Source organism: Curtobacterium sp. AC273, assembly GCF_979253735.1.
Genome location: NZ_CEEDDU010000009.1, coordinates 1 through 107,649, shown reverse-complemented (window position 1 = coordinate 107,649; position 107,649 = coordinate 1). Strand labels below are relative to the sequence as shown.

117 protein-coding genes and 42 pseudogenes are annotated in these 107,649 nt (G+C 71.8%); 89 read left to right on the top strand and 70 right to left on the bottom strand.

Annotation, left to right across the window (positions count from 1 at the left end; genetic code table 11):
* Positions 1-579 precede the first annotated feature (579 nt).
* The 3 genes from ACZ8AI_RS15465 (at position 580) to ACZ8AI_RS15455 (ending at position 2,563) form a co-directional block, all read left to right on the top strand.
* Positions 580-804: a hypothetical protein gene (locus tag ACZ8AI_RS15465; protein ID WP_464858929.1), complete on the top strand. Its 225-nt coding sequence runs from the start codon at positions 580-582 to the stop codon at positions 802-804.
* A gap of 74 nt (positions 805-878) precedes the next feature.
* Entirely contained in the window at positions 879-1,889 is a 1,011-nt protein-coding gene (locus ACZ8AI_RS15460) for an NAD(P)H-dependent oxidoreductase (RefSeq protein ID WP_464858928.1), read from the top strand.
* Entirely contained in the window at positions 1,889-2,563 is a 675-nt protein-coding gene (locus ACZ8AI_RS15455; protein WP_464858927.1) for a nicotinamide mononucleotide transporter family protein, read from the top strand. The genes ACZ8AI_RS15460 and ACZ8AI_RS15455 overlap by 1 nt, the downstream gene beginning before the upstream one ends.
* 88 nt (positions 2,564-2,651) lie before the next feature.
* Here the strand turns inward: ACZ8AI_RS15455 and ACZ8AI_RS15450 are convergent.
* The 3 genes and pseudogenes from ACZ8AI_RS15450 to ACZ8AI_RS15440 all read right to left on the bottom strand — a co-directional run.
* A pseudogene (locus ACZ8AI_RS15450) lies at positions 2,652-3,202 on the bottom strand (IS3 family transposase); the annotation flags it as partial.
* Between the two features lie 197 nt (positions 3,203-3,399).
* On the bottom strand, positions 3,400-3,513 hold the full coding sequence (locus ACZ8AI_RS15445; RefSeq protein WP_464858926.1) for a hypothetical protein: 114 nt from the start codon (positions 3,511-3,513) through the stop codon (positions 3,400-3,402).
* Between the two features lie 100 nt (positions 3,514-3,613).
* Positions 3,614-4,666, bottom strand: a pseudogene (locus ACZ8AI_RS15440) (DUF1254 domain-containing protein); the annotation flags it as partial.
* 234 nt (positions 4,667-4,900) lie between these two features.
* On the opposite strand from ACZ8AI_RS15440, the gene ACZ8AI_RS15435 reads away from it, so the two are divergent.
* A complete protein-coding gene (locus ACZ8AI_RS15435) occupies positions 4,901-5,047 on the top strand; it encodes a hypothetical protein (protein WP_464858925.1) in 147 nt (48 codons plus the stop codon).
* Positions 5,048-5,112: 65 nt separating this feature from the next.
* Here the strand turns inward: ACZ8AI_RS15435 and ACZ8AI_RS15430 are convergent, their stop codons facing one another.
* Positions 5,113-6,006 carry an AraC family transcriptional regulator gene (locus ACZ8AI_RS15430; RefSeq protein ID WP_464858924.1) on the bottom strand — a complete coding sequence of 298 codons (894 nt, stop codon included), beginning with the start codon at positions 6,004-6,006 and terminating at the stop codon, positions 5,113-5,115.
* Positions 6,007-6,615: 609 nt separating this feature from the next.
* Here ACZ8AI_RS15430 and ACZ8AI_RS15425 point away from each other — a divergent pair.
* Entirely contained in the window at positions 6,616-7,395 is a 780-nt protein-coding gene (locus ACZ8AI_RS15425; protein ID WP_464858923.1) for a hypothetical protein, read from the top strand.
* A gap of 183 nt (positions 7,396-7,578) precedes the next feature.
* Here ACZ8AI_RS15425 and ACZ8AI_RS15420 read toward each other — a convergent pair whose 3' ends face one another.
* The 4 genes from ACZ8AI_RS15420 to ACZ8AI_RS15405 form a co-directional block, all read right to left on the bottom strand.
* The gene (locus tag ACZ8AI_RS15420) at positions 7,579-8,103 is read right to left on the bottom strand and encodes a DUF1345 domain-containing protein (protein WP_464858922.1); all 525 of its coding nucleotides are present in this window, start codon (positions 8,101-8,103) and stop codon (positions 7,579-7,581) included.
* A gap of 132 nt (positions 8,104-8,235) precedes the next feature.
* Positions 8,236-9,396 (bottom strand): glutathione-independent formaldehyde dehydrogenase, encoded by a 1,161-nt coding sequence (locus ACZ8AI_RS15415; protein WP_464858921.1) that lies wholly within the window; start codon positions 9,394-9,396, stop codon positions 8,236-8,238.
* A gap of 32 nt (positions 9,397-9,428) precedes the next feature.
* The gene (locus ACZ8AI_RS15410; RefSeq protein WP_464858920.1) at positions 9,429-9,623 is read right to left on the bottom strand and encodes a hypothetical protein; all 195 of its coding nucleotides are present in this window, start codon (positions 9,621-9,623) and stop codon (positions 9,429-9,431) included.
* Positions 9,624-9,631: 8 nt separating this feature from the next.
* Positions 9,632-10,009 (bottom strand): zinc-binding dehydrogenase, encoded by a 378-nt coding sequence (locus ACZ8AI_RS15405; protein WP_464858919.1) that lies wholly within the window; start codon positions 10,007-10,009, stop codon positions 9,632-9,634.
* Between the two features lie 113 nt (positions 10,010-10,122).
* Between ACZ8AI_RS15405 and ACZ8AI_RS15400 the strand changes: the two genes are divergently transcribed.
* Positions 10,123-10,398: a hypothetical protein gene (locus ACZ8AI_RS15400; protein WP_464858918.1), complete on the top strand. Its 276-nt coding sequence runs from the start codon at positions 10,123-10,125 to the stop codon at positions 10,396-10,398.
* 327 nt (positions 10,399-10,725) lie between these two features.
* On the opposite strand, the gene ACZ8AI_RS15395 is transcribed toward ACZ8AI_RS15400, so the two are convergent.
* A complete protein-coding gene (locus ACZ8AI_RS15395; protein WP_464858917.1) occupies positions 10,726-11,091 on the bottom strand; it encodes a hypothetical protein in 366 nt (121 codons plus the stop codon).
* Between the two features lie 445 nt (positions 11,092-11,536).
* Between ACZ8AI_RS15395 and ACZ8AI_RS15390 the strand changes: the two genes are divergently transcribed.
* Both ACZ8AI_RS15390 and ACZ8AI_RS15385 read left to right on the top strand, forming a co-directional pair.
* Positions 11,537-11,662, top strand: a complete 126-nt coding sequence (locus tag ACZ8AI_RS15390) for a hypothetical protein (RefSeq protein WP_464859271.1) — start codon at positions 11,537-11,539, stop codon at positions 11,660-11,662.
* Positions 11,663-11,763: 101 nt separating this feature from the next.
* Positions 11,764-11,985, top strand: a complete 222-nt coding sequence (locus tag ACZ8AI_RS15385; protein ID WP_464859270.1) for a hypothetical protein — start codon at positions 11,764-11,766, stop codon at positions 11,983-11,985.
* A 97-nt stretch (positions 11,986-12,082) separates the two neighbouring features.
* Here ACZ8AI_RS15385 and ACZ8AI_RS15380 read toward each other — a convergent pair.
* Positions 12,083-12,348: pseudogene (locus ACZ8AI_RS15380) on the bottom strand (copper resistance CopC family protein); the annotation flags it as partial.
* Between the two features lie 164 nt (positions 12,349-12,512).
* Between ACZ8AI_RS15380 and ACZ8AI_RS15375 the strand changes: the two are divergent.
* Together ACZ8AI_RS15375 and ACZ8AI_RS15370 are read left to right on the top strand one after the other, a co-directional pair.
* Complete coding sequence (locus ACZ8AI_RS15375; RefSeq protein WP_464858916.1) at positions 12,513-12,857, top strand: hypothetical protein; 345 nt, start codon at positions 12,513-12,515, stop codon at positions 12,855-12,857.
* Between the two features lie 128 nt (positions 12,858-12,985).
* Positions 12,986-14,101: an LCP family protein gene (locus tag ACZ8AI_RS15370; RefSeq protein WP_464858915.1), complete on the top strand. Its 1,116-nt coding sequence runs from the start codon at positions 12,986-12,988 to the stop codon at positions 14,099-14,101.
* Here ACZ8AI_RS15370 and ACZ8AI_RS15365 read toward each other — a convergent pair.
* Complete coding sequence (locus tag ACZ8AI_RS15365; protein WP_464858914.1) at positions 14,094-14,570, bottom strand: MarR family winged helix-turn-helix transcriptional regulator; 477 nt, start codon at positions 14,568-14,570, stop codon at positions 14,094-14,096. The genes ACZ8AI_RS15370 and ACZ8AI_RS15365 overlap by 8 nt on opposite strands.
* A 62-nt stretch (positions 14,571-14,632) precedes the next feature.
* Between ACZ8AI_RS15365 and ACZ8AI_RS15360 the strand changes: the two genes are divergently transcribed.
* From ACZ8AI_RS15360 to ACZ8AI_RS15320, 9 genes and pseudogenes are all read left to right on the top strand, one after another.
* Entirely contained in the window at positions 14,633-15,001 is a 369-nt protein-coding gene (locus ACZ8AI_RS15360; protein ID WP_464858913.1) for a VOC family protein, read from the top strand.
* A 164-nt stretch (positions 15,002-15,165) separates the two neighbouring features.
* Positions 15,166-16,032 (top strand): NAD(P)-binding protein, encoded by an 867-nt coding sequence (locus ACZ8AI_RS15355; protein ID WP_464858912.1) that lies wholly within the window; start codon positions 15,166-15,168, stop codon positions 16,030-16,032.
* A pseudogene (locus ACZ8AI_RS15350) lies at positions 15,989-16,300 on the top strand (GMC oxidoreductase); the annotation flags it as partial. The gene ACZ8AI_RS15355 and the pseudogene ACZ8AI_RS15350, both read left to right, overlap by 44 nt.
* A 121-nt stretch (positions 16,301-16,421) precedes the next feature.
* The gene (locus tag ACZ8AI_RS15345) at positions 16,422-17,195 is read left to right on the top strand and encodes a GMC oxidoreductase (RefSeq protein WP_464858911.1); all 774 of its coding nucleotides are present in this window, start codon (positions 16,422-16,424) and stop codon (positions 17,193-17,195) included.
* A 28-nt stretch (positions 17,196-17,223) separates the two neighbouring features.
* Positions 17,224-17,511: a hypothetical protein gene (locus tag ACZ8AI_RS15340; protein ID WP_464858910.1), complete on the top strand. Its 288-nt coding sequence runs from the start codon at positions 17,224-17,226 to the stop codon at positions 17,509-17,511.
* Between the two features lie 112 nt (positions 17,512-17,623).
* Positions 17,624-17,860 (top strand): hypothetical protein, encoded by a 237-nt coding sequence (locus ACZ8AI_RS15335; protein WP_464858909.1) that lies wholly within the window; start codon positions 17,624-17,626, stop codon positions 17,858-17,860.
* Positions 17,860-18,168 (top strand): hypothetical protein, encoded by a 309-nt coding sequence (locus tag ACZ8AI_RS15330; RefSeq protein ID WP_464858908.1) that lies wholly within the window; start codon positions 17,860-17,862, stop codon positions 18,166-18,168. Before ACZ8AI_RS15335 ends, ACZ8AI_RS15330 begins: the two co-directional genes overlap by 1 nt.
* Before the next feature lie 196 nt (positions 18,169-18,364).
* The gene (locus tag ACZ8AI_RS15325; RefSeq protein ID WP_464858907.1) at positions 18,365-18,643 is read left to right on the top strand and encodes a hypothetical protein; all 279 of its coding nucleotides are present in this window, start codon (positions 18,365-18,367) and stop codon (positions 18,641-18,643) included.
* Positions 18,643-19,119 (top strand): helix-turn-helix transcriptional regulator, encoded by a 477-nt coding sequence (locus ACZ8AI_RS15320; protein ID WP_464858906.1) that lies wholly within the window; start codon positions 18,643-18,645, stop codon positions 19,117-19,119. Before ACZ8AI_RS15325 ends, ACZ8AI_RS15320 begins: the two co-directional genes overlap by 1 nt.
* An 8-nt stretch (positions 19,120-19,127) precedes the next feature.
* Here the strand turns inward: ACZ8AI_RS15320 and ACZ8AI_RS15315 are convergent, their stop codons facing one another.
* Positions 19,128-19,520: a MerR family transcriptional regulator gene (locus ACZ8AI_RS15315; protein ID WP_464858905.1), complete on the bottom strand. Its 393-nt coding sequence runs from the start codon at positions 19,518-19,520 to the stop codon at positions 19,128-19,130.
* Positions 19,521-19,616: 96 nt separating this feature from the next.
* Here ACZ8AI_RS15315 and ACZ8AI_RS15310 point away from each other — a divergent pair, with 96 nt between their 5' ends.
* Entirely contained in the window at positions 19,617-20,318 is a 702-nt protein-coding gene (locus ACZ8AI_RS15310; RefSeq protein ID WP_464858904.1) for an SDR family oxidoreductase, read from the top strand.
* A gap of 57 nt (positions 20,319-20,375) precedes the next feature.
* On the opposite strand, the gene ACZ8AI_RS15305 is transcribed toward ACZ8AI_RS15310, so the two are convergent.
* The 10 genes and pseudogenes from ACZ8AI_RS15305 to ACZ8AI_RS15260 form a co-directional block, all read right to left on the bottom strand.
* Positions 20,376-21,476 carry a BCCT family transporter gene (locus ACZ8AI_RS15305; RefSeq protein ID WP_464859230.1) on the bottom strand — a complete coding sequence of 367 codons (1,101 nt, stop codon included), beginning with the start codon at positions 21,474-21,476 and terminating at the stop codon, positions 20,376-20,378.
* Complete coding sequence (locus ACZ8AI_RS15300; RefSeq protein WP_464859229.1) at positions 21,473-21,679, bottom strand: BCCT family transporter; 207 nt, start codon at positions 21,677-21,679, stop codon at positions 21,473-21,475. The genes ACZ8AI_RS15305 and ACZ8AI_RS15300 overlap by 4 nt, the downstream gene beginning before the upstream one ends.
* A gap of 64 nt (positions 21,680-21,743) precedes the next feature.
* Positions 21,744-22,242: pseudogene (locus ACZ8AI_RS15295) on the bottom strand (BCCT family transporter); the annotation flags it as partial.
* 57 nt (positions 22,243-22,299) lie between these two features.
* A pseudogene (locus ACZ8AI_RS15290) lies at positions 22,300-23,016 on the bottom strand (alpha/beta hydrolase); the annotation flags it as partial.
* 30 nt (positions 23,017-23,046) lie between these two features.
* Positions 23,047-23,406, bottom strand: coding sequence for an NAD(P)H-binding protein (locus tag ACZ8AI_RS15285; protein WP_464859228.1), 360 nt, complete (start codon positions 23,404-23,406; stop codon positions 23,047-23,049).
* An 88-nt stretch (positions 23,407-23,494) separates the two neighbouring features.
* A complete protein-coding gene (locus ACZ8AI_RS15280) occupies positions 23,495-23,689 on the bottom strand; it encodes an NAD(P)H-binding protein (RefSeq protein ID WP_464858903.1) in 195 nt (64 codons plus the stop codon).
* Between the two features lie 117 nt (positions 23,690-23,806).
* Positions 23,807-24,568 carry an ABC transporter permease gene (locus tag ACZ8AI_RS15275; protein WP_464858902.1) on the bottom strand — a complete coding sequence of 254 codons (762 nt, stop codon included), beginning with the start codon at positions 24,566-24,568 and terminating at the stop codon, positions 23,807-23,809.
* A pseudogene (locus tag ACZ8AI_RS15270) lies at positions 24,568-25,436 on the bottom strand (ABC transporter ATP-binding protein). The gene ACZ8AI_RS15275 and the pseudogene ACZ8AI_RS15270 overlap by 1 nt, the downstream one beginning before the upstream one ends.
* Positions 25,436-25,801: a DUF1048 domain-containing protein gene (locus tag ACZ8AI_RS15265; protein WP_464859227.1), complete on the bottom strand. Its 366-nt coding sequence runs from the start codon at positions 25,799-25,801 to the stop codon at positions 25,436-25,438. Before ACZ8AI_RS15265 ends, ACZ8AI_RS15270 begins: the two are co-directional and overlap by 1 nt.
* Before the next feature lie 30 nt (positions 25,802-25,831).
* Positions 25,832-26,144 (bottom strand): annotated as a pseudogene (locus ACZ8AI_RS15260) (PadR family transcriptional regulator); the annotation flags it as partial.
* Positions 26,145-26,251: 107 nt separating this feature from the next.
* Between ACZ8AI_RS15260 and ACZ8AI_RS15255 the strand changes: the two are divergent.
* Positions 26,252-26,719 (top strand): hypothetical protein, encoded by a 468-nt coding sequence (locus tag ACZ8AI_RS15255; RefSeq protein ID WP_464858901.1) that lies wholly within the window; start codon positions 26,252-26,254, stop codon positions 26,717-26,719.
* 189 nt (positions 26,720-26,908) lie between these two features.
* Positions 26,909-27,952 carry an NAD-dependent epimerase/dehydratase family protein gene (locus tag ACZ8AI_RS15250; protein WP_464858900.1) on the top strand — a complete coding sequence of 348 codons (1,044 nt, stop codon included), beginning with the start codon at positions 26,909-26,911 and terminating at the stop codon, positions 27,950-27,952.
* On the opposite strand, the gene ACZ8AI_RS15245 is transcribed toward ACZ8AI_RS15250, so the two are convergent.
* Both ACZ8AI_RS15245 and ACZ8AI_RS15240 read right to left on the bottom strand, forming a co-directional pair.
* Entirely contained in the window at positions 27,909-28,250 is a 342-nt protein-coding gene (locus tag ACZ8AI_RS15245; RefSeq protein WP_464858899.1) for a carboxymuconolactone decarboxylase family protein, read from the bottom strand. The two genes, ACZ8AI_RS15250 and ACZ8AI_RS15245, sit on opposite strands and share 44 nt — an antisense overlap.
* Before the next feature lie 151 nt (positions 28,251-28,401).
* A pseudogene (locus ACZ8AI_RS15240) lies at positions 28,402-28,608 on the bottom strand (carboxymuconolactone decarboxylase family protein); the annotation flags it as partial.
* 125 nt (positions 28,609-28,733) lie between these two features.
* On the opposite strand from ACZ8AI_RS15240, the gene ACZ8AI_RS15235 reads away from it, so the two are divergent.
* On the top strand, positions 28,734-28,931 hold the full coding sequence (locus ACZ8AI_RS15235; protein ID WP_464858898.1) for a hypothetical protein: 198 nt from the start codon (positions 28,734-28,736) through the stop codon (positions 28,929-28,931).
* Here ACZ8AI_RS15235 and ACZ8AI_RS15230 read toward each other — a convergent pair.
* Genes ACZ8AI_RS15230 through ACZ8AI_RS15220 form a run of 3 tightly spaced genes read right to left on the bottom strand, consistent with a single transcriptional unit; the run spans position 28,882 to position 31,210 of the window.
* Positions 28,882-30,108 carry an MFS transporter gene (locus ACZ8AI_RS15230; RefSeq protein ID WP_464858897.1) on the bottom strand — a complete coding sequence of 409 codons (1,227 nt, stop codon included), beginning with the start codon at positions 30,106-30,108 and terminating at the stop codon, positions 28,882-28,884. The two genes, ACZ8AI_RS15235 and ACZ8AI_RS15230, sit on opposite strands and share 50 nt — an antisense overlap.
* A gap of 14 nt (positions 30,109-30,122) precedes the next feature.
* Positions 30,123-30,329, bottom strand: coding sequence for a hypothetical protein (locus ACZ8AI_RS15225; RefSeq protein WP_464858896.1), 207 nt, complete (start codon positions 30,327-30,329; stop codon positions 30,123-30,125).
* Positions 30,326-31,210, bottom strand: coding sequence for a helix-turn-helix domain-containing protein (locus ACZ8AI_RS15220; RefSeq protein WP_464858895.1), 885 nt, complete (start codon positions 31,208-31,210; stop codon positions 30,326-30,328). The genes ACZ8AI_RS15225 and ACZ8AI_RS15220 overlap by 4 nt, the downstream gene beginning before the upstream one ends.
* An 86-nt stretch (positions 31,211-31,296) precedes the next feature.
* Here ACZ8AI_RS15220 and ACZ8AI_RS15215 point away from each other — a divergent pair, with 86 nt between their 5' ends.
* Positions 31,297-32,181, top strand: coding sequence for an aldo/keto reductase (locus tag ACZ8AI_RS15215; protein WP_464858894.1), 885 nt, complete (start codon positions 31,297-31,299; stop codon positions 32,179-32,181).
* Positions 32,182-32,247: 66 nt separating this feature from the next.
* On the opposite strand, the pseudogene ACZ8AI_RS15210 reads toward ACZ8AI_RS15215, so the two are convergent.
* Positions 32,248-33,141: pseudogene (locus tag ACZ8AI_RS15210) on the bottom strand (helix-turn-helix transcriptional regulator).
* A gap of 70 nt (positions 33,142-33,211) precedes the next feature.
* Positions 33,212-34,095, bottom strand: a pseudogene (locus ACZ8AI_RS15205) (PQQ-dependent sugar dehydrogenase).
* 398 nt (positions 34,096-34,493) lie between these two features.
* On the opposite strand from ACZ8AI_RS15205, the gene ACZ8AI_RS15200 reads away from it, so the two are divergent.
* The 3 genes from ACZ8AI_RS15200 to ACZ8AI_RS15190 all read left to right on the top strand — a co-directional run bounded on the left by ACZ8AI_RS15200 (position 34,494) and on the right by ACZ8AI_RS15190 (position 36,020).
* Positions 34,494-34,892, top strand: a complete 399-nt coding sequence (locus ACZ8AI_RS15200) for a (R)-mandelonitrile lyase (RefSeq protein WP_464858893.1) — start codon at positions 34,494-34,496, stop codon at positions 34,890-34,892.
* On the top strand, positions 34,889-35,140 hold the full coding sequence (locus tag ACZ8AI_RS15195; RefSeq protein WP_464858892.1) for an SDR family NAD(P)-dependent oxidoreductase: 252 nt from the start codon (positions 34,889-34,891) through the stop codon (positions 35,138-35,140). Before ACZ8AI_RS15200 ends, ACZ8AI_RS15195 begins: the two co-directional genes overlap by 4 nt.
* A 544-nt stretch (positions 35,141-35,684) precedes the next feature.
* Positions 35,685-36,020, top strand: a complete 336-nt coding sequence (locus ACZ8AI_RS15190) for a hypothetical protein (protein WP_464858891.1) — start codon at positions 35,685-35,687, stop codon at positions 36,018-36,020.
* Positions 36,021-36,647: 627 nt separating this feature from the next.
* Here the strand turns inward: ACZ8AI_RS15190 and ACZ8AI_RS15185 are convergent.
* The 14 genes and pseudogenes from ACZ8AI_RS15185 to ACZ8AI_RS15120 form a co-directional block, all read right to left on the bottom strand.
* Positions 36,648-37,634 (bottom strand): helix-turn-helix domain-containing protein, encoded by a 987-nt coding sequence (locus ACZ8AI_RS15185; protein ID WP_464858890.1) that lies wholly within the window; start codon positions 37,632-37,634, stop codon positions 36,648-36,650.
* The gene (locus tag ACZ8AI_RS15180; RefSeq protein ID WP_464858889.1) at positions 37,595-38,506 is read right to left on the bottom strand and encodes an SGNH/GDSL hydrolase family protein; all 912 of its coding nucleotides are present in this window, start codon (positions 38,504-38,506) and stop codon (positions 37,595-37,597) included. The genes ACZ8AI_RS15185 and ACZ8AI_RS15180 overlap by 40 nt, the downstream gene beginning before the upstream one ends.
* 146 nt (positions 38,507-38,652) lie before the next feature.
* The gene (locus ACZ8AI_RS15175) at positions 38,653-39,240 is read right to left on the bottom strand and encodes an FtsX-like permease family protein (protein WP_464858888.1); all 588 of its coding nucleotides are present in this window, start codon (positions 39,238-39,240) and stop codon (positions 38,653-38,655) included.
* Positions 39,237-39,467 carry a hypothetical protein gene (locus ACZ8AI_RS15170; protein WP_464858887.1) on the bottom strand — a complete coding sequence of 77 codons (231 nt, stop codon included), beginning with the start codon at positions 39,465-39,467 and terminating at the stop codon, positions 39,237-39,239. Before ACZ8AI_RS15170 ends, ACZ8AI_RS15175 begins: the two co-directional genes overlap by 4 nt.
* Positions 39,461-40,135, bottom strand: a complete 675-nt coding sequence (locus ACZ8AI_RS15165; protein ID WP_464858886.1) for a hypothetical protein — start codon at positions 40,133-40,135, stop codon at positions 39,461-39,463. The genes ACZ8AI_RS15170 and ACZ8AI_RS15165 overlap by 7 nt, the downstream gene beginning before the upstream one ends.
* Positions 40,129-41,571, bottom strand: coding sequence for an ABC transporter permease family protein (locus tag ACZ8AI_RS15160; protein WP_464858885.1), 1,443 nt, complete (start codon positions 41,569-41,571; stop codon positions 40,129-40,131). The genes ACZ8AI_RS15165 and ACZ8AI_RS15160 overlap by 7 nt, the downstream gene beginning before the upstream one ends.
* Positions 41,568-42,299: an ABC transporter ATP-binding protein gene (locus ACZ8AI_RS15155; protein ID WP_071291033.1), complete on the bottom strand. Its 732-nt coding sequence runs from the start codon at positions 42,297-42,299 to the stop codon at positions 41,568-41,570. The genes ACZ8AI_RS15160 and ACZ8AI_RS15155 overlap by 4 nt, the downstream gene beginning before the upstream one ends.
* A gap of 405 nt (positions 42,300-42,704) precedes the next feature.
* Positions 42,705-42,863 (bottom strand): annotated as a pseudogene (locus ACZ8AI_RS15150) (PadR family transcriptional regulator); the annotation flags it as partial.
* 158 nt (positions 42,864-43,021) lie between these two features.
* Positions 43,022-43,905: pseudogene (locus ACZ8AI_RS15145) on the bottom strand (aldo/keto reductase).
* 146 nt (positions 43,906-44,051) lie between these two features.
* A pseudogene (locus ACZ8AI_RS15140) lies at positions 44,052-44,634 on the bottom strand (YdeI/OmpD-associated family protein).
* 195 nt (positions 44,635-44,829) lie between these two features.
* Positions 44,830-45,312, bottom strand: a complete 483-nt coding sequence (locus ACZ8AI_RS15135) for a hypothetical protein (protein ID WP_464859269.1) — start codon at positions 45,310-45,312, stop codon at positions 44,830-44,832.
* Positions 45,309-45,599, bottom strand: coding sequence for a hypothetical protein (locus ACZ8AI_RS15130; RefSeq protein ID WP_464859268.1), 291 nt, complete (start codon positions 45,597-45,599; stop codon positions 45,309-45,311). Before ACZ8AI_RS15130 ends, ACZ8AI_RS15135 begins: the two co-directional genes overlap by 4 nt.
* Before the next feature lie 124 nt (positions 45,600-45,723).
* Positions 45,724-46,010, bottom strand: a pseudogene (locus tag ACZ8AI_RS15125) (FAD-binding protein); the annotation flags it as partial.
* Positions 46,011-46,408: 398 nt separating this feature from the next.
* Entirely contained in the window at positions 46,409-46,960 is a 552-nt protein-coding gene (locus tag ACZ8AI_RS15120; protein ID WP_464858884.1) for an acyl-CoA thioesterase, read from the bottom strand.
* Positions 46,961-47,146: 186 nt separating this feature from the next.
* Here ACZ8AI_RS15120 and ACZ8AI_RS15115 point away from each other — a divergent pair.
* Positions 47,147-48,078 (top strand): annotated as a pseudogene (locus ACZ8AI_RS15115) (aldo/keto reductase).
* Between the two features lie 335 nt (positions 48,079-48,413).
* Here ACZ8AI_RS15115 and ACZ8AI_RS15110 read toward each other — a convergent pair.
* The 10 genes and pseudogenes from ACZ8AI_RS15110 to ACZ8AI_RS15065 all read right to left on the bottom strand — a co-directional run bounded on the left by ACZ8AI_RS15110 (position 48,414) and on the right by ACZ8AI_RS15065 (position 54,814).
* Positions 48,414-49,217: a hydroxyisourate hydrolase gene (locus ACZ8AI_RS15110; protein WP_464858883.1), complete on the bottom strand. Its 804-nt coding sequence runs from the start codon at positions 49,215-49,217 to the stop codon at positions 48,414-48,416.
* A 162-nt stretch (positions 49,218-49,379) separates the two neighbouring features.
* Positions 49,380-49,700 (bottom strand): FBP domain-containing protein, encoded by a 321-nt coding sequence (locus tag ACZ8AI_RS15105; protein WP_464859226.1) that lies wholly within the window; start codon positions 49,698-49,700, stop codon positions 49,380-49,382.
* Between the two features lie 82 nt (positions 49,701-49,782).
* Positions 49,783-49,869, bottom strand: a pseudogene (locus tag ACZ8AI_RS15100) (FBP domain-containing protein); the annotation flags it as partial.
* A gap of 915 nt (positions 49,870-50,784) precedes the next feature.
* Positions 50,785-51,441 (bottom strand): hypothetical protein, encoded by a 657-nt coding sequence (locus tag ACZ8AI_RS15095; RefSeq protein WP_464859267.1) that lies wholly within the window; start codon positions 51,439-51,441, stop codon positions 50,785-50,787.
* Positions 51,375-51,975, bottom strand: a pseudogene (locus ACZ8AI_RS15090) (MmyB family transcriptional regulator). The gene ACZ8AI_RS15095 and the pseudogene ACZ8AI_RS15090 overlap by 67 nt, the downstream one beginning before the upstream one ends.
* A gap of 469 nt (positions 51,976-52,444) precedes the next feature.
* Positions 52,445-52,753: a transporter associated domain-containing protein gene (locus ACZ8AI_RS15085; RefSeq protein ID WP_464859225.1), complete on the bottom strand. Its 309-nt coding sequence runs from the start codon at positions 52,751-52,753 to the stop codon at positions 52,445-52,447.
* A 439-nt stretch (positions 52,754-53,192) separates the two neighbouring features.
* Positions 53,193-53,354, bottom strand: a pseudogene (locus ACZ8AI_RS15080) (CNNM domain-containing protein); the annotation flags it as partial.
* Between the two features lie 83 nt (positions 53,355-53,437).
* Positions 53,438-53,710, bottom strand: a pseudogene (locus ACZ8AI_RS15075) (CNNM domain-containing protein); the annotation flags it as partial.
* A gap of 82 nt (positions 53,711-53,792) precedes the next feature.
* Complete coding sequence (locus ACZ8AI_RS15070) at positions 53,793-54,188, bottom strand: M23 family metallopeptidase (protein ID WP_464858882.1); 396 nt, start codon at positions 54,186-54,188, stop codon at positions 53,793-53,795.
* Positions 54,185-54,814: a hypothetical protein gene (locus tag ACZ8AI_RS15065; protein WP_464858881.1), complete on the bottom strand. Its 630-nt coding sequence runs from the start codon at positions 54,812-54,814 to the stop codon at positions 54,185-54,187. Before ACZ8AI_RS15065 ends, ACZ8AI_RS15070 begins: the two co-directional genes overlap by 4 nt.
* Positions 54,815-55,082: 268 nt before the next feature.
* On the opposite strand from ACZ8AI_RS15065, the gene ACZ8AI_RS15060 reads away from it, so the two are divergent.
* A complete protein-coding gene (locus ACZ8AI_RS15060; protein WP_464858880.1) occupies positions 55,083-55,331 on the top strand; it encodes a hypothetical protein in 249 nt (82 codons plus the stop codon).
* Between the two features lie 199 nt (positions 55,332-55,530).
* Here ACZ8AI_RS15060 and ACZ8AI_RS15055 read toward each other — a convergent pair whose 3' ends face one another.
* The 3 genes from ACZ8AI_RS15055 to ACZ8AI_RS15045 form a co-directional block, all read right to left on the bottom strand.
* Positions 55,531-56,013 carry a hypothetical protein gene (locus tag ACZ8AI_RS15055; RefSeq protein WP_464858879.1) on the bottom strand — a complete coding sequence of 161 codons (483 nt, stop codon included), beginning with the start codon at positions 56,011-56,013 and terminating at the stop codon, positions 55,531-55,533.
* A 162-nt stretch (positions 56,014-56,175) separates the two neighbouring features.
* Positions 56,176-56,421, bottom strand: coding sequence for a hypothetical protein (locus tag ACZ8AI_RS15050; RefSeq protein WP_464858878.1), 246 nt, complete (start codon positions 56,419-56,421; stop codon positions 56,176-56,178).
* The gene (locus tag ACZ8AI_RS15045; protein ID WP_464858877.1) at positions 56,363-57,226 is read right to left on the bottom strand and encodes a cation:proton antiporter domain-containing protein; all 864 of its coding nucleotides are present in this window, start codon (positions 57,224-57,226) and stop codon (positions 56,363-56,365) included. The genes ACZ8AI_RS15050 and ACZ8AI_RS15045 overlap by 59 nt, the downstream gene beginning before the upstream one ends.
* Between ACZ8AI_RS15045 and ACZ8AI_RS15040 the strand changes: the two are divergent.
* The 4 genes and pseudogenes from ACZ8AI_RS15040 to ACZ8AI_RS15025 form a co-directional block, all read left to right on the top strand.
* Positions 57,153-57,542, top strand: a pseudogene (locus ACZ8AI_RS15040) (NADP-dependent isocitrate dehydrogenase); the annotation flags it as partial. The gene ACZ8AI_RS15045 and the pseudogene ACZ8AI_RS15040 sit on opposite strands and share 74 nt — an antisense overlap.
* Positions 57,433-58,393 (top strand): annotated as a pseudogene (locus ACZ8AI_RS15035) (NADP-dependent isocitrate dehydrogenase); the annotation flags it as partial. The pseudogenes ACZ8AI_RS15040 and ACZ8AI_RS15035, both read left to right, overlap by 110 nt.
* 61 nt (positions 58,394-58,454) lie before the next feature.
* Positions 58,455-59,273: pseudogene (locus ACZ8AI_RS15030) on the top strand (NADP-dependent isocitrate dehydrogenase); the annotation flags it as partial.
* A 22-nt stretch (positions 59,274-59,295) separates the two neighbouring features.
* The gene (locus ACZ8AI_RS15025) at positions 59,296-59,550 is read left to right on the top strand and encodes an NADP-dependent isocitrate dehydrogenase (RefSeq protein WP_464858876.1); all 255 of its coding nucleotides are present in this window, start codon (positions 59,296-59,298) and stop codon (positions 59,548-59,550) included.
* A gap of 73 nt (positions 59,551-59,623) precedes the next feature.
* On the opposite strand, the gene ACZ8AI_RS15020 is transcribed toward ACZ8AI_RS15025, so the two are convergent.
* Positions 59,624-60,013 (bottom strand): DUF3817 domain-containing protein, encoded by a 390-nt coding sequence (locus ACZ8AI_RS15020; protein WP_464858875.1) that lies wholly within the window; start codon positions 60,011-60,013, stop codon positions 59,624-59,626.
* Positions 60,014-60,136: 123 nt separating this feature from the next.
* Between ACZ8AI_RS15020 and ACZ8AI_RS15015 the strand changes: the two are divergent.
* The 3 genes and pseudogenes from ACZ8AI_RS15015 to ACZ8AI_RS15005 all read left to right on the top strand — a co-directional run bounded on the left by ACZ8AI_RS15015 (position 60,137) and on the right by ACZ8AI_RS15005 (position 62,043).
* A pseudogene (locus tag ACZ8AI_RS15015) lies at positions 60,137-60,916 on the top strand (ThuA domain-containing protein).
* 525 nt (positions 60,917-61,441) lie between these two features.
* Positions 61,442-61,846, top strand: coding sequence for a SpoIIE family protein phosphatase (locus ACZ8AI_RS15010; RefSeq protein ID WP_464858874.1), 405 nt, complete (start codon positions 61,442-61,444; stop codon positions 61,844-61,846).
* Positions 61,847-61,893: 47 nt separating this feature from the next.
* Entirely contained in the window at positions 61,894-62,043 is a 150-nt protein-coding gene (locus ACZ8AI_RS15005) for a hypothetical protein (RefSeq protein ID WP_464858872.1), read from the top strand.
* A gap of 1,032 nt (positions 62,044-63,075) precedes the next feature.
* Here ACZ8AI_RS15005 and ACZ8AI_RS15000 read toward each other — a convergent pair.
* Positions 63,076-63,498, bottom strand: coding sequence for a hypothetical protein (locus ACZ8AI_RS15000; RefSeq protein WP_464858871.1), 423 nt, complete (start codon positions 63,496-63,498; stop codon positions 63,076-63,078).
* Positions 63,499-63,573: 75 nt separating this feature from the next.
* Between ACZ8AI_RS15000 and ACZ8AI_RS14995 the strand changes: the two genes are divergently transcribed.
* From ACZ8AI_RS14995 to ACZ8AI_RS14935, 13 genes and pseudogenes are all read left to right on the top strand, one after another.
* Positions 63,574-63,897: a TetR family transcriptional regulator gene (locus ACZ8AI_RS14995; protein ID WP_464858870.1), complete on the top strand. Its 324-nt coding sequence runs from the start codon at positions 63,574-63,576 to the stop codon at positions 63,895-63,897.
* A complete protein-coding gene (locus ACZ8AI_RS14990; protein WP_464858869.1) occupies positions 63,894-64,232 on the top strand; it encodes a hypothetical protein in 339 nt (112 codons plus the stop codon). The genes ACZ8AI_RS14995 and ACZ8AI_RS14990 overlap by 4 nt, the downstream gene beginning before the upstream one ends.
* 144 nt (positions 64,233-64,376) lie before the next feature.
* Positions 64,377-64,847: a hypothetical protein gene (locus ACZ8AI_RS14985; RefSeq protein WP_464858868.1), complete on the top strand. Its 471-nt coding sequence runs from the start codon at positions 64,377-64,379 to the stop codon at positions 64,845-64,847.
* 7 nt (positions 64,848-64,854) lie between these two features.
* Positions 64,855-65,253, top strand: a pseudogene (locus ACZ8AI_RS14980) (phosphotransferase); the annotation flags it as partial.
* Between the two features lie 61 nt (positions 65,254-65,314).
* Positions 65,315-65,926 (top strand): DUF6197 family protein, encoded by a 612-nt coding sequence (locus tag ACZ8AI_RS14975; protein ID WP_464858867.1) that lies wholly within the window; start codon positions 65,315-65,317, stop codon positions 65,924-65,926.
* 109 nt (positions 65,927-66,035) lie between these two features.
* A pseudogene (locus ACZ8AI_RS14970) lies at positions 66,036-66,191 on the top strand (mycothiol transferase); the annotation flags it as partial.
* A gap of 37 nt (positions 66,192-66,228) precedes the next feature.
* The gene (locus tag ACZ8AI_RS14965) at positions 66,229-66,717 is read left to right on the top strand and encodes a mycothiol transferase (RefSeq protein WP_464858866.1); all 489 of its coding nucleotides are present in this window, start codon (positions 66,229-66,231) and stop codon (positions 66,715-66,717) included.
* Between the two features lie 152 nt (positions 66,718-66,869).
* Positions 66,870-67,496 (top strand): ABC transporter permease, encoded by a 627-nt coding sequence (locus ACZ8AI_RS14960; protein WP_464859224.1) that lies wholly within the window; start codon positions 66,870-66,872, stop codon positions 67,494-67,496.
* Positions 67,483-67,936, top strand: a pseudogene (locus ACZ8AI_RS14955) (ATP-binding cassette domain-containing protein); the annotation flags it as partial. The gene ACZ8AI_RS14960 and the pseudogene ACZ8AI_RS14955, both read left to right, overlap by 14 nt.
* A 336-nt stretch (positions 67,937-68,272) precedes the next feature.
* On the top strand, positions 68,273-68,473 hold the full coding sequence (locus tag ACZ8AI_RS14950; protein WP_464859266.1) for a hypothetical protein: 201 nt from the start codon (positions 68,273-68,275) through the stop codon (positions 68,471-68,473).
* The gene (locus ACZ8AI_RS14945; RefSeq protein ID WP_464858865.1) at positions 68,470-68,883 is read left to right on the top strand and encodes a CBS domain-containing protein; all 414 of its coding nucleotides are present in this window, start codon (positions 68,470-68,472) and stop codon (positions 68,881-68,883) included. Before ACZ8AI_RS14950 ends, ACZ8AI_RS14945 begins: the two co-directional genes overlap by 4 nt.
* Positions 68,880-69,644 (top strand): annotated as a pseudogene (locus tag ACZ8AI_RS14940) (ABC transporter permease). Before ACZ8AI_RS14945 ends, ACZ8AI_RS14940 begins: the two are co-directional and overlap by 4 nt.
* Entirely contained in the window at positions 69,641-70,684 is a 1,044-nt protein-coding gene (locus ACZ8AI_RS14935) for a glycine betaine ABC transporter substrate-binding protein (protein ID WP_464858864.1), read from the top strand. The pseudogene ACZ8AI_RS14940 and the gene ACZ8AI_RS14935 overlap by 4 nt, the downstream one beginning before the upstream one ends.
* Here ACZ8AI_RS14935 and ACZ8AI_RS14930 read toward each other — a convergent pair.
* Positions 70,671-71,324 (bottom strand): TetR/AcrR family transcriptional regulator, encoded by a 654-nt coding sequence (locus tag ACZ8AI_RS14930; RefSeq protein WP_464858863.1) that lies wholly within the window; start codon positions 71,322-71,324, stop codon positions 70,671-70,673. The two genes, ACZ8AI_RS14935 and ACZ8AI_RS14930, sit on opposite strands and share 14 nt — an antisense overlap.
* 58 nt (positions 71,325-71,382) lie before the next feature.
* On the opposite strand from ACZ8AI_RS14930, the gene ACZ8AI_RS14925 reads away from it, so the two are divergent.
* From ACZ8AI_RS14925 to ACZ8AI_RS14895, 7 genes and pseudogenes are all read left to right on the top strand, one after another.
* Positions 71,383-72,207, top strand: coding sequence for an ABC transporter ATP-binding protein (locus ACZ8AI_RS14925; protein ID WP_464858862.1), 825 nt, complete (start codon positions 71,383-71,385; stop codon positions 72,205-72,207).
* 73 nt (positions 72,208-72,280) lie between these two features.
* A pseudogene (locus tag ACZ8AI_RS14920) lies at positions 72,281-72,523 on the top strand (ABC transporter permease); the annotation flags it as partial.
* A 175-nt stretch (positions 72,524-72,698) separates the two neighbouring features.
* On the top strand, positions 72,699-73,484 hold the full coding sequence (locus ACZ8AI_RS14915; protein ID WP_464858861.1) for an ABC transporter permease: 786 nt from the start codon (positions 72,699-72,701) through the stop codon (positions 73,482-73,484).
* Positions 73,485-73,708: 224 nt separating this feature from the next.
* Positions 73,709-74,104, top strand: a pseudogene (locus ACZ8AI_RS14910) (GNAT family N-acetyltransferase); the annotation flags it as partial.
* 553 nt (positions 74,105-74,657) lie between these two features.
* A complete protein-coding gene (locus ACZ8AI_RS14905; protein WP_464858860.1) occupies positions 74,658-75,332 on the top strand; it encodes a hypothetical protein in 675 nt (224 codons plus the stop codon).
* 76 nt (positions 75,333-75,408) lie between these two features.
* Positions 75,409-76,856 (top strand): annotated as a pseudogene (locus ACZ8AI_RS14900) (phytoene desaturase family protein).
* 2 nt (positions 76,857-76,858) lie between these two features.
* A complete protein-coding gene (locus ACZ8AI_RS14895; RefSeq protein WP_464858859.1) occupies positions 76,859-77,302 on the top strand; it encodes an SRPBCC family protein in 444 nt (147 codons plus the stop codon).
* A 75-nt stretch (positions 77,303-77,377) separates the two neighbouring features.
* Here the strand turns inward: ACZ8AI_RS14895 and ACZ8AI_RS14890 are convergent.
* Positions 77,378-78,192: pseudogene (locus ACZ8AI_RS14890) on the bottom strand (shikimate 5-dehydrogenase).
* 134 nt (positions 78,193-78,326) lie between these two features.
* On the opposite strand from ACZ8AI_RS14890, the gene ACZ8AI_RS14885 reads away from it, so the two are divergent.
* Together ACZ8AI_RS14885 and ACZ8AI_RS14880 are read left to right on the top strand one after the other, a co-directional pair.
* On the top strand, positions 78,327-78,518 hold the full coding sequence (locus ACZ8AI_RS14885; RefSeq protein WP_464858858.1) for a PspC domain-containing protein: 192 nt from the start codon (positions 78,327-78,329) through the stop codon (positions 78,516-78,518).
* A 54-nt stretch (positions 78,519-78,572) separates the two neighbouring features.
* A pseudogene (locus ACZ8AI_RS14880) lies at positions 78,573-79,968 on the top strand (L-serine ammonia-lyase).
* A gap of 73 nt (positions 79,969-80,041) precedes the next feature.
* On the opposite strand, the pseudogene ACZ8AI_RS14875 reads toward ACZ8AI_RS14880, so the two are convergent.
* The 8 genes and pseudogenes from ACZ8AI_RS14875 to ACZ8AI_RS14840 all read right to left on the bottom strand — a co-directional run bounded on the left by ACZ8AI_RS14875 (position 80,042) and on the right by ACZ8AI_RS14840 (position 84,641).
* Positions 80,042-80,879, bottom strand: a pseudogene (locus ACZ8AI_RS14875) (class II fructose-bisphosphate aldolase).
* Positions 80,876-81,850: a 1-phosphofructokinase family hexose kinase gene (locus ACZ8AI_RS14870; protein WP_464858857.1), complete on the bottom strand. Its 975-nt coding sequence runs from the start codon at positions 81,848-81,850 to the stop codon at positions 80,876-80,878. Before ACZ8AI_RS14870 ends, ACZ8AI_RS14875 begins: the two are co-directional and overlap by 4 nt.
* Positions 81,847-82,476: an amidohydrolase family protein gene (locus ACZ8AI_RS14865; protein ID WP_464858856.1), complete on the bottom strand. Its 630-nt coding sequence runs from the start codon at positions 82,474-82,476 to the stop codon at positions 81,847-81,849. Before ACZ8AI_RS14865 ends, ACZ8AI_RS14870 begins: the two co-directional genes overlap by 4 nt.
* A gap of 268 nt (positions 82,477-82,744) precedes the next feature.
* A complete protein-coding gene (locus ACZ8AI_RS14860) occupies positions 82,745-83,017 on the bottom strand; it encodes a hypothetical protein (protein WP_464858855.1) in 273 nt (90 codons plus the stop codon).
* Positions 83,014-83,271, bottom strand: coding sequence for an ROK family protein (locus ACZ8AI_RS14855; protein ID WP_464858854.1), 258 nt, complete (start codon positions 83,269-83,271; stop codon positions 83,014-83,016). The genes ACZ8AI_RS14860 and ACZ8AI_RS14855 overlap by 4 nt, the downstream gene beginning before the upstream one ends.
* 10 nt (positions 83,272-83,281) lie before the next feature.
* Positions 83,282-83,728 carry an ROK family protein gene (locus ACZ8AI_RS14850; RefSeq protein WP_464858853.1) on the bottom strand — a complete coding sequence of 149 codons (447 nt, stop codon included), beginning with the start codon at positions 83,726-83,728 and terminating at the stop codon, positions 83,282-83,284.
* Entirely contained in the window at positions 83,725-84,006 is a 282-nt protein-coding gene (locus tag ACZ8AI_RS14845; RefSeq protein ID WP_464858852.1) for a hypothetical protein, read from the bottom strand. The genes ACZ8AI_RS14850 and ACZ8AI_RS14845 overlap by 4 nt, the downstream gene beginning before the upstream one ends.
* Entirely contained in the window at positions 84,006-84,641 is a 636-nt protein-coding gene (locus ACZ8AI_RS14840; protein ID WP_464858851.1) for an SIS domain-containing protein, read from the bottom strand. Before ACZ8AI_RS14840 ends, ACZ8AI_RS14845 begins: the two co-directional genes overlap by 1 nt.
* A 361-nt stretch (positions 84,642-85,002) precedes the next feature.
* On the opposite strand from ACZ8AI_RS14840, the pseudogene ACZ8AI_RS14835 reads away from it, so the two are divergent.
* From ACZ8AI_RS14835 to ACZ8AI_RS14720, 24 genes and pseudogenes are all read left to right on the top strand, one after another.
* Positions 85,003-85,143 (top strand): annotated as a pseudogene (locus ACZ8AI_RS14835) (hypothetical protein); the annotation flags it as partial.
* 134 nt (positions 85,144-85,277) lie between these two features.
* Positions 85,278-85,802, top strand: a complete 525-nt coding sequence (locus tag ACZ8AI_RS14830) for a DeoR/GlpR family DNA-binding transcription regulator (RefSeq protein WP_464858850.1) — start codon at positions 85,278-85,280, stop codon at positions 85,800-85,802.
* A 97-nt stretch (positions 85,803-85,899) separates the two neighbouring features.
* A pseudogene (locus ACZ8AI_RS14825) lies at positions 85,900-87,012 on the top strand (Gfo/Idh/MocA family protein); the annotation flags it as partial.
* 139 nt (positions 87,013-87,151) lie between these two features.
* On the top strand, positions 87,152-87,976 hold the full coding sequence (locus ACZ8AI_RS14820; RefSeq protein WP_464859223.1) for an ABC transporter substrate-binding protein: 825 nt from the start codon (positions 87,152-87,154) through the stop codon (positions 87,974-87,976).
* A gap of 27 nt (positions 87,977-88,003) precedes the next feature.
* Positions 88,004-88,498 (top strand): hypothetical protein, encoded by a 495-nt coding sequence (locus tag ACZ8AI_RS14815; RefSeq protein WP_464858849.1) that lies wholly within the window; start codon positions 88,004-88,006, stop codon positions 88,496-88,498.
* Between the two features lie 89 nt (positions 88,499-88,587).
* Positions 88,588-88,869, top strand: coding sequence for a hypothetical protein (locus ACZ8AI_RS14810; RefSeq protein WP_464858848.1), 282 nt, complete (start codon positions 88,588-88,590; stop codon positions 88,867-88,869).
* 135 nt (positions 88,870-89,004) lie between these two features.
* The gene (locus ACZ8AI_RS14805; RefSeq protein WP_464858847.1) at positions 89,005-89,181 is read left to right on the top strand and encodes a hypothetical protein; all 177 of its coding nucleotides are present in this window, start codon (positions 89,005-89,007) and stop codon (positions 89,179-89,181) included.
* 99 nt (positions 89,182-89,280) lie between these two features.
* Positions 89,281-89,601 (top strand): hypothetical protein, encoded by a 321-nt coding sequence (locus ACZ8AI_RS14800; RefSeq protein ID WP_464858846.1) that lies wholly within the window; start codon positions 89,281-89,283, stop codon positions 89,599-89,601.
* A 75-nt stretch (positions 89,602-89,676) separates the two neighbouring features.
* Positions 89,677-90,219 (top strand): carbohydrate ABC transporter permease, encoded by a 543-nt coding sequence (locus ACZ8AI_RS14795; RefSeq protein WP_464858845.1) that lies wholly within the window; start codon positions 89,677-89,679, stop codon positions 90,217-90,219.
* Positions 90,220-90,360: 141 nt separating this feature from the next.
* A complete protein-coding gene (locus tag ACZ8AI_RS14790) occupies positions 90,361-91,311 on the top strand; it encodes a serine/threonine-protein kinase (protein ID WP_464858844.1) in 951 nt (316 codons plus the stop codon).
* 78 nt (positions 91,312-91,389) lie between these two features.
* Positions 91,390-91,638, top strand: coding sequence for a hypothetical protein (locus ACZ8AI_RS14785; protein WP_464858843.1), 249 nt, complete (start codon positions 91,390-91,392; stop codon positions 91,636-91,638).
* Positions 91,639-91,880: 242 nt separating this feature from the next.
* On the top strand, positions 91,881-92,387 hold the full coding sequence (locus ACZ8AI_RS14780; protein ID WP_464858842.1) for a hypothetical protein: 507 nt from the start codon (positions 91,881-91,883) through the stop codon (positions 92,385-92,387).
* Between the two features lie 112 nt (positions 92,388-92,499).
* On the top strand, positions 92,500-93,126 hold the full coding sequence (locus tag ACZ8AI_RS14775) for a hypothetical protein (protein ID WP_464858841.1): 627 nt from the start codon (positions 92,500-92,502) through the stop codon (positions 93,124-93,126).
* A 44-nt stretch (positions 93,127-93,170) separates the two neighbouring features.
* Complete coding sequence (locus ACZ8AI_RS14770) at positions 93,171-93,458, top strand: hypothetical protein (RefSeq protein WP_464858840.1); 288 nt, start codon at positions 93,171-93,173, stop codon at positions 93,456-93,458.
* A 10-nt stretch (positions 93,459-93,468) separates the two neighbouring features.
* Positions 93,469-93,870, top strand: coding sequence for a phosphatase PAP2 family protein (locus tag ACZ8AI_RS14765; RefSeq protein ID WP_464858839.1), 402 nt, complete (start codon positions 93,469-93,471; stop codon positions 93,868-93,870).
* Positions 93,867-94,055: a phosphatase PAP2 family protein gene (locus tag ACZ8AI_RS14760; protein ID WP_464858838.1), complete on the top strand. Its 189-nt coding sequence runs from the start codon at positions 93,867-93,869 to the stop codon at positions 94,053-94,055. Before ACZ8AI_RS14765 ends, ACZ8AI_RS14760 begins: the two co-directional genes overlap by 4 nt.
* Before the next feature lie 554 nt (positions 94,056-94,609).
* Positions 94,610-94,897 carry a protein kinase domain-containing protein gene (locus tag ACZ8AI_RS14755; RefSeq protein WP_464858837.1) on the top strand — a complete coding sequence of 96 codons (288 nt, stop codon included), beginning with the start codon at positions 94,610-94,612 and terminating at the stop codon, positions 94,895-94,897.
* A gap of 138 nt (positions 94,898-95,035) precedes the next feature.
* The gene (locus ACZ8AI_RS14750; RefSeq protein WP_464858836.1) at positions 95,036-95,905 is read left to right on the top strand and encodes a protein kinase family protein; all 870 of its coding nucleotides are present in this window, start codon (positions 95,036-95,038) and stop codon (positions 95,903-95,905) included.
* Positions 95,906-96,438: 533 nt separating this feature from the next.
* Positions 96,439-97,329 (top strand): annotated as a pseudogene (locus tag ACZ8AI_RS14745) (hypothetical protein); the annotation flags it as partial.
* A gap of 295 nt (positions 97,330-97,624) precedes the next feature.
* A pseudogene (locus ACZ8AI_RS14740) lies at positions 97,625-97,714 on the top strand (hypothetical protein); the annotation flags it as partial.
* A gap of 197 nt (positions 97,715-97,911) precedes the next feature.
* Positions 97,912-98,226 carry a glycoside hydrolase domain-containing protein gene (locus ACZ8AI_RS14735; protein WP_464859222.1) on the top strand — a complete coding sequence of 105 codons (315 nt, stop codon included), beginning with the start codon at positions 97,912-97,914 and terminating at the stop codon, positions 98,224-98,226.
* 105 nt (positions 98,227-98,331) lie between these two features.
* A complete protein-coding gene (locus ACZ8AI_RS14730) occupies positions 98,332-98,643 on the top strand; it encodes a glycoside hydrolase domain-containing protein (protein ID WP_464859221.1) in 312 nt (103 codons plus the stop codon).
* Positions 98,640-98,837, top strand: coding sequence for a hypothetical protein (locus tag ACZ8AI_RS14725; protein ID WP_464859265.1), 198 nt, complete (start codon positions 98,640-98,642; stop codon positions 98,835-98,837). The genes ACZ8AI_RS14730 and ACZ8AI_RS14725 overlap by 4 nt, the downstream gene beginning before the upstream one ends.
* On the top strand, positions 98,777-99,877 hold the full coding sequence (locus tag ACZ8AI_RS14720) for a glycoside hydrolase domain-containing protein (protein WP_464859220.1): 1,101 nt from the start codon (positions 98,777-98,779) through the stop codon (positions 99,875-99,877). Before ACZ8AI_RS14725 ends, ACZ8AI_RS14720 begins: the two co-directional genes overlap by 61 nt.
* A gap of 282 nt (positions 99,878-100,159) precedes the next feature.
* Here the strand turns inward: ACZ8AI_RS14720 and ACZ8AI_RS14715 are convergent.
* Positions 100,160-101,096: pseudogene (locus tag ACZ8AI_RS14715) on the bottom strand (aldo/keto reductase).
* Between the two features lie 634 nt (positions 101,097-101,730).
* Between ACZ8AI_RS14715 and ACZ8AI_RS14710 the strand changes: the two are divergent.
* Together ACZ8AI_RS14710 and ACZ8AI_RS14705 are read left to right on the top strand one after the other, a co-directional pair.
* Positions 101,731-101,901: a hypothetical protein gene (locus ACZ8AI_RS14710; RefSeq protein ID WP_464858835.1), complete on the top strand. Its 171-nt coding sequence runs from the start codon at positions 101,731-101,733 to the stop codon at positions 101,899-101,901.
* Between the two features lie 382 nt (positions 101,902-102,283).
* Entirely contained in the window at positions 102,284-102,427 is a 144-nt protein-coding gene (locus ACZ8AI_RS14705) for a hypothetical protein (protein ID WP_464858834.1), read from the top strand.
* 400 nt (positions 102,428-102,827) lie between these two features.
* Here ACZ8AI_RS14705 and ACZ8AI_RS14700 read toward each other — a convergent pair whose 3' ends face one another.
* On the bottom strand, positions 102,828-103,592 hold the full coding sequence (locus ACZ8AI_RS14700) for a VOC family protein (protein ID WP_464858833.1): 765 nt from the start codon (positions 103,590-103,592) through the stop codon (positions 102,828-102,830).
* Between the two features lie 3 nt (positions 103,593-103,595).
* Here ACZ8AI_RS14700 and ACZ8AI_RS14695 point away from each other — a divergent pair.
* The 5 genes and pseudogenes from ACZ8AI_RS14695 to ACZ8AI_RS14675 all read left to right on the top strand — a co-directional run.
* Positions 103,596-103,787 (top strand): annotated as a pseudogene (locus ACZ8AI_RS14695) (hypothetical protein); the annotation flags it as partial.
* Positions 103,788-103,852: 65 nt separating this feature from the next.
* Positions 103,853-104,362, top strand: coding sequence for a WYL domain-containing protein (locus ACZ8AI_RS14690; protein WP_464859219.1), 510 nt, complete (start codon positions 103,853-103,855; stop codon positions 104,360-104,362).
* A gap of 557 nt (positions 104,363-104,919) precedes the next feature.
* Positions 104,920-106,272, top strand: a pseudogene (kdpA, locus tag ACZ8AI_RS14685) (potassium-transporting ATPase subunit KdpA); the annotation flags it as partial.
* 91 nt (positions 106,273-106,363) lie between these two features.
* Positions 106,364-106,600, top strand: coding sequence for a potassium-transporting ATPase subunit KdpA (locus tag ACZ8AI_RS14680; RefSeq protein ID WP_464859218.1), 237 nt, complete (start codon positions 106,364-106,366; stop codon positions 106,598-106,600).
* Between the two features lie 11 nt (positions 106,601-106,611).
* A pseudogene (locus ACZ8AI_RS14675) lies at positions 106,612-107,649 on the top strand (HAD-IC family P-type ATPase); the annotation flags it as partial.

The following is a 107,649-nucleotide window of genomic DNA, read 5'->3' as shown; positions in this document are numbered from 1 at the left end:
GCCAAGTGCACTTCGGTGCCGGCGGACCAGCTCCTCAGGACGCCGAGCGGCTCGTCGCGATGTACAACGAGTCGCCACGCACCTCGGCGGTCTACGACCCCGTGCTCGAGGCGTTCCCGGAGGACGTCGCCGTGCTCGCGTTCGACACCCCGGGGTTCGGACAGTCCGACGACGCACCGGCCGACCGACCCTCGGCGACTACGCGACCGTGCTGCTGCAGGCACTCGACGGACTCGGTGTCGGACGGTTCCTGCCGGTCGGCGAAGACCGGGTCGGCCATCGTTACGGCGATGGCCGTCGCGGCCGGAGCGGATCGGGTGCCCGGGGCCGTGCTCTACGCGCAGGAGGAGCCGGACGACGCAGCGTTCGAACACTGGGCGAACGACTGGGCGCCGCCGGTCGTTCCCGGCGAACGGGTCGACCCTGACCGAAGCTCTACGCGAAGAACGTCGGGCTCTACGGTACCGAGAACCCGCGGGTGCTCTACGAAGCCGTCGCGGACACGATCGCGAACGCCGACCGGTACGCCTCGGTGTACCCGGCCGTATTCCGCGGCCGCCGGCGGATGCGTGGGACGACATGCACGCGCTCGTGGCGGCCGGCGTGCACCTCACGGTCCTGGAACCACCGGACCGCGCAGTTCACACCGGACGACCCGATCGTGTTCGGCGTCGTCCCCGAACGCACGTCGTCCCGATGCCGTCGACCGGACAGTTCCCGGCGCTCGCCACGGAAGCGTTCGTCGACGCGGTGACCGAAGCGCTCGACCGCGCTGGTCTCACCGCCCGCGCGGCGGCGGCCTGACCGGCGCCGCTCTGCCGCGCGGCGGCTCGACCCGCGCCACCCATCCCGTTCGACCCCGTCCCGAAGGAGCACCGATGTTCACCTCTCCGTCCACCGCCGACCCGGCCCTGCTCCGGCAGGCGTTCTCGGGCTTCCCGTGCGGCGTCGCCGCCCTGTCCGCGGTCGTCGACGACGAACCGACCGTGCTCGTCGCGTCGTCCTTCACGGTCGGGGTCTCGCAGGACCCGCCGCTCGTGATGTTCGCCGTGCAGCACACCTCCACGACGTGGCCGACGCTCGCCGGTGCCGACTCGATCGGGGTCTCGATCCTCGGTGAGCGGCACGAGTCCGTGACCCGGCAGCTAGCGTCACGCGACAAGTCGGTCCGAGTTCGTCGGCGTCGACACGATGGTGTCGGACACCGGATCCGTGTTCCTCGAGGGGGCGCCGATCTGGCTCGACTGCGCGGTCGAGCACACCTACCCCGCCGGGGACCACGACATCGTCGTGCTGCGGGTCAATGGCCTGATGTCGGACTTCACGCACAGCCCGCTCGTCTGGCACCGGTCATCGTTCGCGAAGCTCAGCGCATGAGCGGTCTCGCGGTGACCGTAGTCGCGGGTAACCCGAAGCCGTCCTCCCGAACGCTCGAGGCCGCGCAGCTCGTCGCGGAGGCGATCACCGGCAGCGCGCCGACCACGGTCATCGACGTGATCGACCTCGGCCCCGGGTTGCTCGGTTGGGGTGACCAGCGGGTGACTGACGCCGTCCAGACCGTGGCGGTATCGGACCTCGTCGTGGTCGCGTCCCCGACGTTCAAGGCGACGTACTCCGGGGTGCTCAAGTTGTTCCTCGACCAGTTCGGGACCGGCGACGGCATGGCAGGCGTGATCGCGGTGCCGCTGATGCTCGGCGCCGGCCCTGCCCACCACCTCGCTCCGGACCTGCTGCTGAAGCCCGTGCTCGTCGAGCTCGGCGCAGTCGTCCCCGTGCAGGGGTTGTACCTGTCCGACCGCGACTTCGCCAGGCCCGGAACACTCGACCCGTGGCTCACACGCTGGCGACCGGCGATCAGCACGATGCTGTGTGATCGACACCGAAGCTGATGAACCTACTCGAGTGGTTGTTCGACGCGCAGCTCGTCATCGGTGACCAGACGGTGCTCTGGCGCGAGGTGATCGGCAACGTGTTCGGCCTGCTCAGCGCGCTCGGCGGGATGCGCCGCAAGGTGTGGGCGTGGCCGGTCGGCATCGTCGGCAACGCGCTGCTCTTCACCGTCTTCATGGGCGCGCTCTTCGACACCCCGAACCCGGTGAACCTGCTCGGCCAGGCCGGCCGGCAGGTGATGTTCATCATCGTCAGCGTCTACGGCTGGTACCGGTGGACGCACCGACCCGACGACGCGACGACCGTGATCGAGCCGCGCTGGGCACTCCTGGAAGACCCGCGAACAGCTGGTCCTCGCCCTGGTGGGCGGCACCGCGGTGCTGACTCGGTCTTCCGTGCCCTCGGCTCCTACGAGCCGGTGTGGAGCGACGCCTGGATCTTCGTCGGCTCGCTGCTGGCCACGTACGGCATGGCGAAGGGATGGGTCGAGTTCTGGCTCATCTGGGTCGCCGTCGACCTGGTCGGCGTCCCCCTGCTGTTCTCGGCGGGCTACTACGCCTCGGGCTTGATGTACGTCGTCTACGGGGTGTTCACCCTCACCGGGTTCTTCATCTGGAACCGTCAAAGGCATGTACCAAAGCCCGTCATTGAGACGGTCGGCGCTTCAATGTAGTTGACACGTTTCTTGCGATCCCGCTATCGCGATAGTCGTCAAACACACAAATACACGGGACTGCTGCAGGTTTGGTTGACTCGTTCGATTAGGCCGCGAGTGCGACCTGTGGGTTGATGATCGTCTCGTACTCGATCGGGGTCAACTTCCCCAGACCACGTTGGCGCCGTTTCCGGTGATAGGTCGCTTCGATCCAGGTGAGGGTCGCCAGCCGGAGCTCTTCCCTGAGTCGCCCAACGTTTCCGGTTGAGGACGTTCTTCTGCAGGAGCGCGAAGAACGATTCCATCGCCGCGTTGTCCGCGCACGCGCCGACCCGCCCCATCGATCCGAGCAGCCCGGCGTCACCATAGCGCCCGGACGAACTTCTTCGAACGAAACTGGCTACCCCGATCCGAATGGACCACCGTCCCGGACGGGTTTCGGCGGGAGATCGCCATCTGCAGAGCCGCCACGGCAAGCGAGGACCGCACGCGGTCACGGATTGAATAGCCGACGATCCGCCGCGAGCAGGCGTCCTTGATCGCGCAGAGGTAGAGCTTGCCCTCACCGGTCGGGTGCTCCGTGATGTCCGTCAGCCACAGCTGGTCGAGGTCTGGTGCCGTGAGCGCACGCCGGACCCGGTCGTCGTGCACCGGCGGCGGCCCGAGGTACGAACGGCTCGTCAACACGGACAGTTTCGGTCATGGAGCTCCGAGACAAACTGCAACCGAGCTCCACTCCGAACGGGGGCTGCGTCGGACAGAATCTGATTGCTCTTCACATGTCCGCCGATCGGCGCTCGGCCGTCCGGTCGACGCGAGCGCATCGGCCACGTCCTGCGCCGGGCAGAACCTGCTCAGTGCGTCGCCTTGGTGAAGTCACCGGGCTTCCAGGTGCGGTCGAAGTAGGGCTGGAGGGGGCCGTAGAAGCGCAGGTACGAGAACCAGTGCCGACCCGGGATCGTCTGCACCCAGTTGCTCTCGCCAGCACTCGGCGGCGTCGGCCCCGAAGTGGAGGACCACCGAGCCGTCCGTCTCCGTCACGAGGTCCGGGTCTCGGCTGCCGCGGTCGCCGCGCTGCTGCTCGTTGTCGATCAGGCACCGGGTCGTGATGTCGTAGACCGTGACCGACCAGAAGAGCGCGGCGGGCACCCCTGCCGGAACCGTCAAGGTGTAGTGCTCCCCACCGTCGAGCCAGTCGCTGGCGGCGTCGGTGTACGCCCCGAGGTAGGCCTGCCCCTTACCGGGCACGGTGCTCTTCATCGCAGCGGAGAAACTCACGGCCTCGTAGAACCACGACGCTCGCTCGAGCAGTTCGTCGTACCAGGGTCCGCGTTGGGAGGTGTTCGACAGGACGACTGCGGTGTCCCACTGCCGGTCCGGCCAGTACTTGGCTCCTGGGAACCGCTTCGCGAAGGTGTTCGCCTGAGCCATCTGCTCACCGTCGACGGTCGCGCGTTCGAGGATCGCGCGGAGTCGATCGTCCGGTGTGAACGGTGTGCCCGGTTCGATGCCGAGCTGGCGAAGCATCGCGAGGAAGAACCGGTCACGTTCGTCGATCACCTCGGTCTGGTAGATCTCGTGCAGTCGTTCCCAGTACGCGATACCGCGAGGCTGGTCACCCGACCACGGCCGACCACCCGGTGAGACCAGCCGAGTCGCGGGCGGGTCCTCGTGGAGGCTGAGCGGGTGCACCCGGACCTTGTCGGCCAGCGCCGCGCTCCGGACGGGATCGGGATCGAGGGTGCGGAATCCGAACATGATGTTGACGCCTGTGCTGTGGACGACCGTCCAGGACTCGTCGTGCACCGGGACGTCCTGGCCCGGGCCGACGACCAGGGTCGTGCCGCCACGGCCCGCGTCGGCGCCCATCTCACCGAGGACAGCCACCTCGCGCTGCCAGAAGTCGGAGATCCCGCCGGCCGTCGGCCCCGGCGGCAGCTCGATGACCAGCGGACCCGTCGCGGACAAGTCGAAGAAGTTCAAGATGTACGGCGTCGTCGCGTTCGCGGTGATGAGGCCCAGCCGGTCCTGGTAAGTGAGGTAGCGGACCAGGTCGTGGTCGGTGGCCCCGAACACATCACGGTGCTGTGTCCGCCACTGCGCGTAGGACACGATCGGCATCGCCCAGAGGTATGCCTGGCACGCGAGCTGGTGGTCGAGTTCGTCGAAGATGCCCGGCAGGTCTTCACGGGACGGGACATCGGAAGCCATGGCGGCAGTGTCAGCACTCATGTCGACGATGCTCCGCGCTCGTCCGGCCTGCGGAATCACCCGAGGCGGGTGATCGGGCGCACCCGGGACAGGTCTGACGAGGACCCCGACCGGCGGTTCTCCTGCCGAGTCGTCATGATGCGCGTGCAGATCTTCCGGACTGGTCAGGTGGTCGTTGCCGCCGGCGTCGTGCCCGTGAAGACGCTGCCGCGGGTGTCGTGGTCCTCGCTGACCGGTATGCCGGTGTCGGAGCCGACGCCTGTGGTGTCGTCGGCGGAGAGCCCCTCGTAGTTGTTCGGGGTTCACCTTCTGGCGTGGAGCTGTCAGTGCGAGGATCGTGCCCAGCCGACGGAACGTCAGCCAGCCGGCTCCTGCGTCTGCTCCAGACGACCTTGCGGGCGTCTCGTGCGCCGCACCGTGGCGGATGGCAGCTCGCCGAACCGTTCGGCGTAGGCGCTGGCGAAGCGGCTGACGTGCAGGAAGCCCCAGCGAGCGGCGACCTCGGACACGGTGACGCTGTCCGAGCGGGCGGTCATGAGGTCCTCGCGCGCCCGCTCCAGCCGGAGCCGCCGCAGGTAGGCCGTCGGCGTGGTGTCGAGTTCTCGTCGGAAGGCTTCCTGCAGGCTGCGGACGCTCGTCGAGACGGCGGACGCGAGCGCTCCCACCGTCCACGGCCGCACCGGGTCGTGGCGGAGGAGTTCAACGGCGCGGGAGACCGACCGGGCGCCGGATCTTCCCCGCGGCGTGTCCAGTGCCGCGGAGTGGTTGTGCGGCTGCCCGAGCAACAGGCTGTGCAGGAACACCTGCTCGAGGCTGCGGATCGCGAGTGGGTGTGCGAGGACGCCTGGCGCCTGCCGAGTGCTTTCGTCGACGAGCCGGACGGCCCGCGAGACGGCGCGGCCGCCATCGGTGGTGAGGTCGAACTCGGTGTCGAACTCGAGCGGTGTCGACGTCGGTGCGTCCAGCAGGAGCTCCAGCTCGGTCTGCAGGTCTCGGTGCGGGATCATGATGGCGACCTGCGCGAACCAGTCGCTGCAGTCGAGTTCCACCGGTCTGCCCGGCATGAAGACCCCGGCGGTCTGCTCGGTCCCCTGGAATCGCGTGCCCCGGGCAGCACGCATGGTCATCTGCGACCGTACGGGGATGTCGAGGTGGTAGTCGACGGGCTCCGCGGTGCGGATCCGGACGGCCTCGCGGAAGCGCATGTAGCCGAACGTGATCCGACCGGCGGTGAGCGCGTTCAGGTGCATGCGCAGACCCGGAACGGGTTCGGACGGGAGTGACCTGCACGGGGAGGAACACCTCGCTGAGCACGGCCGCGGCCTCGTCGACCGTGGTGCTGGCGGCGACTCGATGCGAGGCGAACACCTCTGTCGCGGCCCCGGTCATGGCGCGACTCTACCGGCCGCGTCCACGTCCACCGGACACGATCCCGCGCGGATCGACGGTGACTCCGCGCGCAACGGATGGCGTGTGGTCTTCGGCCCTGTCTACGGTCGAGTCCAGCCGGTGCGCGGCCGTCGGGCTCCCGGGAACCAGAGCATTCCAGGAGCAGCTGCGTCGAACAAGGAGGTTGACGATGACCCTGCTGGAAGCTCCGCGACTGCCTGACCCTTCGTTCGCGCCGCGCGTCGTCACTGCGTCGGCGAGCGGCCCGGACTCGGACCGGATCCTCGTGTTCGGCGATGCGGTCTTCGCGCCAGGAGCGTCGCTGCACGCCGCTGCACGGAAAATGGCGGAGACCGTGGCGGCACGGTCCGGACGCGGCGCGGACGTCACCGCGGTGCCGTGGTCGAGCTGGTCCGGCCAGACGCTGGTCTCGGCCGGGAGGCGGGATCCACGTCGCCAACTACGACGTGGTGGTCGTCTGCCTGTCGGGGAGCGTCGTCCACAGCCGCACGACCAACACCGCGGTCGTCGGTGCCGCCGAGGAAGCGCTCGTCCTGGTCGATCAGCTCCGACCGCGGCTGGCGCCGACCACCGAGATCGTGCTCGCGTTGGCGCACAGGGAGGACCAGTCCGCGCTCGTGACCGCACCGCAGCAGGCGCGACGAGACCTGGTCGTGCTCGGCGTCGACACCGACGTGATCGAGTGCGCCCCGCCGCTCTTCGTCGAGGCCGTGCACCTGCTGATCGAGCAGCAACGTGCCCGAGCAGGCAGCCCGCAGTGGCTCCGCTCGAGGCCGCAGCGGGTGGAGGACCGGTACGACGCCATTCGTCGGCTGGGCGTCGTCGACGCGCCGGCCGACGCCGAGCTCGACCGGATGGTGCAGCAGATGACGGAACTCTTCCACACGAGGGGAGCAGCGATCACGTTCCTCCCAGCGGGACGGCAGTGGTCCGCGGCGAGTCTGTGGTTCCCCCGCGGGACCGGGCGCTGCAGGACTCCTTCTGCCGTTCGACCGTGCTGCGCTCGGCGCCGACGGTCATCGAGGACGCATGGGACCGGAGCCGTCCGCAGGTCGCTCGGCGGGGACGGATCCGCTTCTACGCGGGGCATCCGTTGGAGGACCTGGACGGCACCCGTGTCGGCGCGGGTCTGCGTGTTCGACCCCGCTCCACGCGACGAGGGCACCGTGGAGGTCGACCTCCTGCGTGACTTCGCCGTCCTGGCGCGCGACGCCCTCTACCGTCGCTGACGACTTCACCAGTTTCGGGTCTGGTGGAGCGGGCGGGAGGGGCGGGATCGGGTACCCCCGCCCCTCCTGTCCGTGACGGTCGACCGACGGACTGGAGGCGCGGTGCCAGCCCGCACCGCGCCTCCAGTCCGTCTCGTCAGCCGTCCCGGGCACGTGACCGGCCAGACGGGACCACCTGCGACGTCAGCTCTGCCCGAGGTTGGTCACGAGGTTGATGGCCACCGCGATCAGCACCGTGCCGAAGAAGTACGAGAGCAGCGCGTGCGGCAATGCCTTCCGCCGGGTCTCGCTGTCGTCCGGCTCGACCTCCGGTGCCGCGTACGACATGCCGATCGTGAAGGCGAAGTACGCGAAGTCGCTGTAGGTCGGCCGTGCGTCCTGCTTGACGTCGAACCCGCCGCCGCGGTGGTCGAGGAAGAACATCCGTGCGTACTTGAGCGCGTAGACGGTGTTGACCAGTGCCCAGGCGACCATCGTGCCGAGGACGCCCAGGACCACCGCCGCGATGGAGGCGGAGTCCTGGGCGTGGCTCGCTTCGCCCAGGGCGACGACGACGGCGGCGAGGCTCGCGAAGCACGCCACGATGATGGCGTTGTCCGTGACCTTCGACTGGGATTCCTCGCGGGCGAGGCGTTCCGTGCCGGCGGGGTCCTGCCGCCAGCACTTGCGCCACACCTGCGTCAACGCGATGAGTCCGCGGTGCACCACGCGGCGAGCGGCCCGAGGGACGGCTCACCGACGAGGACGCAAAGGACACCGACGGCCACGCCGATCGCCACGTACACCGAGGCTCGGCGCGGGGACAGGATCCGGTCGTTCATCGTTCGCCCGGGCCGTCGGTCAGGCCGGAGCCGGAACGGACTCGGGGTGGAGGACCACCTTCGTCCAGCCGTCGTCGCGGGCGTCGAAGTGGGCGTACGCCTCCGGTGCCTGCTCGAGCGGGAGCTCGTGGCTGACGATCCAGGAGGGCGTCGCGCGTCCGCTCGCGATCAGGTCGCGGAGTGCCCGGTTGTACCGCTTGACGGGACACTGCCCGGTCCCCATCGTCTGGCCGCGGAACCAGAACTCGCCGAAGTCGAAGGCGACGGCTCCCTGCTTCGCCAGTTCGTCGGGGGAGCCGGGATCCTGCGGGACGTAGACACCGACGACGCCGATCGACCCGGTGAACCGGACGGACCGCACCAGTTGGTTCAGCGTCGAGTTCGGGCGTTCCCGTCCGTCGGGGTCGTGCGCCTGGTAGCCGACGCACTCGCACCCGTTGTCCGCCCCGAGGCCCATCGTCAGGTCGTTGACGGCCTGGACGGGATCGACCGCGGAGTCGTCGATCGGGATCGCTCCGATCTCCTCGACCTTCCGGAGTCGGTCGGGCTGCCGGTCGACGACCATGACCTTGCTCGCACCCTTGAGGATCGCGGAGTACGCGGCCATGCAGCCGACCGGACCAGCGCCGTAGACCACGGTCTGGTCGCCCGGGCCGACGTGGGCGAGTTCGGTCGCGTGGTAGCCGGTCGGGAAGATGTCGGCCAGCATCACGTAGTCCGTCTGCTTCTCCTCGGCGTCGTCACCCAGCCGGAGGCAGTTGAAGTCCGCCCACGGCACGCGGAGGAGTTCAGCCTGGCCGCCGGCCCAGGGACCCATGTCGGCGAAGCCGTACGCTGCGCCGGCGAGTGCCGCTTCGGGCTGCGCCGTGAGGCAGTAGTTCGTCAGCCCGCGTTCGCAGTTCTTGCAGTGGCCACACGCGACGTTGAACGGCAGGACGACCCAGTCGCCGACCTGCACCTTGTCCACGCCGTCGCCGACCTCGATCACCTGCCCGAGGTTCTCGTGGCCGAACCACCGTCCGGTCTCGAAGTCGGTCCGGCCCTCGTACATGTGCAGGTCCGAGCCGCAGATGTTCGTGGTGGTGATCCGGACCAGAGCGTCCGTCGGGCGCTCGATGCGGGCGTCGAGGACGTCCTTGACGCTGACCCTGCGCGGGCCGTCGTACACGACTGCTTTCATCGTCGTTCCTTCTCTCCTGTCGGGCAGCGCGGTCACGCGCCGGGCCGGAAGACGGCGCGGACGCACCCGTCCTCCTTCTTCTTGAACATGTCGTAGCCACGCGGGCCCTCCTCGAGCGGGAGGACGTGCGTCGCGAGGTGCTCGGTGCTGATCTCACCGGCGGCGATGCGGTCGAGGATCATCGGGATGTACCGGTGTCCGTGCTGTTGCGCACCGCGGACGGTCATCCCCTTGTTCATGATCGCGCCGAAGGGGAACTTGTCGACGAGGCCGCCGAACACCCCGAGGGAGAACAGACTGCCGCCCTTCCGGCACGCGTAGATCGCCTCACGGAGTGCGGCTGGGACGGTCGGACTAGCAGCCGGAGCTGTTGCTTGACCTGGTCGTACAGGTACTGCGGGCCGGTGCTGTGCGCCTCCATGCCGACGGCTTCGATGCACACGTCGGGTCCGCGGCCGCCCGTCCGCTCCTTGAGTTCCGCGGGCACGCTGTCCCGCGTGTAGTCGATCGTCTCCGCACCGATGTGTTCGCGGACCTGGCGGAGGCGCTCGGGCAGCCGGTCGATGACGACCACCTGTTCGGCGCCGAGCAGAATCGCGGCCCGCGCGGCCATCCTGACCGACACCGCCGGTACCCCAGACCGCCACGGTGTCGCCGGGGGTGATCCCGGCGAGGTCGGCGCCGGTCCAACCGGTCGGGGCCGCATCGGAGGCGAACAGGGCCGCGGTGTCGGAGACGCCGTCGGGGACCGGGAAGGCGCCCTGGTCGGCGTACGGCACGCGGACGTACTCGGCGTGGCTGCCGGCGAACCCGCCGAGTGCGTGGCTGTACGCGAAGCAGCCGCCGATGGGTGATCCCCACATCGCCTCGGTCAGGCCGGGGTTGGGGTTCCCGTTGTCGCAGAGCGAGAACTGGCCGTGGGTGCAGGTACCAGCACTTCCCGCAGGCGATGAAGGAACAGACGACGACCCGGTCGCCGACGCGGTGCTTCGTGACCGCTGACCCCGTCTCGACCACCTCGCCCATGAACTCGTGTCCGAGGACGTCCCCGGCACGCATCGTGGGGATGTACCCCGCCGAGGGGGGGGGGGGGGGGCAGGTGCAGATCGGACCCACAGGTCGTCGTGAGCCGGACCTTCAGGATCACGTCGTGGTCGTTGAGGATCTTCGGGTCGTCCACCGTCTCGACCGCGGTCTCGTTGACCCCGGTCCAACAGAGCGCCTTCACAGTGTGCCTCCTCGTTGCTGCGTGCGGATGCGAGGTCGACGAGCAGACCCGTCGGTGTCGCGGTCCTCCGGCCGTGGGGCACCGGGTCCACCCGGAGCACCTCACCGACCTCGATGCGTTGTTCGTTCGCGGAGTGCGGCGCGCAGCCGGCCCCGTCCGTCGTGTGCGCCCCCGTGTGCGCCGCTCTGCCCGTCGGGTCGGAACCGGGCGCGGAGCTCGGTCCCCTTGTCGCCGGGGGCGGGACGGACCTCGACCTCGAGGCCGTCGCCGAAGCCGGTGAGCGGTGGCGGGACGCGTCCACCGGGCATCACGTCGCCTGCGTCGCGGTACACCGTCACACTGAGCCATCCGGATCGCGGTGCCGATGGCTTGCCGGCACCGGAGGACGCCCCGGACCGTCGTCGTGCGACCACCACTGCGGCGATCGCGGAGGCCGCCACCGCGGCTCCGAACACCTTGGCCCTCATCGCGGACCTCCCCTCCGTGGGACCCGGACGGCGAGCCGGAACCGATCCGGTCGCCTGGGAACTGACGTCTTCATCGCGGCCTCCCTGAGTCGCATCGATGCTGATCGACGAGTCGAGGGTCGCGGCACGCGCACGGTCCGGACCCCGCGAGTTCAGGCTGCGACGGGCGGCGTCAGCGCGGGATCAGCCCTGTCCAGGACACGAGGCGCCCACGCGCGGTTCCGCGGACCGACGGTCACGACCGCGGTGAACGCCGTCGCGCGGACCGGACAAGAACCGTGCCGTGCCGTCACCAGGGGCGCTGGCGCATCCGCGATCCTTCGTCATCTGTTCGCCATCAGCCCCGGCCGGTGAGCGCATCGTCGGGTCGTCGCCGACTCGATCACCGCGGCTCGGCCCGGGTGGTCCATCCGGGAGAGGATTCTTCGGCGCGGTCCTCGCGATCGTGCTCGGCGAACCCGTGACCGTGCCGCTCGTCGTCGCCGGCGTCCTCATGGCGGTGGGCATCTGGCTCCTCCTCACCGAGCGACACGAGCACTACCCGGACAGTCACCACCGGCACACCCACTGAGTCGTTCCGCGGGCGGACCGCGGGAAGACCGCACCGCTGACGGACGGGAGGCGCGGTGCCGGCCCGCACCGCGCCTCCCGTCCGTCGCGTCAGCCGTCCAGATGCCCGGGGCCGTCCCGACGCGACCGCCCGGGCGTCAGGCCCGACGGCGCCGACGCACGACGAAGGCGGCCGCAGCAGCGGCGAGCAGCAGGACCACGACCACCCCCGAGCACCCAGGGAAGGGGCCCGAGGGGACGACCGAGGCGGACGAGACGGCTGCCGACGCGGTGGCCGAGGGCGCGACGGACGAGGAGGAGCGCCGCGGACGACGAACCGGCTGACAGGTGTGGCGGCCGGTGACGCCGGGGCGGCGGCCGTCACGGTGAAGGCGACCTGCCCGTCGATGGGGTGCCCGTCCGGCGAGACGTACCGCCAGAGCACGGTGTGCGGTCCGCAGTCAGTTCGACGGCCTTCGACATGGTGTCGCCGTCGACCGTGACCTCACCGGTGGACTCGTCGGTGCCGGCGGCGTCACGGACCTCGATCCGGAGTCCGGCGTCGAGGCCGGCGAGCGGTGCCTCGGTGAAGGTGAGTTCGACGCGCTCGAGCTCCGTGGAGACCGTCGACCCCTCGGCGGGGTCGCTCGCGGTGAGGGCGGCGTGCGCCGAAGCGGGGAGCCGCGAGGGACAGTGCGGGCAGCACACCGACGACGGCGACGAGCGCGGTGCCGAGCAGGGTGCGGGCCAGCCGCGGGAACCGGTGGTCCTGACGAGCGTCGTTCACCCCGGGAACTCTACGGTGCGGGCCGCTGAACATCGTCACAGACCGTCACCGCCTGCTGTGCAGCGAGCAACCCTAGGTTTCCCCCATGAGCGACGACCCCTTCGAGCCGCCGATCCCGACCGCGGCCGAGCAGCACGCGGCCGAGCACCACCCGGCCGATCAGCACCCGGCCGCCGAGCACGGCGGGCGCGGCCGCGCGCACACCGCGGTCCGCCACGGGCGCCAGCGCCGCAGCGGACTCCGGATGGTGTTCCCGGCGATCGGCGGCGTCCTCGCGATGGCCCTCGTCCTCACCGGTGGCTACGCCGCGTTGGTCGTACGCGCAGCTCGACGACAGTCTGACCAAGGTGCACGTGGCGCTGCCGCACGCATCGTCCTCGCCCGGGGCCGACGCCGACGGTGCGGCGCAGAACATCCTGCTCGTCGGTGACGACCACCGTCCGGCGGACGCCACCCCGCAGGAGCTCGCCGACCTCGGCACGCAGCTCGACGGCGGCGCGACGAACACCGACTCGATGATCGTCCTGCACATCCCCGCCGGGGGCGGCATGCGCGACGATGATCTCCTTCCCGCGCGACTCGTGGGTGCAGATCCCCGGGCACGGCACCTTCAAGCTCAACAGCGCGTTCTCGGACGGCGCTGCGAACGGCGGCGGGGACGCCGGCGGGATGCGCCTGCTCATCCAGACGATCGAGAACATGAGCGGCCTGACGATCGACCACTTCGTGCGGGTCTCGCTGCTCGGCTTCTACCAGCTCGTGAAGGCGCTCGGCCCGGTCGACGTCTGCCTCAACGAGGCGGTCCACGACACCAACTCGAACGTCGACCTGCCCGCGGGAAAGTCCACCCTCAACGCCTCGCAGGCGCTGTCGTTCGTCCGGCAGCGCGACGGCCTGCCGCGCGGCGACCTCGACCGCGAGGTCCGGCAGCAGTACTTCCTGTCGCAGGAGGCCCGCAAGGCGCTCTCCGCCGACACGCTCCTCAACCCGGTCAAGGTCTCGAACCTGCTGCACGGGGTGGGCGACTCGATCCAGATCGACGACGGCCTGAGCATCCCGAGCCTGGTGAACACGTTCCGGAGCATCGACCTGTCGGCCATCAGGTCCACGGCGATCCCGACCTCGGGCACGCCGACGATCGACGGCTACTCGACCGTGGCGGTCGACTTCGCCGCGATGCCGGCGTTCATCCAGAGCATCGTCGGCGCCCCGGCCGCGTACACCTCCGCACACGCGGCGTCCCCGGCGAGCGTCCGGGTCTCGGTGCAGAACGGCGGCTCGACCCCGGGCGGTGCGACGGCGGCGTCGTCGGCGCTGACCGCGAAGGGCTTCGTCGTCGGCGCTCCCTCGGACACCACGACGACGAGCGCGACCGTGATCCAGTACCCGAAGGGCCAGGAGGCCCAGGCGAAGGCCGTCGCCGCGGTGGTCCCGGGTGCGACCGCGGTGCTGTCCACCACGGTGTCCGGCGTGACGCTCGTGCTCGGCACCGACGGGCACACCGTCGCGACCACCGCCCCGAGCGGGACCGGGACGGGAGCTGCGACGGGTACCGGGACCGGCGCCACCACCACGAACCCGAAGCCGGCCGCGCCGTCGAAGCCCGCGCCGGCGTCGCCCTCCGCCAAGCCGGTCGGCAACGCCTACGGCGACCAGGGGACCTGCATCAACTAGGCCCGACCCGGGCTGGGTTCATCCCGGTCCCCCGCAGCGACCGCACCATGCTGCGCAGGGCCCGGAGTGCCGCCGTCTGCTCGTCCTGGTCCATCCCGTGCAGCATCCGGACCTCGACCGACCGGACGGCGGCGGACGCCTGCTCGAGCTGCCGTCGACCCGCCGCGGTCAGCCGGGTCGGCAGGACCTTCCCCACCGGCGCCTCGGACGGACGCGTCACGAGGCCGTCGCGTTCGAGCGCCTGCAGCAGCACGTTCATCGACTGCCGCGTCACGAAGGCGCCGCGGGCGAGCTCCGAGTTCGACAGCCCGGGTCGCTGTGCGAGCAGTTCGAGGCACGAGTAGTGCGTCATGGTCATGCCGAGTGGGCGCAGCACCGACTCCATGGCGCTGCGGAGCGCGCTGGCGGCCTCCTTGAGCAGGTAGCCCAGGGACGTGTCGAGGTCGATCCCGTCACCGTGTTGACTCATGTCAGTAGTCTGACATAGATTGCTCCGTGTCAGAAGACTGACACATCGACAAGGAGCACCGCATGCCCGTCACCGGACCCGACTTCATCTCCCTCCAGACCCGCGACCTCGACGCGTCGCAGGCCTTCTACGAGCAGTACCTGGGGCTCGTCCGGTCGCCGGCCGGTCCGCCCCACGCGGTCGTCTTCACGACCACCCCGATCGCGTTCGCCCTGCGGGACGTCGTCCCCGGTACCGACCTCGACGCCGCTCCTCAGCCCGGGATCGGTGCGGCGCTCTGGCTGCACGCCACCGACGTCCAGGCCATCCACGACGCCCTCGTCGCGGACGGCCACACGATCGTGTCCGCACCGATCGACGGCCCCTTCGGCCGGACCTTCACCTTCGCCGACCCCGACGGCTACCACGTCACGCTGCACGACCGCGCCTGACGACACGACCGCCCGTCACGACGCGACCACGGCCAGGAGGCGCGGTGTGCGCCCGACCCGCACCGCGCCTCCAGGCCGTGGTCCGTTCCACCGACCGTCACCGGTCGTCCCGACCGGTAGCGTGATCGAGGGCGGCACCGGAGCAGCCCGGAGGGCGGTCACCGATGACGGCACGGACGTTCGTCGACGAGCACGCAGAGCGACTGCGGGCGCTCGTCGACCAGGTGGTCCCCGCCGACGCGTACCCGTCGGCCTCGCAGGCCGGCGCACTCGACTTCCTGGCGACGGTCCTCCGGGACCGGCCCGACTGGACGGACGGGCTCCGCGCGGTCGTCGAGCACGACCTCGCCGAGGACGACCCGGACCGCGTCTGGTTCGCCGAACTCGTGTCGGCGGGGTACTACGCCGACGCCGCGAACGGCGGCAACGCGGGCGAGCGCTCCTGGGCGATGGTCGGCTGGCGACCCGACCCGCCGACCGGGTGGAGCGTCCCAGTGCCCGTCGCCACCGCCTCGCCGACCGTGGTGCACCCGAAGGCGCTCGCAGCCCGGTACGACGCGGTCGTGATCGGATCCGGCGCAGGCGGGGGCGTCGCCGCGTGCGGCCTGGCCGAGTCCGGTCGTCGCGTGCTCGTGGTCGAGGCCGGGCCCTGGCCGGGGACCGCGGAACTCAGCCGCGACCACCTCCGGAACCCCCGGTCGAACTGGGGTGTGGCCCCGCTGACCGGACCCGCCGACGCCGGGAACCCGCGCACGGTGTCGGACGGGCGCGAGCGCCTGCTGCTCCGCCCGTCGTCGCCCGGATGGCACGGCAACGCGGGCACGGCCGGCGGTGGGACCCGGGTCTACGGCGCGCAAGCGGTGGCGATTCGGCCCGCGCGACTTCGCGATGGCGTCGACGTACGGGGTGCCGGACGGCAGCAGCCTGGCGGACTGGCCGTTCGGGTACGACGAGCTCGAGCCCTGGTACGAGCGGGCCGAGTGGCAGGTGGGTGTCAGCGGCGGCGACACGGACGGGCCGTGGGCAGGTGACCGGGCACGCGTGTTCCCGATGCCGCCCCTGCCGTCCGGGCCTGCGCGCGAACGGCTCGCCCGTGCCGCCGAGGCGCTCGGGATCTCGACCGTGCACGTGCCGTTGCTCATCAACTCGACGCCGTACCTCGGTCGCCGGGCGTGCGAGCAGTGCGGCATGTGCGTCGGGTTCGCCTGCCCGGTCGACGCGAAGAACGGCAGCCAGAACACGATGCTGACCCGGGCGTTCGCGACGGGCAACGCCGCGATCCTGCTGGACAGTCGGGTCGCCCGACTCCGCACCGACCACACCGGTCGGGTCGTCGGCGTGACGATCGTCGGCACCGTCGACGGCCGGGACTGGCGCCGCCGACGTCGACGTCGGCGAGGTCGTCGTCGCCGCGGGCGCCGTGGAGTCCGCGCGCCTGCTGCTCAACAGCCGCAGCGACCGCGAGCCGGACGGCATCGGGAACGGCACCGACCAGGTCGGTCGGCACCTGCAAGGGCACGTGTACGGCGGCGCGATGGGCGTCTTCGACGACGTGGTGGACGACGGTCTCGGGCCGGGGCCGTCCATCGCGACGACCGACTTCCGGCACGGCGTGGACGGGCAGGTCGGCGGCGGGATCCTGGCGAACGAGTTCATCGCGACCCCGGCGAACACCTACCAGTACCTCGTCGGCACCGGACTGATCCCCCGTGCGGGTCTCGGCAGCAAGCACGCGATGCAGGACCTCGCCCGCCGGAGCATGCGGATCATGGGGCCGGTCCAGGAGGTCACGACGGCCGACGCCCGTGTCCGCGTCGACCCGTCCGTCACCGACCGGTACGGCACCCCGGTGGCGTGGTTCAGCGGCGGCGTCCACCCCGAGGACGTCCGGGCCCGCGACCACACCAGCGCTCGGAGCGGGGACTGGCTGCGGGCTGCCGGAGCGACCCGGGTCGCCGAGCTGCACGGTCCGGTCGTCGGCGCGAGCGGTGGCCAGCACCAAGCCGGCACGCTCCGGACGGGCGCGGACCCGGCGACCTCGGTGGTCGACCCGTACGGCCGCGTCTGGGGACACGACAACCTGCGCGTCGCGGACGGGTCGGTGCACGTCACGAACGGGGGCGTGAACCCGGTGCTGACGATCTTCGCCACGGCCATGCGGACGATCGACGCGATGGTCACCGGCCGTGCCTGAGCCCGGCGAGTCGGGCTAGCCTTCCGTCATGAGCAACGATGCCACCAACGAGCCCTGGCGCACGATCGTCGGCCGACCACGTGTCTGGCAGGGCGTCGGTTCGACCCTCCTCGGCGTGGTCTGGCTCGTGCTCGCCGCGCTCGGCACGGAGCCCTGGCGCTGGATCGTCGGGAGCCTGTGGCTCCTCATCGGCGTGCTCCTCCTCGTGGTGGCCGTCTCCGACCGGCGCCACGGCCGCGAGCGCTACGCCGCGACCCCGCTCGTCGTCCGTGCCCCGGAGCGCCCCGCCGACGTGACCGGTTCCTCGCGGCCGTAACCGCGCCACCGCGACGTCGTCGCGGCGGTCCAGGGGACCCGCGACCGACGGAACCCGGTGCAGTCTTCGGCGATCCCTCCCGACCAGGTGCTTCGTGCGCTACCGTCCGACCATGATCGTGTGGCTGAACGGCACCCACGGCGTCGGGAAGACGACGACCAGCAGGCTCCTGCAACCCCTCCTGCCCGACGCCCGCCTGCTCGACCCGGAGAAGGTCGGCGAGACGCTGATGGACGTCCGGCCCACGCTCCGCGCGACCGACGACTTCCAGCACTGGGACCCGTGGCGGCCGCTCGTCGTCGAGACCGCCCGGCAGGTCCCCTGCAGTACGTCGGCGGCATCCTCGTGATGCCGCAGACCGTCCTCGTCGAGCGCTACTGGCGCGAGATCGCTGGCGGACTCGCCGAGCACGGGATCCCGGTCCGGCACTTCGTGCTGCACACCGACCAGGCCACGCTGCGGCACCGCATCGAGCACGACGCCGACCTCGGACCGTCGACGTTCCGCTTCAGCCGGGTGGAACCGTACGCCGAGGCCGCCCGCACCTGGCTGCACGCCGACGCCGAGGTCGTCGACACCACGCACACCTCCGCCGAGCAGGCCGCGCACCAGATCGCCGAGTCGGTCCTGCAGTCCGCTCCCCGCAGGCGGGGCTGACCGTGACCGGCATGCTCCAGCGCACCCAGTGGACCGTCACCGCCGCCGAACCGTCGGCGGCCTGGACAACTCGTCACGCGGCTCCCCGACGTCCGCGACGCCACCGTCGAGCCCGGCCCCGCCGACCTCGGGTTCGAGGCCCGGCGCCGGGGCACGAACCTGCTGTCGCTCGTGTCGCTGTCCTGCGGCGGCGGCGGTGTCCGCCGACATCGAGGCGAAGGCGGCGATGACCGTCTTCTGGATGAAGGGCGGCGACGGACGGGTCGACGGCGACCCGGTGCAGACCGGCCGTCCGGTCCTGTTCCGGCACGACCCGCAGACCGCGCGGTGGCAGGACTTCCAGCTCGACCTCATCCGCATCGACCGCACGGTGGTGGAGCAGGTCGCCGCCGAACGCGGCGCCTGGCACCCCGGCCCGCTCGAGTTCCGTCCGCGGCACATCCCGGAGGGCCTGCGCTCGCCGCCTGGTGGCTGATGGTCCGGGCGGTCGCGTCCGAGGTCCTGCGCGGCCCCGCCGAGGTCGACGCGGCGCGGGAGCGGGAGCTGACCCGGTTCGCGGCGAGTGGCCTGCTCACCGCGATCCCGCACTGGCCGGTCGGGCAGCACGAGCCCCGCACGGCCGCAGCCGCACGGTTCGCCCGCGCCGAGGGCTTCCTGCTCGACCACGCCACCGAGCAGATCACCGTCGACGACGTGGCCGAGGCGGCGGGGCTCAGCGTCCGCGGGCTGCAGGAGGCGTTCCGCCGGCACCACGGCATCACGCCGACGACGTACCTCCGGCGCATCCGGCTCCTGCTCGCCCGGGAGCAGCTCGAGTCCGGCGACGGTCGGGGCATCGGCGAGATCGCGCGGGCCTCGGGCTTCGCGCACCTCGGCCGGTTCGCGGGCAGCTACCGCGACGAGTTCGGGGTGCTGCCGCGGGAGACGTGGCAGGCGGCGCGGCGGCGCTGAGGCCCGGGTCAGGCGGCCTGCCGTCCCGCCGGTCCGCGGAGCGCCGGGCAGTGCTCGGGGGTGGGGTGCTCGCTGATCCGGATGACCTCGTCGAGTCGGTCGCGCGCGGCCTCGAGCTCCGCCAGCTGCGCGGTGATCCGGTCGCGTCCGGCGACGAGCAGCGCGAGGGACTCCGGCGTCGCGACCCCGGCGTCGACGCACGGCAGCAGCTGCACGATGGTGCGGCTCGGCAGCCCGGCGCCGAACAGCTGCTGGACCAGTCGGACCCGCTCGGCGGCCGCCGGACCGTAGGTGCGCTGTCCGCTCGGAGTGCGGTCGGCGGTGAGCAACCCCTGCTCCTCGTAGTACCGCAGGGAGCGGACGCTCACCCCGGTGTCGGCCGCGAGGTCACCGATGCGCATGCGTGCTCCGATCCGGGCTTGCCCCTGACATGGACGTGAGGTCTTAGCGTAACCGAGCTGGAGCGGGAGACGCCCGCGCGGCAGGAGGAACACACCATGGAGATCGCTGGATCGGTCGCACTCGTCACGGGTTCGAACCGCGGCATCGGACGCCGCTTCGCACTGCAGCTGCTCGAGCGGGGTGCGGCCAAGGTCTACGCCACCGCGCGGCGCCCCGAGCTCGTCGACGTCCCCGGCGTCGAGGTGCTGCCGCTCGACATCACCGACGAGGCCTCGGTCGCCGCGGCGGCCGCCGCCGCGACGGACGTCACCCTGCTCGTCAACAACGCCGGCATCGCCACCCAGGGCTCGCTCGTCTCCGGTGACCTGACGGACGCCCGCCGCGAGATGGACACGCACTTCTGGGGCACCCTCGCGATGGTCCGGGCCTTCGCGCCGGTGATCGAGGGCAACGGCGGCGGCGGGATCGTGAACGTGCTGTCCGCCCTGTCGTGGTTCGCGCACCCGGGCTCCGGCGGGTACGCGTCGGCCAAGGCCGCGGAGTGGAACATGACGAACAGCGTGCGGCTCGAGCTGGCCGGCAGGGGCATCAGCGTGCAGGGTCTCCACCTCGGCGCCGCCGACACCGACATCATGGCCGGCTACGAGGGGCCGATGATCGACCCCGCCGAGGTCGCCCGGGCATCGCTCGACGGTGTCGAGCGGGACGCCGCCGAGGTCGTCGTCGACGACTGGAGCGCGCTCGTCAAGGCGTCGCTCGCGCACGCGCCCGAGGGGTTCTACGCGCAGTTCGCCTGACGGACGGGAGGCGCGGTGCCAGCCGGCACCGCGCCTCCAGGCCCGTGGGTCCCGCGTTCAGGACCGGTCGGACCCCGTCTGCTGGTCGGACCCCGTCGACTCGTCGTCGGCGGTCTCCTGCCGTGCCGGCGGGTCGAGCCGCTCGTCGATGCCCGCATCCGGCGAGACCGCCTCGGGGTGGACCGGGAACGCGTCGGGCGACGTCGAGACCAGTGGACGTCGGCCCACACGCCCGCGCAACCGGTTCTTCACCGCGTCCCAGGGGCGACCAGCCGTGCGCTCCGTCGGGGCGTCCACCTCGAGTCCGTAGTACGCGCCGACGTGCTCGAGCAGGACCTCGCGTTCGGCCTTGTCGTACGCCCGTCGCTCGCGGGTGAACGCGATCACCGTCGACCAACACGTCATGAGCAGCACGATGCTGAACGGCAGCGCCGTCGTGATGGCCGCCGTCTTCAACGCGTTCAGCCCACCGGTGAGGAGCAGTGCCACCGCCAGGAGCGCGGCCACCACGGCGAAGAACACCCGCAGCCAGTTCTTCGGTTCGATGTCCCCGCCGGACGCGATCATCGCCATCACGAGCGATCCCGAGTCGGACGAGGTCACGAAGAAGACGCCGATGAGCAGGATCGCGCCGAACGTCAGGACCGTCCCGGCCGGCAGGTCGCGGAGCAGGGTGAAGAGCGCGCTCTCGACGTCGACCGAGCCGTCCGAGCCGACGAGGCCCCCGGCACCGTCGATCTGCTCGTGGATCGCCGCGCCACCGAGCACCGCGAACCAGAGGAAGGTGAGCGCCGTCGGCACGAGGAGCACACCGAAGACGAACTCACGGACCGTGCGGCCCTTCGAGATGCGGGCGATGAAGATGCCGACGAACGGCGCCCACGACATCCACCAACCCCAGTAGAACGTCGTCCACGCGCCCTGCCAGGCCTCGCCCGCAGCACCCTGCTGGGCGCTGACGTTGAAGGACAGCCCGACGACGTTCTGCAGGTACGCGCCGATCGACTGGACGAAGTCCCGCAGCAGGTACTGGGTGGGGCCGACGATCAGGATGAAGAGCAGCAGCGCGGCGGCGAGCAGCAGGTTGAAGTTCGACAGCAGCTTCATGCCCTTGGTCACACCCGTGACGAGCGAGACGATCGTCAGCGCCGTGATCACCGCGATGATGGCGATCTGGCTGACCAGGAGCTCTCCGCGATGCCCGCGCTCTCGAGGCCGGCGCCGATCTGGATGACACCGAGGCCGAGCGAGGTGGCGACACCGAAGAGCGTCCCGACCAGGGCGATCACGTCGATGAGGTTGCCCCAGCCGCCACGGACGCGGTTGCCGAGGAGCGGTTCCAGCGCCCAGCGGATCGACACCGGGCCGGCCGCGCCGGTGGATCGCGTACGCCAGCGCCATGCCGAGCACGACGTAGATCGCCCACGCGTGCAGCCCCCAGTGCAGGAAGGTCTGCACCATCGCCTGCTGCGCGAGCTCGTTCTCCGTGCCCGTGACGCCGGGGCGGGGGGGAGGCGAAGTGGCTGAGGGGCTCGGAGACGCCGTAGAAGACGAGGCCGATGCCCATGCCGGCGGCGAAGAGCAGGGCGAACCACGACCCGGTGGTGAACTCCGGCTCGTCACGGTCCTTGCCGAGCTTGATGTCGCCGAACTTGCTGAAGCCCACGAAGAGCGAGAACCCGACGAAGAACGCCACGATCAGGACGTAGTACCAGCTGAAGTTGCGGACGATGCCGCTCTGCAGTGCGTTGAAGACCCCCTCGGCCGAGGAGGGGGCGATCAGCGTCCACGCGACGAACCCGAGGACGATGACGGCAGCGGGCCAGAAGACCCACCGCCGCACCTCCGACTTCTTGGTCGCGGGATCGCCGAGTGCGGGGCCGGGTGTCGCCCGGCCGGGTACAGGTGGTCTCGTCGTTGCCATGCACCCATGGTGCCCGTCATCCGCGCTGAGGGGACAACGCGATCCGGGACCCGCAAGTCAGGCCAGGAACGCCTCGATCTGTTCGACCACCAGGTCCGGTCGGGTGATGAAGGGGTGGTGCCCGGCCGGCAGGTCCACGGACCGGGCCGCCCGATCGGCGTGGCGTCGTTGCAGCGCGACGGTGGTCGACCGGTCGTCGACGCAGACGATCGCGGTCGAGTCGACCCCGGACCAGCCGGCGGCACTCGTCGGCGTCCCGAACGCCCCGGAGGTCCTGGGCGGTGGTCCGCTCTCCACGCCGCCCGCTGCGTCGCCGCGTCGGCGTCCTGCAGGAACCGGGCGCCGAACGACTCGACGTCGTACCCGTCGAGCACGATCCGGCCCGCGTCGTCCGGGCGGATCGGGACCGGGTCGGGCTCGGTGGACATGATCGAGCCCTGCGTCGACCTCGACGTCGGGCAGGTACGACGACACGAACAGCAGGTGCTCGACGGCGGGGTGTTCGCCCGCCTCGGCGATCACCGTGCCGCCGTAGGAGTGGCCGACCACGATGGCGGAACCGCCGGCGTCGGCGATCTCGTCGAGTGCTCGGCGGAGCGCCGCAGCGTCGTCCGCCAGGTCCCCGCCCGCTCCGCCGGTGCCTGTTCCGCCGCCGACGTCCGCCTCGCCGCAGGACGGCAGGGCGACGGCTCGGCTCTCGATGCCGGTGCGCTCCCGGAGCAGGTCGGCGGTCGGCGACCACCACCAGGTGCCGTCGCGGACGAGGGCACCGTGGACGAAGAGGAGCGGTCGGCGTCGACATCGTCAGTCCCGGAGGAAGTCGGCGATGGGGGTCGCCCCGGTGTTGAACCGGATCGTCTTCCCGATGGTCGCGTCGCTCCCGAGGGCGTCGGCGACGACGTGCGCGACGTCCCCGCGCGGCACCTCGGTCGCGGAGCCGTCCCAGTCGACCGACCCGGTGGGCTCGTCGTCGGTCAGGGTGCTCGGCGCGACGACCGTCCAGCCGAGGCCGGAGTCGCGGAGCACGGCGTCGGCGATCATCTTCGACTGCGCGTAGGCGAAGAAGTCGTTGTCCTGCGGCACCCCGTGGTCGAGGACGGACCCGGACCAGGACACCATCACGTAGCGGTCGACGCCGGCCTTCGCGGCACCCTGCACGGACAGGATCGCGGCGTCGCGGTCGATCGCCCAGGTGCGGTCGGCGGATCCCCCACCGGCGCCCGCCGACCAGCGACGGCGTCGTGCCCGTGGATCAGCTCGGCGAAGTCGGTGAGCGTCTGCTGTTCTGGATGTCCGCCACGTGCGGCTCGCCGCCGTGCGCGCGGATCTCGTCCGCCTGGTCGGCGCTGCGGATGACGGACGTGACCGTGTGGCCGCGGTCGGTGAGGATGCGGGTGGCGAGGAGTGCGACCTTGCCGTGGCCGCCGAAGAGGATGACGTTGCTCATGCGGCGGACGCTACTCGGGCGCCTCAGCAGACCGGGTGACGCCGTGCAGGTGACCGGGTGACGGACTGGAGGCGCGTGACGGCGCCGCCACGCGCCTCCAGGCCGGGGTGGGTCACCTCAGCCGACCCGCCGGCGCTGCACCAGGGTCGCGGCGCCGAAGGCGACGAGCAGGATCCCGACGCACCAGGCCAGGGCGACCCACAGGTCGGCGTCGAGCGCCTCGCCGGCGAACAGCGCGCGGATCGAGTCCACGATCGACGTGACCGGCTGGTGCTCCGCGAACCAGCGGACCGGACCGGGCATCGTGTCCGTCGGCACGAACGCGGAGCTGATGAACGGCAGGAAGATCAGCGGGTACGAGAACGCACTCGCACCGTCCACCGACTTCGCGGACAGGCCCGCGACGACCGCCACCCAGGTGAGGGCGAGCGTGAACAGCACCACGATCCCGAGCACGGCGAGCCACGCACCGATGCCGGCGCTGCTCCGGAAACCCATCAGCAGGGCCACCCCGACCACCACCGTGACCGACACCAGGTTGGCGACGAGCGAGGTGAGGACGTAGGCCCAGAGCGACGCCGCACGGACGATCGGCATCGACCGGAACCGTTCGTCGATGCCGGCCTGCAGGTCGAGGAACAGGCGGTACGAGGTGTAGGCGACGCCCGACGCCACCGTGATCAGCAGGATCCCGGGGAGCAGGTAGTCGACGTACGAGGCGGTGCCGGTGTCGATCGCGCCACCGAAGACGTACACGAACAGCAGCAGGAAGGCGATCGGCATCACGGCGGTGGTGATGATCGTGTCGGGGCTCCGCCAGACGTGCTTGAGGGAGCGGCCGGTCAGGACGGCGGTGTCGTGGATCGGGTGGGCGAACATCACGCGACCTCCTTCCGGTGTGCGGCGGTGGCGGCCGGGCTGGTCGTGGCGGCCGGGCTGGTCGTGCCGGTCGGGCTGGTCGTGCCGGTCGTGCCGGTCGTGCCGGTCGTGCCGGTGCCGGTGCCGCTGCCGATGACGGCGAGGAAGACGTCCTCGAGCGTGGGCTGCTTCGCGACGTACTCGACCCGGGCGGGCGGGAGCAGCCGCTGGAGCTCGGCGAGCGTGCCGTCGGCGATGATCCGGCCCTGGTGCAGGATCGCGATGCGGTCGGCGAGCTGTTCGGCCTCGTCGAGGTACTGCGTGGTGAGCAGCACGGTCGTTCCGCCGGCGGCGAGGGCTCGGACGGCGTCCCAGACCTCGAGCCGGGCCTCGGGGTCGAGGCCGGTCGTCGGTTCGTCGAGGAACACCACCTGCGGGTCGCCGATCAGGCTCATCGCGATGTCGAGCCGGCGCCGCATCCCACCCGAGTAGGTGCCCGCCCGGCGCGAGCCGCCCTCGGTGAGGGAGAACCGCGCGAGGAGCTCGTCGGCGGTGCGGCCGGCGTGCGGGAGGTGGCGGAGGCGGGCGACGAGGACCAGGTTCTCGCGGCCCGTCAGGACCTCGTCCACGGCGGCGAACTGGCCGGTGAGGCTGATCGCCTCGCGGACGGCACCCGCCTCGGTGGCGACGTCGTGCCCGCCACCGTGGCGCTGCCACCGGTTGCCTTCGCGAGGGTCGCCAGGATGCGGATCGCGGTGGTCTTGCCGGCGCCGTTCGAGCCGAGCAGGGCGGTCACGGTGCCGGCCGCGACGTCGAGGTCGACGCCGCGGAGGACGTGCAGGTCGCCGAAGGACTTCTCGAGCCCACGGACCCGGATGGCTGCGGTCATCAGCTGCCCTGTTCCCGATCGGCTTCGCCGATCGCGTCGACGAGGCGCTGCTGCTCCTTGCTGAGCCACGAGCCGAGGCCGTAGTTCGCCTTGAAGTCCTCGGCGAACGCGATCGGGTCGTCACCGACGACGGTGCGGACGCTCGTGCCGTCCGCGGCGCTCTGCTCGAACAGGTCGGCGAGGTCGTCGAGCATCCGCATGAGCTGGTCGCCGTCGCTCGGGCCGGTGTACATGAGGTAGCGCTCGATGCCGTCGACGGCGGTGCGGTGGCTCGTCGGCAGTGATGCCGTCCGGGCCTTGTACGCCCGCCAGCGCTTCTTGTCGCCGATGAGCTTGGTCGTGATGTCGGAGATCGAGATGGCCATGGTCAGTCCTGTCCTGTGTCGTTCTGGTGCTTGCAGGTGGTCGAGTCGCTCGCTGAGGAAGGCCCAGGCCCGCCAGAAGTCGTCGAGCTGCTCTCGGCCGTGGGCGTTCAGGGTGAACACCTTCCGGGGTGGCCCCTTCGGAGGGGACCTTCTCGACGTCGACGAGGCCGCGCTGCTCGATGCGGACCAGCAGGGCGTAGATCGCGCCCTCGGCGATGTCAGTGAAGCCCTGCTCACGGAGCGAGGCGGTGATCTCGTACCCGTGGGCCGGTCGGCCGACGAGCACGGCGAGGACGATCCCCTCGAGGATGCCCTTGAGCATCTCGGTCTCCTGCTTGGGCATGCGTGCCTCCTGCGGTGCTACTCAGTGTTGCTGACTACCGGTACATAGTAACGCTGAGTACCAGGGGCGCAAGAGTACTTTCCGAACGGACACGACAAGGAGCGACGATGAGCAAGAAGAACGAGCAGCACACCCTGGTCCGCACGCTGGTGCTGGGCATCCTCAGTGGCGGTCGGAGCGCCACTCCGCTCGCCGTGATGGCGTTGAACCACGACCGCTCCTCGCTGAAGGGCTCGTGGCAGGACTGGAAGGTCTTCAGCACGCCGCTCGGCCGCGGCCTGCTCGTCGCGTCCGCCGTCGGCGAGCTCATCGGCGACAAGCTCCCGAAGACCCCGAGCCGGATCTCCCCCGCCGGACTCGTCGGTCGGATCGCCTCCGGTGCGCTCGCCGGACAGCGCTCGGCACCACCGGGAAGCGCGACCTCCGCATCGAGGGCGCGATCCTCGGCGGCGTCGGGGCGATCGTCGGCTCGTTCGTCGGATGGGGCGTCCGCAAGGCCGTCGGCGGTGCCACGAAGCTGCCCGACCCGGTCGTCGCGCTCGCCGAGGACGCCGCGACCATCGCCGGCTCCGTGAAGGTGATCACAGCGGACTGAGCGCGGGTCGTTCCGGGCGTACTCGGTGTTTTCGGGCATAGGAGGTCGGAACTTCCGACCTCCTACGCCCGTTTAGACCTTCCATCGCGGGGGTGATGGGAGAGAACGACCGCCAAGCAGGCACCGGTGCGGCCTCCCTCGTCCAGCGGCCCCGGCCTAGCGTGGCGGCATGCGCATCGTCGTCATCGGAGCCACCGGCCACATCGGCACGTTCCTCGTCCCCCGCCTCGTCCGCGCCGGCCACGAGGTCGTGACCATCAGCCGCGGCACCCGGACCGCCTACGTCGACGCCCCCGAGTGGCAGCAGGTCGAGCAGGTCACCGCCGACCGCGAGCAGGAGGACCGCGACGGCACGTTCGGCGACCGGATCGTCGGGCTCCGCGCGGATGCCGTCGTCGACCTCGTCTGCTTCACGCTGTCGTCCGCTCAGGCCCTCATCACCGCGCTCCGAGGCACGGACACCCACCTCGTGCACTGCGGCTCGATCTGGCGGGCCGGCGTCTCGCACGTCGTGCCGATCACCGAGGAGAACGCGACGCCTCCCTTCGGCGACTACGGCGTGCAGAAGGACGCCATCGCCCGGATGCTCAAGGAGGAAACCGCCTCGGGTGGTCTCGTGACGACGTCGATCCACCCCGGCCACATCAGCGGCCCGGGCTGGATGCCGATCGGGCCGCTCGGCAACCTCGACCCAGCCGTCCTCACCGCGCTGTCCGCCGGCACGCCTGTCGCCGTCCCCGGTCTCGGCGCCGAGACGATGGCACACGTCCACGCGGACGACGTCGCGCAGGCGTTCCAGCTCGCGGTCGAGCACCGCGATGCCGCGGCGGGCGAGGACTTCTTCATCACGGCCCCGACCGCACTCACCGTCCGCGGGTACGCCCACCTGGCAGCGTCGTGGTTCGGCCAGGAGGCGCGGCTCGAGTCCGTCTCGTGGGACCGGTTCCGCGAGACCACGGCTCCGGAGCACGCCGGTGCCAGCTGGGAGCACCTGTCGCGCAGCCAGGTGTTCAGCACCGAGAAGCCCCGCCGGCTGCTCGGCTACGAGCCCGGCTTCACGGCCGAGGAGACCGTGCTCGACGCGGTCCGCTGGCCTCGTCGACCACGGCGAGCTCGACGTGGCCGGCCCGCTCGTCGCCTGACCGCGGCGCCGGCGCGGTATCTCGGGGTCAGGCGGCGGGGGCGCCGTCGTTCACGGCGGCGAGCCCGTTGAGCGTCCGGGGGTAGCCGAGCCACGGCACGAGCACCGTGAGCACGTCGAGCAGGTGCTGCCGGGTGTTGCCGACCCGCAGGTTCGCCGCGACGTGGCTCCGCGCCTGGGCGTCGGCGCCGCCGAGCGCGACGAGCATCGCGAACGTCAGGAGCTCTCGCGTCCGCAGGTCGAGCCCGGTGCGGCCGACGGTGTCGCCGAAGCAGTTGCCGGACAGGAACCGCTGGAAGTGGACGGTGTCCGCCGCGGCGTTCTCGTAGAGCGAGTCGACGACGTCCGGCCCGACGACCGCGCCCTGCACCTGGCGACCCCGCTCGAGACGGTCGTCCGGCGTGGTGGTCGACTGGCCCGGGAGCGGCAGGGTGACTCCGGCGGGCGGTGAGCACCTCGTTCGTGGTGGCGAGGAAGTCCGTGGCGCGGGCGAGTCCGACGTAGGCGACGGCCTGGTACACGACCTCCTTCGCCTCGATCGGGGTGACGGTGTCGTCGAGCGCGCGGTCGAGCAGGTCCCCGAACGCCGCCCGGGCCCCCGTCGCGACGACCGCTCCGAGCTGCACGACGAACCGGTCGTGCGCGCTGAGGGACGCGTGCTGCAGGGTCTCGTCGGCGAACGCGGCGGAGTACTGGGCGAACTCGGGATCGGTCTCGGTGAAGCGCATGCCCCCGACGCTACGACCGTCAGGGGCGTCGAGGGAGGTGTTGTCCTCACCCTACTCCCCGGCCCACGCTGGCGCACGGCCGGCGTGGTCAGTACGCGGAAATACCAGACAACATCGGAGGCAACGTGCGCAACCTCGTCACCGGCATCCCGTTCGCCTGCGTCGTCAGTGTGGCCCTGGTGTCCCTCGGCGCGGTCGTCGTGACCCAGCCCGCGACCGGAGGGTCGTGGATCTCCCACCTGGTCGCTGCCGTCGCACTGTTCGCCGCGATCGTCACCACAGGCACCGCCATCCGCCGCCGCGGTCGTGGTCGGAGTCGGTGATCAGCGCTCGGTCGAGCCCACCACGAGACCCCGGCGTCGGTGCACGGCCCACACCGTCACGGCGAACCCCATCAGCACCGCCCCGCCCACGGTGACGGCTGTCCACCCACCGGCGTTCCACAGCACCGACGCGACGGCCGAGCCGATGGCACCCCCGATGAAGTTGCCGGTGACGAACGCGGTGTTGAGCCGGCTGCGTGCCGCGGGGTCGATCGCGAAGAGGCGGGTCTGGTTGAGCACGTTCGCGGCCTGCACGCCGACGTCGAGCAGGACCACCGCGACCAGGACGACCACGATCGAGCGGGCGCCGATGCCGGCGATCACGAGGGACACCAGCACGAGCACGAGTGCTGCTCCGCTGACCGGCACGGAGAGGCCCCGGTCGTGCAGTCGCCCGACCCGCTGTGCCGCGACGGCGCCGGCGAGTCCCGCCAGCCCGACGAGCCCGATCGCCGTCGTGGAGTAGCCGAAGGGCTCCGCGCTGAGCAGGAACGTCAGCGCCGTCCAGAACATCGTGAACACCGCGAAGACGGTGGCGCTGATGACGAGGGTGACCTGCACCGAGCGGTAGCGCCCCGACGGCGCGGAACACCGACAGGATCAGCGCCGGGTAGGGCACCCGGTCACGGCGCTCGAGCTCGGGGATCACGCGGCGTAGCAGGACCGCGAACACCAGAGCGGCCACCGCCGCGAGCACGTAGATGGCACGCCAGCCGAACGCGTCGGCGACGATGCCGCTCACCGTGCGGGAGACCAGGATGCCGGTGAGGACGCCCGAGGCGATCGTGCCGACCACCCGGCCGCGTTCCGCCGGGTCGGCCAGGTCGCCGGCGAGGGGGATGAGCAGTTGCCCGGCGACGGTCGTCAGCCCGACCAGGGCGAGGGCGACCAGGAGCGTGGTGAAGGTCGGGGCCACGGCGGCCCCGAGCAGGGCGAGCGCGGACGCGACGAGCACCACCGGTACGAGGCGGCGCCGGTCGAGGACGTCGCCGAGCGGCACCACGAGCAGGATGCCGAGGGCGTAGCCGACCTGGGTGAGGGTGACGAGGAGCCCGGCGACGGCGGTGGAGGTGTCGAGCGACCGGGCGATGTCGTCCAGGAGCGGCTGCGACCAGTACAGGTTGCCGACGGCGGCGCCACCCGCGACGGCGAAGAGGAGGGTTCGCCCGCGGGTCATCCCCGCGCCGGACGTCATCGTCGCCGCCGGAACAGTTGTGCGATCTGCCACGGGCCGGGTGCGAGCCGGACGGCCGCGTCGTCGAGGATCCGCGCTTCACGCTCGCGGTCGCGGGTCAGCTCGTGGAGCTCTTGCTCCGCTGCGATGCGGAAGCGCAGGCGGGCGGCGAACGACGAGGGCGCGGCCGGCGCGGTCGTACGGATCGATCCCGTGTCGTTCATGCGTCCTCTGATGTGGAGAGGGCGGCCGCCCGTGCCGACTCGGTCGCCACCAGGTTCGCGAGCAACTGGAGCCGTTCCTCCGACGGCGACCCCGGTTCGGCGCTGTAGACGACGAGCGTCAGCCCGGTGTCGGTCACGAGCTCCATCGCCTCGTACGTCAGGTCGAGGTCGCCGACCTCGGGGTGGTGCACCCGCTTCTGACCTGTCCGGTGTCGTGTGACGTCGTGCGCCGCCCAGCGCTGCCGGAACTCCTCGCTGCGGGTGGACAGCTCGCCGATGAGGTCGCTGAGCCCCTTGTCGTACGGGGTCCGGGCGGCCTCGGCGCGCAGCACCGCCACCATGTCGCTCGCGACGACGTCCCAGTCGAGCCAGAACTCCCGACCGCGGGGGTCGAGGAAGGCGAACCGGGCCGAGTTCGGTGTGCCGGACGGCGCGAGGAACAACGGCGAGTACAGCGCCCGTGCCAGGGCGTTGCCGGCGAGGAAGTCGGATCGACCGTTCCGCACCCACGCGGGCGCGGTCATCGAGTCGAGCACGCGCTGCACGTTCGGCCGGACCTTCGAGGTCGTCGTCCGGCGGCGGGTGGTGGCCGAGGCGTTCTGCGTCCGGGCGAGGTCGAACAGGTGCGCGTGCTCGGCGTCGTCCAGCCGGAGGGCTCGGGAGAGCGACTCGAGGACGCTCTCCGAGACGCCGGTGAGGTTCCCGCGTTCGAGTCGGACGTAGTAGTCGACGCTCATCCCGGCGATGAGAGCGAGCTCCTCGCGACGGAGTCCCTTGACGCGTCGGGCAGCGCCCCCGAAGTCGGGCAGCCCGACCTGCTGCGGCGTGAGGCGCTCGCGGCGGGTGCGGAGGAAGTCCCGCACTTCTTCGGTCGTGTCCATGGCTCCACGGTAGGTCCGATCACCTGCGCGGAGCAGGGGTTGCTGGTACCCGTCAGCACCGGGTGGCCGGTCGTAGCGTCGTCGGCATGGACACTCTCACCCTCAACAACGGACTGCAGATCCCCGCGATCGGGTTCGGCGTCTTCCAGAGCGCACCCGAGGAGACCGTCGACGCCGTCCGCACGGCGCTCGAGACCGGGTACCGCCACATCGACACCGCTGCCGCGTACGGCAACGAGCGCGAGGTCGGCGAGGGCATCCGCGCCTCCGGCGTCGACCGTGACGACATCGTGCTCGAGACGAAGATCTGGGTCTCGGACTACGGGTACGACGAGACGCTGCACGCCTTCGACAAGGCCACCGGCAAGCTCGGGTTCGACACCGTCGACGTGCTGATCCTGCACCAGCCCGCACCGGATCGGTTCGAGCGGACGGTACAGGCGTACAAGGCCCTCGAGACGCTGTACGCCGACGGCCGGGTCCGGGCGATCGGCGTGAGCAACTTCATGCCGCACCACCTCCGCTCGCTGCTCGAGCAGACGGACGTCATCCCGGCGCTCAACCAGATCGAGCTGCACCCGTACTTCACCCAGCCGGACGTCCAGCGCGCGGATGCCGAGCACGGGATCCTCGACCAGGCGTGGTCGCCCATCGGTGGGATCACCTTCTACCCGGGGTGGGGCGACGAGCGGGTCAGCGTGATGGACGACCCGACGATCCGCCAGATCGCCGAGGCGCACGGCAAGACGCCGGCGCAGGTGATGCTCCGCTGGCACGTGCAGCAGGGCCGGAACGCGATCCCGAAGTCGACGAACCCGGGGCGGATCCGCGAGAACTTCGACGTCTTCGACTTCGCCCTGTCGGACGACGAGCTCGCGCGGCTGGACGCCCTCGACACCGGTCGCCGGAACGGGCCAGACCCGGACGGGGCGGACACGAGCCGCTTCGAGCGGGTGATCCCGGAGGCCTGACGCGACCACAGGGCGGGACGGGAGGCGCGGTGCCAGCTGGCACCGCGCCTCCCGTCTGTCGTGGGGTCACGACCACCGCCTCAGGCGGAGTGCGCGCGCTCGCTCCGCGATCCGCTCCGTCGCCGCCCACGAGGCGAGCACCCGCAGGGCGTCCGCGGTGGGCGATCCCGGCGTCGCCGGGTAGATCGTCAGCGCCAGCCCGGGGTCCTCGGCGAGCTCGAGCGTCTGGAAGTGCAGTTCGAGGTCCCCGACCACCGCGTGGTGGAAGGACTTCACGCCCGCGTAGTGCCGCCGCACGTCGTGGGACGCCCAGAGCTCCCGGAAGTCGTCGCTCCGCATCGACAGCTCCCCGATGAGCGCCGCGAGCTCGCGGTCGTTCGGGGTCCGACCCGCCTCGCGACGCAGGATCGCCACGTTCGTGTGCGCCGCCCGCTGCCAGTCGCGGTAGAAGTTCCGCGCCTGCGGGTCGAGGAAGATGAACCGCGCGAAGTTGAGCGGGCGGGCTGGCGCGTCGACGAGGTCGGAGTGCATCGCGTAGCCGAGCGCGTTGGCGGCGACGATGTCCTGCCGGTTGTTGACGATCATCGCCGGAGCGTCGGTGACGACGTCGAGCAGGTACCTGGAACTCGGGTCGGACGGCCGCCACCGGGGTGACCCGGGCGGCTCGTCGCGGGGTCGCGTTCTGGTGCCGGGCGAGGTCGCGCAGGTGCTCGTGCTCGGCGGAGTCGAGCTGCAGTGCACCGGCGATGGCATCGAGCACGCTGTCCGAGACGCCCTGCAGGTTCCCCGCTCGAGCCGTGTGTAGTAGTCGATGCTCACGCCGGCGAGCCGGGCGACCTCCTCGCGCCGGAGTCCGGTCACGCGGCGACGGGTGCCGAACGTCTCGACGCCGGCCTGCTCGGGGGTGATGCGTGCGCGACGACCGGAGAGGAAGTCGCGAGCTTCGTCGCGGTGGTCCATGCCGTCACGGTACTTCCGTGGGGTGCGCGCGAGCGAGGTGCTGCCAGAACCCCGGTCAGCGCAGCACCGGTCAGCTGCTCGCGAGGGGGACGGACACGATCCGGTCGTCGCCCTCCGTCGGGTCACCGCGGCCGTCGGTGTTGTTCGTGACGAACCAGAGCGCGCCCTCCGGCCCCTCCAGCACGGTGCGGATGCGCCCGAAGTCCCGCGCGAAGTACTCGGTCGACGTCGTCGGGTCGTCCGCCAGGATCCCGCGCACGACCTCGCCGCGGAGGTTCGCGATGAACACGGTGTCGTCGATGACGGTGAGGCCGCTCGGCGAGGCGTCGTCGGTGGACCACTGCTGCACCGGGTCGACGAACCCCTGGTCCGTGCCACCGGTGCCCTCGACCTCGGGCCAGCCGTAGTCCTTCCCCGCTCGATGACGTTGAGCTCGTCCCAGGTGTCCTGCCCGAACTCCGAGGCGAACATCGTGCCGTCGGCGGTCCACGCCATGCCCTGCACGTTCCGGTGCCCGAGGCTCCAGACCGGCGAGCCCGGGAAGGGGTTGCCACCCGGCACGTCGCCCTCCGGGGTGAGCCGGAGGATCTTGCCTGCCAGGGAGTCGCGATCCTGCGCGTCCGACCCGGTGCCGGCGTCGCCGACGCTCGCGTAGAGCATCCCGTCCGGGCCGAAGGCGATGCGGCCGCCGTTGTGGAAGCTGTTCGCCGGCAGGCCGTCGATGACGGTCGTGGCGTCGCCGAGGCCGTAGGAGCCGGTGCTGCCGGTGAGTTCGTACCGCTGGATCCGGTTGCCGTCGTCGGCGGTCGAGTACACGAACAGGTCGCCGTCGTGCAGCGCGAGGCCGAGCAGGCCGCCCTCGCCGCCGTGGCTGACCCCGTCGACGGTGCCGACCGTGCGCGTCTTCCCCGAACCGTCCAGCTCGAGCACCTGCGCCGAGTCGCGTTCGCTGATGAGGGCCTCCCCGCCGTCGCCGGTGCGGACGACCGACCACGGTGCGTCGAGCCCGGTCGCGATGTCGGTCGTCTCCGCCGCCCGGACGGGAGCTGTCCGGCCGCCGGGGCGGTGGGGTCGGCGCTCGCCGACGGGGCGGTCGTGGCGTCCGCGGTGCCCTCGAGCGTCCGGGCCGAGTCGTCCGAGCAGCCCGCGAGGACGAGCACGGCGGCGGCGGCCAGGCCCGCTCCGGTCAGGATGCGGTCGCGAGCGCGGTGCGGGGTGGTGTCCACGGTGTTCCTCCCGGGTCGTTGCGTCGATTGCACACGTCGCACTCGGGAAAGGCCTGGATCCGCACCGCTGCTGGGGGTTCCGTCGTCCCCTCCCTCGGCCGCACGGACGGGCCTACCGTCGGGGACATGCAGATCCAGCCGAAGCAGCCCACCGTCAAGAACCCGCCCGAGCAGTTCACGGGCGACGTGTACCTGGACGCCATCGCCGCACCGCAGGAGCCCGGGCAGACCATGACCGTCGCCAAGGTCCGGTTCCTGCCCGGTGCCCGCACCGCGTGGCACTCGCACGCCAAGGGGCAGACGCTGCACGTGACCGAGGGCGTGGCGCGCATGGGCACGCGGGACGGCGGCGTGCTCGAGGTGCAGGCTGGGCAGACCGTGTACACGCCGGCCGGCGAGGAGCACTGGCACGGCGCGACGCCGACGGACTACATGGAGCACCTCGCGATGCTCGACTCGGCCGACGACCCGGCCACGACCACCACCTGGCTCGAGCACGTGAGCGACGAGGAGTACACCGCATGACCACCATCGCCATCGTCGGGGCCGGCAAGGCCTCGGCCTCGCCGTCGCCGAACCGTTTCGGCCGCGAGGGCTTCTCGATCGCCCTCCTCTCCCGCAACCAGTCCCGGCTCGACGAACTCGCCCGTTCGCTGCAGGACCGCGGGTACGAGGCCGCCGGCTTCGCCACGAACGTCCGCGACCAGGACTCCCTCCGGGCCGCCCTCGAACGCGCGACCGAGCAGCTCGGCCCGATCGAGGTGCTGCAGTAGCCGAGTCCGCTGCCCGCGAAGGAGTACATGCGACCGGTGCTCGAGACGACGGCGGACGACCTGGTCGGTCCGATCGAGTTCTCGGTGTACGGCTCGGTCACCGCGGTCCGGCAGGTGCTGCCCGGCATGCGCGCGCTGGGGCACGGCACGATCCTGTTCGTGAACGGCGGCAGCGCCGTCCGTCCGGGCGCCCGGGTCACGGGCACGTCGGTGGCGTTCGCGGGCGAGAGCGCGTACGCCCAGCTCCTGCACGACGCCGTCCGCCCGGAGCAGGTGCACGTCGGCCAGCTCATCATCCCGTTCGGGATCGACGACGGGCAGCCGGAGCACTCCGGCGAGTCGATCGCGGACCGCCTCTGGGCGATCCACACGGAGCGCGGCGACTTCCGCATTACGCGGAGCCGCTCCCCGAGTGAGTCCGCGCTGACGCGCCTGGAGGCGCGTGGCGGGTCCGCCCCGCGCCTCCCGGTCCGCCGATGGGTCGCCGGACACAGCCGTCGTGCCCGGGTCGTCCGCCGAACGGTCGCCCTCTCAGCGTGGGCACGTGGATCCGGAGACCTTCGACGGCACGGCCGGCATCGCCCTGCTCGTCCTGCTGCCGGCGTCCGTCCTGTTCGCCGCGGCGGCGATCCGTCGCGTGGGACCGCCACGCTGGGCGTGGGCGTTCTTCGTGCTCGGCGTCGTCGGGGTCCTCGTCCTGCTGCACCTCGCCGGGCAGGTGCGGTACGAGGTGGACCCGCCGCCGCGAGCCGGGTGGGCCTTCTTCCAGTTCGTCGGACTCGGCCTCGGCCGGGTCGGCGTCGCGGTGAACGCCGTGGCCGCGACCGTGTGGTGCGTGCTGCGGCCGGCGCCGTACCACGAGCGACTCCCCCCGTCGTGAGACGCGGCTGCTCGTCGCCGCGTACACGGCGATGGCCGTCGCGACCGCTGTCCCCGCGGGGTGGTGGGGCGCCGGCCTCGGAGTGGTGCCGCCGGTCGTCGAGCTGCCCGTCGTGCTCGCGGCGGCAGGGTTCCTGACGACGGCGCTCACGATGCGGTGGCGTCGTCTCCGCACGGTGGCCGAGGACGACCGCCCGTCGATCACGACCCTGTGGCCGGCCGACGCCGTGGTGGCCGTCTGGCTCGTCGGAGCGCTCGCCGTGGGGCCGCTGTTCGCCGGCAGCGGGTTGCCGGAGGGGACGCGGGCACCGGTGGCGGAGCCGGAGCCGTCGTCGACGTGGACGCTCGAGCCCGAGTGGCCCGGGCCGACCCCCGCCGACGCGACGACCCTCGACGCCGCCGGGATCGAGGCGGGGACGCGTGCGCTGCTCGAGGACACGGTCCGCTGGGCCGGTCCGTTGGACGACCTGTCGTCGCCGACGCCCGCGCGGGCCGAGGCGCCGCCGGTGGTCCTGACGGAGCAGGTGTGCGACGGCGGCGGTCGGCGGTGGACCGGGTCGCTCGTGCTGCCGACGGTCCGTCCGCAGGACCTCGCGCCGCGCGTCCTCGACGGCTGGCACGACGCGGGCTACGCGCCGATCGACCGGGCGATGGGGACCGACCTGGTCGGGCCGCTGCACGCCGACGCCGCGGTCGAGCGGATGCGCCTCGGGGGCGGTACCGACGGCGTGCACGTCGCCGTCGAGTCGTTCTGCACCACCGGCTGAGGCGATGCGCACCGCGTGGCCGAGCCGGCGTGCTGCCCCGTCAGCGGACGCGGGGCGTGCCGGAGGCGAGCCGGTCCCAGTGCCGGTGCCGTGCCTCCAGGGCGGTGCGCTGCTCGTACGCGAGCCGAGCCGTCCCGCGGTCCGGGCTGAGGGCGGAGTGGGCGACACGGGCCGCCCGTGTCTCGCTCCACCGGAGCAGGGCGAGTCCGAGGCGGTGTGCGGTCCGTTCGAGCGGGCCGACGTGGTCGAGGTGGAGTGCTGCGCTCATGATCCTGGCGTTCGTCGTCGAAGACGGGTACCGCCGCGAGGCGGATGAAGACGCGGCTCGTGTCCGCGTCGGAGTCGTCGTCGAGCACGTGACGGCGCCGGAACGAGTCGACGAGGGCGTGGACGCCGTCCATCAGCTCGGTGAGTTCCTCGGGGCGCAGTCGCATGATCGCGACCGAGAGGTCGCTGGCGTCCCGCCAGCCGGGGGACATCGTCTCCTGGTCGCGGGCGATGAACTCGCGGATCATCTGCTCCGCGAACTCGTTCGACCCGGTCGCGATGAGGCGGGCCGCGGCGATGCCGGCGGGGGTGTCCCCGACGTTCGTCTGGACGGCGACCGGGGTGCGCCGCCACCAGCGCTCACGACCGTTCCCGCGGCCGACGATCTCCTCGATGAAGCCGTGCTTCTCGAGTTGGCGGAGGTGGTAACTGGTCGAGCCGGTCGACTCACCGACCCGATCGGCCAGGCTCGTCGCCGTTGCGGGTCCGTGCGCGGCGAGCTCGTTGAAGAGCTGCGTGCGCAGTGGGTGGTTCAGCGCCTTCATCGACGGGAGGTCGAGGACGCGTGCTTCGGGAGCCATGCGTTGAGCGTACGACTGCAAAGAACTCTTTGCAAGCAGATGTTTGCAACTGCTTCTTTGTGGTTGCCCGCCGCTAGCGGGATGCCTCCGTGATCGCCGTGGCCATCGCTCGTGCGACGCCGACGTTCGTGGTTGCGGTCCCGTGGATCCCGTCCGGCGACGTGCCGCGGACCCAGGCGCCGTCGTGCTGGCGGAACGCCGTGAACGGGTCCGTGTACGACCAGCCGTGCTCGGCCGCATCGCGCTCGAGTGCTCGGCTGAGGACGACCTGGCCCGTGCGTCGGTCGGCGCCCCCACCGGCTGGTCGTCCAGTCCGACGGCGGACCGGCGACGACCAGGACGTGCTCCGCGCCGACCCTCCGGACGACGGCGTCGACGTTCGCGATCGTCGTCGCGGTGGGGACGGCCTGGTTCACGTCGTTCGTGCCGAGTTCCACCACCAGGACGTCGGCGTCGTGCACCGGACCGATCTCGGCGAGCACCTGGTCGGCCCGGTACCCGCTGTGCGCGTAGCCGCCGACCGCGTGGAACTGCGTGTCCGGCTCGAGTGCGTACAACCACGAGTCCGGTCGCGCCGTGATGGAGTCGCCCGCGTAGGCGAACGTGATCGCCCCCGATCGGTCGCCGGACCCGAGCGGTCCGGAGACGACCTGCTCGCGGACGGGGACCCGGGCGTCCGAGTGGACGTCGGTCCGGGTGTCCGCGCGGGCGTCCGCGTGCTCGACCCGTGCCGGTGCCCCCGCGACGGCCACCGCACGGGTGCTGCTCACCACCGGAGCGGTGTGCGTGGAGACGACGAACGACCCGACCGCGACGAGGCAGGCGGCGGAGACGGTGCTCGCGAGCAGTGCGCGGCGACGAGTGGTGGACACGACTCCAGGTATCCCGCGGATCGCGTGCCGGTACCAGACCCCAGACCTGGGGAACCGGACGGTTCGCTGTGGGTCCTCGTGGTCGTTCCCAGGTCCGCCGGGCGCTGCTCCGCCGATCCCTGCTCGTCCGGTCCCCCCTCCCCTGGTCACAGTGAGCGACGGACCGCGACCCGACGCCCGCGTCCCGCCGTCAGCCAGGTGCCCGCCGTCACCAGGATCGGCAGACCGAGGGCCAGGAGCGCGAGGACGGGCCAGTCCGCGACGAACGGCATGTGCGACGCACCGGCCGGACCACTCGTGAACCGCAGGGTGAGCGCCCGGATCGGCAGCAGTCCCAACAGGGTGCCGATCACCGCGCCGACCGTGGTGAGGATCGCCGCCTGCCACGCGGACACCCGACGGCGGAGCACCGGAGCAGCCCCCACCGCGTCGAGGACCTCGTCGTCACGGCGTCCGTCCGACCGGGCGAGGCCGATCGCGACCGCGGTGGCCCCGATCGTGACGGCCGCCGCCAGTGCGAGGACGAGCGCCTTCACGATGCCCTGGGCATCCACCGGACCGGCTTCGTAGGCGAACGTCGGCCCGTACCAGCGGTCGCGGTCAGCGCCGCCACGGCTCTGCCACGCGGACGACAGCTCGTCCCACTGAGCGGGTGTGAGCTCGCCGGGGAGCTTCGTCACGAGCATCCCGGCGACTGCGGGGACCCGATGGCGTTCGGCGGTCTCCGGGGTCACTGAAGACGCCCACCTCGATGCGGGGCGACTGCACGTCGAGCACGGCGGGATGGTCGTCGAGGCGTCCGGCCGCGGGCGGTGGTGATCGTCGGCGACTCCCAGGTCCGGTCGCGGAAGGTGTCGAGGCGGACCACGCCGTCGTGCGCGTACTCCGGCCAGAGCGAGACGGCCTTGCCCGAGGCCAGGGCGTCGCGGACGGTCGCCGACGGCCGGTGCCCGGTCAGCACGGCGTAGTCGTCGACCGTGCCCGTCCAGATGTGCGGCGCCGAGCTGTCCTGGCGGACGTGAGGTACCGCGAGCAGGACGTGGTGTCGTTCGTCGGACACTCCTTGCCGACCCAGTCGTGCGGCACGGTGATCGTGGTCGGTTCGTCGCCGGCCTGCTCCGCGACCACGCCGAGGACCCGGATGCGGTCGTGGCGGAGCACCCCGGACGCGATCTTCGCGGCCCGGGCGGTGAGCTCGGCGTCGTACCCGCTGGACGTCCCCTCGTCGCCGGAGACCGAGACGTCGGCGGTGGCCACGCCCACGGCGGTCCGGTACTCGTAGTCGCGGACGAACTGCGCGTGCGCCGAGGCGCTCCACGTGATCGCCACGGACGCGACGAACACCACGCTCATGACGCTCGCGAGCACCGGCACCGTGCGCACCGGGTTGCGGCGCGCATCGCGTGCGGCGAGCCGTGCGGACAGGCCGAGGCGCGTCGAGGCCTTGGCGACGAGTGCGAGCAACCACGGCGAGCACATCGCGACCCCGAGCTGCATGAGGCACGGTCCGATCGCGACGCCGGCACCGACCACCCACACCAGCTCGTCCTCCTGCACGGGGCGGTCGTCGAGCAGCAGCACGCCGACCCCGCAGGCCAGGGTCATCAGGGCGCCCGCGACGATCAGCACCGGAGCCCAGATCCGTCGGCGGCGTTCGGCGCGCGGGTTCGCCGCCGCCGGGCGCAGGGACCCCCGGAGGGCCGGCGAGCACGTTGATCCTCGTGGCGGCACGCGCGGCGACGAGGGCGGACACCAGGCCGGCGAGCACCCCCGCCGCCCTGATCGACAGCAGGAGCGGGAGGGGCACGTGCAGACCGGGCCAGGTCCCGACGTTGCCGTTGTCGATCAGGCGGAACGCGACGACCCCGATCCCCGTGCCGAGCCCCACGCCCAGCACGGCGCCGGTCGCCCCGAGCAGCGAGCCCGGAGCCGGCGACGATCGTCCGGACGAACCGCCGGTCGCCGCCGACGCTCGTGACGATGGCGTACGAGCGGGTGTCGGCGCGGGTCCCGACCAGGAACGCGGCACCGGCCAGCAGCGCCACCTCGAACATCGCGAAGACGCCGAGGAGCGCGAGGGCGCCGAGGAACCAGCCGATCTGCGAGCCCACCTGGCCACCGCGGAGTCGTGCGTCCGGCGGGTCGAGCACGACCGGCCGGGACTCCACGACGACCCCGTGCTGGTTGAGCTGTCGGATCTCCGACCACGTCGGAGCGTCCGAGGGCAGGTACACGGTGACGTCGGTGGTGCCGGTACGGTCCGCGCCCGTCGTCGTCGACAGGGTGGTCCCCCACGGCAGGAACACGCCCTGCGCGTCCGGGTCGGACGCTGCGTCACGCATCGTGCCGGTGATCGTGAGGCGCTTCGTCACGGGGTCGGTCAGGTCGACCGTGTCACCGATGGACGCGCCGAGGCGCTGGAGGGTCGCCGGGGTGACCATGAGTTCGTCGCGGGTGGTCGGGGCGGCCCCGTCGAGCACGTGCCAGTGCCCGTCGAGCACCTTCGACCACGCCGAGCCCTCGACCGCCGTGATGCCGATCGGCCCCTTCGGTCCGGCGAGCACGACCGACGACGAGCCCACGGGGATCGACAGCGCGCCCGCGGGCACGTGGTCGAGCACGTTCGCGGACCGCTCGTCGCCGTTCGCCTTCGCCGCGGGGCTCCCCCGTTCCGACTCGGTGTACTGCCAGTTCACGGGGTCCTGGCGCATGCCGCGGAGGTCCGGACCGGCGATGCGCATCTGGCCGGCCGCGTGCCCGAGGTCGTAGCGCAGCTGCTCCGTGGAGGTGGCCTGCGTCGACTGCACCACGATCGAGGCCGCGGTGAACCCGGCGGTCGGGATGCCGATCAGCGCGACGATGAGCGCCGCACGACCGACCTTCGCGAACGCCAGCCGTCGCCCGAGCCGCAGCGCCGGACGGATCGCGAACGGCGTCCGGACGCGGTCGCGCCGATCGGTCCGCGCGCGCGCCGGGCGACGTCCGGACCGGCGGTCGGCGCGCCGTGCGCCGGAGTCACCCGTCCGGGCCGGATCGGCGTCGGCGGTGCGCCGACGCGCGCTCACGACGCGGCTCGGTCCGCGAGTGCCATCTCCACGCCCGAGTACACGGTCTCGTCGACCACGCGGCCGTCCCGCAGGAAGACGATCCGGTCCGCCCAGGCAGCGTGCCGGGCGTCGTGCGTCACCAGGAGCGCACCCGCCCCGGCGTCGACGTGCCGGCGGAGCATCCGCAGCACGACCTCGCCCGTCTGCGAGTCGAGGGCGCCGGTCGGCTCGTCCGCGAGGACCAGGCGGCGCTCGCCGACCACGCCCCGGGCGATCGCCACGCGCTGCTGCTGGCCGCCGGACAGGTCGTCCGGGAACGCGTCGGCGCGGTGGCCGAGTTCGACGTTGTCGAGCGCGAGCTCGGCGGCGCGGCGGGCCTGCGAGGCCTTCCACCCGTCGAGCTCGAGCGGCAGGGCGACGTTCTCGACCGCGGTGAGCGAGGGGATCAGGTTGAAGTCCTGGAACACGAAGCCGATCAGTCGGCGTCGCAGCGCTGCGAGTTCCTTGGCCGGCCGGTCGGACACGAAGGTGCCGTCGATGAGGACCTCGCCGCTGGTCGGCGGCAGCAGGGTGCCGGCGCAGGCGAGCAGCGTCGACTTGCCCGAGCCCGAGGTGCCCATCACCGCGACCATCTCGCCGCGGCGGATCTGCAGGTCGATGCCGGCGAGTGCGGTGACGGCCTTCGACCCCGTGCCGTACTGCACGCTCACCGCGTCTAGCTCGAGGAGCGGTGCCGCGGCGTTCACCGTGCGCTCCGGACGGTCGCGTCGGACACGGCTGCGTCCGGGGTCGGCGACGGGTGCTCGTCCGGTCGGTACCGGGCGACGCTCGACTCCACGTGGTCGAGCCAGCGGACCTCGGCCTCGGCCTGGAACAGCATCGACTCGAGGACGAGCGACCACGCCAGGTCCGACGCGGGGTCGGACGTGCGCTTCAGTCGGGTCAGGTCCTGCAGGGTTCCGGACGGCTGCCGTCCGCTGCACCTGCACGAGGTGCGCCACGTCGACGCCGGGCACCGTGACCGCCAGGGCGAACTTGATCGCGAGCTCGTCGCGCCCACGCTTCGCGGGCACCGGCTCGCTGAACCAGCGTGCGACCTCGTCGCGGCCCGTGTCGGTCGCCGTGTAGACGACGTGTCCGTCGTCGTCGGTGTCGCCGCGGGCCACGAGGCCGTCGCGTTCGAGACGGTCGAGCGTCGTGTAGACCTGGCCGATGTTGAGGGCCAGGGTCCCGCCGGTGCGGTGCTCGAACTCTCCCCGGAGCTGGTACCCGTACCCCGGTCCCCCCACCAGCAGCGCGAGTACGCCCATCCGTACGCTCATCGTCTTCCCCCCGTCGTGGCCGCCGTGACCATACCGAGTATGCCCATACCCGGTATGCAAGCCACCAGCAGCAGACGGACGGGAGGCGCGGTGCCAGCTGGCACCGCGCCTCCCGTCCGTCCTCCGGTCGCCTCCGCGACCCGGGGTCAGCTGCCCAGCTTCGACAGCTCCTCGAACTCGTCGTCTGTCAGTTCGACCGTCGCGCCCGACAGGTTGTCCTCCAGGTGAGCGACGCTCGAGGTGCCCGGGATCGGCAGCATGACGGGCGAGCGCTTCAGCAGCCAGGCCAGCGCGAGCTGCGCCGGGGTGGCGCCCTTGCGCTCGGCGATCTCGGTGAGGGGCGAGTCCTCGCCGGTGAGCCCGCCGGTCGCGAGCGGGAACCACGGGATGAACCCGATGCCCTGCTGCTCCGACCAGTCGAGGAGCTCCTCGGCGTCACGCTTCTGCAGGTTGTACAGGTTCTGCACCGTGACGATGGTCGCGATCTCCTGCGCGGCCTTCACCTCGTCGACGGAGACCTCGGAGAGCCCGATGTGGCGGATCTTGCCCTCGTCCTGCAGCTTCTTCAGCTCGCCGACCTGGTCCTCGAGCGGGACCTTCGGGTCGATGCGGTGCAGCTGGAACAGGTCGATGCGCTTCGAGGCCGAGTCGGCGGAGGCTTCATCTCGGCCTCCTGGCGGAGGTACTCCGGACGGCCGACCGGCGGCCAGACGTTCGGGCCGGTACGGGTGAGGCCGGCCTTGGTGGCGATGACGACGTCGTCGCCGTAGGGGTGCAGGGCCTCCTTGAGGAGTTCCTCGGCGACGTAGGGGCCGTACGAGTCGGCGGTGTCGAAGAAGTCCACGCCGAGCTCGACGGCACGCTTGAGCACGCGGATCGCCTCGTCGTGGTCCTTCGGCGGTCCCCAGACGCCGGGGCCGGTGAGCTGCATGGTGCCGTAGCCGAGGCGGTGGACCTCGAGGTCCCCACCGATGCGGAAGGTGCCGGATGCGGCAGCCGGACGGTTCGTGGTGTCGGTACCAGTGGTCATGACCCCGGTCTCACGCCGTTCCCGTCGCCGCTTTCTGAGTCGCTGTCCCCCGGGTGCCGCCAGGTCGAACCACCTTTCCGACATCGAACCGACCCCGGCGCGCGGTTCGACGTCTGAAACGTGGTTCGACGCGGCTGCCCGATCCGTCAGGGCTTGCGCGGGTACGGGGTCTCGCCCCGCTCCAGGCCGCCGACGAGCTTCGTCAGCCGGTTCGTCCGTGCCGTGGCGCTCGGCGCGGTCATCGATCCGGTGCACGACGGCGTACCGGTTCGTGGCGTCGAGTTCGGCGAAGAGCGCCGCAGCGGCCGGCGAGGCGTCGAGCGCGGCCCGCAGGTCCTCCGGCACGGCGGCCGTGGCGGCCCCGGCGTAGGCGCGGTCCCACCGGCCGTCGCCCTTCGCCCGGTCGATCTCCGCCTGGCCCCGATCCCGCATCCGTCCCTCGGCGACGAGCGTCGCCACGAGGCCGATGTTGCGCTGCGACCACAGCGAGGCCTTCCGCCGCGGGGTGAACCGCTGCCGGAACGTCGCCTCGTCGCGGCCGCGCTTCTGCCCGTCGATCCAGCCGGAGCAGAGCGCCTCGTCGAGCGCCTGGTCGTAGTTCAGGGTCGTCGGCTCCGTGGTGCCCTTCTTCGCGAGCACGAGCCACACCCCGTCCGGTTCGCCCTCGTGGGCATCGAGCCAGGCGCGCCACGCTGCGGCGTCCGGTACCACGAGGTCGTCGGCGTCCATGCGGTCATCGTAGAGACGACCCACCGCGGTCGTGACCGACGAGCCGGGCGTCCGCCGCGCCTCCAGGCCTGGCCGTCCGCGGCGAGATCGCACTCCCGCGGCCGATCGGCCCGCCGGTGGCCGCCGGAGTGCGATCTCACCCACCGGGATCGCGCCGCCGGGGGCCGCCCGGGGCCGGCGGGGCCGTCGCGCCCGTCAGACCCAGTGCGGCTGCGCCAGCATCCCGTCGGGTCCGCCTGCTCGGCGATCCGGTGCAGCCGCGAGGTGTTCACGTCGAAGTAGTCCGCCGGGTCCGTGATCGCCGCGTCGCAGTAGTTGGCGTACGCCGCGTCCCCCCACGCCGGCCCGCATCGCCTTCCGGAACGCCCGCACGTACGCGTCGAAGGGGGCCGGGTCCGCTCCGTCGGCGAACACCGCCGTGTACTGCACCGTCATCAGCGCTGACCGCCACGGGAACGCGGAGTCGGTCCGGCCGACCTCGGACACCACGCCGCCCAGGGCGTCGAGCGCGACCCCGCCCTCCCGGTTGCCGGCCACGTCGCCAGCAGCAGCGGCGTGCTCCACGAGCGTGTCGATCTGCGCGTCGGTGAGCTTGGCGTTCCCGATGGACGAGGTCGCGGCCTCCGACACGCGCTGCGGCTTGCCGGCGAGCGCGGACATCGCGGCGCCGTACGTCATCTCCTTGGCGGTGTGGGCGAGCGGCTCGCTCCGGTTGCCTGGATGAAACCGTCGACGCTGGTGTCCGCTCCGGTCTTCGCTCCGGTCCAGACGCCGGTGACGGTGACGGTGGGCGACGTGTGGCGCGTGCCGTTCAGCAGCTTGAGCGTCGACCACAACTGCCGGTCGGCGGTGGGCGCCCAGTCCTGCCAGGCGCGCACCACGGCAGCGGCGGCCGACCACGCGAAGGTGATGGTGAAGAGCAGGACGGGAGGCGCGGCCTGCGTCCGGTAGGTCAGCGCGGTCACGACGCCGACGGTCCCCACCCCCGCCGCCCCGGCACGCCCAGAACAGGTCCGGGTCCGCGGTCGCCGAGACCTCGTGCACGGTGCCGTCCGGCGTGACGACGGTCGCGCCGGTGAGCTGGTCGCAGGTCAGGCCGAAGGAGCGGACGAGCACGCCCACCCCGCCGCCGAGCGTGAGCCCGCCGATGCCGACGGTCGGGCACGACCCCGCGCCGATGGCCCGTCCGGCCTTCGCGAGGTGGCGTACACGTCGCCGAGCTGCGCACCGGGGCCGATGGTCACGGTGTCGTCGTCGTGGAGCTCGATGGCATCGAGGTCCTGCGTGCTGATCACGAGCGACCGCGGGACGTCGGTGCCGCTCGCGCCGCCGGCGGACCACCCCGTGTACGAGTGTCCGCCGGCACGGAGCGCCACCGGGGTGTGGGTGTTCCGGGCGAAGGCGAGCCCGGCCTGCACGTCCGGCTATGCCCGCGGCGCGGAGGATGCCCTGCGGGTCGGCGTCGTCGTACCGCGGGTTCTCGACAGCCGCGCGGTGTTCCACCCGTTCGACCCCGGACCGGAGCAGCCGACCGGAGACGGCGGCGGCCAGGGCGTTCCACGAGTCCGGCTCCCCGGGTGTCGGGGTCGGCGTCGGTGTCGTCGTCGGGCCGGGCGTCCTCGTCGGGCCGAAGGCGGTCCGGAGGCGGACGGCGACGGGCTCGGACCCGGTCGGCTGCACGCCGCCAGGACCCCGGCGATCCCGAGGCCCACTCCCCCGGCGAGCAGCACCCGCCGGGTCGTCGCGGGGGTCCGGCGGTGGGGCTCTGGTTCGCTCACCGGACCTGTCTACCCCGCGGCACTGCTGATCCGTGTCGCGCCCGCCCAGTCGTGCACCCACTCGGGAGCGTCAGGTCGCGCTCCGGCTCGCCCGCGGCCTCCGAGCAGCTCGGCCGGCGAGACGGTCCCGCCCGTGCGCTGCAGGAACCGCGCCTGCCGACGGCCCGTGCGACCACGGTCCCGCGACGGACGAACGTCTGCTCCAGGTAGGCGGCACGGTCGTCGAGGCCGAGCACCCGCGTCACGAGGTCGAAGCGCTGCCCGAGCGTGAGCGACCGCTTGTACGTGATGGTCTGCGCGGAGACGACCGGGTACCAGCCGCGCTCCGCGATCTCGCCCCAGAACCCGGAGCGGAGCATGAGGTCGAGGCGTCCGAGGTCGAGCATCGACAGGTACTTGCCGTTGTTGACGTGCCGCAGCGGGTCGAGGTCGGTGACGGTGACCCGGAACGGCGTGCGGACTCGTCCCAGAGCGACGGACGACGGGCGCCGATCGACGGACGGAGGCGGACGCGCAACCAGCAGCAACAGCCGGAAGTACAGGTTCACGTCCCGATCACACCAGGGCGAGGCGAGCGCCGGGAAGACCTTGGAGGATCCACACGAACACCGGCCGCAGTCTGACCGGCCTCGGTCAGTGCCTCCCTCCAACCCGGGCTGCCGGAGCAGGACCTGGGGCATGCAGACACGCAAGCTCGCGCAGACCTCGAGGTCGGACCCGTCGGCCTCGGAACCATGGGCATGAGCGCCTTCTACACGGGCGCCGGCTCCGACGACGACGAGTCGATCCGCACCATCCACCGCGCGATCGACCTGGGCGTCACGCTCTTCGACACGGCCGAGGCGTACGGCCCCTACACGAACGAGGACCTGCTCCGCCGGGCGCTCGAGGGCCGCCGCGACGACGTCGTGATCGCGACGAAGTTCGGCCCCATCACCCACACCCCGGGCGAGGAGACCCCCGCCACCGGTCGGGGCATCAGCTCGGCACCGGAGTCCGTCCGCGAGGCGCTCGAGGGCTCGCTCCGCCGCCTCGGCACCGACCACATCGACCTGTACTACCAGCACCGCGTCGACCCGGCCGTGCCGATCGAGGACGCGATCGGCCAGCTCGCCGGCTTCGTGCAGGAGGGCAAGATCCGCCACATCGGACTGTCCGAGGCCGGTGCCGAGACCATCCGCAAGGCCCACGCCGTCCACCCGATCACCGCGCTGCAGAGCGAGTACTCGCTGTGGACGCGGGACCCCGAGGGCGACGTGCTCGACACCCTGCGCGAGCTCGGCATCGGCCTGGTGCCGTACTCGCCGCTCGGCCGCGGGTTCCTGACGGTGCCATCACGAAGCCGTCTGACCTGGACTCCGACGACTTCCGCCTGGCGAACCCGCGCTTCCAGCAGGAGGCGTTCGCGCAGAACATGCGGATCGTCGACGCGGTCAAGGAGATCGCCACCGAGGCCGGCGCCACCCCGGCGCAGGTGTCGCTCGCCTGGCTGCCGGCCCAGGGCGACGACGTCGTCCCGATCCCCGGCACGAAGCGGGACTCCCGCCTCGAGGAGAACGTCGGCGCCGCGGACCTCACCCTCACCGACGACCAGATCGCGCGGCCGCCGGCGCTGCTGGTCCCCACGGGCGACCGCTACCCCGACATGTCGACCATCGGTCGCTGACCCGAGCGACCGACGCTGAGCCCGTGGCGGACGCGCCACGGGCCTCCCGCCTTCCCGGGGCGGAGTGCCGCCCCGCCAGCGTGAGCCCCCCCCCGCCGCGCCGCGCATCCAGCGAGCGGGCGAAATACCAGGGTGCTTTTCGTGGAAGGACCGGAGCGTTTCCGCCTCGGCTCGATCGCGACGGCATGCCGGGCTGCGCATAGATCAGGCGAGCGGCGAAACGCCCTGCGCGTCCGCCTTACTCACCCTGGTATGCCAGCCCGCTCGCGCCGGGCGCACGTACCGCAGACGGCTTACGCCCCTCGCAGCCGCGCGAGAGCGCAGCGCGCCGCGCGTCAGCTGCCGCGGTAGGTGCTGTGCAACGCGAAGGGGCTCAGCAGCAGCGGCACGTGCAGGTGCTCCGATCCCGAGACCGAGAACGCCACCATCACGAACGGGTGGAACGTCGGCACCCCCGCCGCCGCGGAAGTACGCCCGGTCTCGAAACGGAGCACGTGGTCGCCCCGTCCGAGCACGTCCGGCCCGAGCGCCGCCCGGCCGTCGGCATCGGTCGACCCGGTCGCGACGACGTCGCCGTCGACCGTGCTCAGGACGAGCGCGACGCCCGCCGCGGGGACACCGGAGGTCGCATCGAGCACGTGCGAGGTCAGGCTGCGCGGACGCCGAAGGTCGCCCGGATGCGGTGCAGCGCGATGTCCGGCGAGGGCTGCCGCCGCCTCGGCCTCCTCGACGGAGGGCTGATTCCCGAGTCGCCGCTCGAGCTCGGCGAGGAGCCCCTTGGGGCTCCGTCCGGCAGCGCGCGCACGAGGAATACGCGCCCGAACCGCCGCTCGTAGTCCGCGTTGCCGTCGGCGATGGCGGCGAGCCACGTCGTCACCCGCGGTGCGCATCGACGACAGCTCGAGCGGACGACGCGTCCGTGGCCCGCTCCCCGATCCGCGGGTGGTGCGCCAGCGCCGCATCGAGTTCGGCGGCGCCCCACGCGCCGGCGAGCGAACGGGCTGGTCGAGCAGCCCCGCGACGGACGCGTAGGGACGTGCCGCCACCAGGGCGTCGACCCACGGATCGACGTCGGCCCACGCCCGCACGGTGGCGGCAGCGTCGGTGTCGGTCGCGTCGTTCAGCTCGCCGAGGTCCACGCGGCCACGCTACGAGAGGATCGTGTCCTGGGCAAGTCACGGTGGTTTCCCCGAACGCGACCACCGGTCCCGGAACGTCCGGTTCGTGGGCCTGGAGGCGCGGGGTCGGGCCCGCCCCGCGCCTCCAGGCCGTCGACCGGGAACGTCCAGCGCCGCCGGGGGCTACACCTCGGCCGCGAACGACGCGGCGCGGAGCCGCAGGTCCTCGATGCGCCGGAGCCAGGCGGCCTCGACGTCGTAGCCCTCGTACGCGGGCGGCGGCAGCTTCGGCACGTTCCGCGAGCAGGTCGGAAGTCCTGGCAGACGAGGGTGCCGGACGGTGTTGCCGTTCGACCTGCCTTGCCGGACCGCTTCGCGCTGCAGAAGCACCACGTCGTTCGGCAGCTTGACGTCCTGGCACCACGAGCACTGCGCCAGCGACCGCGAGGAGGCTTCGGCCTGCCGGAACAGGATCCCGACCAGCTCCCCGTCGAGCGTCGGCACGACCACGTACGTAGCGCCGGCCGATCTTCGGGTCGCGCCAGCCGAGGTAGTCGAGGGCGTCCCAGTCGATCGTGTCGAAGCCGGCGGGGAGGGTGGTGAGGTCACCGACCTCCTTGCGGGAGGCGTTGACGAAGGACGTGCGAAGGGTCTTCTCGCTGATGGGCAGCATGGTGTGCGCTTTCGTTCTCGGTGCCCGGGGCGGCAGGGGATGCGCCGCACCGGGCGGAGTGGCCCACAGGGTCTTCGCTGAGCGCAGGCCGCACCGAACGGTGCGACCGGGGGCATCACGCCCTGATGTCGGCGATACGGGCGCCGACCACCTCCTGGAAGCTCACCCGATCAGCCTACGACGACGTGTCAAGCCGCGGAGCGTCGGAGGGCGCGACCCGGAGGATCCCGGGCCGCGGGAGCGTCGGAGGGCGCGACCCCGAGGATCCCGGCCACGCCCTCCGCGGCGTGCTCCGGGACTCAGCAGGTGTAGACGCCGCGTGCCGTCGCGTAGGCGAGGCCCGGGTAGGACGTGTACGCGATGCCCATGCGCTGCCCCTTCTGGAAGGTCGTGCACGGCGAGTCGAAGCCGTACTGCACGTCGACCTTCAGGCGGGAGGTTGGCCTGGCAGTTGTTCTTGACGTACACGAGGCCGGTCTGCGTGACGATGCCCGCCTGCGAGATGTACGCGCGTGTCTCCACCGAGCGCGACGCAGGACGGAACATGGTAGCCTGGAGGCAGTCGCCGAGACCGTCGTGAAGCCGAGCGCGAGCGCCGCGACGGCGGCCACCGCGCCGATCCGACGGAGCATTCCGTCGCGCGCAGTCCGACGGCTGCGTCGGTCGTCGTGGTGTGGATGTGGTCGTTGTCCATGACGGGTCCCCTGTTCTTCGGGTCGATGAAAAGAACATTCAGGGTACGGGTGGACCGAGCGTTCCGCTAGCCCCACGGGGTCGTCCGTCGGGGTGGCGGTGACGAGGACGAGCGAGCTCCTCGTACGACGGCCGGACGCGGAGCGCGCCGTGCCGGCGATCCCACTCGCCGGACTCGATCGCGGTGCGGAGCGCGGCGTACGGAGCGGCGGGCGGTCATCTTCAACAACACGGCTCCACGCCGGGCCGGCTCGCCGCGGCTCCGGGGTCGAGGAGCCGCTCGGCCGGGCGCAGTACGCCTCCGAGAAGCCGCCGACGCACGTGAAGCGGGATCAGGCAGCGGGGTGGTCGCCCACGACGTAGGCCGCCGCCGAGCGCTGCCGCGATCTGGTCGAGTGTGGGGAGGGCGCGGCCTTCGGCCGCGATGACCTCCGGGGCGTACTCGGCGAGCACGCCACGACCGCTCCACGCGTGCGGGTCGCGGGTCAGGACGACGAAGATCGGTCCGCGCGTGACCCGGCGCAGCTCGGCCAGCCCGTGCTCCAGGTCGTCCCACTCGTCGAGCGAGAAGGTCACCACCGAGGCGTCGAAGGCGTCGGGCCGTCGGGCGGTGGTCGCGCCTGGGGGGACCGTCGTCACCGCCGCACCGGCCGGCGCGTAGGACCCCGCGCTCGCCGCCGGAACGCCGACCTCGAGCAACCGATCCGCGCCGCCCAGGGCCTTCGCGACGCCCATGCGAAGTAGACGGCTCCGGCCGACGGTACTTGCAGGTCGTCCTTGCCCGGTCACGGGCTCAGCCGACGGACTCGGACTCAGCGTCTCCGGCGTCCAGACCAGCGGCGCTCGGCGTCGTGTTCGGCCCGTCCCGTGGCGGCCCACGACTCTGAGCAGCGACAGGGATCAGTTCGGACTCGCTGCCGGGTTCGGCCGAGTAACGAGAACATCACCAGGCAGCCCGGGTCCGCGACGAGGTCGAGCGCTTCGTAGTCGAGCCGCAGCTCGCCGACATCGGCATGCACCGACCCGCTTCTTGCCGGCGCGGTGCACGCGGACGTCGTGCGCCGCCTCACCAGGTGCGGAACTCCTCGCTGCGGGTAGACAACTCCTCGACGAGGGTGACGACCGGGCTCGCAGGGGCTCGACACGGCGGCCGCGCGGAGGATCGCCACGGCGTCGCGGGCGGTCTGCGCCCAGTCGGGGAAGAACTCTTCGCCGCGGGTCGAGGAACGTGAAGCGTGCGGTGTTCACCGGCCGACCGGGTCCGGCGAACATCGGCGAGTACAGGGCGTGGCCGAGCTCGTTCGTCGCGACGACGTCGCCGCGCTCGTTGCGGACCCACGCGGGCGCCCCGGTGATCGCGTCGAGCAGCCGCTGCACGCCGGGTCGGACCTGGGTCGGGACGTTGCGGTGCATGACCTTCACGCCGGCGTTCGCCAGACGCGCGAGGTCCCAGAGGTGCACGCGCTCGTCCTCGCCGAGTTGCAACGCGCTCGCGAGCCCGTCGAGCACGCTGTCCGAGACGCCCTTGAGCGAACCGCGTTCGAGCCGCGTGGAGTAGTCGACGCTCACCCCGGCGAGCATGGCGACCTCGTGGCGACGCAGCCCCGGCACCCGCCGGATCCCCCCACCGAACGACGGCATGCCGACCTGGTCGGGGGTGAGCCGCGCCTGTCGGGAGGGACAGGAAGTCGCGGATCTCGTTGCGCACGTCGATACCCATGGGTCGAGCGTACGTCGCGCCTCCCGGGAGGTCGGGGGCACTGGCGGTACCCGCCGCCGCCGCCGTCGACGGCGCCGCCGCCGCTGCCGTCCGGACAGGACGGACAGACCGGACGGGAGGCGCGGGGCGGGCTCCGCCACGCGCCTCCCGTCCGTCAGGCGGTCACGTCGGCCGTGATGCGCACGCGGCCACGCGGTGACCGTCCATGGCGGTCACCTCGAGCCGGTGGTCGCCCGCCCGGACGACGTCGCCGACCGCGGGGACCCGGTCGAGGAACACCTGCACGAGGCCGCCGACGGTCTCGTAGTCGCCGTCGGGCAGGACCGGGCCGCCGTCGGCCGCCAGGTCCTCGAGGACCGTCGCACCGTCGACGCCGTCCTGCGCCGCGGACGACTCGTCGTACTCGGCGGTGTCCCACTCGTCGCGGATCTGCCCGACGAGGTCCTCGAGCAGCGCCTCGAGCGTGACCATGCCCGCGCTCCTCGCCGTACTCGTCCACGACGAGGGCGATCTGGTGGCCGTCGGTGCGCATGTCCGCGATGGCGCTCGACAGCGACTTCGTCCCCGGCAGCGCCAGCACGGGGCGGACGAGCGTCGCCACCGGTGCCGACGGGTCGGTGGGCCGGAGCAGGTCGCGCAGGTGCACGAACCCGTCGACGTGGTCCCGCGAGCCGTCCGTGACGAGGTAGCGGGAGTGTCCGACGTCGATGGCGTGGTCGGTGGCCTCGGCGATGGAGACCGCGGCGTCGATCGTGGACACGTCGTACCAGGGGCGCATCGACTCGCGGAGGACGCGGTCGCCGGCGTCGAGCGCACTCCGGGCGATGCGGCGACCCTGGGGGTCGATGGCGTCGTGGTCGTCGACGAGGCCGCGGAGTTCGGTGCTCACAATCTCACTGCGGGCGTCCGGGTCCCCGCCGAGCAGCCGCACCACCGCGTCGGTGGACTTCGACAGCAGCCAGATGACCGGCCGCATCGCGGTCGCGAAGCGGTCGAGGGTCGGGGCGACGGCCATCGAGAAGCCCTCGGCCCGTTGCAGCGCGAGGCGTTTCGGGACGAGCTCGCCGAACACGAGCGACAAGGTAGGGCGATCACGAGGGTCATCAGCACGAGAGCGACGACCTCGGCGGCACCCTGGTCGAGCCCGAACCCGCCCAGCAGCGGCGCGACGTCCGGCGCGATCGACGAAGCGCCGTAGGCGGCCGAGAAGAACCCGGCGACCGTGACACCGATCTGCACGGCGGACAGGAACCGGTTCGGGTCGCGGCCGAGCTCGGCGACGCGCATGCCCCGGGACCCGCGGCGCTCGAGCTGCTGCAGCTGCGACTCACGCAGGGAGACGAGGGCGATCTCGGCGGCGGCGAACACCCCGCCGACGAGCACGAAGAGGATGACGAGCCCGAAGGCGATCCAGGTGTCGGCGCCCATCAGCGGGCGGTCCGGTCAGATCGTCGTCGAGCGGCCGGTCTGTATAGTCGTCCATGCCTGTGAGTGTGCACAGGCAAGCTGATCAGGCGGTGAGGGTCCGCCCGATGCGCGCTTCGAGCCAGGCCTTCGGGTCGATCGGGGTGACGCCGTCCATCAGGACCCCAGGTAGGTGCGCCCCGGTCGAGACCCCGGAGGAGCCGACCTTGCCGATGAACTCGCCGGCCTCGACCGTGTCGCCGACCTTGAGCGGCGAGGAGCCCGGGATCATGTGGCCGTAGAGCGTCGAGACCTCGCGCCCGTCGACCACGTGGTCGATGATGACCGCGTTGCCGTAGGAGAAGTACGTGCCCGAGACGCGGACGGTCCCCGCGGCGACGGCGCCGATCGGCGCACCCATGCCGGGGTTGAAGTCGAGGCCCTGGTGCAGGGACGAGCACGCACCGCACGGCGCGGAGCGGTAGCCGAAGCCGGAGCTCATCCGGACCGGCCCGGGGAACGGCGACCGGACGGCGCCGCCGTAGGAGACCGCCGTGCCCGGAGCGGCCGAGCTGCTGGCGGTGCCGCCGCGACCGTGAACTCGTCGCGGTCGAGGGCGCTGGCCGAGATGGCCTGGGTGACGGCGTAGTCCTGGTGCGGACCGTGGGGGCGAGGGTCGAGGTCGCCATCGAGGTGCCGGCACCGGCGTGCGCGGGCATCGCGGAGGCAGCGAACATGGCGAGGGCGGCGAGGGCGCTCGTCAGCGTGATCCGGGTGGCGCGCTGCGGTCGCGACGTGCGCTGCTGCCTGGAGGCGCGTGGTGCGGCCGGCAGGCTGGTCACGGTGGCCGCGGGGCGACGGACGACTCGCTGGATGCGTGCGTCCGGGGTGTTCCGCACGCCGTGCTCGGTGGTCGCCCGGGCGATGGTCGCTCGGCGCCCGGTGCGCTCCGGCTTCGGCGTCGGTGTCGGCTTCGGGCGGTCTCGCCTTGGTCGCCGAACGCTCCGCCTTGCGGGCGGAACGCCCCGGCTTGCGGGCGGCGGCACGCTCGGCCTCGAGGGCCGCGCGACGGGACAGGTGCACCACCGGGGTCCCCGGGTGCTGGTCGATTTCGCGTGGTGTCGTCATGGCCGCCCACCATTCTGCACGACTCTGTCGCTTTGTACAGGTCCTTTCGTGATCTTCTCGTTACCGAACCGCTGGGAGGGTCCTGACCGGTCCGGCCGGTCCCGCCCGTCCGCTCCCGACCATCGGTAGTGTCCGCGATGAGCGAGCCGAAAGGACCCTGAGCATGGCCCGAGCGCCGCGACCGGCACGAACCCATCGACCTGCGGGTCGCCGACGTGGTGCTCGCGGGCACCCGTGACCTGCTGCCGGTGCCCAGCGAGCAGCGGCCGTGCGGGCGGGTGTGGACGCCTCGCGGATGCGGGTGGTGGGCGACGACGACCTGCCGGATCCCGGCGAGACCGGCCACGCCGAACTCGCCGTGATCGCGATCCGCCGGCCCGGGGACGACCCGGCCTTCCACCGGGCGCAGGAGACCGCGGAGACGATCGAGCCGCTGCTCGCCCCGAACGCCGTGCAGATCGTGGTGACGGTGTCCGGACTGACCCGCTGCTCGCGCCGAAGGTCGAGCGGACGCTGACCTCGGAGGTGCTGCACCAGATCGGCGTCGCCTCGCACACGTCGCCGGCTTCGGGCGTCCGTTCCGGAACTTCCGATAGGGCTCGGCGGCTTCACCGGCTGCTGCGGGCCGCTGGTGTGCGGGGTGTTCCAGGTGTCGATCAGGCACTGAAGAGCATCTCGACCGGCACCGAAGGGGTCTCGACCGGCACCGACCTCGGTCAGCTGCACGGGCGCTCCTCGAGCTCGAGCGCGATCTGCTCGGCGTCGAGGTTCCGCAGCATCGACTCGAGCACCTCGGCGTTTCGAACGAGCCGTCGTCGCGGGCGTCGAGGATTCGCGGAGCGCTGCGCTCCTCGAGCACGGCCGTGCGCCGGGCCTTCTCGCGACCCATCCACGCCCGGAGCTCGGCGGGGTCGGCGGCCTGCAGCTCCTCCTGCGTGCGGGGAACCCTCCTCGGCCTGCCCGGGACCTGCTCGGCCGCGGTCCGCATGAGCTCGAGCAGTCGCCGTCGTTCCTCGACGTCCTTCTGCGCCGAGTCCGGGGCCGGCGGCCACGATCCGTCGGACGAGCGGGCCGATCGTGCTGCCCTGGACGACGAGCGAGCAACAGGGCGACCGCGACCCGATGAACACCAGGAGCGACTTCTGCGGCGTGCCGTCCGGCAGCGTCTGGGCCGCGGCGACCGAGACCGCGCCGCGCATCCCCCGCCCAGATCACGGCAGTGCACCTCGCGCCAGCCGAGCGGTGCCTTCGTGTAGTACGCGATGTCGGCCAGGGTCCGCCGCACCCGCACGGCGAAGCGGTCGAGCTCCTTCGTTCGGACGGCGCACGGTTTCCTGGGCGGTGTTCGCGGATGACGTCGCTCATCGCGTCACGGTCACTCGCGTGCATCTCCTCGAAGGCGCCTGCATCCGCTCACCGCGCTTGGCGCTCGCGGACAGGGCGAGCAGGAGCGGCACGACGTAGGCCGCGCGCACGAGCACCGTCAGCACGAGCGCGACGACGGCGATCAGGAGCGCCGGTCCGATGCCGGTGTGGTCGTCCTGCACGTCACCGAGGATCGACGACAGCTCCAGCCCCATCGTCAGGAAGACGGCGCCCTCGAGCACGAGCTCGATCGTCTGCCAGTTCTGCGCGTCCGACAGCCGGTGCCCGGCGGCGCTTCCGCGGGCCGACGATGCCGGTGAACAGCCCGGCGACGACGGCCGCGACGAGCCCGGAGCCACCGAAGTGCTCGGTGGGGACGGCCGCGACGAACGGCACCGCGAACGAGAGCGCCGTGTTGACCGCGGCGTTCGGCACCCGGGCGCGGATGAGCACGTTCACCCAGCCGACGAACCAGCCGATCACCACGGCGATGGCGACGGCCTTCGCGAAGTCGCCGAGGGCGCCCCAGAACGAGAACGAGGCTGCGGCGGCGACGATCGCGGTCCGCAGCAGCACGAGCGCGGTGGCGTCGTTGAGCAGGACTCCCGTCGAGGATCGAGATCGCCCGGCGGGACACCGAGGTCTGCTTAACGATCGAGGTCGCGACGGCGTCCGTCGGGCTGACGATCGCTCCGAGCGCGATGCCCCACCAGAACCTCGAGGCCGGGGATCACCCACGCGAAGAACAGCCCGAGGACCAGGCTCGACGCGATGACGAGCAGGACCGACAGGCCGCCGATCGCGCCGAACTCCCGTCGGAAGTTCATCGACGGCATCGACACCGCCGACGAGTAGAGCAGGTGGGAGCACCCCGGCGAGGATCCACTCCGGATCGATCTCGGCGTCCGGCACGAACGGCAGCAGGCTCGCGACGATCCCGAGGACGACGAGCACGAGCGGGGCCGCGACACCGATGCGCGGGCCGGCGACGGCGGCGCCCGCGATGGCGATGACGGCGACGACGCCGACGACGAGGAGTTCGGTCACGGGTCCAGGGTGCACCTGGGCGTTCACCTGGCCAATGTATCTTGATGTCGAGACATCCTGCGCCACGAGTACCGTGGACGTACCGACGGTCGAACAAGGAGTACCCGCCAGCATGGCCAAGATCATCTACACCCTCACGGACGAGGCGCCGTTCCTCGCCACCCACTCCTTCCTCCCGGTCATCCAGGCCTTCGCCGGCACCGCGGGTGTCGACGTCGAGACCCGCGACATCTCGCTCTCCGGCCGGATCATCGCCCAGTTCCCGGAGCGGCTCACCGCCGAGCAGCGCCTGGACGACGCCCTCGCCGAGCTCGGCGACCTGGCGAAGACCCCCGAGGCGAACATCATCAAGCTGCCGAACATCTCGGCGTCGATCCTGCCAGCTCAAGGCCGCGATCAAGGAGCTCCAGTCGCGAGGCTACGACCTGCCGGACTACCCCGACGAGCCGAAGACGGACGAGGAACGCGACACCCGCGCCCGCTACGGCCGCACCATGGGCAGCGCCGTGAACCCCGTCCTGCGCGAGGGCAACTCCGATCGTCGTGCACCGCTGTCGGTGAAGAACTACGCCCGCAAGCACCCGCACCGCAGGGCGCGTGGAGCTGGACTCGAAGACGAACGTCGTCACCCATGGGCGTCGACGACTTCCGCTCGAACGAGCAGTCCTGGATCGCCCCGCTGACGACGTCCTGACGATCGAGTTCGTGGGCGCCGACGGCGAGACGACCGTCCTCAAGCAGTCGATCCCCGTCCTCGCGGGCGAGGTCGTCGACGGCACCGTGCTGCACGTCCGTGCGCTCGAGGCCTCCCTCACGGAGCAGATCAAGCGCGCGCAGGACGAGGACGTCCTCTTCTCGGTGCACCTCAAGGCGACGATGATGAAGGTCTCCGACCCGATCATCTTCGGCCACGTCATCCGCGCCTTCTTCCCGAGCGTCTTCGAGCGCTTCGGTACCGACCTCGTCGCCGCGGGCCTGACCCCGAACGACGGCCTCGGCTCGATCCTGGCCGGCCTCGACGCCGTGCCGAACGGTGCGGCGATCAAGCAGGCGTTCGCGGACGGCATCGACGCGGGCCCCGAGCTCGCGATGGTCGACTCCGACAAGGGCATCACCAACCTGCACGTCCCGAGCGACGTCATCGTCGACGCGTCGATGCCGGCGATGATCCGCACCTCCGGGCACATGTGGGGCCCGGACGGCGAGGAATACGACACCCTCGCGGGTCATCCCGGACTCCAGCCACGCCGGCATCTACCAGGCCGTCATCGAGGACTGCCGCGTCAACGGCGCGTTCGACCCGGCCACCATGGGCTCGGTGCCGAACGTCGGCCTGATGGCGCAGAAGGCCGAGGAGTACGGCTCGCACGACAAGACGTTCGAGGTCCCCGGTGCGGGCAGGGTCCGCGTGACCACGTCCGCCGGCGAGAGCGTCCTCGAGCACGAGGTCGAGGCCGGCGACATCTGGCGGGCCTGCCAGACCAAGGACGTCGCCATCCGCGACTGGGTGAAGCTCGCCGTGACGCGGGCCCGTGCGACCGGGTCGCCCGCGGTGTTCTGGCTCGACGAGTCCCGCGCGCACAACGCCAACCTCATCGGCCTCGTCCGCCGGTACCTCGGCGAGCACGACACCGAGGGCCTGCAGATCGAGGTCATGAGCCCCGAGGACGCGATGCGCTTCTCGCTCGAGCGCATCCGCCGCGGCGAGGACACCATCTCGGTCACGGGCAACGTCCTGCGCGACTACCTCACCGACCTGTTCCCGATCATGGAGCTCGGCACCTCGGCGAAGATGCTCTCCGTCATCCCGCTCCTCGGCGGCGGCGGCCTGTTCGAGACCGGCGCCGGCGGTTCCGCGCCGAAGCACGTGCAGCAGCTCGTGCAGCAGAACTACCTGCGCTGGGACAGCCTCGGCGAGTTCCTGGCGCTTGCGGTCAGCCTCGAGCACCTCGCCGGCGTGACCGGCAACGCCCGCGCCCGCATCCTCGGCGAGACGCTCGACCGCGCCACCGGGACCTTCCTCGAGCAGGACAAGTCCCTGGGCCGGAAGCTCGGCTCGATCGACAACCGTGGCAGCCACTTCTTCCTCGCGAAGTACTGGGCGCGGAGGAACTGGCGGCACAGACCGAGGACACCGAGCTCGGAGCGGCGTTCGCGGAGGTCGGCTCATCGCTCGCCGAGCAGGAACGGACGATCGTCGACGAGCTCGTGTCCGTCCAGGGCACCCCGCCGACATCGGCGGCTACTACCGTCCGGACGACGCCAAGACGAGCGCCGTGATGCGCCCGTCCGCCACGCTCAACGCAGTCCTGGCCGCCCTGTAACCAGCCGGACCAGTGGCGGACGGGAGGCGCGGTGCCAGCTGGCACGCGCCTCCCGTCCGTCTTTGCGTCCGTCTCAGGCGCGGGACGGCACGGGCGGACCGATCACGAGCAACGCGCCGAAGACGAGGGCGACGGCCGCGACGCCGATGCGGCGGACACCGCCGGCCGCCGCACCACGAAGAAGAGCAGCCCGTCCCAGAAACCCGTCCGGGCACCGATGTCGGGCGAACGGCGCCACGGCCCGTCGAGCATCCCGCGCCGAGCCACCGCGACCTCGAACGGCACCGTCGCGTAGGACGCGACTGGCCTCGCCCAGCCCGAGCACGAGCGCGCCGGCCGACCACCGCTGGTTCACCGCGACCACCGTCGTGACGACCAGGTACGCCAGGAACACGAACCCGTGCACGCCGCCGCCGATCCGGACGCCCCAGTCTCCGGCGCCGACCCCGTACTTCAAGACCATCCCGCGATGAGCAGGGTCCAGGTCACGAGTTCGGCGATCGCGGCGGCGCGGAACAGGGAGCGTGGCGTCATGACGTTCATGGTGACGGACCGCTCCGGGGAAACACCCGGTAGCGTCGAGTGCATGTCGACGCCGACCGAGAACCGTCCCCTGAACATCGTCGTCTGGAACGAGAACGTGCACGAGACCCGCGGTGACGCGACGGTCGTCGAGCACTACCCCGACGGCATGCACACCGTGATCGCCGCCGCGCTCCGCGAGCGCCAGCCCACCGCCGAGGTCTCCACCGCCACGCTGCAGAAGAACCCGAGCACGGCCTCACCGCCGAACGCCTGGCCGCCACCGACGTCCTGTTCTGGTGGGGCCACGCCGCCCACGAGGAGGTCTCCGACGAGGTCGTGACGGCAGTCCGTGGACGCGGTGCACGCCGGCATGGGCCTGGTGGTGCTCCACTCGGGCGCCTACTCGAAGCCGTTCAAGCGCCTGATGGGCACCACGTGCTCGCTGAAGTGGCGGAACGACGGGGAGCGCGAACTCGTCTGGACCGTCGCCCCGGAGCACCTGATCGCCGCCGGTGTGCCGCACCCGATCGTCACCGAGCGCCAGGAGATGTACGGCGAGTACTTCGACATCCCGCGCCTCGACGAAGAGGTCTTCCTGTCGACGTTCGCCGGCGGTGAGGTGTTCCGCTCCGGCGTCGCCTACCGTCGCGGGCTCGGCCGGGTCTTCTACTTCACCCGCGGCGACCAGGAGTACCCCGTGTACCACCACCCCGACATCCAGCGGGTGCTGTCGAACGCGGCGCAGTGGGCCGCGCCGGTGTCCGAGCGGCGCGAGTTGACCGCCGACCCCCACCCGCGGGACTGGTTCCTCGGCGACGGGGCGGGTAGACAGGACACGTGACACAGCTCGACCCCGCAGCCGCACCGCTCGGCCGTCGTCGAGGCGCTCGGCGTCCTCGGCAGCGGACCCGAGGAACGCTTCGACCGCATCACCCGGATGACCCAGGGCGTTCGGCGATCCCGCTGACCTTCCTCAACCTCGTGCACGACGGCCTGGTGACGGCGCAGTCGACGCAGGGCTGGCGGCAGGGCGGCAGCGCGCCGGCCGAGCAGGTGTTCTGCTCGACCACGGTGCTCGACGACGAGCCGATGGTGGTACCGGACGCGACGCTCGACGCCCGCTTCGCGCACCTCGCCGCCGTCACCGAGCAGGGCGTCCGGTTCTACGCGGGGGCACCCTGTCGATGCTCGACGGCACGAGAGTCGGCACGCTCTGCATCATGGACGCAGCCGCAGGACCCTGTCGGCGGAGGACCTCGACCTGCTCCGCGACCTGGCCCTGCTGGGCGGAGCGGGAGCTCGGCCACTCGATCGAGGACGACCGCGTCCGACGGGTCGTCGACGGCCTCGTCCCGAGCCGGTCACGGTGCCCGGCCACGACCTCCACGTCCTGTCGCTGCCGAGTGCCGACGCCGGGGACGTCGCCGACTGGCGGGTCGCCCGCGACGGGCGACTCCACCTCACCGTCGGGGCGATCCCGTCCGCGGGCAGTGCCTCGGCGCTCCTCGCCGCGTCGGTGCGGGCAGCGGTCATCGCCCGGACCGACGTCCCGATGGAGGACGCTTTCCCGGGCCTGGAGGCGCAGGTCGCCGCCGACCTGTCCGTCGCGGACACCGTGGGGTCGCTCTTCCACCTGCGGCTCGACCCGACGACGGGCCAGGTCGAGTACGGGGACGCCGGTCACGGTCTCGCCGCCCTGGTGCGGGCGGACGGCAGCGCCGTGGCGCTGCGGTCGCGCGACCCTGCCGGTCGGGCTCCAGCCCGCGACTGACCCCGCGGACCCCGGGCTCCCTGCAGCTCGCGTCCGGCGACCGCATCGTGCTGTGCACCGACGGCGTGCTCGCGGGTACCGGCGACCTCGACGCGCTCGTGGACCTCGCCCGGACGACCGCCGACGGCGCCGAGCTCGTCGAGCACGTCCGCCGGACTGCGACGCACGGCACGCTCCTCGTCCTCGCCCGTCGCTGACCGGCTTGTCCACAGCGGTGGGAGCCTGGACCCGCGGAGTCCTCCCGGTCCGGCACGATCGTGGCGTGCAAGACCACGATGTGTACCGGACGATGGTCGACCTCGTCGGGCTCGCGGTACGGTTCGACGGCGCGGTCCCGGCTGACGCGCACTCCGACTGGACCCTCGCGGTGCCGTGCGAGGCGGACCGGTTCGTCCGGGTCTCGACGAAGGCCGACCGCTCCGGATCGGTTCAGGATCCGTCGTCGAGTACCTGGAGCCGGGTGACGCCGCGCTCATCAGGTCCGACGGTGAGGTCACCATCCAGGCAGGCCCCGACGGCTCGGGGACCACCGAGGGTCGACGAGTCGTTCGTGGAACTCCTGCGGGGAGACGGGGCTCCTCGGGGCGTCCGACGATCCCGACTCCTTCGCGGACTCCGGGGTGTTCTACGGCACTGCTGCGTTCGGAGCCCCTCGAACCCGAAGTCTCGGCGCTGCCCTCGGCGCTCCAACTCGAGCCAGTGGACACCGACGACGATGGTCGTCCGCGAAGCGCCATCAGCTCCTCGACGACCTCGCTGCCGGGGCACCGGGCGGGTCCCCAGCGAGACGCGCTCGCCCGGAGTGGTCAGTCACGGCGCTCGTCGACGGGGTAGACCACCCGCCCTCCGTATCCGGAGAACTCAGTCTGCGTGCGCTCGAGCGGATCGTCCATGCCGAACAGCCGGTACCGGTCGGGGAACTGGCCCGGATCACGAACGTGACGGACCGCACGCTCTTGCGGCGCTTCCGGGCGGCCACTTCGGTCCGGACGCCCGACGGGTTCCGCAGCGGTGGTGGCGGTGTTCGCTGCCGGTCTGCCGCGCGTTGCTCGACGGTGAGGACGAGTGCGCCGTTGCCCGCGCGTCCGGGTACAGCTCAGTCCGTGCGATGCGTCGGTCACTCGAGCGCGTCGCGAGGGCGGATCCGTTCGGCGCGGATGTCGGATCGGACCACGAGCTCCCGGCATTCGCGGTCCGGATCCGACATCCCGAGAAAGGATGCCGGTCAACTAGCGGCGGGTGGGCTTCGCGGTGAGGGTGACGACGAGCAGGGTGGCGAGCAAACCGACGCCGGCGAGCTCGACGCCGAGGCCGAGGAGCTGCCGGTAGGCGCTCCCGACGACCTGCGGCGTGGGTGATCGACTCCGGCCACCAGGGGTCGATGAGCGGGAACGACCCCGGGAACAGGGTCGAGGCCGAACACCGCGAGGCCACCGAGCAGCAGCACGACACCGAGGCCGGCCATCGCGCCGCGCGAGCGCGCCGGAGCATGTGCGCGACGAGGGCCGCGGCGATGCCGGCGAGCTTGACGACGGCGACGAGGAACGCCAGCACGACGATCGTCTGCGGTGCCAGGGCCACCCAGTCGAGGACGGCGATCGGCAGCAGCAGCCACCGCCCCGCCTCGGGCCCAGCGCGCGGGGTTCCGCCATCCGTCCATGCCCGGAACCGTACGACAGTCCGCCGGTGAGGATCCGGTGATCGGCCGCGGGTACGCTTGTCAGATCATGGCGCAGGACGGTCGGACGCGGCAGCAGCGGGCGCTCGCCACGCGCGCCGCGATCATCGAGGCGGCGGCGGGCGAGTTCGACGAACGCGGGTACACCGGGGCGTCGATGGACGCCGTGGCCGAGCGCGCCGGACTGACCAAGGGTGCGCTGTACTTCCACTTCACGTCGAAGGCCGACCTGGCGGGTGCCGTCATCGCCCGCAGCACGAGGTCTCCCGGCAGTACGGCGAAGCGGCGGCGGCACGGGGCTCGACGCCGCTCGAGGTGCTCATGTGGATGTCGCAGGGCCTGGCGTCGCAGATGGTCCACGAGGTCGTCGTGAGCGCCGGCATCCGACCTCGACCGAGCGCGCACGGCCGACGTCGCCCGGCAGGACCCGTACACGGACTGGATCGCCGTCGTCACCGGCCTCGTGCGGCAGGCGGTCGACGCCGGCGAGGTCGACCCCGCCTGGGAGCCGGACCTCGTCGGACGCGTGGTGATCCCCGCGTACACGGGCGTGCAGACCGTGTCGGACGTCCTCGCCGACCGTGCCGACCTGTACGACCGGCTGCGGGAGCTGTGGACCGTGCTCCTCGCCGCGATCGTCACGGAGCGGATGCGGCCGGAGATCCCCGACTCGTGGCCGTCATCGCACCGCTGCCGACGGGGAACTGACACGACGCGGGAACCGACGCGACGCGGGTCCCCCCCAGGGACACCCACGTCACCGTTCCCCTGTGAGGATACCAAGAGCGTCGCGAGCACTCCGGCCCCCGTTCACGGGTGCCGTCCGCGGTGGCCCGGGGCTAGCCTGTGCCGATGGCCACCCCCGCTGCCGAGGTCGACGTCGACGTCCCGCTCGTGCGCGCGCTGCTCCGCGACCAGCACCTCGACCTCGCCGACCTGCCGCTCGAGGTCGCCGCCGCCGGCTGGGACAACGTCATCGTGCGCCTCGGCGACCTGCTGGCGGTGCGGCTCCCCGGCGCGCAGCAGGCCGCGACGCTCATCGAGCACGAGCAGCCCTGGCTGCCGGAGATCGCGCAGCGGGTGGCGGCGATCGTCCCCGTCCCCGACCCGGTGCGGATCGGCCGACCGGCGCTCGGCTACCGTGGTCCTGGAGCGTCGTCCGCTGGCTGCCCGGCACGCCGGTCGGTGTGGGCACCGGCGGGGTGCACGTCGCGGAGGCGCTCGCCGCGTTCGTCGGCCTGCTGCACGTCCCCGCTCCCGAGGACGCCCCGGTCAACCCGGTCCGCGCCGTGCCACTCGCGACGCGGAGCGACGCCGTCCTGACGCGACTCGACGCCGAGGACGTGCCCGGGCCCGCGAACTGGCTGCGGTCTGGCGGGCGGCGGCCGCCCTGCCCGCGTACGCCGGGCCTCCCGTCTGGGTGCGGCGACCTGCCACCCCGTTCAACGTGCTGGTCGAGGAGGCACCGTCGGGCGGGACCCGCCTGGCGGCGGTCGTCGACTTCGGCGACCTGACGGCGGGGGACCCGGCCGTCGACCTCGCGACGGCCTGGCTGACGCTCGACCGGGAGGCGCGGCGCACCTTCCGCGCACACGTCACCGCCGACGACGACACCTGGGAGCGCGCGCGGGGCTGGGCCGTCTCCATCGCGTCGGCCCTGTCCCTGTCCGACGACCGCACGTTCCGCGCGGCCGCGCGCCGGGCGATCGACGCAGTGCTGGACGGCTGAGTCCGGGCGGGGCTATCGTGACCGCACCAATTCCGTGCACGTGAAGATCGGAGGGGCCGTCATGACCCTCGAGTTCCGCGTCCAGCACGACGTCGCCACCGACGCCGCTCCACTCCCGTCCGTTCCCACCCGCACCGGCTTCCGAGGGCTCCTCGACCGGCTGACCGCCCGTCGCGAGGCAGCGCGCGTCCGCCGGGTCGAGGCCCGTCTGCAAGAGCTCAGCGACCTCGAGCGCCTGCTCTCCGGTGCCCGCAGCGTCATCGAGCGGGGGTGGATCCAGCACGCGTGGTTCGCGTACGTCGACGAGCACGGTCGGATGCGGAAGGCGTCGAGTGCCGCCGCGATGGACGTGCAGGGCGAGCCCCTCGTCGCCGCGTGCCTGGTCGGCTCGGTGGTCTCCGCCGCCGGCGGCCCGCACGCCGTGCACTCGCAGGAGGTCCAGCGTGCGCTCGACCTGGTGTGGCACGCGCTCGCGGTCGAGGAGGGACAGCCGGTGCTGTGGTGCCCCGCGCCGGACATCCGGATGGGCCGTGTCCGCGACCTGACGAGCTGGAACGACTCCCCCGCGCGCAACTCGGGCGAGGTCGCCGGGCTGCTCCTCACCGCCGAACGCGTCGCCGTGCACGAGGCGGAGCGCGTCCGCGAGCGAGCGGTGGCACGATCGAGGGCATGAGCAGCGCCGACCCGGTCCCCGAGGTCCACCCAGCACCGCACCCGCCCGGTCGGGCGGAGACCCGTCGATCGCCGCGGTCGGCGGGTCGCTGCTGTCCGACGAGGGGTCGGTGCCGCGGACCGACGACGCGCTCGTCAAGCAGACACTGCACCGCTACCTGCAGAAGACCCGGGCCGCGCTGCTCGGCAAGCTCGACGGACTCGCGGAGCGGCAGGCCCGCTGGCCGGTGACGCCCACCGGCACGAACGTGGCCGGGCTCGTGAAACACGTCGCGGGCGTGCAGGCCGGAGTACTTCGGCGAGGTGTTCGAGCGGCCGCTGCCGGACGCGCCCGCCTGGCTCGACTCCGACGGCGACGAGGACATGTACGTGACGGCCGACGAGACCCTGGACGACGTCGTCGCGTTCCACCACCGCAGCGCCGCGCACGCCGACGCCACGATCGAGGCGCTCGACCTCGACGCCCGCGGGGTGGTGTCCTGGTGGCCGGAAGGGCACCGCGACGTGACGCTGCACCGCGTCCTCGTCCACATGGCGTACGAGACCGCACGGCACGCCGGGCACGCCGACATCGTGCGTGAGATGCTCGACGGCCTCGCCGGTGACGGGGACGGCAACCTCGCCGAGCGATCGCCCGAGCAGTGGGTCGAGTGGCGCGAACACCTCGTCGAGCTCGCCGAGCAGTCGGGCCTCCGCGGCCTCGGGGGCGTAGCCGAACACTCCTCGGGATCGTTACCGTTCTCCCAGGGGCGGCCCCGTACCTGCCGCCTGACCTCCGGGGTTCCGGTCTGACCGAACGCGCAGGAAGCCGTCCGGATCGCCGTGGTGCGTTGTACAACGACCACACGTGATGCGTACGTTTGAGCCCACTTGTGCCCCGGTCCGTGGGCACTTCGGCCGACCGGAGAGGGGCGCTTCCGCGTGTTCCAGTACATCGGGGAGCGGTGCAGGACCAGATCTGGTTCGCGTCGTGGCAGCACTTCTCACTGGTGGTCCAGTGCACGGTGCTCGCGACGGTCATCGCGGTGGTGCTCGCCACACTCGTCTACCGCAGTCCACGATTGACCTCGGTCGCCAACGGGGTGTCCGCCATCGGCCTGACGCTGCCGTCGTTCGCGGTCATCGGTCTGCTCATCGTCCCGCTCGGCTTCGGTGTGCTGCCGTCCGTCGTGACGGTCGTCTTCTTCGCCGCCCTGCCGATCCTCCGGAACGCGGTCGTCGGCCTCGCCGAGATCCCCGCGACCGTGGTCGAGTCCGCCCGCGGCATCGGCATGAGCCGGTTCCGGACCCTGCTGCAGATCGAGCTGCCGATGGCGTGGCCGATCATCCTCAGCGGCGTCCGGGTGTCGGCCCAGATGGTGATGGGCATCGCCGCCATCGCCGCGTACGCCCTCGGCCCCGGACTCGGCGGCTTCATCTTCTCCGGGCTGTCCCGCCTCGGCGGCGCCAACGCCCTCTCCTCCGTCGTGGTCGGGGTGGTCGGCGTCGTCCTGATCGCCTTCGTCCTCGACCTGCTCCTCATCGGCCTCGGCCGCCTGACCATCTCGAGAGGTATCCGTGTCCAGCACTGACTCCGCCACCACCACCGCTCCCGACGGGGACGTCACCGGCCGCAGCATCCTGCTCGACGAGGTCACCAAGCGGTACCCCGGCCAGTCGAAGCCCGCCGTCGACGGCATCACGCTCGAGATCCCGGCCGGCCAGATCGTCATGCTCGTCGGCCCCTCCGGCTGCGGCAAGACGACGACGCTCAAGATGATCAACCGACTCATCGAGCCCACCGAGAGGCCGCATCGTCGTCGGCGACGACGACGTCACCGGCATCGACGCCGACGAGCTCCGCCGGCGCATGGGGTACGTCATCCAGGCCGGCGGGCTGTTCCCGCACATGACGGTCGCGGCGAACATCGCCATCGTCCCGAAGATGCTCGGCTGGTCGAAGGACAAGATCGCCGCGCGCGTCGACGAGCTCCTGGACCTGGTCTCCCTCGACCCCGACACGTACCGCGAAGGGGGGAGGGAGGGGGGGCCCCCCCCCCCCCCCCCCCCCCCCCCCCCCCCCCCCCCCCCCCCCCCCCCCCCCCCCCCCCCCCCCCCCCCCCCCCCCCCCCCCCCCCCCCCCCCCCCCCCCCCCCCCCCCCCCTACCCCCGGGAACTCTCCGGCGGCCAGCAGCAGCGCGTCGGCGTGGCCCGGGCGCTCGCCGCGGACCCGCCCGTCCTGCTCATGGACGAGCCGTTCGGCGCCGTCGACCCGATCACCCGGCAGCGCCTGCAGGACGAGCTCCTGCGCATCCAGGAAGAACTGCACAAGACGATAGTCATCGTCAGCCACGACTTCGACGAGGCCGTGAAGCTCGGCGACTGGATCGTCATCTTCACCGAGGGCGCGCACATCGTGCAGTACGACACCCCGGAGCGGATCCTGGCCGAGCCGGCGAACGAGTTCGTCGAGAACTTCACCGGCTCCGGCGCCGGCCTCAAGCAGCTCACGCTGAACCGGGTCCGCGACGTCGAGGTCGCCTCCCGCGGTGACGTGCTCCCCCGGTGAGGGCGAAGGCCGTCCTAGCAGCGCATGAACGAGGCCGGTGGCCACCAGCACGCCGTGGTCGTCGACGCTCGCCAGCGTCCGATCGGCTGGCCGTCGCGTCGGCAGCACTCGAGCGTCTCGACCGCATCCCGGACGGCACCGAGCCGGACCTGCCCGTCGTCGGCGAGGGCGCGACCCTCAACGACGCGCTCGACACGATGCTCGTCTCGAGCGCCGGCGCCGCCCTGGTGACCGGTCGCCGTGACGCGTTCCGCGGCGTGATCACCGTCGAGACGGTCATGGAGGCGATCACCCGCTCCCGTGCGGCCGCCTCGGACGACCAGGCCTACACGCCCGTCGGGACCAACACGAACCCGATCGAGACGATGCCGTCCTCGCCGGCGTCGATGCCCACCGGGGAGGAACTGTGAGCGCAGTCGCCGCCGGCCCCGCCACCGGGGCCAGCACCTCGTGGAAGGGGCTGCTGTTCCAGCCGATCGCCATCCTCGTGGTGCTCGCCGGCTTCGTGGTCTGGCTCACGACCGCCGACCTCACCGCCACCGAGCGCGGCACGCTGAACCCGTCGACGATCCTCGAGCTCACCGGCCAGCACCTGCTGCTGACGGCGGAGTCCACGGTCCTCGTCCTCGTCATCGGGATCCCGCTCGGGATCCTGCTCACCCGCGGACCGCTCCGCCGGATCAGCCCGGCGGTCATCGCCGTCGCGAACTTCGGGCAGGCCGCCCCGGCCGTGGGGCTCATCGTCCTGCTCGCCGCGTGGCTCGGACTGAACCCCTGGTCGGCGGTCGTCGCCCTCGTGCTCTACGCCATCCTGCCGGTGCTCCGGAACACGATGATCGGCGTGCAGAGCGTCGACGCCCGTCTCGTCGAGGCCGGCCGGGGCATGGGCATGAGCGCGTTCAGCGTGCTCCTCAAGGTCGAGCTGCCGCTGGCCGCGTCCCGGTCATGCTCTCCGGCATCCGGACCGCCCTGGTCCTGCTCGTCGGCACCGCCAGCACTGGCGACCTTCGTCGGCGCCGGTGGCCTCGGGCTCCTCATCACGACGGGGGTGACCCTGTTCCTGACGAAGGTCCTGGTCTCCGGGGCGCTCCTGGTGGCCCTGCTCGCCCTGTCCATCGACTGGCTCGGCCGTGTGGTCGAGACGGTCGCACGACCGAAGGGACTCCGATGACGCACGACGACCTGCGCGACGCACGCCGCGCCTCCCGTCCGTCCGCCCGTCGCCGCCTGGCGACCGCCGCAGCCGTGGCGGGGGCGAGCGCCCTCGTGCTGACCGGCTGCGGGCTGCAGCCCGCGACCTCGTTCGTGCCGGCGGCCGGCCCCGGCTCGATCGAGCGCATCGACGACCTGCCGGACGGCGCCCACATCACCGTCACGTCGAAGAACTTCACGGAGCAGCTCGTCCTCGGCAAGATCGCGGTGCTCGCCGCGAAGGCCGCCGGGTTCGACGTCACCGACGAGACCAACGTGCCCGGCAGCGTCGCGGTGCGTGAGCTCATGACGTCGCACGGTGCGGACTTCACGTACGAGTACACCGGGACGGCCTGGCTGACCTTCATGGGCCACGCCCAGGGGATCCCGGACAAGACCGAGCAGTGGCAGGCGGTCAAGAAGGAGGACGCCGGCAACGGGCTGACGTGGCTCAAGCCGGCGCCGATGAACAACACGTACGCCTTCGCCGTCCGCGACGAGGCCGTGTCCGAGCTCGGGGACGTCACGACCCTCTCCGACATCACCAAGCTGCCCGTCAGCGAGCGGACGTTCTGCGTCGAGTCCGAGTTCAACTCCCGCGCCGACGGGTTCAAGCCGATGCTCGAGAAGTACGGGCTCGAGCTCGGCGGCTCCGGCGACAACGGCATCCCGACGAGCAACGTCAGCATCCTCGACACCGGCACCGTGTACACGGCGACCGACCGGGGCAAGTGCAACTTCGGCGAGGTGTTCACCACGGACGGCCGCATCAAGTCGCTCGGGCTCACCGTGCTCGAGGACGACAAGGGCTTCTTCCCGGCGTACAACGTCGCACCCGTGCTCGACTCGGCGACCCTGAAGGAGTACCCGCAGCTGAAGGGGATCTACGACCAGATCTCGCCGAAGCTCACCGACGAGGTGCTGCAGGAGCTGAACCGGCAGGTGGACGTCGAGGGGCGCGAACCCGCGGACGTGGCCTTCGACTGGATGGTCAAGGAGGGCTTCATCACCCGCGGCTGATGCGGCCGGCGGTGTCCCGGATCATCGCGACCACCCGCTCCCGCACCGTCTCCGGGTCGGAGCCCTCGTGCCGCGCCGAACTCCGCAGGCCGGTCATGCACATCCCGAGCAGCATCTCGGCCGCCTGCGGGGTCGCCGCGTCCGGTCCCCACGCCGGGTCCCGCTCGAGGATCGTGCGGACGGCACCGGTCATGGCCTCGGCCACGGTCGTCATCCGCGACACCTGCCGCCGCATGAGCTGCGGGAAGCGCACGATCACCGCCTTCCGGGCGAGCCGTTCGTCCTCGTCGCCGAAGGACTCCCCGAACACCAGGAACGCCAGGTCCACGACCGCCTGCGCCGCCGGCTCCCCCGCCACCGTCTCGAGGTGGGCCTCGAGCGTCTCCGGCCGGAGGTCGAGTTCGGTGTGCCCGAGGACGGCGTCCTCCTTGCTCTCGAAGTAGTTGAAGAACGTCCGCGGCGAGACGTCCGCCCGGGCGGCGATCTGCTCGATCGTGGTGTGGTCGATGTCCTGCTCGAGTGCGAGCGAGCGAGCGGACTCAGCGATGCGCCCTCGGGTCTCGATGCGCTTGCGGTCGCGGAGGCCCAGTTCGGAGGCGGAGCGCGGTGTCGGGCATGAGGCTGACTGTAACCCGAACATCCCCACACTTACAGCAGATGCAAACTTGCAGTCGTGCACCGGACAGTACGGTGGGCGCATGACCACTCCCGTGCTCGAGGCCCGTGGCCTCGCCAGGACCTACGGCCGCGGCTCCACGCGGTTCGACGCCCTCAAGGGGGTGTCCTACCAGGTGCACCAGGGCGAGAGCCTCGCCATCGTCGGCAAGTCCGGCTCCGGCAAGTCGACGCTCATGCACCTGCTCGCGCTGCTCGACAAGCCCTCGGCCGGGCAGATCCTGCTCGACGGGACCGACGCGGCGACCCTCAGCGCCCGGCAGGTGAACCGCACGCGGAACAGCACCTTCGGCTTCGTGTTCCAGCAGTTCTTCCTCACGCCGAAGACCTCGGTGCTCGACAACGTCGTGCTGCCGCTGAAGATCGCGGGCGTCACCGGCGCCGAGCGGAAGCGTCGGGGCATGGCGGCGCTCGACGCCCTCGGCCTGGCGGACAAGGCGAAGAACGACGCGAACGACCTGTCCGGCGGCCAGAAGCAGCGTGTGGTCATCGCCCGTGCGCTCGTCGGCGAGCCGAGCGTCATCTTCGCCGACGAGCCGACCGGCAACCTCGACACGAACACCGGTGAGGTGGTCGAGGACATGCTCTTCGGGCTGCAGCGGGAGCGCGGGATCACGCTCGTCGTCGTCACCCACGACGAGGAGCTCGCCGAGCGGTGCGACCGACGCGTGAACGTGCGCGACGGACTCATCGTCGAGACGTCCGGCGCACCCGGTGTCGGCGCACCCGGCGCGCCCGGCGTCGGCGCGCCCGGCGTCGGCGCGCCCGGCGTCGGCGCGCCCGGCGTCGGCGCGCCCGGCGCGTCCGAGTCGGCGGGGTCGGCCTCGCACGGAAGGCACTCCGCATGAACTTCCTCGACCTCCTGAAGACCGCGGTGTCGAACACCTTCCGGTCGAGAAGCTCCGCACCACGCTCACCGTCATCGCCATCTTCATCGGTGCCTTCACCATCACGCTGACCTCGGCGATCGGCACCGGCGTCAGCAACTACATCGACACCCAGGTCGCCTCCATCGGTGACACCGGCTCCCTGACGATCACGAAGACCGTCGAGGCCTCCACCGACAGCGGCCCCGCGAAGTACGACCCGGACGAGTCCAGCCAGAGCGTCAACCGCGGTCCGGCGTCCTTCGCCTACCTGTCCCAGTCCGACGTCGACACCATCAAGTCGGTCTCGGGCATCAAGGCCGTCCGTCCCGCTGTGGCGCTCCAGCACCAGGTGGGTCGAGCACGGCAGCGACGGCAAGTACGTCGTCGACGTCGCTGCGAACGCCGGCGAGCTCGACGCCGACCTGGCCGCCGGCAAGCAGCTCGACGACTCGTCCTCCGCCGGCAACCAGGTGCTCCTGCCGACGAACTACCTGAAGAACCTCGGCCTCGGCAACGCGAAGGCCGCGGTCGGGCAAGAGCTCGCGCTGGCCGTCGACGACTACCAGGGCAAGGAGCACACCCTCACCGCCACGGTCGTGGGCGTGCAGAACGAGTCGCTGTTCGGTGGCGGGGCCGGGGCGAACGCCGCCCTCACCGACGCGATGCAGGCGGCGCAGGAGACCGGCAAGCCCGCGTCGATCGCGACCTCGTACGCCAGCGCCACCGCGACGCTCGACTCCGGCGCGGACGCGTCCGACGTCAAGAGCGCGCTGTCGAAGGACGGCTACACGGGCCAGACCATCCAGGACCAGCTCGGGCAGTTCCAGACGGTCATCAGCGGCATCGTCGGCGTCCTCAACGCCTTCGCCGTCATCGCACTCGTCGCCGCCGGTTTCGGCATCATCAACACCCTGCTGATGAGCGTGCAGGAGCGCACCCGCGAGATCGGGCTCATGAAGGCCATGGGCATGGGCGGGGGCAAGGTCTACACGCTGTTCTCGCTCGAGGCCGTGTTCATCGGGTTCCTCGGCAGCGCGATCGGTGCCGGGGTGGCAATCCTGCTCGGCACCGGGATCTCGAACGTCCTCGCCGGCAGCGTCCTCAAGGACCTGCCGGGTCTGCAGATCATGCAGTTCGCCCCGTCGTCGGTGATCACGATCATCCTCGTCGTGATGTTCATCGCGTTCCTCGCGGGCACGCTCCCGGCACGCCGGGCGGCCCGGCAGAACCCGATCGAGGCACTGCGCTACGAGTAGCGGAGCGCGCCAGCCGCGCTGCTGATCCCGATCACGCGAACGCCCCCGTCCACGCCGGACGGGGGCGTCGTCGTGTGCCTAGGGTCGGAGCGTGGCGGCATTCGGGCGGGACCTCGGGGACGGGTACACGCTGACGCTGCGGGACCTGTCGACCGTCCAGCCCCTGCACGAGCTCGTGCTCGCGAACCCTCGACCGTCTCCGTGCCGCCGAACCGTGGGCCTGGCGGCCGCAGACCCTCGAGACCGCCGTCCTGCACACCGAGCACCTGCTCGGCCAGTACGCCATGGACCGCGCGCTCCCCTGCGTCCTCCGGTTGGACGACCGCATCGTCGGAGCCGCCTCGCTCGCCTTCGACCCGTACCTCGGGCAGGCATCGCTCGGCTACTGGGTGGACGCGGGCCTGGAGGGACGGGGTGCCGTCCGCCGCGCCGCCACCGTCCTCGTCGGGGTCGCCCGGGTACGCGGGTCGGCGCGGGTCGAGCTCCGGACGGCGGTGGACAACCAGCGGAGTCGCGGCCTGGCCGTGCGGCTCGGCTTCACCGAGGAGGGCACCCTGCGGAGCGCGCTGCCCCTCGGGACGGAGCGGGTCGACGTGGCCGTGTACGGGCTGGTGTTCTGAAAGGTGCGTCCGTCCGGCACGTCGCGGGGTGGTGCGCCCGACACGTCGCAGTGGGTGCGTCCGGCACGTCGCGGAGCGGTGCGTCCGACATCGCACCCCCGTGCGGACATCGCGCCCGCGGGTGGCGGGGCGCGATGTGCGCAGAGGGGTGCGACCCGCGTCACGACTGCGGCGTCAGGACCCCTGCGTCGCGCCCTGCCACACCGCGAACGCCCCGCCGACCACCAGCAGCACGATGAGCAGCACCCACACCGCGAGCGCGACGAGGTTGAGGAAGACCCCCAGCCCGCACGTCCCCGGGCGAACGGCTCCCGGCTCCGCGAGGCGATACCGAGGCAGAGCCCGACGACGGGGGCGACGAACGTCCAGCCGGCGAGCAGCGAGCAGATCCCGAGGACGAGACTCGCCGTGCCGAGTCCGGTGCGGGGCGATTCCGAGTACGTGGCCATGCTCTGACGCTACGGACCTCGCCGAGGCGAGTCGTCCCTCCAGGGCCTGATCCGGGTCCACCTGCGGACGGAGGAGGTCACCGGACGCCGGTATCGTCGATGCCATGGCCCTGTTCGGACGACGCAACAAGCACGACGTGCGCGACCGACCCATCAGCCAGGTCGAGTTGAAGCGCGCCGTCGACGAGGGGTTCCTCATCGCGAAGGCCGCCGTCACCATCGCCGTGGCGAACCGGATCATCACCAACGCCCTGCGCGACCAGGGGTACTTCGACCACGCGGTCATCGCCGAGGCCGCGCGCGAAGAGCTGCACCGGATGGCCGACGAAGAGCGCGGCGACGCCGAGCGCATGCGCGACATCCGGTCGAAGTCGAGCAAGCAGAAGGGCCGCTCGCGGCACCAACACGACTACCGGCGCGGCGACGACCTCAAGCTGCGCACGCGCGAGGCGACGTACGAGAAGCTCGCCGAGATGCTCGACAAGCGCCGGTCGGACCAGGGGTTCGTCGACGGCATCGTCCTGGCGGCCCGGGCTCGGGCGTGGGACGACATCGGGACCACCGTCGTCGGGCGCCTCGGCTGGGCGCAGCGGCCAGCCGACGACTACGAGGTCGGGCGCGACGACCGTCTGCAGCAGATGCTCGACGAGGACTTCGCCGTCCTGCTGGCCGAGCACCCCGTCGGGTCTGAGACGGCGGCGGACGCCGACGAGCCGGACGCGGCGGACGCGGGCGACGACGGGACGGACCCGGCGGACCCGGACTCGACACGCGCCTGATCCGACCGCCGCGCGCAGCGGTCGGTTGGGACCTGACCGAGACCACGCGCAGTCGGGGAACCCTAGGCTCGGAGGCATGGTGGATGCGGTGGTCGTCGGAGCCGGACCGAACGGGTTGGCGGCCGCGGTGACCCTTGCTCGTGCCGGGCTGTCCGTCGAGGTCGTCGAGCGGAACGACACGATCGGCGGCGGTGCCCGGACGTCCCCGTTGACCCTGCCCGGCTTCCTGCACGACGTCTGCTCCGCCGTGCACCCGATGGCGCTGCAGTCCGAGTTCTTCCGGCTGTTCCGCCTGGAGGACCGGATCGAGCTCCGGCTCCCCGAGGTGCAGTACGGCCACCCGCTCGACGGCGGCCGTGCCGGCATCGCGTACCAGGACCTCGACCGCACTGCCGAAGAGCTCGGTGTCGACGGACGGGCCTTCCGCCAGCTCATGCGACCCCTGTCGGACAACGCCGACCAGGTCGCCGACTTCGCCACCGACGCCCTGCTCCACGTGCCGCGGCACCCGCTGAGCGTGCTGCGCTTCGGGCTGCGCGCGCTCGAGCAGGGCACGAGCGCCTGGAACCTGCGCTTCCGCGACGAGGTCGCCCCCGCGATGGTCTCGGGTGTCGCCGCACATTCGATCCAGCACCTGCCCTCGCTGGCGACCGCTGCGGCCGCGCTCTCGCTCGGCGCCTACGCCCACGCGCGGGGTTGGCCGGTGCCGATCGGCGGGAGCCAGGCGATCGTCGACGCGCTCGCCGCTGACCTCGTCGCGCACGGCGGCCGGATCGAGACCGGGCGCGAGGTGCGCTCGCTCGCCGACCTCACCCCGGCGAAGGCCGTGCTGTTCGACACGAACGTCCCCGGGATGCTCCGGATCGCCGGCAAGCAGATCCCACGCCCCGACGCGGAGCGCTCCGCCGCTTCCGGTTCGGCAACGCGGCGTCGAAGGTCGACTTCGCCCTGTCCGACCCGGTGCCGTGGACGAACGAGGCGCTCCGGAAGGCCGGCACGGTGCACATCGGCGGGACGCGCGCGGAGATCGCTGCCGCCGAGGGTGCCGTCGCCCGCGGCCAGCACGCCGAGCGGCCGTACGTGCTCGGTTCCGAGCCCACCGTGGTCGACCCGAGCCGCGCCCCGAGGGGCAAGCACGTCTTCTGGGCGTACGCGCACGTCCCCGCGGGGTCGGACGTGGACCAGACCGAGGCCGTGACGCGGCAGATCGAGCGCTTCGCGCCGGGCTTCCGCGACACGATCCGCCTGCAGTCGAGCAGCCGGACCGCCGTGCAGATGGCCGAGTACAACCCGAACTACGTCGGCGGGGACATCGCGGCGGGTGCCGCGAGCTTCTGGCAGCTGGTCAAGCGACCCCTGCTGTCGTCCGATCCGTGGCGGATGGGCGGCGGCATGTACCTGTGCTCCGAGGCGTCCGCGCCCGGCCCGGGCGTGCACGGGATGGCCGGCTGGCACGCCGCGCGGAGTGCCCTCCGCCACACGTTCGGGCTTCCCGAAGACGTCGAACTCGCACCGGAGGAGTGACCATGGCGAAGAACGTCCGCATCCTGCACACCACACCCGAGGCCGTCTTCGACGTGCTCGGCGACGGCTGGCTCTACACGACCTGGGTCGTCGGGGCCTCCCGCATGCGGAAGGAAGAGCGCGGCTGGCCGCAGGTCGGCACCCGCCTGCACCACTCGTTCGGGTCGTGGCCGTTCGTGATCAACGACGTCACCACGTCGCTGGTGTGGGACCCGCCGCACCGCATGGTGATCCAGCCGAAGGGCTGGCCGATCGGTGAGGCACGCGTTGCGCTGACGGTCGAGCCGCACCCGCGTGGCTGCGAGGTCACGATCGTCGAGAACCCGGTCGAGGGGCCCGGCGCGTACGTCCCGAACGTGATCATGCAGCCGATGATCTGGATCCGGAACCGCGAGACGCTGCGGCGACTCGGGTGGGTCGCGGCGGGTCGCGCCGAGAACGGGTGACGAGTCGGACTGGAGGCGCGGGGCGGGCCCGCACCGTGCCTCCGGTCCGATCACCCGGTCACGTCCGCGACGCCGTCACTCGGCGCGGCTGAACTCGCTCGCCCGTCGGACCTGGTCCTCGGTCAGGGCGACGCCCGTGTACCGCTCGAACTGCCGTGCTGCCTGCAGCGCGATGACCTCGGCACCCGTGATGACGCGTTTGCCCATGGTGCGGCCGGCGCGGACGAGCGGTGTCTCGGAGGAACGCCACGACGTCGAACACCGTCTCGGCCGCTTCGATCCGTTCTTCCTCGAAGGCCAGCACGTCCTGCTGATCGCCGCGCATGCCGAGCGGCGTGACGTTCACGACGACGTCCGCCGAGGACGCATCCCGCTCGTCGGCGACCCACTCGTACCCGTACTGGCGCGCCAGCGCGGGCCCGGCGTCCGCGTTGCGAGCGACGATGGTGAGCTCGTCGAAGCCCGCGCCCCGGAAGGCCGCCGTGACGGCCTTCGCCATCCCCCCGGAGCCGCGCAACAGGACGCTCGCCGACGGGTCGACCGCGTGCGAGGCGAGCAACGACGCAACCGCTTCGTAGTCGGTGTTCGAGGCCGTCAGCACCCCGTCGTCGTTCACCACGGTGTTGATCGACTCGATCGCGGCCGCTGATTCCTCGACGACGTCGACGAGGGGGATGATCGCCTCCTTGAAGGGCATCGACACGGAGCAGCCGCGGATCGAGGGCGCGGATGCCGGTCACGGCGCCCGGCAGGTCGGTCGTCGTGAACGCCTTGTAGGCGAAGTTCAGGCCGAGTTCGTCGTAGAGGAAGTTGTGGAACCGCGTGCCGATGTTGCTCGGCCGAGCGGCGAGTGAGATGCAGACCTGCATGTCCTTGTTGAGGATGGGCATGGCTCCAGTCTCCCACCAACATGCCGATGGAGCGGTCCACACCGACGGGTGGGGACAAAGGTGGGGTTCTCCCACCTCGGATCAGGGTGTCCCCCGGATGTGGTCCGGGTCGACCGGTCCGTACCGTCGACGTCATGAGCACACTCACCCGCCCGCGCCAGGGTCGACTCCTCGCCGGGGTCTGCGCCGGCATCGCCGACCGCTTCGGCTGGTCCCGCACCTTCGTCCGCATCGCCTGGGTCGTCCTGAGCTTCTTCCCCGGCCCGCTCTGGATCGCCTACGTCGTCCTCTGGATCCTCATGCCGAACCAGGGCTCGCGGCGCTGATCCCGCGCCGGGGCCGCTGACCGGTCCCCCGTCCGGACGGGTTAGTGTGGCGTGGTGCCGGTCTCCGTATTCGATCTGTTCAGCATCGGGATCGGTCCGTCGAGTTCCCACACCGTCGGGCCGATGCGCGCCGGTGCCGCCTTCGCCGCGCAGCTCGTCGACGCCCCCGTCGCGTCGGTCGCCGTCCACCTCTACGGCTCCCTGGCGTCGACCGGGCAAGGTCACGGCACCCTCGGGGCCGTCGTCGCCGGTCTGATGGGCTCCGACCCGGAGACCGTCGACCCCGACGCGATGACCGCCGCGCTCGCCGAACTCGAGGCGACCGGGGTGCTCCGGCTCGTCGGCGGCGCCACGGTGCCGTTCCGGCTGGCGGACATCGTCCTGCACCCCTCACGATGCTCCGCGGCACCCGAACGCGATGCGGCTGCGTGCCGACGACGCCTCGGGAGCGACCCTCGTCGAGGAGACGTACTACTCGATCGGCGGCGGCTTCATCACGAGCGATCGCGGGGGCGACGTGGCCAAAGACCGCGGCGGCGACGTGGCCGAGGCCGCGATCCCCGTCGACGACGCCGTGGCGTACCCGTTCTCGAGCGGCGCCGAGCTGCTCGCCGCGTGCTCGGCATCGGGGCTGCCGGTGAGCGGTGTGGCCCTGGCGAACGAGACCGCCACGCGCAGCACCGACGCAGTCCGTGACGCGCTGCTGCGCATCCACGACGTCATGGAGTCCTGCGTCGACCGGAGCGTCGAGCGCTCCGGCACGCTGCCCGGCGGCTTGACCGTCCGCCGTCGCGCCGCGAACTGGCACGACCAGCTCACCCGCGACGACCCCGAGCACGACCCGCTCTTCGCGATGGAGTGGGTGAACCTGATCGCCATGGCCGTCAACGAGGAGAACGCCACGGGCGGCCGTGTCGTCACCGCACCGACGAACGGTGCGGCCGGGATCATCCCCGCCGTCCTGTACTACGCCCTCACCTACGTGCCGACCGTGACCCCGGCGAACCGTGACGACACCGTCGTGCAGTTCCTGCTCACCGCCGGTGCGATCGGCTCCATCTACAAGGAGCGGGCGTCGATCTCGGGCGCCGAGGTCGGCTGCCAGGGCGAGGTCGGCTCCGCGGCGTCGATGGCGGCCGCCGGCCTCGCCGAGGTCCTCGGTGGGACGCCCGAGCAGGTCGAGAACGCGGCGGAGATCGCCATGGAGCACAACCTCGGGCTGACCTGCGACCCGATCGGCGGCCTCGTGCAGATCCCGTGCATCGAGCGGAACGCGATCGCGGCGAACAAGGCGATCAACGCCGCCCGGATGGCACTCCGGGGCGACGGCGTGCATCACGTGTCGCTCGACCAGGTCGTCGAGACGATGCGCCAGACCGGGGCCGACATGTCGACGAAGTACAAGGAGACCGCGATGGGCGGTCTGGCGGTGAACGTCCCGCTCTGCTGACGGCCGCCGCTGACGGCCGCAGCCGACGGCCGCCGGGCGTCAGCCCTGCAGCAGCGTCAGCCCGGCAGCAGCGTCAGCCGTGCAGCAGCGTCAGCAGGCGCGCCGTCTCGGTCGCGATCGCGTCACGGCCGGCTGCCACGTACTTGCGCGGGTCGACGACGTCGGGTCGCTCGTCGAGCACCTCGCGCAGTGCCCGGGTGAACAGGCCGTTGAGGTGCGTGGAGATGTTGATCTTGGCCATGCCGGCGCGGACGGCCCCGCGGAGTTCGTCGTCGGAGAGCCCCGACGAGCCGTGCAGGACCAGGGGGACCGGCACCGCGGCGCGGAGCTGCTCCACGAGCGACCGGTCGACCGCTGCCTCGCGCGTCTGCATGGCGTGCGAGGTCCCCACCGCGACGGCGAGGGCGTCGACGTCGGTGTCCGCGACGAACGCTGCGGCGTCGACCGGGTCCGTGCGCACCCCGGGAGCGTGCACCCCGTCCTTGCCGCCGACCTCGCCGAGTTCGGCCTCGATCGCGATGCCCGCCACGTGGCAGGCCGCGGCGAGCTCGCGCGTGGCGGCGACGTTCGCCGCGAAGTCGAGGTGGGAGCCGTCGTACATGATCGAGTCGACGCCGAGGTCGATACCGGCGAGCACGAGGGCGCGGTCCTCGACGTGGTCGAGGTGCACCAGGACCTCGACGTCCGCCGATCGTGCGATGGCCTGCCGTCGCGGTCGTGATCGGCGCGAGACCACCGTGGTAGCGGACGCAGTTCTCGCTGATCTGCAGGATGACCGGCAGGCCGGCGAGCTCGGCGCCGGCGACGATCGCCTCGGCGTGCTCGAGCAGGACGACGTTGAACGCGCCGACGCCGCGGTGGTCGGTGCGGGCGGCGTCGAGCAGCCCGGTGAGGGCGAGGTCGGTGATCATGCGGTGCTCCTGATTCGGGCGTCCGGGGACGCGGGTTCGGCGCGCTGGGTGGAGGACTGGAGGAAGCGTCGGACGGCGGCGGCGTCGACCTCGCCCGCGACGGGCCGGAGGACGGCCGCCGCACCGTAGGCGGCGGCGGAACGGAGGGTTGCTTCGTCGACGACCGGAGTCGAACGGGCCGTCTGCGCCTGGACCATCGCCATCACGAGGCCTGCCGTCGCCGCGTCGCCCGCGCCGGTCGGGTTGCCCGTCACGCCGGCGACGGCAGGGACCTCGAGGACGGCCGCACGGGTGTGCGCGGCGATCCCCTCGGAGCCACGCGAGACCACGACGACGCCAGCACCGCGGTCAAGGAGCCGGAGCGCCCCGGCCCGTTCGTCGTCGGTACCGGTGGCCTCGAGCAGTTCCGCTCGGTTGGGCTTGCAGATGGTCGCTCCCGCATCGGCTGCGGCGAGGAGTGCCGCGCCCGAGCAGTCGACGATGCTCGGCACGTCTCGGCGGCGAGCGGCGGTCACCCACGCGGCGACGACGGCGGGGTCGGCCCCGTTCGGCAGGGAGCCCGACACGACGAGGGCCGCGCAGTCCGGACCGGCGAGCAGCCGGTCGACCACGGCGGTCACGGCGTCCCACTCGTCGACCGCGACGACCGGGCCGGGCTCGCCGTACATCGTCGGGTGCGCGAGGTCGTCGACCACCGTGACGGTGGTGCGCGTCTCCCCCGCCACCGCGACGTCGCTGTGCGAGAGGCCGAGGTCGTCGAGCGCGTCGGCGACCCATCGACCGGACGCGCCGCCGAGCGGCAGGACGGCGTGCGTCGCGAGCCCGGCATCGGCCAGCACCCGACCGACGTTGAGGCCCTTGCCACCGGGGCGACGGGCGACCTCGAGCACGCGTTGTGTCTCGCCGATGCGCTGCTCGGCGACCCGGTAGGTGACGTCGACTGCCGGGTTCGGGGTCACGACGAGGATCACGGCGTTGCCTCCGGTGATGTGGATCGGTGCGCGGACGCGGGCACTGCCCGGGCCGCGCCGGTCGGGACGGTCGGGACGGTGGTGCGGCCGTCGCGGTGGACCACGACGAAGTCGGCGGGCGCACCCACGCTGAGCGGTGCCGGTCGGCCCAGCAGCCGCGCGGGCCGGACCGCCGCGGCCGCGACGACCTCGGCGACCGGCACGCCGGCGGTCAGCAGTCGGCGGACGGCGTCGGCGACCGTGATCGTGCTGCCTGCGAGGGACGATCCGTCCGCCAGGCGGGCGACTCCCCCACGGACCGAGACGGCTGACCCGGCGATCGTGTGGTCACGGTCGCCGCACCCGGTGGCGGACATGGCGTCGGAGACGAGCACGAGGCGGCCGGGAGCGGCCGCACGCACCACGTCGACCGCGGTCGGGTCGAGGTGGTGCCCGTCGACGATGCACTCGAGCAGGAGCCGTTCGTCGGTGAGTGCGACGCCGACGGGGCCGGGAGCACGGTGGTGCAGCGGCGGCATGCCGTTGAAGAGGTGGGTGACGAGCGTCGCACCGGCGTCCACCGCCCGTCTGGCCTGGTCGGCGGACGCGTCGGTGTGGCCGATCGCCACGACGATCCCCGCGGCCACCAGTCGAGCGATGGTGTCCAGGGCTCCGGGGAGCTCCGGCGCGAGGGTGACGATGCGGAGGGCACAGTCCCCCGCTGCCAGGTAGGCGTCGACCTGTGACGGGGTGGGGTGGTGCAGCAGATCGGCGCGGTGGGCGCCCCGGCGTTCGAGGCGCGAGCCGAGGGGCCTTCGAGGTGGAGCCCGGCGAGCGTGCCGTCGGCGACCAGGGGGCGCAACCGGTCGAGGGCGTCGACGGTGTCCTGGACCGGCCCGGTGGCGATGGAGGCGATCAGCGCCGTGGTGCCCGTGAGCGGTGGTGCGCGGCGGCGGCCCGGGCGTCGTCCGCCGAGCAGCTGGCGAAGTCGTGTCCGAGGGCACCGTGGGCGTGGAGGTCGACGATCCCCGGCACGATCGTCCCTTCGACGGTCGTCGTCGTCTCGGTCGCGGGTGCCGTGCCGGAGCCGCTCGCGCTGACGAGGCCGTCGTCGTCGACGAGCAACCAGCCGTCGTGCAGATCGGCGTCGGCGGTGACGATGCGTGGTGCGCGGACGAGGGCGGTCACACCGACACCTCGTGCCGCGAGCTGTCGGACGCGAGACCGGCCCGTCGTGCGAGCAGTGCGGCGCCGATCGCACCCGCCGCGTCACCGTGCCGTGCCGGGACGATCGCCGGGGTCCGGAGGCCGGCCGTACGGTCGGCGACGGCGGCCGTGAGCGGGTCGAACAGGAGCGCCCCGGATTCCGCGAGTCCCCCGCCGACGATGATCGTGTGGCACCCGGCGACCGCCGTGGTCCACACGAGCGCATCGGCGAGCACGTCGACGCACTCACTCCCAGACTCGGGTGGCGGCGGGGTCACCCGACCGCACCCGGAGCATCGCCTCGTGCGCGGACGCAGACCCGGAGCGGCGTGCGACTCCCCCGGCCGATGCGATCTCCTCGACCCGGAGTCCGGCGTGCGGCCCGGAGGTGATGCGGACCTGACCGATCTCGCCTGCCCATCCGTCGCCCGGCACGACGGCGCCGTCGACGACGAGGGCACTGGCGAGGCCGGTGCCCACCGGGACGAACGCGACGGATCCCCGGCGCAGGACGGCGCCGGCGCGGGCACCGGCGGAGGCGTTCGCACCCGTCACCGCTGCTCCCTGGGTGGTCTCCGCCAGGGCACCGGCCCGGACGTCGTGCCCGAATGCGACGGGAACGCGCAGGCCGCGCCGTGCGAGTTCATCGCGCACGGCGTCGCGGACCGGTACGTCGCGCCACCCGAGGTTCACGGCCAGCACCACCCGTCCGGTCGACTCGTCGACGACCCCGGGGTGTCACCAGCCCCACCGCGTCGAGGGGGCCGTGCGTGAGCGCCGTCTCGGCCAGGTCGGCCACGACGCCCGCGAGCCGCGCGGCGTCGTGGTCGTCGCGCGGTGTCCGGGAGCCGGGTCTCGCCGAGGACGGTTCCGTCGGCGTCGGTCCTCCGGGCCTTGATGCCCGTGCCGCCGACATCGACGCCGAGCACCGCGCCCGGGGCGGGCAGCGGCACCGCGCCTGCCGCGGACATCAGGTGAGGATGACCGAACGGGTCAGCGAGCGGGGGTTGTCGGGGTCGAGCCCGCGGCCCTGGGCCAGGGCGACGGCGAGGCGGTGCACCACGACGAGCCCGGCGATCGGGTCGAGGTCGTGCTGGACGAACCGTGCGCCCGTCACGGCGACCTCGTCGGCGAGGCCCTCCGGAGCGGCGCCGAGTGACCAGACGAGGCGTCCGGGCTGGGCGATGGCGATCGGGCCGTGCCGGTAGTCCATCGCCGGGTACGACTCGGCCCAGAACTGTGCCGCTTCGCGGGTCTTGAGCGCTGCCTCGAACGTCAGGCCCACCGCCGGACCGCGTCCGACGAAACTGACCTGTTCGGCGTCGAGCAGGTCGTCGATCGGCAGCGCGAGGGCGACCTCGGCCTGGGTGGCGAGTGCGTCGACGTCGTCGCCGATCGACGCCCGCAGCAGTGCGAGCGTCGTGGTGGCGAACCGGGTCTGCACGACGGAACGCTCGTCGGCGAAGGGCAGGGCGATGACGTCGTCGGCGACCGCCGCGGCCGGGCTGTCGGCGACGGCGGTGATGAGCACCGTCCGCTGCCCGGGCAGGGCCTGCAGCAGGTCGACGATCTCGGTCGTGGTGCCGGAGCGGCTGATGGTGACCACGCGGTCGTACTCGCGGGTGGTCGGGTACTCCGGAGCCGGCGAAGGCGTCGGTCACACCGAGGCCGGCCTGCTCGCGGGCGACGGCGTAGCTCATCGCGATGAACCAGCTCGTGCCGCAGCCGACGACCGCCACGCGTTCACCGGCCTGGGGGAGTGCATCCGCGAAGTCCGGCAGGAGCGCCGCTGCTGCGCGCCAGGTCTCGGGCTGCGAGGCCAGTTCGGCGCTCACGAAGGTGTCGGTCATGGGTGCCTTCCGTCCGGGTCGATCTCGGTGATCGATGATCAGGAAGCGTAGCGAGCGATCGTGCGCAACGGAAGGGCAAAACGTCATTACCGATCACGGCGTGCGCACGGCGACGCCATGGATGGCCGTCATGACTCCGCAACAGCGGCTGAACGCCCTGCTCGAACTCGTGAGCGAGCGCGGCAACGTGTCCATCGCCGAGATCGGCGAGATGCTCGGATCTCGCCGGCGACCGCCCGTCGCGACCTGGCGACGCTCGCCGACCAGCGGCTCGTGACACGCACCCACGGGGAGCCGCTGCGCTCGGCGCCGGGTACGAGCTGCCGCTGCAGTACAAGATCGCCCGCCAGGCCGAGGCGAAGACCGCGATCGCCCGCGCCGCGGCACGGCTCGTGCACCCCGGTGACACGGTCGGCCTCAACGGCGGGACCACCACGACCGAGGTCGCGCGCGAGGCTCGGCAAGGGCGAGCGCTTCACCCGGGCCGACGGCGAGTACGGGGTGACCATCGTCACGAACGCCCTCAACATCGGGTACGAGCTCTCCGTCCGCGCCAACGTCAAGATCGTGGTGACCGGTGGGTCGCACGCCGCCAGTCGTACGAGCTCGTCGGGCCGCTCGTCCGCGACACCCTCGACGAGTTCGCGTTGGACGTCGTGGTCCTCGGCGTCGACGGCCTGAGCGGGCAGTACGGTGCGACGACGATGCACGAGGGCCAAGCCGAGGTCAGCCGGCACTTCGCGTCCGTCGGTCGTCGCGTCATCGTCGTGGCCGACTCGACCAAGATCGAACGGGCGACCTTCGCCCGGATCTGCCCCCTCGACCGGATCGACGCACTCGTGACGGATCAGCCGGTCCCTCCGGCGTTCGCCGCCGAGCTCGCCAGCTCGGGCGTCCAGCTCGTCGTCGCCGACTGAGCCGCCGGACGCTCGCCGTTCCGCCGGACGTTACCGGCGTGTAAAACCACCTGCATCTCGCTTCCGTGAGCGATCCGTGAGCGCCTATTGTGCATTCATGATCGATTCGGCATCATGGGCGTCACAATCACGCAAGGGAGCGAGAGTGACCCTCGACACGAACAACCCCCTCCGCGTCGCCGTGGTGGGGATGGGCCAGCAGTCCGCCATCGCGCAGCACGTCGCCGAGGCGGTCGCCGCGAACCCCGACCTGGAGGCACGGGTCACCGCCGTCGCGGACGTCACGGCCGACGGGCGGGCACGCGAGCACGCCGAGTACCCCGACGCACGCGTCGTCGAGTCGCACCGCGACCTCGTCGGTGCGGTCGACGCCGCGATCGTCACCACCCCGGACTGGACCCACGCCGAGATCGCGATCGACCTGCTCCGAGCCGGCATCGCGGTCTACCTCGAGAAGCCCCTCGCCATCACGGTCGAGGACGCCGACGCCGTGCTGAACGTCGCGGCCGAGACGGGCACGCCGCTCTACGTCGGACACAACTTCCGGCACGCCGCCGTCGTGCGCCTGATGCGCGAGGTGATCGAGCGCGGTGAAGATCGGCGAGGTGAAGGCGGTCTGGGTCCGGCACTTCGTCGGCAACGGCGGCGACTACTACTTCAAGGACTGGCACGCCGACCGCACGAAGGTGAACTCGCTGCTGCAGAGGCGAGCCACGACCTCGACGTCATCCACGCCCTCGCGGGTGGGTACACGAGCCGGGTCGTCGGGATGGGCACGCTGTCGGTGTACGGCGACGTCACCGACCGGCGCGACCGCAGCGGCGAGCTGATGGGGGACTGGTTCTCGTACGACAACTGGCCGCCACTGGAGCAGGCCGGTCTCAACCCCGTCGTCGACGTCGAGGACGTCTCGATGGTCATGATGACGCTCGACAACGGCGTGCAGGCGAGCTACGAGCAGTGCCACTTCACGCCGGATTACTGGCGCAACTACACGGTCATCGGCACCGAGGGGCGACTCGAGAACATCGGGGACACCGGTGGCGGCGTGGTGAAGGTCTGGAACCACCGTCGCGGGTGGGACGTCCAGGGCGACCACGAGTACCCGATCGACGGCGTCGAGGACGGCCACGCCGACGCCGACCTGCTCACCATGACCGAGTTCCTGCGCAGCGTCGCCCTCGGTGAACCGACCTCGCTCTCGCCGATCGCCGCACGTGCCGCGGTCGCCGCCGGTGCCCTCGCGACCCGCTCGCTCCGCAGCGGATCGAGCCCATCGACGTCCCCACGCTGCCGAGGCACACCCTCCGGCACTTCGCGACCACCCTCGTTCCCGAAAGGACCACCCGATGACCGCTCCCACTGCCCGCCCGGGCCGCGGCCGACGCCGCGCACTGCTCGGTCTCGCCGCCGCCGTCAGCGCGCGTCGCGCTCCTCGCCGGCTGTCAGCACCTCGTCCTCAGGCAGCACCGGTGGCGTCCGGCGAGGTCGCGAAGGACACCAAGGCGAACCTGACGTACGCCGTCTGGGACCAGAACCAGGTGAAGGCCATCAAGGCCAACATCTCCGGCTTCAACGAGAAGTACCCCGACATCAAGGTCAACGTCGACGTCACCCCGTACGCCAGCTACTTCACGAAGCTGCAGACGCAGGGCTCGAGCAACACGCTGCCCGACCTCTTCTGGATGAACGGCCCGAACTTCCAGCTGTACCCGAGGCAACGGCAAGCTCGCCCCGATCACCGACGAGGTCGAGTCGGGCGCGATCGACCGAAGAACTACTCGTCGGCGCTCAACAAGCTCTACACGTACGACGGCACCCAGTACGGCGTCCCGAAGGACTTCGACACCATCGGCGTGTGGATGAACAAGTCGCTGTTCGAGCAGGCCGGCGTCGCGATGCCGTCGAAGGACTGGACCTGGGACGACTTCCAGAAGACCGGCGCCGAGCTGTCCGAGAAGCTGAAGAGCAAGGGCGCGTACGGCGCCGCTGCCGGCATGGACGGCCAGACGACCTACTACGACACGATCTTCCAGGCCGGCGGCTCCGTCATCGACGGCGCCGAGTCGGAGTACGACACGAAGGCATCGGAGGAGGGCCTCCTGGTTCTGGACCGACCTGATCGCCTCCGGCGCGTCCCCGTCCATCAAGCAGCTCACGGACACCACCGCTGATCAGTGGTTACATCGGGCAAGGTCGCGATGTACCAGGGCGGCAGCTGGTTCCGCTCGGCGCTGATCGGCAGCGACATCGAGAAGGACGTCGTCGCCTACCCGCTGCCGAAGGGCAAGGAGCGGGCCACGGTCATCCACGGCGTCTCGAACGTCGTCGCCGAGGGATCGAAGAACAAGGCCGCGGCGCAGGCACCTGCAGGCCTACCTGGCTTCCAAGCCCGCCCAGCAGCAGCAGGGACGACATGGGCGCGGTCATCCCCGCGTACAGGGGACGCAGGACGCCTTCCCAAGACCATGCCGGACGCCGACCTGCAGGTGTTCCTCGACGCGGTGGAGTACGCCAAGCCGCGCCCCCGGTGTCGAAGAACACCGCCGCGTGGAACACCTCGAGACGAACCTGCTCCCGAGCGCCTTCGACGGCTCCGAAGCCGGTCGACCAGGTTGCGAAGGACCTGGCGAAGAAAGATGGACGCCGCACTTCGCCAAGGAGTGACGAGCCCCGGTCGACCGGCCTGGCCCTGATCCCCGGCCGGTCAGCCGTCCTGTCTCCCCGTGCGACGAGCCACACGCCGCACCAAGATCCGGACCGCCCTGGCCGGAGGAGCGACCTGATGACGACCAACACCCAGCGACGCGATGCCGTACAGGCCTCTCCGCCCCCGACGACCCCCGAGGTCCACCGCACCAGCGCTGCCGCGCACCGACGGCTGGTGGCCGTGGCTGTTCGTCCTGCCGCTGCTCATCGGCGTCGGCACGTTCTTCATCTGGCCCGATCGTCCAGGACGTTCTACTACTTCGTTCACCAGCTGGGGGTGTTCGGCGGATCGAGCTTCACCGGGATCAAACTTACGTCCGCCTGGTCACCGACCCGCAGCTCTACCAGTCGCTGCTGAACACGATCGTCTACACGGTGATCGTGCTGCTCGGCATCCCGATCGCGGTGTGGCTCGCGAGCCTCCGCGAACACCCCGGGCCTGCGCTTCGCACAGGTTCTACCGCGTGCTCTTCTGCCCAAGCCGTACGTCGCGATGCCGGCCGCGATCGCCCTCGTCTGGCGCATCATGTTCAACGGCGACTTCGGCATCGTGAACTCGTTCCCATCGGGCTGTTCGGCATCGACGGCCCGTACTGGATCTCCACCCCGGGCTTCGCGCTCGTCGCCGTCCTCCCTCGTCGGCCTGGGTCCTCGCTCGGCTTCTCGATGATCATCCTCGGCGCCGGCCTGAAGGACATCCCGCCGGAGCTCTACGAAGCGGCCGAGCTCGACGGAGGCCAGCCGGTGGCGGCAGTTCCGATCGGTCACCGTGCCGCTCCTCAGCCCGAGCATCTTCTTCGTGCTCATCGTCACGACGATCTCGAGCTTCCAGCTGTTCGACCTGCTCTACGCGATCCTCGGCCCGCTCAACCCGGTGATCCCGAAGACGATGTCCCTCGTCTTCTACTTCTACAACGCTGCCGAGTTCGTCGACGGCGACAAGGGCTTCGCGGCGGCGATCGCGATGGTGATCTTCCTTGCTGATCGGCATCATCACCGTCATCCAGTTCCGTGTCCAGAAGAAGTGGGTCCAGGTCATAGCCGGCATCACTCACAACGCGCGGCACCCAGACCGGCACGTCGCCACTAAGGTATCCAGCACCGCCCGCGCCCGCTCAAGGGACCGGGCCCCGCCGTCGTCCAGGGCAGCCACTGGTGGATCCACGTGGTGCTCGGGGTGGGCGGGTTCGTGATGGCGTTCCCCGTTCATCTGGCAGATCATCATGGCGCTGTCGACGAACGCGCAGGTGACGTCGCCCACGCCGGTGTTCTGGCCGGGGGAGCGCATGGTGGCAGAACTGGCGCAGGTATTCGAGCGCCTGCCGTTCCTGAGCCAGCTCGCGACGTCCGTCTGGGTCACGCTGATCCGGACGGTCGCGCAGATCATCCTCTGCACCCTCGCCGGGTACGCGTTCGCGCGCATGCGGTTCCGGGGCGTGGGCTCATCCTCGCGATCGTCCTGTCGATCCTGCTCAACCCGTCGCAGGTCTACCTGATCTCGCAGTACCAGATCGTGCAGGGCCTCGGCTGGCTCGACACCCTCGCCGGCATCGTCGCGCCGGGCCTGTTCAGCGCCTTCGGCACGTTCCTGATGCGGACGGCCTTCCTGAACATGCCCGCCGAGCCGGAGGAAGCCGCCCGCATGGACGGCGCGAACCCGTTCCAGACGTTCTGGCGCATCATGCTGCCACTGCTCGACCGTCGATGAGCGTCCTCGCGATCACGACCGTGCTCTGGTCGTGGAACGAGCCGCTCTGGCCCTCGTGGTGTCCACCCGCGCCGAGTCCATGCTCTCGCCGCCGGACTCGCGACGCCGTCGAGCGACCGGACCGCCGACTACCCGGTGCTGATGGCCGCGAGCCTCATGGCGATGGCCCCGGTGCTCATCATGTTCATCGTGCTGCAGCGGCGGGTGATCGACGGACTCGCCTTCGTCCGGGCTGAAGCGACCGCCACCACCGCCGAGCAGGCAGCGCGCCCCGCGTCGGTCTCGGTCCTCATCGCGGCCGCGGGTGTGCCCACCGACGCCGCGACGGCGCCGATGCTCGCCGCGACGGTCGCCGACGCCACTCCGGTGGAACGGGAGGCGTTGCTGACGGCGGCGTTCCGCGCCGCGGTGCCCGGCAGTGCTGCGGCGCTCGTGGCGCGCGGGCTCCCGCGCAGCGTCGCCGAGGCGTCCGTCGCCGACGTGGACCGCAAACTCGAACGGTACGGACTCCGCGGCGCCGGGGTGGACTGGCTCGTCTCGGTGCTGACCGGTGGCGTGGTGGCGGTGGGCCGCCTCCAGTTCGAGGTGGGCGACCACCTGGCGGACGGTTTCCCCCGCCTGGGGCGTGCACGTCCCGGAGACCGGACTGCTCGACCCGGACGCGTGCGACCGCGCGTTCGCCCGTGCCCCGGAGGTCCTCCCGGCCGGTTCGCGCCGACGCTCGCGGCTGACCGCAGTGCCGTTCGTGGATCCTCGATCTGGGCCTGGCCCGAGCGCTGGCCTCGACGCGAACCTGGTGCGGTTCGCCCGACGGTTCCGGCTCGTCCCGCCCGAACCGCACGACGCGGCGGAAGGGGGACGCCAGCGTCGCGAAGTTCGTCTTCGGCGTCCTGCTGGCCGCCGCACGGGCAGCCGAAGGCACCAGGGCGGCTGCCCGCGGCCGTGCTCTCCTCGACTGGTGGGCGCGAGGGGCGCACTGACGGAACGGACCGGCACCGCGCCTGTCGCCTGAGCGTGCCCGCCGGAGCGGCCACGGCCACTCCCACCCGCCGGACCGGCCACAAGCGCGTCCGGGTACCGTGCTGGCCATGACGAAGCCCGACCACGACCACCTCGGCGACGGCGTGGACATGTCCTTCGAGGAACGCCTGCCAGGACACCTTCCGCCGCATGTCGGGTTCCGACGAGCACGACGCCGACCCCCGGGTCGAGGTCTCGCGCGCTGAGGACGGCGACGTCCGCATCGACGTCGCCGACACCGCCGCGGTCCGTCCCGGCGGTGTGACACGCTCGAAGGACGACGACGGGCAGGGCTCCGGCGAGGTCGTCGAACTCGACTGGACGGTGGAGCACGGCATGATCGTTCCGTGCACCTCGTCCTCCGCCGCGTCGACGGCGGCGTCCTCGCGACGCCCCTGACGGACGCGGGGATCGGCCGACGCGAGCCGATCCGGGTGGACGAGCCGCGCCTCCCGGCCTTCGTCGTCTCGTGACGCACCCGATGTGCGCTGGGTGTGGGACGACACCGCACGGTGGTACCCGGCCGTGCTCGCGGCCGGTGGCCGGGTCGGCCGCTGCACCGACCTGCGACTGTGCCGCCGGATCCTGCGGTCCGCCCTGTCCGCGCGCGGCTCGGCGCTCGCCGCGGCTCCCGTCGACGGATGGGACGCCGCCGTCCAGGAGGCACGGGTCGTCCGCCCGACGCGCAGGCCCAGCTCTTCGACGACGCCCTGTTCCAGGTCTCCCACTCCGACGACGCGCTCGATCCGGTCGCGCAGGCCTGCTCCCAACTCGACGCGATCGCCGGATCGATCAGCCAGGCGCTGCGCTCGCTGACCACCGCCGAGTCGGCGGGTGCGCTCGTCGCCGCGGAGACGCTGCACGCGGGCCTGCCGTGGCGGTCGGACGTGGACGAACGGCTCCTCGAGGACGCCCTCGGCCCACGCGTGCCCTACGGCGCGACCCCGACGGCCTTCGAGGAGATCGCCGCCGTCGTACGGGACCGGGTGGGGGACGCCACGCTCAACCCGGACTCGCCGGCGGACGTCCTGAAGGCGCTGCGGAGTGCCGGACTGATGGTGACGAGCACCCGCAAGTGGGAGTTGCAGGAGATCGAGCACCCGGTCATCGAACCGCTGCTCGAGTACAAGCGCTCGCGCGCCTGCTGACCGCGAACGGCTGGACCTGGCTCGACGAGTGGGTGCACGACGGACGGTTCTACCGGAAGTACGTCGTCGGCGGGGTCGTCACCGGGCGCTGGCCGCCGACGGCGGGGGAGCGATGCAGCTGCTGAAGGGCATCCGTGGTGCCGTCATCGCCGACCCGGGCTGGAAGCTCGTCGTGGCGGATGCCGCACAGCTGGAACTGCGGGTGCTCGCCGCGATGGCCGCGACCGCGATGGCCTCGGCCGGCGACGGCGACCTGTACGACGGCGTGGTGGCCTCCGGTGCGGTCGAGTCGCGGCAGCAGGCGAAGGTCGATGCCGGTGCCAAGCGTGTACGGGGCGACCCAGGGCGAGGGCGGTCGGCTCGTGCCTCGGCTCGCGCGGGCGTTCCCGGACGCGATCCGGCGCTCGTCGAGCGCCGCACGCGCGGGGGAGCGCGGCGAGCCCGTGACGACGCTGTTCGGACGGACGTCGCCGGTGCCGGAGGCGTCGGTTCGAGGCCCGCAACCAGTACACGGTCGACGGGACCCCGGCGATGCAGCGCGCGGTCGAGTCACGCGCCCGGAGCTGGGGCGGTTCGTTCCGGAACTTCGTCAGACCGCGGCCGAGTGGGCGCTGGCGTGGATGGGGTCGCTGCGGTCGCGGCTCGCCGAACGCTTCCCGGGGCGGGTGACCGACGGGCCGCACCTGGTGTTCTTCGTGCACGACGAGATCGTCGTGCACGCCCCGGTGGAGCACGCTGAGTGGGTCGCCGAGCAGGTCCGCCGCGGCGGCGGATGCCGGACGGTTGCTGTTCCGGGACTTCCCGGTGGTGTTCCCGCTCTCCGTCGCGGTCGTCGACGACTACGGCGCCTATGAAGGACTGACCTGCCCGGCCGCGGGGTACGGCATGCACATGTGCGGACTCGGGCAGGGTGGGTCGATGGACACCGAGCACGCCGACCACCCCGACCAGCGCGAGGCGCCGGACCAGCGCGTCGGTGACGTCGACCTCACGACCTGGCGGACGAAGGCCGGGCGTGCGGGTGTGATGATGATCGGTTTCGGGCACCGATGGGGCTCCTGCTGCTCCTGATCGTGAGTTCGTGATCGGCATGGGCGTTGCCGTGATGGCGACCTGGGCAGCGTCCGAGGTGTACGACGGTGTCCGCGAGGGTGACGACGTCGCCGCGCTCGACCGCCCTGTCCTCGACTGGATGCTGACGCTCCGGCTGCCCGCCACCGCCGACACGCTCGTGACGTGGTGGACGGACATCGCCGGCACGATCGGGATGCCGATCGTCGCGCTCGGCTTCCTGGTCGGCTTCACGATCCAACGGCGCGCGACGCTGCCTGTGTTCCTGGTGGCGGCGAGTGGTGGGTCGCTGCTCATGACCGTCGCCGGCAAGGACCTCATCGGACGCGCCCGGCCGCCGCTGTCGGACGCGGTGCCGCTGCATGAGTACCGGCCGTCGTTCCCGTCGGGGCATCCCTCAACGCGACGGTGATCGTCGGGACGATCGTGTACCTGCTGATCCTCCGGCAGTCCCGCACGGTCACCCGGGTGTGGACGATCGTCGTGGGCACGGCCTTCGTCGTGCCGGTGGGGATCTCGCGGGTGTTCCTCGGTCACCACTGGTCGACGGACGTCCTGGCGGCGTGGGCGCTCGGACGGCGTGGCTGGCCCTGGTGATCACGGCGCACCGGCTGTACCTGACAGCGCTCTGCCGCGGTGCGCGCCCGTCCGGCGCTGATCGCCGAGGAGCCGTGTGCGATGTCCACAGGGCTTCGTGGCGGCGAGAGCGGAACCGGGAGGATCGAGTCGTCGGCCGGGACTCCAGTGAAGCCCAGCCGGACTCGAAGAAGCACGAGAAAAGCCCCCAGCAGCAACTGGGGGCTGATCTCACCTCGTGAAGAGGTCGGTGGTCTGAGTTGCGGAGTAACTCGAACCGCCGAGGTGTTCGAGTGTGCGCGACCATGCCGGTCATCCGGAAGGGGAGCTCGGACCCGCGGTCTCCTGCTCCTGGGAACGGAGGCCGGCGATGGCGAACACCGACATCGTTGCGGGTGACCGCAGGCGGCTCGTCGTCGTGCTCGAGGTACTCGGGCCGAGCGACGGCAACGTCATCGTGGCCGCGATCCTGCTGGTTGTCGTAGGTCTCAGGGCGGTCGGAGCACGGTCTCCGGCCGCCTCCGCTCCTCCCCAGGTGCGCGCCCCGTCAGGTCCTCCCGGTAGGTTTCCCCCGCATGGAAGAACGGGTCTTCGGCGGTCGGTACCGCGTCACGGGCACACTCGGTCACGGCGGCATGGCCTCCGCCTCCTACCGAGCGGTCGACGAGCAGCTCGGCCGAGAGGTCGCCGTCAAGGTGTTCCGCATCGGACCGGTCGACCACAGGGAGCGGGCACGGGCCGAGGCCGAGATCCAGACCCTCGCCGGACTGCCGGAGCCGGCGCTCGTCACGCTCTACGACGCCGCCCTCGACCAGGCCGCCGGCGACTCGTACCTGGTGATGGAACTCGTCCCGGGCGAGTGACCTGGCCGACGCGGCTATGCGTGAGGGTGCGCTCGACCCCGCGACCACGGCGCGGGTGGAAGCGCAGGTGGCCGACGGCCTGTCGCCGCGGTGCCACGCGCAGGGCATCGTCCACCGTGACGTGGAAGCCGGCGAAGCGTGCTGCTGGAGAGCGACGGCTCGCAGCACGTGAAGCTCGCGGACTTCGGTATCGCGCTGCTCCGCGACGCCGCGCGCGTCACCGGGACCGGCACCGTGATGGGCACCGCCGCGTACCTCGCACCGGAGCAGGTGACCGCGCAGGGCATCAGCGGCAAGGCGGGACGTCTACTCGCTCGGCCTGGTCCTCCTCGAGTGCCTGACCGGCCGGCGGCCCTTCCCGGGCAGCGCGGTCGAGTCGGCCACCGCACGGCTCACCCGCGGCCCGGAGACGACCAGCACCTGCCGACCGCGTGGCGCACGCTGCTGCACGTGATGACGGCGCAGGACCCGGCGGAGCGTCCGAGCGCCGCCGGTGCAGCCCAGCGTCTCCGGCCCTCGGCCACGACGAGGTCTCGACGGCGACCCAGCTCATGCCCGGTGGGCCGGGCACAGGTCACGCGGGCCGGAGCGGCCGGCATGGCCGGTGCCGCAGCGGCGGGTGCTGCCGGAGCCGCCCACGCCGACGAGGCGACGCAGTGCGATGCCGGTGAGCGGCGCCTCCAGGCCGGACGGTGCGGACGGCGCGGACGACGCGACCCCGTGCTGGGCGTGCTCTGCCCCGAGCGCCTCCGACGACGTCGCGACCACCGTCCTCGGCGCGCAGCGCGGCGCCGGAGCGGGCCAACCCTGGCGGACCGGGCCAACCCGGCGGACCGGGCCAACCCGGCGGACCGGGCCAGCTACGCGTGGTCCGGTCGGTGCAGCCCTCCGGCGCCCGTGGGCAGACGACCCGAAGCGGCGGCGCCGGCGCGGGACCGTGGATCATCGCGGCAGTCGTCGTCATCGTGCTCGTGCTCGCCGGCATCGGTGTGGCCCTCTTCGCGCTGAACGGCGACGACTCCCACGCCCGCGCCGACGAATTCGAGCGAGCCCTCCAGGCCCCACCGACCAGCAGCAGCCGAGCGAGCCCTTCGAGCGGCAGCCGAGCGAACCCGAACAGCAGCAGCCGAGCGAGCCGGAACAGCAGCCGAGCGAACCCGAACAGCAGCAGCTGAGCGAGCCGGAGCAGCACGGCCGAGTGAGCCCCGAGGAACAGCCGAGCGAACCGTCGGTCGGGCCGGAGCCCAGCACGCCGGTCACGAACCCGTTGGAGGACCCGCAGACCGGCACCGACACGGCAGCGAACGGGACGGGGACGGGTGGCGCCGGCCCCGCCGGACCGGGGAACTCGGAGAACGCGCCGGAGCAGAACAAGCCCTGACAGGACACGCCGCGGGTTTTCATCCAGACGCTGGACCAAATAGGGGGTGACAGCGTGCGAGAACTGCAACGGAGCGGTGGCCCGACGACGGCGGTCGCGGCGCGGAACGGTGTCGGGTTCGGATCGGCAGAGGGCTTCCTCGTCGAACGGCCCAGCGGGGATGCGACCGCGGTCGCCGTGGTCCCTGGCTTCGACGGTCGGACGATCCAGGGGCGGCGACGAGCTGTCGTGGGTGTGGTTCCCGGAGCGGACGCTGCCGGACGGGGCGACCGAACCCACCGAGGCGGACCTGCCGCACTTCTGGGACGCCACCACCTTCGCGCTCGACGTCGTCTTCTCCGACGGCACGCGGCTCAGCGACACCACGGACGTGCACGACCAGTACGGTGACCGCCCTGACGCCAGCGGCGCAGGACGGCGCCCGCAAGCAGTGGCTCGACCAGTGGAACCGGACGTGCGGTGGACCTCACGTCGTTCGCGGGTCGGGTCGTGGACCTGCCTGGAGGCGCGGCTCGGCTCCGCCCCGCAGCCCGACCTCGAGCTGACGACGCACGCCCGGCACTGCGCGGGCTGGGCTTCGACGACGTCCGGATCGAGGCCGCACACCCGGCCCCGGCCACCCCGCTCGACCACGTCCGCACGACCCGCGGTACCCAGGCGTCCTCCCCGGTTCTCCCGCGGCAACAACGCGCCCCTCGTCGGCGTGCCGCACGGCGGGGTCTTCGGGCTGCTCTATACCGACGCGTCGAGCAACCGCTGGCCGTACGCCTACCAGGAGCACGGCCGCGTCGACGCCGAGGGACGACTCCGTCCGGCGATCCAGGCGTTCGCCACGAGCCACATCCCGTCGCCGTGGATGGGGGATCGGGGCGTCTTCCAGAGTGATGCCCTCACCGCTGGGCACCCCCACGACCCGGACCGCTCGGCGCGTGCGCTCGGGTTCGACCACGACGACGAACTCGACGGGCCGCACCGCTACCGGGTCGCCCTCGACCCCGGCGTGACGGCCGAGATGACGGCGGGGGAGTTCGCGCTCGGCTACCGCTTCACCGGCGCCCGCAGCGTCGTGCTCGACCACCACGGCCGGGTGTCCGACGTCTCGGTGACGGTCACGGACGGCACCGCCGTGGTCGAGGCCCTGCTCGACGACCGGCCGGGCACTCCGCCCCACCACGTGCACGTCCGGGTCCCGGGTGTGACGGCGGACCACACGACCGTCGGCGAGCAGGAGCTGCGCGGGTGGCTGACCGTCGGGGGAGCCGACCACCGACGTGCTGCTCGGCATCTCGACGGTCTCGGCCGAGGACGCCCGCGCGAACCTCGACGCCGCCGGGTCGTTCGACACCATGGTCGCCGTCGCCGGGGAACGCTGGACGGCCGAGCTCGCGACCCTGTCCTTCGACGGCGCGACCCCGGACCAGCTGACCTCCCTGTACTCGGGGCTGTACCGGCTCTTCCTCTACCCGAACCGTGCCGGGGAGACCGCCCGTGACGGGGTGCCGCGGCACCGCTCCCCGTACGGCGCCGTGCAGGCGGAGCCGATCCGCGACGAACCCGGCCCCGAAGATCGTCGAGGGCCCGTTCACCACGACGAACGGCTTCTGGGACACCTACCGCACAGCGTGGCCAAGCGCTGTCGCGCTCCTCACCCCGGAGACGGCGGGCGAACTCGGCGCAGGGCTTCGTCGAGCACCACCACGACGGCGGCTGGACGCCTCGCTGGAGTGCCCCGGAGCCGAGGACTGCATGGACGGGCACCACGAGCGACACCGTCTTCGCCGACCTCGCAGCGAAGGGCGTCAAGGGCTTGGACCTGGCGGAGGCGTACCGGAGCGCACTGCGCAACGCGACCGTCCCGCCACGGGACGAGCGTGTCGGGCGCAAGGGGAGCCTCCCGGGCGCCTTCCGCGGCCACGTCGACACCGCGACCCACGAGGGGATGTCCTGACCCTCGACGCGGCCATCAACGACTGGGGGCTGGCGGTGATGGCGAGCCACCTGCCGCGCGGGCCCAGACGCCGGCGGACCTCGCCCGCTACGAGGCCGAGGCGGAGTGGTTCTTCACACCGTTCGCTGCAGTACCGGAACGTCTTCGACTCCGAGCGCGGGTTCTTCATCGGCCGCGACCCGGACGGTCTCGTGGCGGATCGGCACCGAGTTCGACCCGCGTGACTGGAGCGACGACTACACCGAGACGAACGCGTGGGGCACGGCCTTCACCGCCCCGCACGACGGTGCCGGCGTCGTCGACCTGCACGGCGGACCGGAGCGGTTCGATGCCGCACTCGACGCGTTCTTCGCCACGCCGGAGACCGGAGCGACCGTCCGGTCCGGGTCCTACGCGGCTTCCCGATCCACGAGATGACCGAGGCCCGCGACATCCGGATGGGCATGCTCGGCCTGTCGAACCAGCCGGCGCACCACATCCCGTTCTTCCCGATGTTCACCACAATCGGCACGACGACGCGCACCGGGTCGTCCGCGAGGCCCTCGAGCGCCTGTTCGTCGGCTCCGACCTCGGCCAGGGCTACCCCGGCGACGAGGACAACGGCGAGATGAGCGCGTGGTACGTCTTCGCCACGACCTCTACCTCCCTGGCGCCGTCGACCGGTTCCTACGTGCTCGTGCCGTCGGTCCGCAGGACGGTGCTGCGCCAGCCGGGAGGCGCGGAGACCGTCATCGAGATCGCCGCTGGTTCCACGGGCGCGTACGTCGCGTCGGTGACGGTCGACGGCTCGCCCTGGACGTCGGTCAGCATCCCGCACGACGTGGTGGTGCGGGCATCACGCATCGAGTTCACGCTGTCGGAGACGCCGCAGGGTTGGGCGTCGGACACCCGCCCGGTGTCCGCGTCCGACGTGCACGGCTACCGGGACACCCCGGTCGACGTGCTGCCGTGCACGTCTCCGACCTCGGACGACGTCGGACGGACGGTGACGGCGCTCGCCGCCGGGTCGTCGGTCGCCTTCGACGTCGCACCGGTCGAGAGCTCGCTCTACACGGTGACCGTGGCGACCCCCGGCACGTACTCGCGGGAGGCCTCGTTCGGCGACACCCGCGTCACGGTGCAGGACGCCGTCTTCGACTGGGCCGGCCAGACCCGGGTGTTCCGGCGGCAGGGCAGCGGTTCCGCGTTCGTGTTCACGGCGCGCTCGACCTGGAGCTCACCCAGCTCGAACTCATCGCGGCCGACGGACAGCGCTGACCCGCCGTTCACCCGACCGGAGCATGCTCGGCGCATGTCGATGAGCGCACCTTCGATCCCGAACAGCCCGGCCGCTCCGTCCCTGCGGACGCACCTTGGACGAGGACGAACTCCAGGTGGAGGAGGACTGCGCGGCGCCGACGTCGGCGAGGACTCCGACGACCCGAGCGCCTCGCCGGTCGACCACCACGACGAGGACGAGGCCGGCGGCGGACCGGTCTTTCCGCCGCCCGCACGCCGGCGACCGCCTGCACCCGGACGACCCCGACCACAGTCGCGCAAGCCGGGCCCGCTCTTGGCAGATTGCCAAGCGCGCCCGGCATGCTCGTCCGCATGTCGATTGCGAACTCGTTCGATCCGTCCCAGGGCCGCGCGATCCCCGAGGACCAGCTGACCGAGAGCGGGCTCGAGCTCGACGAGGACCCGGCGATGCTCGGGATCTCGCCCGACGTGGTGGGTGGCGCGTCCGCCGACCCCGCGGCGGTGTCGCCCGTGGACATCGCGGTGCCGGTGCCGGTGCCGACGTCCGCCGACTCCTCCGACGACAGCGAGCGCCTGGTCGAACCGGGCGTACTCGGACGAATAGGGCGTACCCGGTCTGGAAGTTCCGACCGGGTACGCCCCGAAAGCGCAATGCATCGCATGCGTTCTAGGAAGGAACGTCAGCGGTGCCGGGTCAGGAAACGGCGTGTCCCGCGGCCGTGAAGATGCGGTACCACTGCGCGCGGGAGAGCTCGACGTCCGAGCCCGCCGCCGAGTCGCGCACGCGCTGCGGGTTCGTCGTGCCGAGGACGACCTGGAAGTGCGCGGGTGCCGGGTGGATCCACGCGACCGCGATGCCGGTCGGGGTGACGCCGCAGCCGCCGCGATCTCGTCGAGCAGGTCGTTGAGCTCCGCGTACTGCTCGCGGTCACCCAGGAAGACGCCGTCGAAGAAGCCCTTCTGGAACGGCGACCAGGCCCAGAAAGGTCACGTAGTCGTTCAGCCGCGGCGGGTTGAGGATGTCGTTGTCGCGGTCGATCGACTGGTCGAGGCCGCCCATGTCGGCGGACACGCCCTGGGCGATGACGTTGGCGTGGGTGATGCTGAGCTGCACCTGGTTGAACGCGAGCGGTTGCTGCACGTGCTGCTTCAGCAGCTCGACCTGGCCGGGGGTGTGGTTCGAGACGCCGAAGTGGTGCACCTTGCCGGCAGCGTGCAGCTCGCTGAACGCCTTCGGCATCCTCCGGCTCGACGAGCGCGTCGGGCAGCAGGAGCAGGACGTCGATGTAGTCGGTGCGCAGGGCGGTGAGCGACTCCTCGACCGACTCGAGGATGTGCTCGTACGAGAAGTCGAAGTAGGCGCCGTGCGGCGTCGGCCGGATCCCGACCTTCGTCTGCAGCACGATCTCGGCGCGCTCGGCGGGGACAGGGCCAGGGCAGCGCCGAAGCGCTCCTCGCAGCCGTGCCACTCGCCGTACACCGCCGCGTGGTCGAACATCGTCACGCCGGCGTCGCGCGACGCCGCGTGAGAGCGAGCGGATGTCCTTGTCGCTCATGTCGTTGATCCGCATCAGGCCGACGATGACGTCGGAGGCGGTGAGGACCAACTGCGGCAACTCCAGTGTCTTCACGCTCCACGATCCTGCCACCGGCACCCGCGGACAGGCAGGCCCTGCCCGTACCCGTGACGGCCCGCCTCGCCGGCGCCCGCACGCTGAACGGGTGCGAGACGACCTGCTGCCGATGCCGCCTGCCCCGCCCGCGCGGAGCCCCTCGCCCGCAGCCGGTCCCGGGCAGGTCGGTTGCGCGACCGGACACCGGTTCGACGTGAGGCGAAGCAGGGACACCTGACGCTCCTGCCGGCGAGACGGCGGGCCCCTCACCGCGGACACCCCGGAGATGGTCGACGCCCGCCTGCGCTTCCTCCGCCGCGGACACTACGCACCCGTCGAGCGGGCACTCGCCGCGGTCGACGCCGAGGCGACCGCCCCGGGCATCGTCCTCGACGTCGGTTCCGGCCCCGGGACCTACCTCGCGCATACGCTGCCGCGCGGCGGACGGGAGGCGCGGGGTCGCTTCAGACCTGTCGCCGGTCGCGATCCGTCGCGCGGCTCGGGCACCGGAGCTGATCGAAGGCCGTCGTCGGGGACGTGACGGAGCGCCTCCCGGTCGTCGACGGCGCGGCAGCCGCCGTGCTCGACGTCTTCGCACCCCGCAACCAGACCGAGTACGCCCGCGTGCTGCACCCCGACGGTGTGCTTCGTCGTGGTGACGCCGCGGACCGGGCACCTGGCGGAGCTCGCCGAGGCGACGATCACGGTGGACCCCGAGAAGGAACGACGCCTGCACGACTCCTTGACGCCGGGGTTCGTGCAGCGGTCCTCCGAGGACCTGACCCTGGACGGATTGGACCCACCGCCGAGGACGTGCACGTGACGTGGTGCACATGGGCCCGAGCCACCACCACGTCGCACCCGACGCGGTGTTCGCCGCCGCGTCGGTCACGGCGGCCGTGACGATCAGCACCTGGACGCCCACGCGCTGAGGAACGCCCTGACCGATTTTTCGCAATGCTCGGATCCGGACCTGCCGAACGCGGATGCCGGCGGTCCGATCCACATCGCGCCGGGGGACGGACGGGCCTGACTAGGCTCGGCGGCATGCGGGTCCGGGGGTTCGTCGCGGTCGGTCTGGCGCTGGTCGTGGGCGCTGGTGCGATGTCGGGTGCACCGCGTCATCGGGCGGCGTGGCCCGCGAGGCGGCGGGTGTGTTCCCCGGCTCACCGTCGCGCCGGCGACCGCGCATCCTAGGAAAGATCGTGACCGTCTCGTCGAAGGACGTGGCCGCGACCGGGTTCCCGACGCCGGATGGGAGGTCTCGGTCACCCCAGCCGATCGAGGAACGGCCGACGGGTCTCCGTCCGGAACTCGGACCGCTTCGACGCGTCGTGGTCCGCAGCTGATCACGCTGCCGCGCGACTTCCCCGGCGGCAGCGGTAGAGACCGCCGTCGCAGGCATCGACAACTGGGACTACTCCTTCTGCGACGACACCGATGGCTGAGGCTGCGGTCAGCGGGGTCCTCCAGGTCGAGGCGGCGCCGACGCCGACGCCGACGCCCTAGGCTCTGGTGCCCATGAGCGTGATCACCGACCGGCTCGCCGCGCAGCCGACCCTGACCACCGAACGCCTCGCGCTCGTGCAGCTCGGGCCGGAGCACCTCGACGCATCTGCTCGCGGCACTCGAGGACCAGGACGCGCTGCGACCGACCGGCACCTTCGTGGCACGTTCACCCGCGACCAGGTCCGGGCGCGCACCTCGAGCGAAGCTCCCCGGCGCGGACGACCGGGCGGACTTCGGCGATCACCGACGCCGAGGGAACGTACCTGGCGAGGTCGTCCTCAACGAGCTCGAGCGGGAGGACGACCTCTGCGGTGAACTACCGGATCGCGCTCGCCGGGCCGACGCTGCGCGGGCAGGGGTACGGCACGGAGGCCGGTCGTGCGGTGGTCGACTGGGCGTTCGGACGTGGCCTGGCTGCACCGGGTGTCGCTCGAGGTGTACGCGTTCAACCCGGCGGCGCAGCGCTCCTACGAGAAGATCGGCTTCGTCGTCGAGGGCCGGGCGCGCGACGCCCTGCGGTGGGACGGCGTGTGGACCGATGCCGTGTGCATGGCGATGCTCGACACCGATCCCCGCCCGCGCTGACCTACACCCTGCGGCGCGGCGACGTCGAGCTGCCAGACGACGCCGAAGCGGTCGCGCAGCTGCCCGGCGAGCGGTGCCCACGCCGACGGTCCGGAGCGGCTGCCGGACCTCGGCGCCCTCGGACAGTGCGCCCCAGTACCGCTCGACCTCGGCGGCGTCGTCCCCGTGCACGTACAGGTAGAAGGCGTTCGTGCCCTGGTCGTACGGCTGCCCGGGCCAGACGTCGAACGCCATGACCTGGAGCCCGGCGGCGGTCGCCACCTGGCCCCAGACGATCCGTTCGGCCCAGTCCGGGCCGCCGGAGGCACCCATCGCGCCGTAGGTCATCGCGGCGACCTCGCCGCCGAAGACCGATGCGTAGAAGTCGGCCGCGCGGGCGTCGCCGTCGAAGTTGAGGTGGGGTGTCGTTTCGATGCTCATGGGATGAGCTTGTCGATCGATCCGGTCAGATCGTGTCCGCTTCTCCGGCGATACGGACCGACATGGCCGGACCCTCGTCGCGCATGCTCGCCCTGCTCTCCGCCGCTGCAGGTGCACCGCGACCGGCCGGGCGACGAGCCCGCCGGCCGTCTCGACGTCAGCCCGAGGACCGTGCGCCGCGACGTGGAGCGGCTCCGGGACCTCGGCTACCGGGTGGAGTCCCTGCGCGGCCCGGCCGGCGGCTACCGGCTCGGGGCGGGATCGGACCTGCCGCCGCTGCTCTTCGACGACGACCAGGCCGTCGCCATTGCGCTGGCACTCGCCGTCGCGCCCGCTTCCGGTGCGGACATCGCCGAGTCCGCCGCGCGGGCGCTCGCGACGGTCCGCCAGGTCATGCCCGCGCGACTCCGTACCCGGATGGACGCCGTGCGGGCAGTCACGACGACCGGCCGCACCCGCACCGACGCCGACGTGCTCGTCGCGGTCACCGAGGCGGTGCACCTCCGCGAGGTCCTGCGTTTCGGCTACGGCGACGACGAGGCGCCCCGGCACGCGGAACTGCACGCGGTATCGCCTGGAACCGCCGCTGGTACCTGCTCGACTGGGACCTCGACCGGCAGGACTGGCGCACGCACCGGATCGACCGCATCGCGCCGAGGCTCCGCACGCGCGTCGTCTTCGTGCCGCGCGAGATCCCCGGCGGCGACCCGTCGGCGTTCGTCTCCGCTCGATTCAAGGGTCCGACCACGACGACGTCTGGCCCTGCGTAGGGACGGCGGTACTCGAAGCACCGGCGGGGAGCATCGCACCGTACCTGCCTCGACGACGCCGAGCTCGAGGCGCTCGGCCCGGATCGGTGCCGTCTGACCCCGGGGCTCGTGGTCGTGGGAGGCACTCGCGGCGGCGTTCGCGGCCCCCGCCGTCGACTTCACGGTCGAGGGTCCGGAGGAGCTCCGCGCGGTGACCACCGCGCTCGCCGACCGGCTGCGGGGTGCGAGCGCGCGCTAGCGAGGCGCATGCGTCCGTCAGGAGCGCGTTAGGGAACCGTCAGGACCGGCCTGGAGGCGCGGCCGAGGACACAGCATCGGTGTCGGCACCACACGTGGTGCCGGTCCGCGTCACCCGGCGCGGACACCGCAGATCCTTCTGGAGTCCCTCGTGTTCGACGTGTTCGTCGTCGCCGGTGTCCTCGCCGTGTTCGGCGTGGTGACACTGATCGCCAAGGGGGTGGAACGGCTGCGATCGGCACCACCATCGCGGCCGCCGTCCTCGGCATCGCCGCAGTCGTCTACCTCGCCCGGGCGCTCGTGCGCCCGGAGCGGTTCTGATGGGCGCCGCAGACGTCTGGGCGGGCATCGTCCAGGTCGCCACCGTGGTCCTGCTGCTCGTCGCGGCGTACCGCCCGGTCGGCGACTGGATGGCCCGCGTCTTCACCCTGGTCCGGCACGCTCGGGTCGAGCGTGGTGTGTACCGGCTCATCGGCGTCGACCCGGACGCCGAGCAGCTCGGCCCGCGTACCTCCGCGGCGTGCTGCTGTTCAGCGTCGTCGGGCTCCTGCTCGTCTACCCGTTGCAGCGCATCCAGGTCGCTGCCGGGGGACCTCGGGCTCCCCGCAGTCGGCCCGTCGCTGGCGTTCAACACCGCCGCGTCGTTCGTCACGAACACGAACTGGCAGTCCTACCTCGCCCAGGTCACCCTCGGCTTCTCGGTCCAGATGGCCGGCCTCGCGGTGCAGAACTTCCTGTCCGCCGCCGCCGGGCTCGCGGTCGCGGTGGCACTGGTCCGCGGCTTCGCCCGTCGCCGCACCGGCACGATCGGCAACGTCTGGGCCGACGTGGTCCGGGTGACCGGTCGCCTGCTGCTCCCCGGCGCGTTCCTCTTCGCGATCGTCCTGATCGCCGGTGGCGTCGTCCAGTCGTGGGTGCCGGCACCGACGTCGCCACGCTCGCCGGTGGGACGCAGCACCTCCCGGACGGGTTCGTCGCCCGGTGAGGCCATCAAGGAACTCGGCACGAACGGCGGCGGGTACTTCAACGTCAACTCGGCGCACCTGTTCGAGAACCCGCAGGCGTGGACGAACCTCGTCGAGGTCTTCCTCATGCTCGTCATCCCGTTCTCGCTGCCGCGCACCTTCGGCCGCCTCGTGGACGACGACCGACAGGGCTACGCGATCCTCGCCGTGATGGGCGCGATCTTCCTGGTGTCGCTCTCGGTGATGTCCATCGCCGAGCTCGGTGCCGGCGGCAGCGCCACCCACGCCGCGGGCGCCGCGATGGAGGGCAAGGAGGTCCGCTTCGGGATCCTCGGCACGACGCTCTTCGGGACCACCTCGACGGCGACCTCGACCGGTGCCGTCAACGGGATGTTCGACAGCTTCACCCCGATCGGCGGGATGATGGCGCTCGTCAACATGATGCTCGGCGAGATCTCGCCCGGCGGTGTCGGATCCGGCCTCTACGGGATGCTCGTCCTCGCCGTGATCACGGTCTTCATCGGTGGGCTGCTGGTCGGCCGGACGCCGGAGTACCTCGGCAAGAAGATCCGTGCCCGCGAGATGACCTTCGCGTCGATCTACGTCCTCGTCACCCCGACGCTCGCGCTGCTCGGCACCGGTCTGTCGCTCCTCCTCCCCGGGGTGCGCGAACAGGTGCTCGGGACCTCGATCTTCAACCCCGGCAACCACGGACTGTCCGAGCTGCTGTACGCCTTCACCTCCGGCGCGAACAACAACGGCTCCGCGTCTCGGCGGCCTCACCGCGAACACGACGTGGATGAACTCCGCGCTCGGAGTCGTGATGCTGCTCGGCCGCTTCCTGCCGATGGTGCTCGTCCTGGCGCTCGCCGGGTCGCTCGCCGCGCAGGACCGCGTGCCGGAGACCGTCGGCACGCTGCCCACCCACCGACCGCTCTTCGTGGTGCTGCTCGGCGGCGTCGCGATCGTGGTCACCGCACTGACCTACTTCCCGGTGCTCGCACTGGGTCCGCTCGCAGAAGCCCTCGCCCGATGAAAGCCGACACCATGACCACCGCGACCTCCGCGCCCGAGGCGACCAGCGCCTCCAGGCCGGCCACCCGCTCGTCCGCGTTCGGACCCCGTCAACTCGTGGCGGGCCTCCCGGGCGCCCTCCGCAAGCTCGATCCGCGACTCATGTGGCGGAACCCGGTGATGTTTCATCGTGGAGATCGGTGCCGCACTCACGACCGCGACCGCGTTCGTCCAGAGCCGTCCGTCTTCACGACGGCGATCGCCGTCTGGCTGTGGCTCACCGTCGTCTTCGCGAACCTGGCCGAGGCCGTGGCCGAAGGCCGCGGCAAGGCGCAGGCCGAGACCCTGCGGAAGACCCGCTCGACGACCATCGCACGCCGGGTCGTGGACTACGTGTCCACGGACGCGGCCGCCCTGGCGGCGACGACCGAGGACATCGCCTCCGTCGACCTGGCCAAGGGCGACGTCGTCGTGGTGGTCGCCGGCGAGGTCGTCCCCGGCGACGGCGACGTGATCGACGGCATCGCGTCCGTCGACGAGTCCGCGGCGGTCACGGGGAAGTCCGCCCCTGATCCGTGAGTCCGGCGGCGACCGCAGCGCCGTCACCGGCGGCACCCGGGTGCTCTCCGACCGCATCGTCGTCCGGATCACCTCGGACCCCCGGCGAGACCTTCATCGACCGGATGATCCGGCTCGTCGAGGGTGCCGCGCGGCAGAAGACCCCGAACGAGATCGCGCTGAACATCCTGCTCGCGTCGCTGTCGATCGTCTTCGTGATCGTCTGCCTCACCATGCAACCGATCGCCGGGCTCGTCGGAGCGACCGTGAGCGTGCCCGTCCTCATCGCCCTGCTCGTCTGCCTCATCCCGACCACCATCGGGGCGCTGCTCTCGGCGATTCGGCTCGCCGGCATGGACCGCCTGGTGCACAACAACGTCCTGGCGATGTCCGGCCGTGCGGTCGAGGCGGCCGGGGACATCACGACCCTGCTGCTCGACAAGACCGGGACGATCACGTACGGCAACCGCCGGGCCTCCCGCGTGGTGCCGGTGCCGGGGGTCTCCGTCGCGG

Bases quoted from the DNA above. Each gene is read 5' to 3' on its own strand.
- ACZ8AI_RS15135 (WP_464859269.1), bottom strand. From the start codon at position 45,312: ATGACGTACGGCGCCGCGATGTCCGCGCTCGCCGGCAAGCCGCAGCGC.
- ACZ8AI_RS14925 (WP_464858862.1), top strand. From the start codon at position 71,383: ATGACCACTCCCGTGCTCGAGGCCCGTGGCCTCGCCAGGACCTACGGC.
- ACZ8AI_RS15405 (WP_464858919.1), bottom strand. From the start codon at position 10,009: ATGGCCGCGCGGGCCGCGATTCTGCTCGGCGCCGAACAGGTGGTCGTC.
- ACZ8AI_RS15415 (WP_464858921.1), bottom strand. From the start codon at position 9,396: ATGAAAGCAGTCGTGTACGACGGCCCGCGCAGGGTCAGCGTCAAGGAC.
- ACZ8AI_RS15250 (WP_464858900.1), top strand. From the start codon at position 26,909: ATGCGCATCGTCGTCATCGGAGCCACCGGCCACATCGGCACGTTCCTC.
- ACZ8AI_RS14755 (WP_464858837.1), top strand. From the start codon at position 94,610: ATGGAAGAACGGGTCTTCGGCGGTCGGTACCGCGTCACGGGCACACTC.
- ACZ8AI_RS15230 (WP_464858897.1), bottom strand. From the start codon at position 30,108: ATGACCCGCGGGCGAACCCTCCTCTTCGCCGTCGCGGGTGGCGCCGCC.
- ACZ8AI_RS15370 (WP_464858915.1), top strand. From the start codon at position 12,986: ATGATCTCCTTCCCGCGCGACTCGTGGGTGCAGATCCCCGGGCACGGC.
- ACZ8AI_RS14995 (WP_464858870.1), top strand. From the start codon at position 63,574: ATGGCGCAGGACGGTCGGACGCGGCAGCAGCGGGCGCTCGCCACGCGC.
- ACZ8AI_RS15365 (WP_464858914.1), bottom strand. From the start codon at position 14,570: ATGAGTCAACACGGTGACGGGATCGACCTCGACACGTCCCTGGGCTAC.
- ACZ8AI_RS14815 (WP_464858849.1), top strand. From the start codon at position 88,004: ATGTACCAGGGCGGCAGCTGGTTCCGCTCGGCGCTGATCGGCAGCGAC.
- ACZ8AI_RS14680 (WP_464859218.1), top strand. From the start codon at position 106,364: ATGAACTCCGCGCTCGGAGTCGTGATGCTGCTCGGCCGCTTCCTGCCG.
- ACZ8AI_RS15355 (WP_464858912.1), top strand. From the start codon at position 15,166: ATGACGGCACGGACGTTCGTCGACGAGCACGCAGAGCGACTGCGGGCG.
- ACZ8AI_RS15340 (WP_464858910.1), top strand. From the start codon at position 17,224: ATGAGCAACGATGCCACCAACGAGCCCTGGCGCACGATCGTCGGCCGA.
- ACZ8AI_RS15000 (WP_464858871.1), bottom strand. From the start codon at position 63,498: ATGGCGGAACCCCGCGCGCTGGGCCCGAGGCGGGGCGGTGGCTGCTGC.
- ACZ8AI_RS15455 (WP_464858927.1), top strand. From the start codon at position 1,889: ATGAACCTACTCGAGTGGTTGTTCGACGCGCAGCTCGTCATCGGTGAC.
- ACZ8AI_RS15330 (WP_464858908.1), top strand. From the start codon at position 17,860: ATGCCGCAGACCGTCCTCGTCGAGCGCTACTGGCGCGAGATCGCTGGC.
- ACZ8AI_RS15065 (WP_464858881.1), bottom strand. From the start codon at position 54,814: ATGACGACACCACGCGAAATCGACCAGCACCCGGGGACCCCGGTGGTG.
- ACZ8AI_RS15320 (WP_464858906.1), top strand. From the start codon at position 18,643: ATGGTCCGGGCGGTCGCGTCCGAGGTCCTGCGCGGCCCCGCCGAGGTC.
- ACZ8AI_RS15255 (WP_464858901.1), top strand. From the start codon at position 26,252: ATGAGCAAGAAGAACGAGCAGCACACCCTGGTCCGCACGCTGGTGCTG.
- ACZ8AI_RS15310 (WP_464858904.1), top strand. From the start codon at position 19,617: ATGGAGATCGCTGGATCGGTCGCACTCGTCACGGGTTCGAACCGCGGC.
- ACZ8AI_RS15200 (WP_464858893.1), top strand. From the start codon at position 34,494: ATGCAGATCCAGCCGAAGCAGCCCACCGTCAAGAACCCGCCCGAGCAG.
- ACZ8AI_RS15275 (WP_464858902.1), bottom strand. From the start codon at position 24,568: ATGTTCGCCCACCCGATCCACGACACCGCCGTCCTGACCGGCCGCTCC.
- ACZ8AI_RS14930 (WP_464858863.1), bottom strand. From the start codon at position 71,324: ATGTTCGGGTTACAGTCAGCCTCATGCCCGACACCGCGCTCCGCCTCC.
- ACZ8AI_RS14790 (WP_464858844.1), top strand. From the start codon at position 90,361: ATGGCCGCGAGCCTCATGGCGATGGCCCCGGTGCTCATCATGTTCATC.
- ACZ8AI_RS14935 (WP_464858864.1), top strand. From the start codon at position 69,641: ATGACGCACGACGACCTGCGCGACGCACGCCGCGCCTCCCGTCCGTCC.
- ACZ8AI_RS15220 (WP_464858895.1), bottom strand. From the start codon at position 31,210: ATGGACACGACCGAAGAAGTGCGGGACTTCCTCCGCACCCGCCGCGAG.
- ACZ8AI_RS15465 (WP_464858929.1), top strand. From the start codon at position 580: ATGCACGCGCTCGTGGCGGCCGGCGTGCACCTCACGGTCCTGGAACCA.
- ACZ8AI_RS15460 (WP_464858928.1), top strand. From the start codon at position 879: ATGTTCACCTCTCCGTCCACCGCCGACCCGGCCCTGCTCCGGCAGGCG.
- ACZ8AI_RS15085 (WP_464859225.1), bottom strand. From the start codon at position 52,753: ATGGTCACGCTCGAGGCGCTGCTCGAGGACCTCGTCGGGCAGATCCGC.
- ACZ8AI_RS15225 (WP_464858896.1), bottom strand. From the start codon at position 30,329: ATGAACGACACGGGATCGATCCGTACGACCGCGCCGGCCGCGCCCTCG.
- ACZ8AI_RS15360 (WP_464858913.1), top strand. From the start codon at position 14,633: ATGCCCGTCACCGGACCCGACTTCATCTCCCTCCAGACCCGCGACCTC.
- ACZ8AI_RS15055 (WP_464858879.1), bottom strand. From the start codon at position 56,013: ATGCGCGGCGCGGTCTCGGTCGCCGCGGCCCAGACGCTGCCGGACGGC.
- ACZ8AI_RS14975 (WP_464858867.1), top strand. From the start codon at position 65,315: ATGACCCTCGAGTTCCGCGTCCAGCACGACGTCGCCACCGACGCCGCT.
- ACZ8AI_RS15375 (WP_464858916.1), top strand. From the start codon at position 12,513: ATGAGCGACGACCCCTTCGAGCCGCCGATCCCGACCGCGGCCGAGCAG.
- ACZ8AI_RS14845 (WP_464858852.1), bottom strand. From the start codon at position 84,006: ATGTCCGCGGCAGGCGCGGTGCCGCTGCCCGCCCCGGGCGCGGTGCTC.
- ACZ8AI_RS15430 (WP_464858924.1), bottom strand. From the start codon at position 6,006: ATGCACCTGAACGCGCTCACCGCCGGTCGGATCACGTTCGGCTACATG.
- ACZ8AI_RS15265 (WP_464859227.1), bottom strand. From the start codon at position 25,801: ATGGCCATCTCGATCTCCGACATCACGACCAAGCTCATCGGCGACAAG.
- ACZ8AI_RS15410 (WP_464858920.1), bottom strand. From the start codon at position 9,623: ATGACCGTCCGCGGTGCGCAACAGCACGGACACCGGTACATCCCGATG.
- ACZ8AI_RS15385 (WP_464859270.1), top strand. From the start codon at position 11,764: ATGCCCGGGGCCGTCCCGACGCGACCGCCCGGGCGTCAGGCCCGACGG.
- ACZ8AI_RS15315 (WP_464858905.1), bottom strand. From the start codon at position 19,520: ATGCGCATCGGTGACCTCGCGGCCGACACCGGGGTGAGCGTCCGCTCC.
- ACZ8AI_RS14725 (WP_464859265.1), top strand. From the start codon at position 98,640: ATGACCGAGGCCCGCGACATCCGGATGGGCATGCTCGGCCTGTCGAAC.
- ACZ8AI_RS14785 (WP_464858843.1), top strand. From the start codon at position 91,390: ATGTCGGGTTCCGACGAGCACGACGCCGACCCCCGGGTCGAGGTCTCG.
- ACZ8AI_RS14810 (WP_464858848.1), top strand. From the start codon at position 88,588: ATGACGACCAACACCCAGCGACGCGATGCCGTACAGGCCTCTCCGCCC.
- ACZ8AI_RS14895 (WP_464858859.1), top strand. From the start codon at position 76,859: ATGGCGAAGAACGTCCGCATCCTGCACACCACACCCGAGGCCGTCTTC.
- ACZ8AI_RS14985 (WP_464858868.1), top strand. From the start codon at position 64,377: ATGGCCACCCCCGCTGCCGAGGTCGACGTCGACGTCCCGCTCGTGCGC.
- ACZ8AI_RS15335 (WP_464858909.1), top strand. From the start codon at position 17,624: ATGATCGTGTGGCTGAACGGCACCCACGGCGTCGGGAAGACGACGACC.
- ACZ8AI_RS15395 (WP_464858917.1), bottom strand. From the start codon at position 11,091: ATGAGGGCCAAGGTGTTCGGAGCCGCGGTGGCGGCCTCCGCGATCGCC.
- ACZ8AI_RS15195 (WP_464858892.1), top strand. From the start codon at position 34,889: ATGACCACCATCGCCATCGTCGGGGCCGGCAAGGCCTCGGCCTCGCCG.
- ACZ8AI_RS14805 (WP_464858847.1), top strand. From the start codon at position 89,005: ATGCCGGCCGCGATCGCCCTCGTCTGGCGCATCATGTTCAACGGCGAC.
- ACZ8AI_RS14780 (WP_464858842.1), top strand. From the start codon at position 91,881: ATGGGACGCCGCCGTCCAGGAGGCACGGGTCGTCCGCCCGACGCGCAG.
- ACZ8AI_RS14905 (WP_464858860.1), top strand. From the start codon at position 74,658: ATGGCCCTGTTCGGACGACGCAACAAGCACGACGTGCGCGACCGACCC.
- ACZ8AI_RS15185 (WP_464858890.1), bottom strand. From the start codon at position 37,634: ATGGCTCCCGAAGCACGCGTCCTCGACCTCCCGTCGATGAAGGCGCTG.
- ACZ8AI_RS15070 (WP_464858882.1), bottom strand. From the start codon at position 54,188: ATGAGCTCCGGCTTCGGCTACCGCTCCGCGCCGTGCGGTGCGTGCTCG.
- ACZ8AI_RS14885 (WP_464858858.1), top strand. From the start codon at position 78,327: ATGAGCACACTCACCCGCCCGCGCCAGGGTCGACTCCTCGCCGGGGTC.
- ACZ8AI_RS15280 (WP_464858903.1), bottom strand. From the start codon at position 23,689: ATGAGCAACGTCATCCTCTTCGGCGGCCACGGCAAGGTCGCACTCCTC.
- ACZ8AI_RS14700 (WP_464858833.1), bottom strand. From the start codon at position 103,592: ATGAGCATCGAAACGACACCCCACCTCAACTTCGACGGCGACGCCCGC.
- ACZ8AI_RS14820 (WP_464859223.1), top strand. From the start codon at position 87,152: ATGACCGCTCCCACTGCCCGCCCGGGCCGCGGCCGACGCCGCGCACTG.
- ACZ8AI_RS15215 (WP_464858894.1), top strand. From the start codon at position 31,297: ATGGACACTCTCACCCTCAACAACGGACTGCAGATCCCCGCGATCGGG.
- ACZ8AI_RS15020 (WP_464858875.1), bottom strand. From the start codon at position 60,013: ATGGTCTTGAAGTACGGGGTCGGCGCCGGAGACTGGGGCGTCCGGATC.
- ACZ8AI_RS14775 (WP_464858841.1), top strand. From the start codon at position 92,500: ATGCAGCTGCTGAAGGGCATCCGTGGTGCCGTCATCGCCGACCCGGGC.